The organism is Prevotella koreensis, assembly GCF_003977605.1.
GTDB lineage: Bacteria > Bacteroidota > Bacteroidia > Bacteroidales > Bacteroidaceae > Prevotella > Prevotella koreensis.
Genome location: NZ_RYYU01000001.1, coordinates 2234600 through 2349942, shown reverse-complemented (window position 1 = coordinate 2349942; position 115343 = coordinate 2234600). Strand labels below are relative to the sequence as shown.

The window sequence follows — 115343 nt, the reverse complement described above, 5'->3', positions numbered from 1 at the left end:
TTGGCCTTGCCCGAATAGGTATGGAACGAAGCGATGCGCCCCATGACCGTCAATGAGTCCTTGCGCGGACGGCGAGTCTGCATATACACCGTTGCACCGGAGGCATACTCGCTGGCCGACTGACAGTTATCTAATTTGTTGGCATTGTAGAGCGAGACCGACTCAAGTGTGGAAAGCGAGAATTTTCCCAAGTCAACAGTGCCGTTCTGGGCATTGGTGATGCGTATGCCGTCGATATAAACGCCAACGTGCTGGGCACCGAGCGAACGCACATTGATGGTCTTAAGTCCTCCCAATCCGCCATAATCCTTTATCTGAACACCTGCAAAGTATTTCAGAGCATCGGCAATGGAGGTTGTTGACAACGACTGCAGTTCGCCTCCCGACAGTTTCTGAACCGTGGCAAGCGGACGTTTGCCGAACACTTCAACCTCTCGGATGGTGTGAATGCTGTCTTCTAACGATTTTTTGCCCGACGATTGAGCGAACGAACAGATAGGGCTTGCAAGCAGAACAAGCAGCAGCACCTTACTGAATACTATATTTTTATGTTTCATAATCATATATATAAATGACGTGGGTGTTCTGTATCAGTTTCTGCATAAAAGCCACTTGACATGACACGGCATGCACTGCGACAACAGGCTTCTGCCAAAGCATAAAACAAGTTCCCCATAGTGTCTAACCCACGAGCACCACCTACGGATATAAAGTAATTGGCAGGTCTTCTGACTTGTTTCTCCTTGCATCTCCTTCCCGGTGTAATCACAAGACTACTCCAGTGGATTCATCGATGCCGGTGATAATGAAACTCACAGCAGCGGGACTGTTCAGGACTTTCACCTGATTCCCTTATAAGCCTTACAGCCACCCACTTAAAACAGAGTATGGCAAAAGGCACCAAAAACTTTCAGTTCATATCAATGCACCTCTTCCGGTCAAGGCGCAGGTCGAGCGAACTCATCCTTGCACCTATGGATTATCGGAAAGCACATTATTCGTATGCAAAGTTATTTTTTTTTCTTAAAACCAACAAGCTCAATCGTGAATTTAACACAAAAAATCGACCTTTGTATATACTCAAATCGATCGTAAGCACATCTGCCCGACAATCGAACAAAATCAGTCAATGGATTTAATGGCCGATTAGGGTTAAAACATACCGCATTGACAGAACTTGTTTTGCACCGGAAGGAATGGTTGTATTTTGGGAAGCGGCAGAATGATGAAGAAAACTTTTCTCTGCGTATTCTTTGGTGTTTCGCTTATTTTATGTATTTTTGCACACGACTTACAAAAGGTAAGTTAAGGGGTGTCCGCCGTGGGCGGGCTGAGATCAGACCCTCTGACCTGATACGGGTAATGCCGGCGTAGGGATCAATGAGCACACTGATTGAGAATTGCTTTTTGACAATTCAATATTGACAGGTGACATATCATGCAGGATTTTCCCCTTTGAACATTAAACATTCTTATACTTAAAAACAGAATGAAAAAAAGTATTATGACTGTTGTGGCAATGATAACCGCAACGGCAGGCACGCAGACAGTGCTGGCGCAGCAAAACAATACCGACTCGCTGCGCATGGAGAAACTACAGGAGGTGGTGGTGCATGGCGTAAAAGCGCAGAAAGGTGCACCGTTTGCAGTGGAGAACATCAAACGGAAAGAACTTTCAGATTTCTCGAAAACGGGAAAAGAACTGCCTTTCCTATTCTCGCAAACGCCGGGAGTGTTGTCGTGGAGTGAAAACGGACTGGGCACAGGAACGGCATATATGCGCATCAGAGGTGCAGGCGGTTCGCGCATCAACGTTACTCTGGACGGTGTGCCTCTCAACTCGCCCGAAGACCAATGCGTGTTCTGGGCTAACATGAACAGTTATGCCTCGTTGTTGGGCAATGTGCAGATACAGCGTGGAGTGGGAACATCGACCAATGGCGACGGTGCTTTCGGCGGTACAATTTCTATGTCGTCGAAGTCGCCATCTCACACACCGATGCTCGAACTCAACGGTTCGTATGGTTCGTACAACACGTTCAACGTGGGCACGTCGTTCTCGACCGGTCTGCTGTGGAATCACTTTATATTCGACGGTGCATATCATGAGACGAACACCGATGGTTTCATACACGGTACAGCAGGGCGTTCCGGCTCATACTATGGCGGACTGTCGTGGATTGGCAACAACTTCGTGATAAGATATAAGAACATAGGAAACTTCGAGAAAACAGGTCAGGCATGGAACGGAGTGACAGCAGGCGACAACGACCTCAGCCTCATGGACGGCACGTTCGGCGGCAAGTCGGGCATCATGACATACGAGGATATGTATAATGCAGGGCTCGGACGATATAATTCGCTATACGAACATCTGGTATATGGTGACGATGGAAAATTTGCGAAAGACGAAAACGGAAACTACATTACCGAACGCTACAAGATGAGAGACGGCTCGCTGTGGCGCAAAACCACAGACAATTTCTGGCAGAACCACAATATCCTGTCGGCTGCATGGGACATCAACGAGAACTGGAGCATGAGTGGTTCGCTGCACTATACACACGGTTATGGTTACTACAACGAGTTCAGATATAAGAACAAACTGAATAAGTTCGGACTGACGTTCACAAAGAGCGACGGCACGAAACTGAAAAAGACCGACTTCGTGCGCAGAAAGGGGCTCTCGCAAGATGCTTACGGAATGGTGTGGAACCTGAGTTTCAAGAACCGAGACTGGGACTTCGTAAGCGGACTGTCGCTTCAGCAGTTCTCCGGAAACCATTTCGGACACCTCACATACGTGGCTGACGAGGAACTGAGCGCGGCAATCATGAAAGACGGTAAATACAAGTACTATGATTCTGACGCAAAGAAGTTTGACGGTAACGTATTCGCCAAGGCGATTTACCACATCAACCCGATGTTCGATGTGTTTGCTGACATACAATATCGTCACGTGGGATATAAGACCGATGGTGTCAACGATAAGTTCTATAAGAAAGGAACAGAATACGCAAACCAAGTGCTTAACATTGACCAAAAGTATAATTTCGTAAATCCGAAAGCAGGTTTCAGTTTCCATGACAACTACCACAACGCATACGTTTCCGTGGCTTTGAGTCACCGCGAACCTGAACGTAACAACTTCACAGATAACGGTAGTTACCCGGCTCCTGTTGCAGAGTCGCTCACCGACTATGAACTGGGCTATTCATACATCGAGCCGGGAATGCACTTCGGACTGAACCTGTTCTACATGGGCTACAAGAACCAATTCGTACAGACCGGTGCAAAGAGTGACATCGGCGAACCATTGACCACGAATATCAAGGATTCTTACCGCATGGGAATGGAAATGACAATAGGATGCGACCTCACATCGTGGTTGTCTATCGAGGCAAACATGGCTATGAGCAGCAACAAGATAAAGGATTTCGATGAGGTTGTGGAAGACTGGGATAACGGAACACGCACCATACACTACGACAATTCCACACTCGCTTTCTCACCGTCGCTCATCTCAAATACCTTCATCAATTTCCATTGGAAGGGGCTGCAGGCCGTACTGCACTCACAGAACGTGAGCCGTCAGTATCTCGACAACAGCAAGAATGAGGCGCGTTCGCTGCCTGCCTACGAAGTGATGAATGCAAATGTCACATACACGCTGAACCTCGAAAAGAAGTTCCTCGGACTGAAAGAGGTGACTTTCGGTGCTCACTTTAACAACATAATGAACAAGCACTATGCACAGAGCGGTTGGGTTTACAGTGCCATAAGCGAGACGAACGGACATACAAATGATAACCGTTACTATCAAATCGGATTTGTTCCCGCTGCCGGATTCACCGCTATGGGCAGCGTTTCACTAAGGTTTTAGGTTGTTAAGTTGAGCGATGAGGGTTGAGGGTTGAGCGTTCTTTCTTCGCTCAACGCTCATCGCTCATCGCTCAACGTAAAACGCTACCCAATGTACGATTTCATCATAACCCACTGGCTCGACATCTTCACCACGATACTCGGACTGATATACATTTGGCTTGAGTATCGTGCACACATCGCATTGTGGGTAGTAAGCGTGATAATGCCGGCATGCGACATATATCTATATTGGTCGCACGGTCTTTATGGAGATGCCGGAATGGCCGCCTACTACACCCTTGCGTCAGTCTATGGTTTCGCCTTATGGCAGTATAAGCAACATCGTTCTCGCAGTTCATCGCACCACTCGGCTCAAACAGGAAACATTTGTGAAGAGAACCGAATAACGAACACTCAACGCTCCGCACGACTCAAACAAGAAACACTTTCGGAACAAAGCGAAGAAGGAACGCTCAACAATTACCCCATCACCCACTTCCGTCGCAAACATATCCTGCCATCGGTATGCTTCTTCTTTGTGGCATGGGTGGCAGTATATTGGCTTCTTGTGACTGTAATCAACCCAAGCGAGCAATATGTCAGCAGCCTATGGCCCATAGCCGATGCATTCACCAATGCCCTCAGTTTCGTAGCATTATGGGCTTTGGCACGGAAGTACGTGGAGCAATGGCTTATATGGATTGCAGTTGACATCGTTACGGCGGTGATGTACATCGGTAAAGACATCCCTTTCAAGGCCTCGTTATACGCTCTCTATGTCTTCATTGCCATACTCGGCTATCGGAAATGGAGGAAAATGATGGAAGAGGATAAGAAAAACAGCACCGCTTAGACATATTCTCTCTTTTGCGACACTTGGAAAAGCCAATAACGATTCTAATATTACAGCACCAGCAAAACACTGCATACTACACCGGAAGTGAACCAAAAAGGGAGAGTTGAAGTCTGTTTTTTACTTCCCCTCTCCCTTTTTGGTTCACTTCTTGTCTTACGACAACTTATACCTGTTTATTGTCTGACTCTATCTCATCAGCACCAATCCCTACGACACCACGCTTGACGTGCCCCTCATAAGTCACAAAATAAATGCCCTTACCCGGTGTCCACTCCATACAGAAAAGTTCTCCCGGACTGTTAAAGCCATTTTTCTTGATGACACGTAATGCCCATGCCTGAGAATGACCGCTCTGTGCAATACCACTCTCCACGAACTCACCATTGTTTACCAACAGGAAAGACTCTGATGTTTTGCCGGTTGGGAGGACTGTCACAGCACCATTTGTCTCGAACAGCACATCTTCAACATCGAACATAGAGAAGATTCCTTTCTGTCTTAAAAGCAAGCGGAACTGCTCCATCTCAAGGCTGTTGCGCTTGAAGTTTTTGAAATTTATGAAACCATTCTTAACAAGAAAAACACTCTCTCCCTTGATAATATGGCGCAGACGGGCAGAGCGCATGGCAAAACGAACAAGCATATTAAAAATTGTCCAAACTAACAACGCAAACAAAATATGCCACATAGACATATCAGGATTGTACAAAACGCCACCGACCAAGGCACCAATCACAAAGGCACTCACGGTGTCAAGTGGCGTAATTTGAGCCATCTGTCCTTTACCTGTGATACGCAGGAAGGCCAGAATACCTATCATACCCGTAATAAGTTTCAGAGCAATCGCAATGTAAGGCTGAATCATGTCCATAATCTTATTGTTGTTTTAAAAAAGAACTTATTCTAAATTTATATTCATTTTGATGTTGCAAAAATACATTTTTTCCACTATACCCGCAAGTAATAGACGTAAAAAACTATCAAACAGATGTTTTCTGTTCACAGAAATACAGAAAACAAGTTAATAATAGTAACTCCACAAGACATTGGAAGACAAGTCAAAGCCAGTCCATCAGTCACCTATTGAAAAGTTCTTGTTTATGAACAGGAACACAAAATAGGCGAAATTGGTCAGCAAAATCGCCGAATTTGCTCAGCAATTTGGGCGAAATTGGTCTATAAAAGGGCATAAAACATAACATGAAAAATGTCTTAATACTATTTTAAAAGGTAAAAATCATTCGTAACTGTTTGAGTTATAATGATTATTTTATAATTTTGGATAAAATCGCAAACCTTTTGTTTATAAAGACAGTTCCGAGGATTGAGAAAAATCCGGGTTACAAACCGGTAACGATTCTCATTTCCTCATTCTGCCGTGATTTGTTTGTCAATGAATTCCCGACTCAAAGACACCGGTTAATTTCAATGAATCCTTGTCGGAGTAAAGGTACATAGAGTATACGAGATTACATTATTTTTTAGGGATTTTCCGCCTTTTGTTCTTTTGTTTCGCGTTTTTGTGCGATATTTGCAAACATAATTTATAGTAACACTAACCTATGGCAAAGAAAAACTAAATCATCGTCAAAAATGTAGTCATAAAGACAATGACCAAGGACGGCATTGATTATATTTGTATCACGGACATTGCTCGACAGAAGAATGCTGCTGAACCTAAAGATGTTGTTAAGAACTGGATGCGCCAAAAGAATACATTGGAATATCTTGGACTATGGGAAAAGTTGAATAACCCAAGTTTTAAAGGGGTCGAATTCGACCCCCTTTTGGCCGAAGCCGGTAGCAATTCTTTCACAATGAGTCCTACCAGATGGGTTGAATTAACTGCTGCAATAGGCATCCTCACCAAGAATGGTGCTGGTGGCGGCACCTATGCTCAGCGCGACATTGCCTTTAAGTTTGCGAACTGGGTATCTGTATAGTTTGAACTTTATCTCGTCATGGAGTTCCAACGCCTAAAAGTCAAGGAACAGGAATTGATTGGTTGGACTGCAAAAAGAGAACTCTCTAAGATTAACTATCGTATTCACACTGATGCCATCAAGAGCCATCTGATACCTGAAAAAGTCACCACGGCACAGGTAGGTATCATCTATGCAGAAGAGTCCGATGTGCTAAATGTTGCCATGTTTGGTATGACCGCCAAACAATGGCGGGAAACTAATCCCGACTTGAAAGGCAATATCCGCGACTACGCAACCATCAATGAATTGATATGCCTATCTAACATGGAGAATATAAATGCGGTGCTTATCAATGATGGCATACCTCAAGGCGAAAGACTTGTGAAACTCAATCAGATAGCAATTCAGCAGATGCAGATTTTAGGAAGCAATGAAAAGAGAAACTTATTAAAGTAAAACTATGGAGATTGGCGATGTCGTAAATGGCTATAGGATTATAAGTCCTATTGGGCAAGGTAGGGCTGGAATTGTATATGACGTACAGAAAGGTTCTGCACATTATGCCCTTAAAGGATGTGTGGATTTAGACGAAGAATCATTGAAAAGATTTGCACATGAATAGTGTCCTAAATAATTTTTGTGAAAACGCATACAATGTTGCATCGAATCATTTGATTTGACGTGTTTTGTTCCAACGGTAAAACAGCACATACCCTCTTTATGTTTCAAATTCGTTCTCAGACAGTGGCGTGAACGGCTTGTTAATTCATTGATACAGGTCGATTTTCGTAAATGTGTTGAGCCTTAGCGAGGAAACAAGATTCGAAAAAAGTGCCATTTGTATGTTGCCTGTTGTTTGAGCACGGAACACCAAGATAAGACTTTTTGACTTAGTGAAAACTACTTCCTTCACTTTTTTGAAAATTATTTAGGACACTATTGGATTATTTTATAATTTTGCAGTATTAATCAAACATAAGTTTATATGATGAAAAAGATTTGTTTTTGCCTCATGTTGCTATGCACTTCTGCGATGACATGGGCACAGTCGCTCGATGGAACATGGACGGGCAAAATGAAAGTAGGACCGCAAACGTTAACAATGGTGCTCCACGTGGCAGGACAAACGTGCAAGATGGACGTGATAGAACAGGGAGGAAAGGGAATACCTGTAGAAGTAAAGGTTATCAGCAACGACTCAATAAGCATTGCCGTGCCTGCGATAATGATGACATACACGGCGAAACTGAAAGGGAATATGCTGCAAGGAACATTCAATCAGGCTACTTTCTCCACATCACTGAACCTTGAACGTGGCGAAGTGAAATTCAACAGACCTCAAGAACCGAAACAGCCATTGCCTTACACCACTAAAGATGTATCTTTCACAAACTCCTCGGCCAACGCCACTCTTGCCGGAACACTAACCTACCCAACAGGATGGAAAAAAGGAAAACGCGTGCCTGTGGTGCTGATGGTAACCGGTAGCGGACAGGAGAACCGTGATGAGGAGATTTTCGAGCACCGTCCGTTCCTCGTACTTGCCGACTATCTGGCACGCAACGGCATTGCTTCGCTGCGATATGACGACCGTGGCTTCGGCAAATCGACCGGTGATGCAACAAAGGCGACAAGCCGTGACTTTGCCGACGATGCCAAGGCGGGCATAGAATGGCTGCGACAGACGGGCGAATTCGGAAAAGTGGGCGTGCTCGGACATAGCGAGGGAGGAATGATAGCCTTTATGCTGGGACAGGAACAGGCCACCGATTTCATCGTCAGTTGGGCCGCTCCTACTGTACCTATCGACACTCTCATGCAGCAACAACTGTCATTGCTCTACCGTGCGAATGGTGCTCCCGATTCGATGTTGCCAAAAACGGCGGCAGAGGCAAAGCAGATTATGCTCGCAACGTCTAACACGGAATGGATGCGTTTCTTCATCAACTACGACCCTACGGATGCCATAAAGAGCACACGGTGTCCTGTTTTCGCACTGAACGGAGACAAAGACATGAACGTGCCGGCCGAACTTAACATCTCCGCACTGCGCACCCTGCTACCCGCCAACAAAAAGAATAAAATAAAAATATACCCCGGACTGAATCATATATTGCAGCACTGCACAACAGGGCTGCCAACAGAAATAAGTTCGATAGAGGAAACTATTTCGCCCGAAGCAATGAAAGACATATCCGAATGGATAAACAGTCTGTAATCGTATTTTCAAAACACTGCGTATCAGCGACAAGATAGTCCACCGAGTTGAAGGACAAAAAATGACAGGTATGGACGATATGCCATACCTGTCATTTTTTTAACTTGATTAATATAGACTACTCAGTAAATCCGGAATGGCGAATACCGGCAATCATGTATGTCCGGGCATCTGCATCGTCAGAGAACTTTGCCTTGAAAACAATGCTGTCTGCCGGCATCCCATGAAGGTTATGTCCTTGCTTCAAAAGCACCTTACCCTCACTTATTACAACATTACCTGCACCGGAATCTTCAGGAAAATAATTTGTCTCCTCACATGAGAATGTCTTTGCTCCATAATTGATAGGAATTATGAACTTCATGTTCCAAAAACTCTTTTTTCCATCCAAATTCATCCACATGGCATTGTCAACATTCTCTACTGTGTTGTAAGTCATGAGTCTAAATTCTCCCAAATCGAATGGGTCAACATCGATTGTGCCGTCATCATTTACTACATCAACCCTTACATCCCAGAAACCGGCCATGTCTTCGATCTTAGTTCCACCAGCCTCTTCATCAGTTTCCAAACTGCAAGAATTGAGTCCGAATACTGCCAGCATGGCGAATATAAACATTGAAATATATTTCTTCATAATCTATTATTTTTTATTTTTTTTCCAATACTACATCAAACTTCATTTCTGAGTAATCAGTTGTCCATTTCAAAGCACCGGTATCTTTGTCGAAAGAACCATTGACTGCATCGAAAGTGTCTTTAAATCCTTCATTATAACCGCTGAGACCGGTTATAGTCATGTCGCTATGCAACCATACATAACCTTTCAATGCCGTAAGGTCTCCATACTGAGGATAAACCTTCTGTGCATAATAGCCACCGAGCAAGTCATCAACATAGAATACACCCGGGGCAATCTTTGAAATCTTAACCTTGAATCCGGGATATTCGATCACTTTACCTTCACGCACTCTTTGCGTTCCGTCGATAGTTATATAATTACCGGAAATATCTTCAGACACATCAGGGTCGTAAACTATGACCACACGAGTTATGGAAGAGGAGAAGCCATCGGAACCTACACCGGAATAAGTAACATAATACATTCCCGGAGTATTTATGTCAACGTTTTCCAATCCTTTGATGATAATCTCTGAGGTGTAATCCTTTCCGCCCAATGTTGCATTGCATCCGGGATCGGTATAGGGTTGTCCCACAGGACTAAGAATCGTATCTTTTCCAAGCATTTCAAATCTCACGTAGTAAGTAAGACGCGAATCCGTTATCTCTTCGTCTCCGCTACATGCTACAAAACCTAACATCATGAAGCACAGAGTAAGACTGTATAAAAAATATTTCTTCATTGTCTTTTCGTTTAAGTTGTTAAACAATATTCTATTTACTTAACGTCCCAGAATACCGGAGCGTCCATCTTCTTCTCTGCCGGGGTATTCTTGTTAAGTCGACGTGCCTCTCCGGGGTATGGCAAACGCTTTGCCAGACCACCGTTCTGTATGTAGTTAACGGCCGGTTCGATCATCTCACCCGGATTGTATCCATCTTTCTTGTCAAAAATATCCTTTGCTGACAAGGTTGTAAGTTTCGGGACATCGGTGCGACGCACCTCTGACCATGCCTCCATGTGGTTTCTCATGAAGAACGAAACCCACTTTTGCATATAAATAAGGTTCAGTTTTTCCTCATTTGTACCGAGAGTGTTTATGTTTACCAAAGCACCTGTCAAGAAATCTCCAGCCTTATCTGCCATTCTGCGTGAGGCGAAATCAGCCTTTACGGCATTCTCGTAAGCAATGGCAGCAGCTCCGGCATTATTGTTGAAACGCAACTGTACTTCGGCAATCAAGAACTGCAATTCGCTCTGAGTCAGTATATAAATAGGCTCTGCTGTCATTACGGTATAATTGATTGCACTTACATCAGCGTTTTTCCATGCTTCACCCATCCATTCTTTCATACGAGTTTTTGCTCCAGGTATCTGTCCTACATAGGCATCCTTTTTCGTATTTGGCAAAATGCCATAAGCAATTCGCGGGTCGTTTGTCGACCTATAATAACTTACGATAGGATAAGCGGCAACATAGTTGAGGGCTTTAAGTCTGAAGATACTTCCGTACCAAGGATTATACTGCCCCTCCGCATCTGTAAACACGTCAAACTTAACATCTCCTTCAAAGAATTTGTTTTCTGCCACAAGAGCCTTAACCTTTTCGGTGTAAGAGTCCACATCAATACCAGCGTCTATCATACGGAGATAGATGCGCAAGCGCAATGCGTTGGCAAAACCTTTCCATTTAGCGATATTACCCCCGAACATAGGGTCTTTCATTGTGATTCTGCTGGTACCGATGTTTGCCTCGGCATCTTCCACTTCTTTCAGCACACCTTCGAATATAGTCTTGCCTTCATCCCATTTCGGTGTAGTGAGGTTGTTGCCTTTCAATGCTTCGGTATAAGGAGCATCGCTCATATTATCAACTAAGAGTTGGAATCCCCACATACGCAACACTTTACATGCGTATGTATCTGCACCGTTTACGTTCTTTGACAATATGTTATCGATGTCAGCGAACGCTCCCGCATATATATTGCGATAGCAACGATCGAAAGTATCGCTGCCTTCATCAAGATGCAGTTCTGCAAAGTTATTATACTGATTAGCCTCCGGACGTTGCTCGAAATACTGAGCAAAGAAACCCGCATACGTGAACATCTGGTCGCCAAGAGCATTGGCTATGTAGTTTTCTGCCGACGGCAGTACAAGATCCGGTGTCACGTCGCCAACATTAGCATGGTTGGGATCGTCATTAATATTTAAAGCGCAACTCGAAAACATCAGTAAACTCGCTGCCGAATATAATAATATCTTTTTCATATTGATACCTCCTGTTCTTTAGAATTTAACAGTTAAGTTGAAACCAAACTTACGTGAACTTGGATTAGCGGAATACTCTCCGAAGTTACCTTTCAAATCGTTACCGAATGAAGTCATTTCAGGATCGATGAACGTATTCTCCGAAGGAGTCCACAATAGCAGGTTGTTGCCGAATAACGACAATCTTACGCCTGTCAGGAATGTGTTTGCAAGCCACTTGCTTGGCAGGTCCCAACTGAGAACGACAGAACGAAGTTTCACATAAGACTTGTCAACAAGGAATGCTGCATCAAGTTGATCGCCACCATTGTTCCAATAATTGAAGATGTTTGTAGCATCAAGCGGTGTAGTGTTTGGAGTATAAATAGTGTTGCCACTAGCATCGGTTTCTGCAACTACAGAGTTAGGAATGATCCACGGATTACGATTGTTGTATGCAGTCTGGATAGCATTACCTACGAAATAGTTAATACTCTTAGTACGCGAGAACATAACACCACCCTTGCGAATATCAATATCAAACGCGAGCGAAACTCCTTTGTAACGGAACGTATTACTGAATCCCATCTGATACTTATAGTTCATACTGCCAACTACTTTTTGCTCGGCATCTTTAACAGGAAGACCATGGTTGTCAACAACTATGTTTCCTTTGTCGTCACGAACCGGAACGTATGCCTTGAAGAGTCCGAGTTCTTTACCAGTCTCTGCATAAAGACCGGTTCCACCGGTAAATGCCCAAATTGCAGTGCTTCCACCGAGAGACTCCGGAAGGCTTACAACCTTACTCCAGTTCTTGGTGAAGTTCCATATAATGTCCCAAGAGAAATCCTTTATCTTAACCGGAGTAGCGTTGAACATCAACTCGATACCTCTGTTACGTATCTTACCAAGATTCATGTTCTGCGCTCCGAAACCGGTTGAGGGATCCATATCGAGCGAGAAAATCTGCTTATCAGACTCCCTGTTATAGAATGCCACGTCGAATCCGATGCGGTTCTGAAGGAACATCATGTTAAGTCCGATTTCGATTTCGGTTGTCATCTCCGGACTAAGCGTCTTGCTTCCAAGAATATTGCCCAGTGTGTATGCGTTCCAGTTTCCGTTGCTGAATGGGAAACCACTACTTGCCCATCCACTTGAATTTGCAGAAGACTGTGCGAACACCACTCCTGTCATGTAAGGATTAGCATCGTTACCGGTCTTACCCCATGCGGCACGGAACTTACCATAGCTAATGATTTTCTTCATGTCATCATTGAACATCTCTGAGAATATCCAACTTCCGGTTAAACCGGGATAGAAGAACGAACGGTTACCCTTAGGCAGTGTTGATGACCAGTCATTACGTGCGGTGAGTGTGAGATAGAGCATATTCTTATAAGCAACTTCTGCCTGACCGAAAACACCCATGAGCCTACGCATCTGACTGTAACTATCGATAATAGGTTTTTCTGCCGAGTTGCCAAGGTTGAACCATGTAGGTATTGTAAGATTTGTCACTCCACCGTAAAGCCAAGAGTATGTGCGTTCATTTCCGTTGAAACCTACGAGTGCATTGAGATGCAGGTCATCCATCATATCCTTGTCGAATGTGAGCATCAAGTCTTGGTTGATTTCACGACGACGTGTCGTGTTCTGATTATAATATCCGGTAATACTCTTCAGAGCATCTGCCCAGTTAGGTGTTCCGGCATAGATAGCAGAAAGGTTCGGTGCACCTGTTTCCTGATGTCCGGTACTTGTATCAAGTCCGAAACGATATGTCAACTTGAAGTATTTCAAGAAGTCGTAATCAAGTTGGAGTTTGCCATAGAAACGTTCCGACTCATACTCATTCTTGAAGTTTTTCAGGATATAGTATGGATTGGTCACGCCATAAGGTGTGAAATAATATCCGGGAGTATTGAACGGGTCATCAAGATTCTTCAGTTCGACGATACTTATGTCACGCGGTGTCTGCATGATGTTATTATACATCGAACCTGCACCCTGACCGGTAGAAACGAAGTTGTTTCTTTGGTAAGCATAATTGAGCGATGTACTGAAAGTAAGGTTATTCACCTTGTGACTTCCTCTTCCGGAGAATGTGTATTTGTTGTATTTATCTGCATCTGTCGGAATGATACCGTCTTCATGTATCTGCGACAAACTAACGAAATACGTACTAACATCTGTAGCACCATTGAAAGAAATGCTGTTGTTGTAGCGGAAACCTACATCGAAGAAATCCCTGATATTGTTTTTCATCGGCAGGTATGACTTCATCTTCTGTGAAAAGTCATATACGTTTCCGTATCTAAGCATCGAACCGTCGAATGCCGGACCCCAAGAACCATTCTCGTTGTCGGTCTTCTCGCCATACCAACCCATACCGAATTGGTTTTGCATCTGCGGCAAACGTAACAGTGTTTCCCACTGCAAACCGCCGTTATACTCGATACCATATCCCTTCTTCTGTCTTGCACCGACCTTCGTGGTAATAAGAATGACACCATTTGCGGCACGGCTACCGTAAAGAGCGGTCGCTGCAGCACCTTTAAGAATTGTCATACTCTCCACGTCATCAGGATTGACCGCTCCTGCACCGTTACCAAAGTCGAAACCTTTGTTTAGACCGTCAGAACTGAATACAGCAGCATTTGTCAATGGAACACCATCGATAACATACAAGGGTTGGTTGGTTCCTCCTAACGAACTTACACCACGAACAATTACAGACTTCGATGAACCCGGATCCGAAGATGAGTTAGAAATCTGAAGACCGGCGACCTTACCCTGCAAACTTGACATAATGTCGTTTGTACGGGCAGCCGCAATGTCTTCTCCCTTAACAGCAGTAGCCGAGAATCCAAGCGCCTTTGCCGAACGCTTAATACCTAAGGCTGTTACCACAACCTCATCGAGCGCATTGTCCTCAGGAGTAAGGACAATCTTCATGTTTTGACTTGCCGTAACTTCTCGTGTCCGCATACCAACGGAAGAAATGCGAAGTTTTCCATTGGCGGGAACTGACAACGTGAATTTACCGTCATAATCGGTCATTGTGCCATTGTTTGAACCTACGAGCATTACAGTGGCCCCAATAACAGGCTGACCGTCTTCGGAACTGACAACAGTACCGGAGGCCTGAGTCTGCGCCATTGCCATTCCCAAACTTAGGAACAGACAGGCAAACATCATTGTTAGTTTTTTTACCATAAACAGTCTTGTCTTTAATTGGAATAATAATTTAGGTTACCTCTGCTAAGATACATAAAATATTATTTACTTCCAAATATTTAAGTAAAAAAGTTATGTTTTTAACTAAAAAAAGACCAAAATCAAGAAAATAGCAAGCAAAAAGTAGGAAAATTTAATTAAAATAGTAAAAGGCAAAAAGCATAAAAACAGTATTAATTACCAAAACATCCGGACATACACCAACAACACATGAAAAACAGCCCACACCTTATTATATATATAAAAGCAAGAACAAGAAACAACGCAGCCTTGTTTAATAAAATTAATTATTTTTCCCTTAACCGTTTTAATAACAACAAAAAAACGTGATTTATAGAACAAAGAAAAGGTAATTACAATATAAAAAAATCGGGAAGACAGCGTCAAACTGCTTCCCGAATTAATCTAAAGTAGCGAGAGTGGGTCACGATCCCACGACCTCCGGATTATGAATCCGACGCTCTAACCAGCTGAGCTATCTCGCCATCTTCCTATTTGCGGGTGCAAAGGTAATATAAAAAAAGGAATATGCAAAATAAATTCCTATTTTATTTTAGACAAAAAGAATTTTTTAGACAGAAAAACGGAAAGGTAGTGGGGACAGAAAGACATAAATGTTGGGGACAGAAAGACAAAAAGAGGTTTTGACTTAAAGACACAAAGGAGGGAGGAAAGAATGACATAAAAAGATTGAATGGGAACTGTATGATATTTGTGAGGAAAACAAAATGGGCGAAATTGCAGAGCAAAATGGGCGAGATTGCAGAGTAAATTCGGCGAAATTGGTTTGCAAATCGGGCGAAATTGCGTGAAGGGATGAACGGTAAGTGACGAGCAATGAGCGGTAAAGGATGAGAGATGAGCGGTAAATGGACACAGGAAAGAATCCGGAAGGATAATGTTTTTTAACTGAGAGGGATTGTGGTTTGAACGAATTGTGCACATTGGAATGGTAATTTTGCAAGCGGAAATTCACCGACAAGGAATGACGACTCTGTTTTCAGAAGGATAACGATTTGAAAAAAAGTTATTATGATTTTGACGATTGTGATTATAATGATTTGAAAAGTTAGTATTATGACAATTCAGATGGCTATTATTATGATAATTCAGGCACCTGTTATTATAATGACTTATTAAAAATTATCAAGAAAAAAGAAAGGAATATGTTTAACATTCTATTAAGGAACACAGCAAACAAAGACGTTGCATTGGCAGAAAGAAATGCGATGGAACGAAAAATGAGAATGCAGATTGCAAAAGACATGGCTTTCGTTCTTACATCTAACGATGGTAGAAGGATGAAATGGAACGCGTCGAAAACCGACCTCATGGAAGCACTACACTGGACTTTCATGAACGACACACTGGCAAACTATGATGGTTCGCCGTGCCGATTCTGCACATTAGTGGAACGTGCATGCACGGCTTTCGGAATAACCGTTCCCCGCAATCCGAGACGTACAGTGACAAGGGCATGCTCACGTATGGGTGTGCGCAACGCTACACTGTGCCGAAGATGCTGCATCATAGCACAGGCGGAGAAAACAGAACACCCGCTGTTGCGACTAATCACATTTTCATGAAACAATGCTTAATATCCCACAAAATGAATAAACACACAAAAGAAACAGAAACGACAATCGATATGGGAATATCGCTCAGCGAACATTTCACCCTAAAAGAAATGTGCCAAAGTGGTACGGCGATAAGGATGAACATCAAGAACATTCCCGACAAGAGAACCGTGGAAAGGCTGCAGGCTCTGTGTATTAATGTGCTTGAACCGATAAGGCGGCGATTCGGAGTGCTGAGGATTACGAGTGGTTATCGCTGCCAGGAACTCAACAAGGCCGTGGGCGGAGCGCAATACTCGCAGCATATACGTGGTGAGGCTGCCGACATTCACATCTCGTCCATGGAAGTGGGACGCAAGATGTATGACTTCATCAGAAAGAACACGCCCTTCGACCAACTTATTTTCGAGCACAGCAAAAGCACCGGAGCAACATGGATTCACGTAAGTTACAGCGAGGTGCTCATGCGAAAACACGCCATAGCCTATTATCAGGCGGCATGACAGAACCTCAAAAACAGAAAGAGGAGACCGGCTCGCTGCTGTCTCCTCTTTCTTATAAATGTGTATTCGATACCTGACGTATATATAAACATGAAATATCGAAATGTTACTTTTTCAGTTTGAAGTGCTTTTCTATCTCTGCCATTTCGTCGTTGAAACTGCTGTCGGCAGAAATTCGTTTCTCTATCTGCGAGCAACTGTGTATCACGGTGCTATGGTCGCGGCCGCCCACGAGTTGCCCGATGCGCGATGCCGGCATCTTGGTATGTTTCTGGGCGAGATACATTGCCACCTGTCGCGCCGTTACATGTTCGCGCTTACGACTGCGGCTACCCACGGCCGAAGTGCTCACCTTGAAATGTTCGCATACCGTTTCCACTATCTCATCCACCGTAAGCGGGCGGTCGTCAATCTTCACCGCACGCTTAATAACCCTCTCTGCGAGTGTCATGTCGATGTCGCGGTTATAGACAATGCTGTATGCCATGAGAGAGTTCACTACACCTTCGAGGTCACGCACGCTGCCGTTGGCCGTCTGTGCGATATATTTAACCACCTCCTCAGGAATATTCAGTCCGTCGTGTTTTATCTTACGGTTCAGGATATCCATGCACAGTTGTTCGTTAGGCTTCTCCAATTCTGCCGTCAGTCCGCACGCGAAGCGCGTCAGCAGACGTTCGTGCATACCCTTCAAGTCAACCGGAGGACGATCACAAGCAAGAATTATGCGCTTTCCGTTTCGGAACAAATGGTTGAAGATATGGAAGAACGTGTCTTGTGTCTTTGCCGCACTCATCCACTCCTGAATATCGTCAACGATAAGCATATCGATTGTCTGATAGAAACGTATGAAGTCGTTCAGGCTGTTCTTGAGCACCGCATTGGTGTACTGTACTTGGAAAAGGCGAGCCGAAACATACAGTATTCGCTTCTGCGGATACAACTCTTTCGCCCGCACACCTATGGCATTTATAAGGTGAGTCTTGCCACATCCGCTGGGACCGAAGATGAACATCGGGTTGAACGAAGTAGTAGTCGGATGTTCGGCAATGGAAAGTCCAACCGTTCGCGGCAACTTATTGCTCGCCCCTTCAACAAAATTAGAGAACGTAAAATGCGGATTCAGTTGCGAATCAATCTGTTGCGGCTTCGCGGCATCAAGCAATGTAGGCGACTGATTGACACCCGAACGCGGCCTCTGTCTGTCGATATTCGGCACCGGTTCCGACTCTATCACATTTGTCTTACCGTGCTCCATATCAGCAATTACTCGATAGTTGAGTTTGAAACCGGCACCGAAAGTCCGCGTGAGAACCTTGCGCAGCAAATCGGCATAATGCTCCTCCACATATTCATATACGAACATGCTTGGAATTTTCACCAATATCACTTTAGAATTCTCATCGTAACTCTCAAGCATCATCAGCTTGAAAAGCGTGTTGAATTGCTGTTCCGAGACATTCTCTTTTATCAAACGGAGAGTTTCGTCCCAGAGGTTTTGGTTTCTCTTTGCCATCAATCAATTACTAATTTTTGGGGTGTATGTTCCCAATAGTCAGCTTTATGTTTTTCCTTTCGTGAACTTTCAGAAAATTCTTCATTTCCACGAAAAGGTATTTCGACATTCACGAGTGCAAATTTCGGAAAAAAAAATGAAACTAACAAATATTCCTTTTTTTGAAAAAATATCCCGATTTGCTAAAGTCCTAAAATCATTGCACTTAAGAGAAGATGAAAAAACAATACAAAAAAGGGGCTTGCAAATATCGAAGTACCTGTATTATTGCGACTTACGACCTATTTCAAGAAAAGGCAAAAACATAAGATTAAAGTTCTAAAAAAAACGCTAAAACGGCTAATTACAAACACTTGGGTCATGAGACTTCAAGTTCGTAATCAGCCGTTTTGTTATTTAGACGCTTTTTAATTAACAAAGAATATTTTATACATATTTATACCAAACAAACAAGTCGGTATTTTATTTATTCTTACGTCCGAATAAAGAGAAATGCACATAACGTTTCGGGTTCTCGCGGAGGTTTATCAGCAGTGAGTCGGCCGACTGCATCGTGGAATTGAGATTATTGTAGAGCGACTGGTCGCGCATCAGCAATCCGAGCGAGCCATTGTTACTATTGAGTTGCTCGGTGAACTGCTGCACGTTGTCGAGCGTAGCATTCACCTTTCTAATTGTCTGCTCAACATCAACTTTTGTAAGGTTCTCTGTCACCATATTGGCGTTATCCATCAGTCTGCCCGCACGCTGTGTCATTGCCGGCACGTCACGATTGAGTTGTCCCATGAGCATGTTCAGTTGGCGTGTCGATGTGGTAAGATTTGCCGTTACGGTTTCCACGTTATGCAGCGATTGCGCGACTGCCGGGTCGGTGAGCAGCACATTAAGATTGGTCATTATAGAGTCGAGTTTCGGCAATATCTTCTCTATCGTCGGTATCATCTTCTTCACCTGTCCGAGTGCGCCTTCATTAATTTCTCCTTCTATTACCGCCCCCGGTTCGAGTTGGCGTCCCTTATTGTCACCGAAAAGCAAGTTCACCTGCACGTTGCCGAGCACATCGCTCACTATCTCTGCTGACGTACCTTCCGGCATGTTCAGTTGCTTGTCCACATTCACTGCCACCTTCACGCTCTCAGGATTTGAATAGTCGAATATCACCTCCTTAACCACCCCCACGCGGAATCCGTTGGCATAGATAGGACTCGACTGTGACAGTCCGCTTACATCCTTGAACTTTATATAATAGATTTTTTCTGATGAGAAAATGCTGAGACCTTTAAGGAAATTCAGCCCGTAGAAGAGCACCACAAGACCTACTATGGCAACGAGTGCAATCTTCACTTCTTTTGTAAAAAAATTCATAAATGCTATCTTTTATTATTTGTCTTGAACTCACGCACGGCCTGTCCCACGTCCATTTTCTCGCCATCCTTAAAGGCAATCACGAACGCCTGCGGAAATTTTTCGAGCAGATGTTGCCTAACGCGTAGTATTTTATTTAAATCGGTAGATGCTCCGTAAGTGTATTTGACATAGTTATCCTCCACGTAACTTTCAACACCGGTAATTCCTTTGAACAAGCTATTGTCGGCATTTAGTGGCTTTTTGCTTATCAGTATCTGCACTTTGAACACCGGCATTCCGGCAATATCTTCTTTGACAGGCATTTCCTCTGCAACCGGTACGTCATTATCGGCAGGCTTGGGTTCTACAGTCTGCTCCGCCATCATTTCCCTATCAGGCTCGGGCAGACTCTCTTCTTTCACATAAGGAACAACGCTTGACGTATAGTGCTTGTTCTTATATTTCGCAAAAGCGTTGTAGATGCCACGTGCAAGACGGCTAATGCCATCTTGGGAATTCAGGAAACGCTCCTCATCGGGCGTAGTAATGAAACCGAGTTCGATAAGACAACTCGGCATAGAGGTAGCCCGGAGCACAAGGAAGCCGGCCTGATGTACACCCTTATTGTTGCGACCGGCTGACAAGCAGGCCTCTTTCTGTATATACTTTGCCAGTTCCACGCTTTTCGACATGTTGCGATCCTGAATGAACTCGAACATGATATAACTCTCGCTACTGTTAGGATCGAAACCCTGATAACGTTGTCGATAGTCTTTTTCGAGGGATATTACCGAGTTCTCGCGCTTTGCAACGGCGAGGTTGTCGGCGGCACGGTGCATTCCGAGTGTGTAAACCTCGAAGCCCCTTGCCACTCTACCCTTAGGGAGAGCGTTAGTATGCACGGAGATGAACAGGTCGGCCTTGTTTCGGTTTGCGATATTGGCACGTTCGCCAAGAGGTATGAACACATCGGTCTTGCGAGTGTAAATGACATTAACATCGGGGCAATTCGCCTCTACAAGCCTACCGAAAGCCAATGCCACATTGAGGTTGATGTTTTTCTCTTTCGACATCGCTCCCACGGCACCGGAGTCGTGTCCACCATGTCCGGGATCGATAACGAGTGTAAAAGTCTTCTTTCCGGCACCGGTCGCAGCGATCAAAATACCGAATAAAAGCATCGTTACAAAAAACAACTTCTTGTGCATACCTTATATAATTAGGTGCAAAATTATTAATTATGGGCGAGAAAGCGAAATCTTTCAGGGCGTTTTATCATTTATTAAGTAAACTGAAACGGCGGCTCCGTCGCACTGTGCCCCCATCGGAGGATTTACTTTCGACACTTTTATCATCAGTTCGCTGACACCTTCTATCTCTCTGAAAATGCTCTCACCTATCCTACCTGCCAGATTCTCCAGCAGGTAAGACGGGTTCAGCATTTCTCTATTTACGATTTTGAATATTTCAGCATAACTTATGGTTTCTTCCACGTTGTCTGAAAGCATGGCGCGTGATATGTCGTATTTTGCTTTCAGCGACACCGTGAACTCACCACCGGTTAGTCTCTCCTGTGGCAACACACCATGACAGGCGTTGAAGCGCAGGTTGTCAAGTTCTATCCAACTCTCTTTCAACTGCATATCTCATGTTTTATCATCCGCAACGCGATGCACCGCAATTAGTGCAAATGAGGCATCCCTCCTGATAGACAAGGGTTTCTTGTCCGCAGTTGGGACAGGTCTGTCCGTTTGCCTGCGTACCGTCGGTGAGGTATTTCTTCAATGCACGTTCCACACCATTCTTCCATGTATTGATGCTCTCACTCTTCAGTTGCAGCGAACCAACAAGGCGTATCACATTATCTATCGGCATTCGGTAGCGCAGCACTCCGGAAATAAGTTTTGCATAATTCCAGTATTCAGGGTTGAATTTCTCAGACAGTCCCTCCACTGTTGTCTTATAGCCACGCTTGTTCTCGAACTGAAAATCGTAACGCTTCTTACCATCGGAACTTACCTGTTTGATTATCTTTCCTTTGGTAACAGACTTTGGCAGCATAATGCCTTCATCATCATCCTGCAAACCTGTGAATATCTCATACGGATAACCATCGAGCAGTCCCACGAAAGCGACCCACTTTTCTTTGTTGTTCTGAAATCTTACCACGTCACATTCGAGAACCTGCGGGCGCACTTCGGTAACCACGGGATGCTTGCATGGTATCTTCTCTTGTGGCACTTCTTCGGTTTTCTTCTTCTTTTCATTAACCTGAATCATAACCCCGGAGCGCGAACCGTCACGATAGATGGTGCACCCTTTGCAACCACTGCGCCACGCCTCGACATATAGACGGTTGACAAGAGCCTCGTCAACGTCGTTCGGAAGATTTACGGTAACGCTGATGGAATGGTCAACCCATTTCTGTATCTCGCCCTGCATGCGCACCTTCATGAGCCAATCGACATCGTTTGCCGTGGCTTTATAGTAGGGCGACTGCTCCACAAGTTTGTCTATTTCTTCCTGAGTGTAACGTTTCGTGGTATCTATTCCGTTTATCTTCATCCAGTTGAGGAACTTCTGATGATATACGATATACTCCTCGAACGAGTCGCCCACCTCGTCAACGAAATCTACATGGGCATTCTGGTCGTTGGGATTGACCTTGCGGCGACGCTTATACACAGGCATGAACACCGGTTCGATACCGCTTGTGGTCTGCGTCATCAGCGATGTGGTACCGGTTGGGGCGATTGTCAGACATGCAATATTACGCCTTCCGTATTTCTCCATTTCGGCATAAAGTTCCGGGTCGGCATCCTTTATTCGCATCACGAAAGGATTCTCGGCTTCGCGTTTCGGATCATAAATAGCGAATGAGCCACGTTCTTTTGCCATTCTAACAGACGAACCATAGGCCGCAAGTGCAAGCGTTTTGTGTACTTCCACAGAGAAATCGGTAGCCTCTTGAGTGCCGTAACGCAGTCCCATTGCTGCTATCATATCACCCTCGGCAGTAATACCCACACCGGTGCGGCGACCCATTGAACTCTTGTCCTTTATCTTTTCCCACAGATGATACTCCGCTCCCTTCACTTCATCGCTCTGAGGGTCAGACTTTATCTTATTCATTATAAGGTCAATCTTTTCCATCTCCAGATCGACGATGTCGTCCATAATGCGTTGGGCAAGAGCCACATGCTTGCGGAAGAGATCGAAGTCGAAATATGCTTTCTCAGTGAAAGGATTGACCACATAACTGAAAAGGTTTATCGAAAGCAGACGGCAAGAGTCGTAAGGACAGAGCGGAATCTCGCCACAGGGATTTGTAGAGACGGTGCGGAAACCAAGGTCGGCATAGCAGTCGGGGATGCTTTCGCGAATTATGGTGTCCCAGAAAAGAACTCCCGGTTCGGCACTTTTCCATGCGTTATGCACTATTTTATCCCATAGTTTCTTTGCACTGATTGGCTTTCTGACCATGGGATTGTCTGCATCTATCGGGAATTGCTGCACATACTCTTTATCTTCGGTGGCTGCCAGCATGAATTCGTCGTCTATTTTCACCGACACATTGGCACCGGTGACCTTTCCTTCGGTCATCTTGGCATCTATGAAAGCCTCGCTGTCAGGGTGCTTGATACTAACTGAAAGCATCAGCGCACCACGTCTTCCGTCCTGCGCCACCTCGCGTGTGGAATTGCTGTAACGTTCCATGAAAGGAACAAGACCGGTGGAAGTGAGAGCCGAGTTGTTTACCGGCGTACCCTTGGGGCGTATATTGCTGAGGTCGTGACCCACACCACCGCGACGCTTCATCAACTGCACCTGCTCCTCGTCTATGCGCAATACGGCACCATAAGAATCGGTATCGCCGTCAAGACCGACAACAAAACAGTTGCTGAGCGAGGCCACTTGGAAATTATTACCGATACCTGTCATCGGCGAACCGGCCGGAACGACATAGCGGAAATGGTCGAGCAAGGCGAAAATCTCTTCCGCAGAGAGCGGATTGGGGTATTTCTTTTCTATGCGAGCCACCTCCTTCGCAATCCTCCGGTGCATGTCTTCGGGACTTTGCTCATAAATATTTCCAAAACTGTCTTTCATCGCATATTTGTTCACCCATACGCGAGCAGCGAGTTCGTCACCACCAAAATAATTCAACGACTTGTCGAATGCCTCTTCTTGTGAGTATGTTTTAAGTTGTTTCATTTTCTTTTTATGATATTGACTGTCAGCAACCATGACATCAAGAGCCGACAATCTTTGTATTTAAGGATGGTGCAAAGATAATCTATTTTCACGAAACAAAAAAATACTTTATGTGTTATTTTTATTTATTCTTTAAAGGAATTGTTTTCCAAAATGGGAAACTTTTTTCTTTTCATGAACGAAAAAGTTTTCCGTTTCGCACTTTTTTATTCGTCATAAAAATAATACAACATTCCGATTTGCATAACAATCGAGGAATGAAAAACAAATTAAACAACGGGAAGGACATCGGTTTCTGTTTTTTTTCGTACTTTTGCAAATAATAACCCACACGTGGAACGATAGCGGGAAACGTGATTAAAAAACTCGGAATTATAATGGAATCAATTAACAGAAGAAGGAGTATAAGAAAATATTCAGACAAGGAAGTGAGCGGAGAGTTGCTCACACGACTGCTAAAGGAGGCGGAACGCACACAGACAATGGGTAATCTGCAACTTTACAGCGTAATTGTGACGCGCTCTGAAGAGAAAAAACGCCAACTGGCACCGGCACATTTCAATCAACCAATGGTGACAGGTGCGCCGGTGGTGCTGACATTCTGTGCCGACTTCCGACGCACAACACGGTGGGCAGAGGAACGGAAAGCAATGCCGGGGTATGATAATTTCATATCGTTCATTAATGCTGCGTCAGACACCTTGTTATATACTCAGACGTTCTGTAATCTCGCCGATGAGGAGGGATTGGGCTATTGCTACCTCGGAACAACGATTTATATGCCTCAACAGATAATCGAGGTGCTGCAGTTGCCACGTCTTGTGATGCCGGTTGCCACAATAACGCTTGGCTGGCCGGACGAAAATCCGCCACTGTCAGACCGTCTGCCAATAGAGGCAATAGTTCATGACGAGACTTATAACGACTATACCGCCGACCGCATCGACCGTTTCTACGCAGAGAAAGAGGCGTTGCCGGAAAATCAGGAGTTCGTCAGAATAAACAACAAGGAGACCCTCGCACAGGTATTCACCGACATACGATATACTAAAAAAGACAATGAGGCGATGTCGGCAACATTGATTGATGTGCTGAAGCGACAAGGGTTCATGTGGTAAATTTTACCCTCGAACAACCCATTGCGACAGAATTTCCTTTTATACCCTAAACTATCTTTTAGCATTATGGCTATGAAAGAGGCCAAGTAATCATACGAAGTCGGACAGACATGAATCTGCCCGACTTCGTTTTTTTATCCACAATCTGTCGTTAATAAGTCTGCACAAATTTTGTTTGATTGTTGAGCATATACGTGAGAAGGACAAAACACGAAACCACTATCCCATAAATACCACATCGTTAACATCTGTTTCTTTTCTATTCTTTTTTAGGCTTCTCACCAACATTTAGCCTAATAATATCATTCCAGCGTGTTGTAGGATTCGGACTCTTGAAATCGTGCTTAATGGCATTGGCAAAAACATCGGCCTTACCTTTGCCGTCTTTTTTAGTGTATTGCTGACTACCTATTACGACAGTTTCCGAACCGTTCATGCGGTTGATGCGGTCAACCACTTCATCAAGCCGTCGCATCTTCTGAATCTTTTCCACATTATAATCGAATAGGTCTTGTTGTATTGCCGAGTCAGGAGAAATACCCATAACTATCACACCTGCTTTTTTGTACTGAAAGCCTTGTATAAACATACGCCTAAGCACATCGTTAGCGGCCTGTACTATTTTTATTGTGCTGTTCGTTGGTGTGATGAGCCGTGTTTCTTGGAAGTTCCAGTATTGTGCAAGGTCTTCACGGAAGACATTCGTGTTGATAAATACCCCAACGATGCTTGCCACGGTTTTTTGAATCCTAAGTTTTTCGGCACAGCGACAGGCATAGTTGGCCACATGGCTACGCAACGTTTCATAATCGCTTACCATACCATTGAACGAGCGACTGGTGCATATTGACTTTTTCTTTGTCAGCACCTCGTTTGGCATAACATCCTCACCGTTTAACTCCTGCCATGTCCTTATAATATTTATATTATTAAATGTCTGTCGCACCCAATCCTTATGATGTCTGGCAAAATCTAATGCAGTCTTCATTCCGTATGACTGCAATTTGGCAGCATACCTTCTGCCAATCCCCCACACATCTTCTATACTGCACCATTCCAATGCCTTCTCGCGTTTGTAGTCATTGTCTATTATACAGCAATGTCTGTAAGCATCGTATTTCTTAGATAATCTGGAGGCTATCTTTGCCAAAGTCTTATTGGGTGCCATACCTATACTGACATAGATACCCACCTCCTGCCTTACCCTTTTGTGCAATGCCTCGCCCCATTTCTGCAATCTTTCCTCCCCTATTCCGTCAAGATACATAAAGCACTCATCTATTGAATAGCGGAAGTAGGCAGGTGTCTCTTGTCGGATTATGCTTATCGTGAATTTCAAGAGAAATGGCAACACAGATGAAGCCGTGTACTTTCTCAATTCTATAAAGAATCGAGATATTGTTTGGGTTTTATACGATGATATTTATGGAAAGCTTCTGTAAAATGGCTGAGATTGGCGTATCCGACTTTATAGCCCACTTCAGACACCGAGTAAAGACGGGTGGATAGCAGGCACTTTGCCCATTCCATCTTTTCGGATAGGGCATACTCGGCGATAGCTTTTCCGATAACCTGTTTGAAACACTTTTGTAATTTGGAGCTGCTCATATTGGCTTCACGTTCCAGTTCGGGAATGCTCGGTACATTGTTCAAACTTTGTAAAATCTGACGACGGCCCCGGAAGACAGCCTCCACATCGTTCAAATTCAAGTTGGAAAGAGATTTTACCTCCGAACGATTTTCGAGTTTTTCAAGGAATATCGTCAGCAATTCTATTGCCTTCCCGTGCAGATGGGGGGGGGAGAAAGGCGCATCGCTATTGGTTATCGCCTTGATACCGTCCAATACTTGTTGCATCGCATGTGTGATAGTCTCGAAGAGATAAAAAGACTTGTCCGACCAGAGCAACCAACCGATATAGGTTTCGTGAGCCATATCCATTTGCTCTATCCAGTCTTTGTTGAAGGTCAATGTGATGTTTTCATACTGTCGTTTGGGAGCGAAAGTCCATTCCGTAGGGATATTGCTTGAAGGCATAAAGATACCGTCGAGCGTGCCCCCCCCGACCGTTTTTGTGCTTGTGCCGATAATCTGCTCGTGTTTATGCTCGTTGCTGTAGAACGTCACGGGAATCCATTTTGAGTTTTCTACCGAGCGATGCACCATTGTCATCGGTTCGTACGACATGAAACTTATAAGGTCAATGTGAGCCATGACAACGGGTAGTATTGCTTGAAAAATCCGTTGCCGATTGAAGGCGGAACGGCAAAACCGTTATCCGTTACCGATGTGCCGAATTACTCAGCAACCATCTCCATCCAATCTTTTGGCTTATTGATTGCACAAAATTCTATGGTCATATGCGTTCTATTAATGCATTTTTTTATTGTATACCATTATTAGGTAGTGCTATTTATTATTAGTCCAACTCTGTCATTATCTATGTATAAATCGTGGTCTCGTTCTCCTCCCTCAAATGAAAAAGGTCTTGTTTCTCTTGGCAAACCAGCTTCTGCATATTCTCTGATTCTACCAGGCAATATTAATCTTGGGCAACGATAATAAACATCTCGACAAAAGTCTCTGTAATAACGAAAATGCATATTGTCTGATAGAATTTCTTCAAAAAAATGAGGAAACAATTCTACTTCATAAAAAGCTTCGTCTTGAATCTGGTGCTCTCTATGGGGAAAGATCAAGAACTCCGAAAGCCCTCTGTAATAATTTTTCGTTAGCTCTCTAAATAGCTCTTCATCAAATGGAATGTTGTCATTGAACGGATCATAATAGTTGCACTTAACCTTTTTGTAAAGATCATATGAGACACATGCAACCGAAAAATTAACAGGGATTTCACCTTGTTGGGATTGATCCTTATGTTTTTGCATATTTCTGCATCCGCCCGAATAGCCTTTAGCCTCAATAGCGAATATATTTTCATTGGATTTATAAGCAAGTAAATCCGGTCGACAACCCTTAATAGGTATATTCCTTAACCTCATTGCAGCTTCATAATTCACGGTGAAAATACTCTGATCTATTCGTTTTGAAAGAAAATCTGCAATGGCTTTCCCTGCAAGATTAGAAAAATGACTTTTTTCTGTAGGATCCGAGAGTTGAATTGGTGGCTCTGAAAAACGGTCTTCATTAAAAGCCCTTTTTTGTATATAATAGCTATAACTCCAATACATACCAACGAATCGAATAAATTTCTGTAGACAAGGAGCATAAGCTTGTCCGGCAATCGCTAAATGTTTAGCAAAAGCAAGTCGTGTCATTGGGAATGTCTTAGGGGTTAGTTCCCCAGTGTGATTTTTGTATTCAACTTCTATTCTCATTGCGTTTTTATATTAATTATTGATATAAGTGAAGCAACTGCCTTTGCCGCCAGTCGCTCCGCCACTTTAATGAAATTACGGATATTCCTCATTACCACTGTCGTTCGGCTTCTCACCTTTCTTGGGTTTGGCCGTCGTTTGCTCGTAGCTCACATCGGTAAGTGTAAAGTATTTCTTCGATGGGCTGAGACGTACAACCGGTTTCTCGATATGCTTCTGCACATTAAAAACCTCGCCTTTAGGGACGGATTTACTCTTGAATGAAGGTTTGAGCGTACCTAAATCACCAAATTCTACGATGTCGCCATTTGCCACGATGTCTCTGGCAATCTCGGTGGCGTAGTTCAATACGGCTTCCACTTCCTGACGGTTGAATGTAGTCGATTTCGCCACACGCTCACAGAAATTGCGGAAACTCACTCGATGTCTACCCGTTGGCTGGGCTATTTGCACGACTTTACCGGCATTTGCACCGATGTTCAATTTGCGTTCTACAAGAACGAACTGTGAAGGTTTGTTAGCCATAATTCAATAGTTTTTCCTCCTCTGCCGAAGTCGGAGGTATAGGCTTTCAGCAAAAGCTTTTTGTTAGATAACGCAAATGTACTTGATTTATTGCAAAAACCCAATAGTGTCCTAAATAATTTTTGTTAAAACACATACAAAGTTGCATCAAATCATATGATTTGACATATTTTGTTCCAACGTCAAACAGCACATACCCCCTATGTTTCAAATTCGTTCTCAGGCGGTGGTGTGAATGGCTTGTTAATCCATTTATACAGGTCGATTTTCGTAAATGTGTTGAGCCTTAGCGATGAAACAAGATTCGAAAAGTGCCATTTGTATGTTGCCTGCTGTTTGAGCACGGCAAAGAGCAATATTGTGATGAGTGCCGTCCATATCTGTATCTCTACGGCATTTGATGATGTTCCGACAAAACTCTTTATATGAAAGTTCTGCTTTAGGTTTCGGAAGAAGACCTCAATATCCCATCTTGCCTTGTACAACCCGGCAATTGTTCCTGCGGAAAGTTTCATGTTGTTGGTGAGTAGTTCTATTGTAAATCCGTGTTCTGCATTGTACACGGCAATTCTCCGTATGGGCTTGGGGTATTGTTCGGCTGTTTCGTTTCCTTTGAGTATCGCTATCTCATCAATGAGTATTTCCGGATAAGCGTTGTCAGGCAAGTCACGTTCTTCAATTCGCTTATAAACCGGGTTGTCCCTGACTCTGACTACAAAGAACACCTTTATGCTGTCCCAAATGTTCAGAAGACGCGTGTCAAAGTATCCTCTGTCGCTCACAACGATACTGCCGGGCTTTACCTCTACATGCCTTGCGGCCGTATTATCTGCCACCTTTCCATCCGTAATATGCACATATTCTGGAAGCAGCGTCATGAAATTCAGTAACGTGTGCAGTTTCACGGCTCCCTTTGAATGGGTGTAGTGCGCCCAATCGTACACCTCGGCACAAAGTGTGATAATTGTGGAATCAATGACATAGACGGCATTCTTGAAGCGGAACTTACGTCCCGAGAATCGAACCTGCTGTCCGAAATGATTCAGCAACTTGTAATAGCATTCGCGAAAGAATGCGCAGGAGCGTTTCTCATTCTGATAAGCGATGTTTGACTTCGAGGGAGAGCGGAGAATACCCAAATGATTCAGGTTGCCATTGGCGGAGTGCAGACCGTTACTTATTTCACACAAGGATACGCAGTCGGCGAACTGACAGAATATCATGCTCACGAGGTGACTCCATGTGTTAAAACCCTTGGAATATTTGTCCGTTCCATGCTTTTTAATCATAGATTTGATAAATCTTTAGGTATCTGTTGGATTATTTGAGCGAAAGTATTATCTTTGCCATGAAAGAAGTTTTGGTTTTTAACGAACACTATGATAATACTTTTTTGCTTTAGTGAAAACAACTTCCTTCATTTTTTTGAAAATTATTTAGGACACTATTGGTTTTGCAGAGGTCTTTTTAGACGAGTTCGGGACAAAAAGTCATCATAACAATTAGTTTACTATTAATGATAATATGTTTTATACAATATCATTAAGTTCTTTTCGCCAATCATTTTTATTATAAATGACTATGCAATGAAAATGTATCGATAAGCAAAATGGGCGAAATTGCAATGCAAAATGGGCGAAATTGAATTTCAATTTGGGCAAATTTGCAAGGTAATTTCGCCCAAATTGCTGTGACGTAGCATTTAAGTAGGCAGTTTGTAGTTGCGGATTGAGGGGTAACGTGTGTACCTTTGCAACAAAAAACAAGGCTTATATGACAAAAATGTGCTTAAAATCCTTGCAACTGTCTAATAATCATTATCTTTGTTCTATTTATATTTTTATGGCAAAAAATCTGCTTTTATTGTGGCTCAAAATCGACTATAAAACGTGGTCATCTTAATGGTTGTCAACGCTGGTATTGTAAGTGCTGTAAGAGGAGTTTTGTCGGACATAAGCGTCTTACAAATAGCATTGTTAACAATCGTTATTCCAAGGGTAATCTTACAATCAAAGATCTATCAGAGGAGTACGGAGTTTCAACCAGGACTATTTATAGGAAACTCACCAAATCTTATAAAGAAGAACTGCCCAACCTTCTTGTTCGTCCGGTAGTGGTTTTAATGGATGTCACCTATTGGGGACGTAATTTTGGTGTAGTTATTATGAAGGATTCATTGTCTGGTGATGTACTTTGGTTTAAGTTTATCAATAGGCATGAACGTCTTGAAGATTACAAAGAGGGCATAAACTACTTGGAATTGCTTGGATATACCATTCAAGGTCTTGTATGCGATGGTTTTAAGGGACTTAGACAAACTTTCCCCAATTATAAATTCCAATTATGCCAGTTCCATCAAGTAATGACTATAAAGACAAAACTAACCTCAAGACCCAAACTTGAGGCTTCTAAAGAACTGCTTGCAATATCCAAGATGTTATGTCATACGGACAAAGAGTCCTTTATTGGGGCTTTAGAAGAATGGTATACTAAATGGGAGGATTTTCTTAAGGAACGAACAACAACAGAAGATGGTAAATCACATTATACTCATAAAACTCTACGTAGTGCTTTTTTGAGCCTTAAAAGGAATATGTCGTGTTTGTGGACATACTATGATTACCCTGAGTTGGAGATACCAAATACCAACAATGCTATTGAATCACTTAATGCAGATTTAAAGACAAAATTGAACCTACACAAGGGAATCAGTACGGAAAGAAGAAAGATCTTCATTCAGGACTTTATAAAGTCCCATTCCCCTAAGAAATAAAAGGGGAATGGGAGTTTTTAAGCACATTTTTGTCATATAAGAGAGAACGACTCTAAAATAAGCACATTTTTGTCATATAAGCCAAAAACAATAATAACCTTTTTAAAGAATAAGAACTATGGCAATAAGATTCAGACTGATGCGTAACGGGATCAAGAGTGACAAAAACTACGGAAAATTCTTTGCTCACACAGTGAAAAACAGCGAAGTGACACTGGAGGAAATCGAACAGCAGATTCAAGAGAACTGCACGGCAAAAGCGTCGGACGTGAAACTGGTGATGAAGGAATTATTTGAGACAATAAAGCGGGCTATGCAGAACGGACATGTGGTGAACATGGGGGAGTTAGGGAAGATGTATATTGCCGTGAGAAGTGAGCCGGTAGAGTCGCCAAAGGATTTCCGAACAGATAAACATATCACCGGTTTTCGCTGTAAATATACGCCGTTCGGACGGAGATATGAGTGTGCCGAAGGGGAGAAAGCACGGAAAATACGGCGACTGATAACGGAAGGGTGTAAGGCAAAGAGAAGTTTTTAGAAAAGGAAAAACGATTTCTTAGACGGAAAGACAAAAAAGAGTTTTGACAGAAAGACAAAAATTACAAAAAGGCTTTGTGCTGAAAAGTTACCCCCCACCGTCTGATTAGACCGATTTGTCAGATTAGATCAATCAGACCGATTAGACTAATCTCGCTAATCACACAGAACAGACAAAGTCTTTCCCCACTTCCTCTATATACTCATACAGCCTCCTATAAAACCGATGTCGGGTCAGGGTGGCGACATCACCTATTATTATAAGTTTCATGCGGGCGCGTGTGATGGCGACATTCATGCGTCGCAAGTCATTGAGGAAACCTATCTGTCCTTGCTCATTGGAACGCACAAGGGATATTATTATTATGTCGCGCTCCTGTCCTTGGAAACCGTCAACGGTGTTCACGGTAATGAGCCTGCGGTATGGTTTGTAGAACTCGCGACGCTTAATTAGTTGTCGCAGATATTGCACCTGTGCCCTGTACGGTGAAATTATACCTACATCTATGTTTTCTTCGAGTATGCGTGCTCGCCCTATTTTCTCGAACAACTGTTGCAATGCACTCAATGTCAGTTCAGCCTCCGGTTTGTTTATTCTTCCGAACGACTCCCCAACAAATTCCTCATGATAAGGACGGCTTGACTTTTCATTATCAGATTGCTCTTCGTCGGAATCAGGCAGCGCGGTGGCAGAGTCTATCCAAACTATAGGGTTGTCATAATCGAGTATCCCACGGAATCGTACGGAGGGAGCACTCTCTATCTTACCACCATAGAACCACTCTGACGAGAAACGCATTATCTGCTCGTTCATTCTATACTGCACACGCAACAGGGTGACAGTCTCCGGGTGGTTTGCGGCAATTCGCTGCATCAATGTCTTATCGAGTCCACCATGCAGGGCAGCAAGACTCTTTATCGTAGGTGGCAACTGACAATGGTCGCCGGCAAGCACAACGCGCGAAACACGTCTTATCGGAATCCAACATGCAGCCTCGAGAGCCTGTGCCGCCTCGTCGATGAACAGGGTGGAGAAATGCATTCCGTGCAGAAGTCGATGACTGCTGCCCACCAATGTGGATGCTATTACGCGTGCCTCACCGAACAGTTCGGCATTGATACGTATCTCTATCTCGGCGGCTCGACTCTTCAGCCGTTCTATTTTCTGGTGAAAGCCATTGTCACCACGCTTACGATTATTACGCATTTCGCGTATTGTCTTACGCAGTTGCCACAGGTCAGGATATTCGGGGTGGGCTTCGAAGCGGCGTTCGTAAGTGAACGAGAGCATCTTATCATTAACTCTCGTGGGATTGCCGATACGCAACACATTGACACCACGGTCAATAAGTTTTTCACTAATCCAATCTACGGCCATATTACTCTGTGCACATACAAGTACCTGACTCTCACGCATCAGCGTTTCGTAGATTGCTTCGACAAGGGTGGTTGTCTTACCGGTACCCGGCGGACCATGTACTATATGCACATCCTTGGAACGCAACACTTCGTTTACGGCCATCTCTTGTGTGACATTGAGATATGAGAAACGCATTGGGGCGAACGAAAACTGCTCCGGTTTCATCTGTTGAGAATAGAAAAGGTCGCGCAGGTAGGACAGTCGATTATTCTTTGCTTTTATTACACGTTCGAGTGCAACAAACATCGCCCTGTAACTCGTCTCATCGAATGACAATTGTATTCCGACGTTAGCACTGCCTGTGATGTCGACAAGTTGTGCACTGTCGGGAACAGCAATTACCATTCGGTCACCATCAACATAACTCACCGTTCCCGTGAGATTGAAGAAACGGAGATGCTGTTGTGGTTTCTTCTCATCGCCAACGGTAATGGTAAAGAAAGCAACCGGACGACCGGGTTCGAAATTATGTTCGGTATCTTTTTCTGAGTTCCGATAGACCTCGATGCATCGCTGGTTCAGGCTATTATAGAAAGTTTTTCCGATACGCAACGGATACCATGCGTCACCACGCTTCATACGCCTCGCCAGTCCTTCTGCATCAGCCTGTTTACGGAATGCCTGCCGTTCCTCATCATATTCTATCTGTAACAGAAGATGTTGCTGTCTAAGACTATCTATCGGGCTTTCTCGGAACATATCGGATATGGAATAAAAAAAACATCACCTTCTCATTCGGGAAGATGATGTTTCACATGTATGGTAATAGATATTATTTATTCTTCTGTAGTTTCTCCCGCTTCAGCCTCTGCTTTCTTCTGGAACCAAGCCTTTGCGATGTTATCATCAGGAGTTACCTTGATGCACTTGTCAAAATAAGGGCCTGCTACTTCGAGGTCGTTCTTTGTCCAATAGTAATATCCCACTCGGCTGTATGAACTTCCGAGATAGTAGTTCTCGTTGTCGCTACGGTCGGCCTTATTCTCCAGAATGTTGATCACTTCAGTGAAATAAGGTATAGACTTATCGTCAAGTTCTGCGGAGAATGCAGCATTGGCTTTCTGGTATATAGACCAAACCTTTGCCTGCGGATACTTTGCTACCACTTGGTCGTAAACCGCTATAAGTTTGTTGAAGTTTGCATCAATATCGGAAGTGTTGTCAGCCTCCTTGGCTTTTTTGATTTTGTTGACATAGATGTCAGCGATGTCGCGATAGTCAGAGAGTTTGGCGTTAGGGTTCTTATCAAGATACATTGCACTGTACTCCAAAGCCTTGTCTTCCTGACCCATACCGTTGTAAGCATCTGCTATGTACTTGTATGGCATGATGTTAGAAGCATCAACGGAGAGTGCTTTCTCGTATTTTGCAATAGCATCTTCATAACGTTTGTTGCCGGCAAGAGCCAATCCATAGTAGCAAAGGTCGCCGGAGTTGCTGTTCTCACCTTCTGCTGCCATCAACTTCTCTCCATAAATCAGAGCCTCATCAAACTTCTCAAGTCCGATGGTGTTGATGAGTGCCAAACGAGTGAAAGAGATGTTGTTCGGATATTTGGACACACCTGCCTTTGCTACCTCAAGAGCCTTTTCACGTTTGCCCAATGAGGTTGCGGTAACGGAATATTCGGTAAGATGACTCTCCTCGAGTTTTGAAATGTCAGACTTAAGAAAGTATTCAAAAGCCTTTTCGTAGTTACCTGTGTTATAGAAAGAGTGTGCAGCCTCTGCTTCTATCGGGAAATCGGGCAAGTTCTTCTTCAATTCCATCAACATGCGCTCAGACTCTTCCGGATCGATTTTACGATATACGTTAGAGTAACTCATGTAAGCCTGCGGATTCTGCGGATCGAGTTCTATAGACTGACGGTACCACATTGCTGCGCCACCACCATCATCTTGCATAGCCTGAATATCACCTTTAAGTATATATGCGTTGCCATAGTTCTTGTTGCGTGATATTGCAAGGTCGGCATAATGGTTTGCCATTTCAAAGTTTTTCACTGTGAGGTAAGCATTACCGAGAGCAGTAAGAGCCTCAGGGTCTTTCTTGAAGGTCTTGTTGTAAACTTTTAGCAAATCCTTGGCAACGTTCTTGTCTGACGGGTTCGCCTTCAATTCTTTCATAATGGGCTCAAGCATGGTGTTGTAATCAACTTCCTGAGCATTTGCGGCAACCGACATGCTGAGCACGAGCGCACCGCTTACGAGATATTTCATTGCTTTCATATTCTAAAATTTAATAAGTACAACTTTGTGTAAACTCTCTCTGGTCTTACTTAATACAGTTATCTACATTTTCTTAATCCTGAAACTTATAGTGAGGAACAGGACTTATTAATTTCGCTTCACACTAACAGATTTTATCACAATATCGCCTCGGTATGGAAGCAGTCCCGATTTAAAGACAATGAGTTGTCCCTTCGGACTTGTGATATAGTTTGCAAAACTCCATGGGAGTGCCTTGCGTGGGTCAACCACGATGGCGTATATTGTTCTCACGAACGGATAGCGTCCGTCCAGCAAGTATGCCTGATATGGTTTCCAACTGTTCATTGGCGTTGCCTTTTCTTGCAACGATATAGACATTACATGAATATTCTTCTTGAATGTGGTGTTTGTGGAGTCGCGGCGGTCATTAAGCCAGTTAGACCCTATCACACCGATTGCATTTGGTGTCTTGTCAACATAATCCACAACATCTTTGCTGTTCTTTGCAGCATACATATACTCGCCTTCGATTGTCTTGCCTTCGAGCAGCGAATCTACGACGTATCTCACTGTAGCCGACTCTTTGTTGTCGAACACCAACTCTATCTTCCCGCGCTTGGAGCCTTCGTATATCTGACTCCAGTCGGTTACTTCTCCTCTTAGTATTCTCTTGATATCTTTCACCGTAATGCAGGTGTCATTATTCGTACGATTCACGATGAACGACAATCCATCATAACCTATCGGAAATACTTCGGGGATGCGGTTGTTCTTTCTTATATATGCAACCTCGTTTGGTTTCAGTGCGCGTGAGGTGAATAGCAGATTAGTCTTCATATCCGTTATCTGCTTCATGCCTTCAGTCTCATTGGTGTACTGCGCCTGAAGTTTGGCTTTGGGGAACTGGAACTCGAACTGTTCCCTAAGTTCTTCAATGATGGGACTAAAACTTTCATCGGCGACAAACTGAATTGTCCCCGATGAACGTGTGTCTGTTCTTCCGCTCTTGTCCTTCTTCCCGCTACACGAGAAGAAGAACAATGAGGGTAAGATCAATCCTACTATAATGTAGAATTTGGATTGTTTCATTTTCTGATTACTGAAGTTTGAATGTTACAGGCACAGTGTATTTAACATTAACTGCCTGACCGTTCTGTTTACCCGGAATCCATTTCGGCATGCTGCTTACCACGCGGGCAGCTTCTTTGTCGAGTGATTGGTCAACAGACTTCACTACTTTGACATTTGAAATTGAACCGTCCTTGCCGACAACGAACTGCACGATAACACGACCCTGCACACCATTTTCCTCGGCCAATACCGGATACTTGATGTTGCTTGCAAGGTATTGCATAAGTGCACCTTGTCCGCCGGGGAACGAAGGCATCTGCTCAACAACGTCGAACACCTTGGTTGCGACTTCTTGTTTCACTTCTTCCTTTGGTTCCGGATCAACCTTAATGTCATTACGGATTGCCTCCATAGTACGGTCTTTGGTACCTTCCTGATCAACGTTGCTGACAGCGACTTCCTTATCAAGGTCATCCATTGCCTTCACCTGATTTTCCTCTTTCACGAGGTCGTCTTTCTTGATGACAGGAGCAGTGAACTTCTGTGATTCGCGAACCTCAGGAATTTCTTTCTTCTGTTCAACCTTAGGCTGAACCTTGATTTCTTCCTTCTTCTCTTTCTTGGCTGCATCCTGCAATTTCTGCAGTTCAAGAGCCTCAAGATACGCTTGGTTCTCTGCCTCAACCTTGTTCTGGTGAACCTTGTAAGCGAGACCGCCACCAACTAATGCAGCAACGATAATCAGTATCAGAAGGGCTTTGATGTTACGGCCGGATGTCCCCTTACGCAGTACGTATGCTCCGTAGGATTTGTTCTTGTCGGCGAACACCATATCGACCCATTTCGGATCGTAAAGATCTATTTTTGCCATTTCTTTCTTGCTTTATTATGATTTATCGTTACAATTGAACATTCTTTTCTTTGAGTATCTTCAAGTCATTGTCATTGAGTTTATCTATGACGTATGTTCCGATACTAAGAATTTGCATTTCGTCAAGAGCGTCAATCATATTATTGAACGTAGAGTTGTCAGTAGGCTTGATAACGACAGTCAGTGTAGGGATTTTCTCTGTTCCGAGATCACCTCTCTTTAACTTCGCGAGTTCTTTCTGATATATGCTATCAGGCCACTGTTTCGGATTCTGGCTGCGTTTCTGCTTCAATTCCTCAACAGCAAGAATTATGCGGTTTGCCGGTTTTGTACCATCTCCGATAGCGTGGTAACGCAACACGTCACGAATACCCTTGTTGCTCCATGTGGTCTCTTGCAACTCTTTGGCATTGCCTTCATCGTCATACTCGACATAGTAAATCTTGTTGTTAGCAGCAAGATATATAGTCACAGTCTGAGATGCCTTGGCCTCGTTCTTCTGCTCTTCCTGAGTTGTATCATCGTTGCTTGGCATAGTGAGTTCCATAGTACTCGGTTTGCTAAGCGTTGTACAGAGCATGAAGAATGTGATGAGAAGCATAAGCATATCCACCATTGGAGTGAAGTCCACACGGACATTCATCTTCTTCTGTTTGCTTTCTTTTTTTTGTGCCATATTAGTTGCCTCCCCTTACATAAGTATTTGCCTCTACCGACTTGCCGGCATCGAGTTGAGAAATCATGAAGTAATGACTTTCGTCCATGTCCTGAAGTTCGTTCATCACCTTTCTAATAGTCTTATAAGGTGTCTTAGCGTCTGCCTTCAGAGCAATTTTGATTTTGTCATTCACAGTACGCGCAGCATCAACCCATTGCTGGAATTCGCTCATACCGCCTTGAATAGAATCGAGAGGAATACCCTCCGACACAATCATCTTGTTACGGTTTGCGCTTGGTTGCTGCAGATATGCACTAATTTTCGACATCGGAACTCCGAACATAGCCTCGGTTTTGAATGTCTCAATCTGCTTTGGAGTCAACGTTACGTTAAATCTTCCGGCCATATCTGACAAAGCATTACCGAGTTGGTCAGTGTTGTCGATGCTCATAAACACCTGGCCTTCGCCCGTAGGCTTGCCACTTGCGTCCTTTTCAGGACTTACCAATATTGTAAGGACTCCGTTTTCAGGCACCTTAATCTCCGATATAGAACCCGGGGTAATCACCTTCACCGGCTCGTTCTTTACGAACGTAGATGTCAGCATGAAGAAGGTGAGCAACAGGGTCATAACATCGGACATAGGCGTCATGTCTATCCAGATGTCACTTTTCTTAATTTTTACTTTACCCATAGCGATAAAATTTTAAAGGGTTAGCAAAAATTAAGCCTCTTCCGTATGGTTTGCTTCGTATGTCTGAGCGATAGAGTAACCAACCTCGTCGAGTGCAAATGTCAACTTGTCCACCTTGTTTGTGAAATAGTTGTAAGACACAACGGCGCACCATGAAGTACCGATACCGAATGCGGTGTTGATAAGAGCCTCAGAAATACCTTCTGAAAGAGCAGCAGAGTCAGCACCACCACCTGCAGACAGAGCAGAGAATGAGCGAATCATACCGATAACAGTACCGAGAAGTCCGGTAAGAGTACCGAGCGTAACGATAGTAGCGATAATCGGAAGGTTCATTGTCAGAGTAGGCATTTCAAGCTGAGTTGCTTCCTCGTGAGCCTGCTGAATCTTAGCAATCTTCTGTGACTTCTTCAAACCTGCGGTAGCCTCCATCTCCTTGTAAGCGCGGAGAGATGCCCCAACAACGTTTGCAACAGAACCCTTCTGTGCATCACAGAGTTGCTGTGCTTTTGCGAAGTCGTTTGCATTGAGAGCAGCCTTGATGTTAGCAACGAACTTAGGCAGTGCGCCCTTGCCGAATGCAGTCTTCAGAGCGAGCCAACGCTCGATTGACATGGCGATTACAGTGAGCAACAGTGAGTGGATAACAGGCACGATGATACCGCCCTTAAAGATTGTTCCCCAAACGTCAATCGGACTGTTTGCAGAGTCGCCATCCTGGAAGTGCATTCCATTTGCGAACCATGTGTAGAACAAAGAGAAAGCGATAATAGCGCAAACGATGATGATCCAGAATGCACCTCTTACTCCTGTGAAGCCCTGAGATTTCTTAGGGCTTGCGGTCTTTTGTGTACTTGCCATAATTTAAATGTTTAATTTTAGTTGTAAATAATTTAAGTTGTTAATAAATTCCTATTTAATCCAGAACATAGTCTGATTCTGCCAGTATGCTACAAATACTGTAAGAATAGTTGCGCAAAGATAATAAATAATGGAAAAATATCGCTGCATTTAATAAGTTTTAACAACAAATCAGTCTGCTTTTTTTGCAATACAGATGATTTTGCAACTCTTTTTCCGTTGTTTTATTGTCATTTCTATATTGTGAATGTTTCTTCTTATGTCTTTTTTCGCTTATATTTTGCCACATTGATTAATATGGCTTATTGACAAGACGAATTAGACAGATTGCAGCGATTCCGTAATATCATTATTCTGCTCTATCTGCTTGCAAAAGTAACACTTTTTATTCTTTAAAACGAAAGAATTGTTTTTTTATTTCACCTTTTCATTGAAAAAGCGAAAAAAACAGCCGCTTGGATTCCCAAGTTTTCATTATAGGTTTTCCAAGCGGCTATAGTTATGACTTAGGTTCACAGGTGCAGGTTGTGCCCCATACGGTTTTTCTTTGTACGAAGGTACTTTATGTTATATTTATTAGGTGTCATTTCTATTGACACATTCTCTATGATTTGCAGTCCGTATGCTTCCAACCCTACTCGTTTTACCGGGTTATTCGTCAGCAGTTTCATCTTCCGAACACCAAGTTTCATAAGTATCTGTGCACCGCAACCATAGTCACGCTCGTCCGGTTTGAATCCGAGATGCACGTTAGCCTCCACCGTGTCGAGTCCCTCTTCTTGCAGTTTGTAAGCGGCAATCTTGTTCATCAATCCGATACCTCGACCTTCTTGCTGCATATATACCACCACGCCTTTGCCTTCTTTATCTATCATCTGCATTGATTTGTGAAGTTGTTCACCACAGTCGCATCGCATGCTGCCGAGAATATCTCCTGTTGCACAAGAAGAGTGTACGCGCACCATTACCGGTTCTCCTTCGTTCCATTCGCCTTTTACAAGTGCGAAATGTTCTAACCCATTGCTTGTCTGTCTGAAAGGAATAAACTTAAAATGACCATATTGTGTCGGCATATCCACCGTTTCGCCCATCTCCACGAGCGAATCTTTCTTCAGACGGTAGGCAATCATATCTTTTATGGTGATTATTTTCAGTTGATGTTCTTTCGCGAACTCAATCAGTTGTGGCATACGTGCCATTGTTCCGTCATCGTTCATAATCTCCATCAACGCTCCGGCAGGGTACAGACCGGCCATTTTACACAGGTCTATCGCAGCCTCTGTGTGACCACTGCGCTTCAGCACTCCGTTCTCTTGTGCATATAGAGGGTTCACGTGTCCCGGTCGTCCGAACGTCTGAGGAGTGCTGTTCGGGTCGGCAAGTGCTCTTATTGTTGCACATCGATCGTGTATTGACACACCGGTGGTGCATCCGTCCAGTTTATCAACGGTAACTGTGAATGGCGTTCCGAGCATGGATGTATTGTCTGCGACCTGACGTGGCAGGTCGAGTTCCTCACATCTCGATATTGTTATCGGCACACAGAGCACTCCACGCGCTTCTTTCAACATGAAATTCACCATCTCCGGGGTTATCTTTTCTGCTGCACAGATGAGGTCACCCTCGTTTTCGCGATCTTCGTCATCCACTACGATGACAAATTTTCCCTCGCTAAAGTCTTTTACAGCGTCTTCTATGCTGTTAAGTTTAAAATCTTGCATATACATTATTATTATAATAAGGTAGGAATCATTTAATTTATATTATAGAATTTAGGACAATGTTATTTTGGCGACATATCCCCTATTCTTTTTATTATATTCTCGTTAGTGCGCTTTATTACGCGCAGGTCTCGGTATAAGCGGAAACGGAATTGACACATTCTGATGTATAGAATGATGCCCAATGGGAAGAATATGGCCGCAGATATATTGAGCCATTTCCGTTCGAACGGCCGCGTGTGGGCTGTCAGTGACATGATAGGATAGTTGTTCAATTCTGTCAATATCACCTTGTCGCGCGTGTTCGAGAGGTCTTCTATCACTTCGTCAAGGCGTTCACCGATATTCTTTATCGCATTATCAGGCTGATATTTGAAGAACACCTTTATCAGCCCCGGCAGCCTCATGAGATGATGTTCGTGGGCGTATGTTGTTATTTCCTCACTTATTGCTGCCAACGAATTGCTGTCATCGTGATAATTCGGGTCGTTTATTATCACCTCTTTTCTCACGATGTTACGCTTTATACGCATACCAAACAGACGCATGAAGAACTCGCGGTAAGCATCAATGTTGAACACCACCGAATCGTTATTCGCTTTGTAGGTGAAGAATATGGCGAGAGGTGTGAGCACGGCGGTGGCAATACCCTTGCCGAACCATACCGCCCACATACCGCCACGTGCCATTCGGTAGCCGGTGTTGTCGAAAATATAGTACACGATGAACACAATCACAGATATTATCACCGGAACACCAAGCCCACCCTTGCGGATAATGGCACCGAGAGGAGCACCGATAAAGAAGAATATCAGGCACGAAAGGGCTTGGGTGAATTTGTTTATGGCCTCAATCTGGTGTTGTCTTATCAAGCGGTCGCCATCAGATGTCACCATAGCACGGAAGTCCACTTCCGATATTTCTGTCTGCACCCTCATCATAGCATTGTTTACGGCACCAAGTTTTTCATCAGCAGTCATTTTCGAGAATACCGAGTCAATGTTGAACGATTTCGTTCCGGCCATATCTTCGGCTCTCTTTCTGTCAATTGTTTTTTCTTCAAAAGCATTCTCGGTGTTTCCAATTACCATCGCCAAGGTGTTGTAATATGCTCTTCCGATGCTGTCGTATGTCTGATTAAGCGAATCGAGGTCGCGCTTTATGCGGTTCAAACTCTTACCCCTTGCATTGTTAGACAGTGCACTGGCATCAGCAAGGTTGAAGTCAGAGTCGAAGTCAAATACTATTCTTTTCCTCGTGAAAGTCTCTCTACGATATGGTACCGAAGCGTTATCAGACAGTTCCGAGTTCCTCATGTTTTCAAACCACTCGCCGGTCCATAGGTTCAGCAACAGGTGTTTTTTATCTGCCGTTGCCTGCAACATCCCCGAGTCGGCGAGTATTATGGCTGCATCTTCGAAACTGTCGGTCATTCGATAGATCATTATCCCATACAGTTTTCCTGTCTCGGTATCTTTTTTCTGTACATAGAGATTGCTGCCCGGTATGCCATCATAGAACACTCCTTCGGGTATTTCCAATTCCGGACTCTTCTGTTTCATTGACAGCAGTAGTTGCGCGAATGACATATTGGCACTCGGTGCCACAACATTCTGAAAAAAGAATGAGAGCAGTGCGATAAGAGTAACGATTACCATGAGCGAGCGCATAGACTGCAACAGTGATATACCGGCTGCCTTTATCGCCGTTAGTTCAGAACTTTCTCCAAGGTTTCCGAAAGTGATAAGAGACGACAGGAGTATCGCCAACGGTAACGCCTGAGGCACAAGCATAATCCCCATATACCAAAAGAATTGCGCCAACACGTCTATCGTGAGCCCCTTACCAATCAACTTGTCTATATATTGCCATAGGAATTGCATCATAAGCACAAACTGACTTATGAAGAATGTACCGACAAAAAGCATAAGAAATTGCCGGATTATGAAAACATCAAGTTTCTTAATTCCTATCATTTTGCCTGCAAAGGTAGTGTAAAATGAGCGTAAGACAAAATTATTTCAGACAAAAAGACATATAGTATTTGACAGAAAGACTCATTATTAATAGAAAAAGAATCTGTCTTTATGTCTAAAAAAGCATGAAAAACTTGTTTCTTTGGATTTCGATTTGTATTTTTGCAGAAAATTAAATGACAACAAGCATGACAGATAACATAACCGGCGAATATCGTCGTCACGGCCGAATAGAAGTGGTGTGCGGCTCAATGTTCTCAGGAAAGACAGAAGAACTGATACGCAGGCTCAAGCGAGCGAAGTTTGCAAGACAACAAGTAGAGATTTTCAAGCCGGCAATCGACACGCGATATTCAGATGCCGATGTTGTCAGTCACGACCAGAACTCAATCCCGAGCACGCCCATCGACTCCTCTGCATCGATACTCCTGTTGGCAGGCGAGAACGAGGTGATAGGCATTGACGAGGCACAGTTTTTTGACGATGGTCTCATAGACGTTTGCAACGAACTTGCCAACCGCGGCATAAGAGTCATTGTGGCGGGTCTCGACATGGACTTCAAAGGTACCCCCTTCGGCCCGATTCCCGCATTGTGTTCCATTGCAGATGACGTGCAAAAGGTACATGCAATCTGCGTGAAGTGTGGTTCACAGGCTTACGTCAGTCACCGTCTCGTAGAAAGCGACAAGCGGGTGCTGCTCGGTGAGACACATGAATACGAACCACTGTGCAGAGAATGTTACAAGAATGTGTCGAAAGAAGAAAAGACACAAACCCGAAATACTTAAAAATAAGACAATAAAGTGTTAGAACAAAAGATTACATTCGACAAACTGGTACGATGGATCATAACGGCATCGATAATAATTGCCGTAATACTCACCATCAACTACCTCAGCAGCGTGTTGCTGCCTTTCTTCGTGGCATGGATGCTTGCATACCTGCTCTATCCCCTTGTGCATTTCACCCAATACAAACTCCATGTGCCTACGCGCCCACTAAGCATCGTGGTGACACTGATATTCGTCCTTGCTGTGCTGTTCGGGGTCTTCTATCTCATCTTCCCGCCGATGATGCATCAGTTTGAAAAACTGGGCACACTGATAACACAATACATACAGAACAACACCGAAGCCAACAACATCTCGCAGGCAATACAACATTGGGTGCGAGATAATTACAAACAGATAGAGGGCTTCCTGAGACAGAAAGATGTGACTGATGCCATAAAGGGCGTTATGCCAAAGGTTTTCAATATGCTCGGACAGACTGCCGACATCATTATCAGCATCGTAGCATCACTCATAACATTGTTGTATATGTTCTTTATCCTGCTTGATTACGAGTACTTAACACGCAACTGGATTCGTATTTTCCCAAAGAATAGCCGGCCTTTCTGGTCGGGATTGGCAAGCGATGTGAAACGAGAAATGAACAACTATATCCGCGGACAGGGACTCGTGGCACTTGTAATGGGCATATTGTTCTGTATCGGATTCACCATCATTGACTTTCCTATGGCGATAGGTCTCGGAATACTTATCGGAATAATGGACCTCGTGCCATATCTTCACACCTTCGCACTCATTCCCACAGTGTTCCTTGCTCTGCTGAAGGCAGTTGACACCGGACAAAATTTCTGGGTCATTCTTGCATCTGCCGTCGCAGTTTTTGCCATTGTGCAGATAATCATCGACCTCATCGTGACACCACGCATCATGGGAAAGGCAATGAAACTGAATCCCGCCATATTGCTCCTTTCACTGTCTATCTGGGGTGCATTGCTCGGATTTATTGGCCTTATCATTGCCTTGCCACTAACAACAATTATCATGGCATATTATAAACGTTATGTTACGAAAGACGAAGAAATAATAGAGGAAAAAGTCACCGAGAAAGCAATTGCAGACGAAAAAACGCAAAAAGATTCCAAATAATTTTGCTATTTTAAAAAAACAATGTACCTTTGCAACCGCTTTTCACAAGAATAGCATATATGGAGATCCGTTAGCTCAGTTGGTAGAGCACAACACTTTTAATGTTGGGGTCTTGGGTTCGAGCCCCAAACGGATCACAAAGAACGAGAGGAAACACCTCTCGTTTTTTGTTTTCACTAAGACTATGCTCCTCCGAAAATCATTGTACTTGTATATTCTAAACTTTCAATTCTATAACAACAATACACAAAAAGGAAGAAGTCAGACAACCGATTTACAGTTATCTGACTTCTTCTTTTGTCGGGATTACTGGACTCGAACCAGCGACCTCGCGCCCCCCAGACGTGTGCGCTACCAACTGCGCTAAATCCCGAACAGATATTGAACCGCCACGGAGGTGGCCTAATTCACGTGCAAAGGTATGGACTTTTGATGAGAAAAACAAATATTTGAAGATATTTTTGTTTTTCTGCATGCAAATTGGAAATAAATATTATCTTTGCGACACAGGGAAAGGAATATCAATATCTGTAACATAAACCACAATGAAGCATTTTATATCATTCGTAATAATACTATCGTCATGCTGCTGTCTCTCGTGTGCCAAAGGACAAGCCGGAGTAACGGAAAATGGGAATATCGCGAAAGAAGAAATAACGACAACCGCCGACTCTACGCCATACACCCGATTCGACGTTCCGAAAGGCTATAAACGCGTGGAGACAAATACCGGCAGTTTCGCCGAATATCTGCGAACAATGCCACTGAAACCACGCGGAACCGATCTGCGCTACTACAATGGCACAATAAAAAGCGAGCATTACGATGGTGGAGTGGCCGACCTCGATTTCGGTTATCAGAGCACAAACCAATGCGCTGATGCCGTAATATTCCTCCGTGCACTGTATCTTTGGCAACAGAAGCGTTACAACGAAATACACTTCAACTTCACTAACGGCTTCCGAGCCGACTATAGCAGATGGGCAAATGGCGACCGTATCGTGGTGAACACAAAGACATGGCACTGTTCATGGGCACACAAGAAAGGGAAAGACTACGGGTACCCAACATTCAGAAAGTACCTTGACATCGTCTTTAACTATGCAGGCACGCTGTCGTTGGAAAAAGAACTCACGCTCGTAACAGACAACAAGATAGAAATCGGCGATGTACTCATCAACGGCGGTTCGCCCGGCCATACCGTAATAGTAGTTGACAAGGCAGTAAGCACAACAGACCCGACCGATGCCGTATATCTCCTTGCACAGAGTTTCATGCCGGCTCAGGAAATAGAGATTTTCAACAAATGGTTCCATATCAATCCAAGCGAGAAATATTTCGAGTCACCCAGTTGGGTATTCAAGGGCAATTACCACAGACGTTTTGCCAACGAATAATCCCCGCAAGAACGCATTATAAAAAGCAATTTGGGCGAAATTGAAAAGTAATTTGGGCGAAATTGAAAAGCAAAATGGGCGAAATTGCTTTTCAATTTCGCCCATTTTGTAATGGTACATATAACGAAACGGAATCTGACAGACCGTAAACTGCTGCGCATAGTGTCGTCAGTCAAAGTCTGCCGACGGAAAATAACATCTATGCTGTGTGTTAATGAGTTCCACGAGAGGCTTCAGTCGCATATCCACTATCGGCATGTGGCAGTAAACAGCCTGCTGCGCATCATATTGTTTCCTGCTTCCTCGTTCTATAAGTTCCTTCACGTTGGGCGGCACAAGAAATGATGCACGTTCGCCGATACGAGAGAAAATGTCGTTCTGGAAATTATATATTGAAATCAGGTCGTAGTCGGCAAAATGTATATATTGATTGCCCAGCATTTTCAACCAACGCCCCAGTTCACTTCCTTGCGGATGTCTGTGTACAAACAGGATTTTCCTTTGTGGAAAGAGATTCTGGAAACGGCGTATGCGATGGAATGTCTCTGCACTCTCCACACCGACAATAAGAATGTCGCGTGGTACGCTGAATATCTTATACTCATATATATACATATATGTTCCGCGTGGAGGATTGATGAAAAAATGCACCCCGCCCACCTGAGCCTCAATCGGCTCTACGGAAGTAACATAAAATCCTTCCATAGGACTTGGCTTTGCATATCTCAACTCCTGCACCTGCTCTGCCACTTCTGTCTTCGGCATATCATCAACTTCTGCGAACCTGAAATCGTGAAAACTTTGCAAGTCTTGTATGCTGAGTTTCTCCGAAAGAAAATCTTTCAGCAGTTCCATGCTTGAAGCCTTGAATGTAGTTCGCGCACCATGTTGCGTTGCCGGTATCAACACTCCATCACGTTTCATCCTGTCAAACAATCGGGTCTGCGTCTCGCTTTGTGTCAACTCCTCTCCGTTATACAATGCGAGCAGACGTTTCAATGCGCCCATAGTCAGTTTTTGTCTTTTCATCACATATACCTATTAAGAAATAAACATCAGTCATCTAATTCATCGCAAATATATAAAAAAATATTTAAACAACATCTTTTTTTGTAACCAAATGTTATTTTACAACCAAAATTTAACATAAAAAACTATTTTTTAACACCGACATCTATCACAAGCAGAAGTTTACATAATATATTAATTTTTAGCATGTTATAATTCAAGTCATACTGGCAACAGATAAAACATCATGAAAAGTAATAAAAAATCATTACCTTTGATTATCAGAAAAGAACTTTTCAGGCCTGCTCTACAAAAAAAACGTTAAGTGTTATGATATTAAAAAAAATATTCGTATATTTGAAGCACGTAATTAAAAGCAATATCATTATGACCTACGAGGAAAGAGTTCCGCTTCTGCCACGTCTGTAAGTCATTAGTCCAATTAACAAAAAACCAATCGAACAAGTATGAAAAAGAAATTTAGATTATTCACAATGGCCGCCGTACTATTATCTGCATCGGCTGCCATCGCTGACGACAACTTGGTCGTTCAGTCGGCGGGCACTCATACGCCCTACCCCATTTCCAGCGTGAGAATCATCCGCTTCGGCGCAGATGGATTCTCAATCTGCCGGAATGGACAGGCAGATGTCAACTACAACTATGCTAATGTTGACAAAATCTATTTCACTCTATCAACAACCGGCTTTGAAAACATTATCGATGATGAAACTCGCATGGGCATCAGCATAGACCCTTCAGGCAGCATCATCACTGTCAATGGCATTTCAAGCGGCAATGTCAACATCTACAATTATTCCGGTATGCAAGTTAAAATTTTGCCCAACTGGCAAGGCGAACGCATCAACATTGCCGACCTGCCAAAAGGTGTGTATATCCTAAGAATCAATAACCAATCTACCAAATTCAACAAATAACCCAAAACTATGAGAAAATATATTATACTTTTAGTACTGACAGCAGTAGCATCATTTGGTTTCGCACAAGAAAGAAATGGAAACAGAATGATTGTTCACCAAAAGAGTGGAAAAAATGTAGTTTATGCAGTTGACGCAATTGACAGCATTAGTTTCAAACACGTTGAAAACTACAGTGTGCCTATGGAGGTAAAAGAAAAGTTCGCACAATCAGTTTCCATCAAGTTCAACAAGCCCGATGAGTGTCCCAAATTCTACGTTTATTACGGTAAGGCATCGGCCAACATCGGCGGTGAGAACCTGCGCGACAGCATCATTAAGAATCACCAACTTGAGCGTACAACGGAAGGCGTATTCACCATAACAGGACTGGTATATGGAACCGAGTATGATTTCTACACACTGGCCATCGACGAGTACGGCATTACATGCGGAATCGAGCACGCCAGCGCGACCACAGCGGCTTCTGCGGGTGACGACTTCGTTATCAGCATTACCGACATTACCGGCGATAACGCCAACATTTCCATCACACCGAAAGACCTTACCATGCCTTTCTATTATTGCGCAGTAACAGCAAGTGCATACGACAAAGGCATAGAGAACTACGGCAGTACGCCTGCAGCCGACCAAGCATGGTGGGCATGGATAGCCGGCATGTATGGCATGACATGGCAGGAAGTCATGAAAGGTCAGAGAAGAGACGGCGTTCAGCAATTCACACTCAAAGACGAAATCATGTCACCAATTTGGGATACCGAATATAAAGTTTATTGCTATGGCATCAACGATGACGGCGAACTGCTCACCGACTTATACCTCAAGGATTTCAGGACACCTGCTCCTGTTCCATCTGACAACCAGTTGACCATCAAGATAGAGAAAATCTATTCGGACGGTGCAGACGTAAAGATTACCACAACCAATAACGACCCATTCTTCATTGACGCGCAGCGCAAGAAGTATTTCGATGCTTATTATAATGGCGACGACGATGCTTTCATGCGCAAACTGATTAGTGATATGCAGGGTGTGAACGGACTGATATACAATGGTTCGCAGACTGTACGTGTCAATTGCCAGCAATCAGGCACAGAATATGTACTGCTTGTTTGCGGATATAATGGTGGTCCAACAACTCAACTTCACAAAATCAACTTCACCACTGAATAATCACAACCATCAAAATCTTTTCAATAGATTTTATACTTAATATCACACCGGCAGACTTGCACTATCAAGCCTGTCGGTGTTTTTTGTGGCTCGACGCTTTCCGAACGAGTAAGAAGATTATGCGAGTTGGTCAAAAAGCACAAATCCTTATTCCGAACTCACGTTAATAATAGTAAAAGATAAGTGCATTAAAAATAAATTTAGTATTTTTGCAAGACAAAAGTTATTGAGAAACAAACAAAGAAAAGCAACAGAAATGAGATACAGGATTACGGCTCCGAGCCGTATCGACACTACCATAAAACTGCCCGCAAGCAAGAGTATCAGCAACCGTGCCCTGATAATCAGTGCCCTCGCAGGCGTAAAGACAATGCCCCGAAACATCAGCAACTGCGACGATACAGAGGTGATTGTGAGAGCATTGCACGACAATCCATACGAGATAGACATCAAAGCGGCCGGAACGGCAATGCGGTTTATGACCGCTTATCTCGCCGTAACACCCGGAGAGCATGTAATAACCGGCACCGAACGGATGAAACATCGCCCGATAAAGGTGCTCGTGGACGCACTGAGATACCTCGGAGCCGACATAGAATATATCGGAGAAGAAGGATTTCCGCCGCTGAAGATACGTGGAAAGGCACTCGACGGAGGCAGTATAGAGATTCCGGGCGATGTCAGTTCGCAGTACGTATCGGCACTGCTGATGATTGCACCGATGCTGAACGGCGGTCTCGAACTGCATCTCACGGGCAACATAATATCGCGCCCCTACATCGACCTTACAATCCACACGATGCACGACTATGGCGCACGTGTGGAATGGACAGATGTTGACACTATCGTAACCGAACCGACAGGATACCGAGAGCGTGAGTTTATCATCGAGAACGATTGGAGCGGAGCGTCTTATTGGTACGAGACATTGGCACTCATGGGCGACCGCGAGAGCAGCATACGCTTACCCGGACTCATCGACTCGTCGCGACAGGGCGACTCCGGAGTGAGGTATCTTTTCTCGATGCTCGGCGTGAAGACATCGTTTGAGGATGGTATAAAGACCAAACCTACAACGGTAACACTGAAAGCCATGCGCTCCATGCTGCCGAAACTCGACTTCGATTTCTCCGGACAGCCCGACCTCACGCAGACACTCGTGGTTACATGTGCGGCAATGGACATTCCGTTCCACTTCACCGGACTGGCAACACTACGCATCAAGGAGAGTGATCGCATCGAAGTTCTGAAACGGGAGATGAGAAAATTGGGATTTGTAATAAGAGAGGAGAACAACTCCGAACTGCTTTGGGACGGCGAACAATGCGAAGCAACGATGGAACCAATCGACACATACGAAGACCATCGCATGGCAATGGCATTCGCTCCGGCTGCCGTGAAGTTTCCCGGACTGCGAATAAACAACCCGGAGGTGGTTACAAAGAGTTATCCCAACTTCTGGAAAGACCTGCAACAAGCCGGTTTTAAGATTGAAGAGGAAGAATAGAAAGCCCACTGCGGCTTTCCTACAACAAGGATTAAGAAGAACAAAATGCTATATCTCGCTATAGGAATTATCGCCTTGGGCGTATTCGCAGCAATTCTCGGACTGCTCTCACACAATAAAGACGGTGATTCCGACGTTATTAATAGTGGTTCGCCATCTTGCACCACGTGCAGCGGTGAAGACACCCGGTGCGAACAGGAGTGCATGATGGATGCTGCCACAAAACCTGTGGAATACTTCGATGATGAGGAACTCGACGCTTTTCAACGCCGACCGTCAGACCGTTACGAGGACGATGAGGCCGAGCAGTTCCGCGAAGTGCTCTACACGATGCGACCCTCGGAGGTGAAAGACTGGTGTCGGAGCCTCACGCTTCGCGACATAAGCCTGCCCGACCAAGTGAAAGACGAGGTACTGCTGATTGTCGGCGAGGGATAAAGAATAACTATTATGAAGTTCAAGGAGTCATACTTCGCCGTAGCCATCGTGGCAATATTGCTGCTCGCAGCCTGTTCAACGCAGAAGAACACGTCATCTAGCAGATGGTGGCACTCGTTCAATGCCCGCTATAATACTTATTATAACGGGTCTATGGCGTATATAGATGCTTCGCTGGAGAAGGAGAACGGCAACAAAGACAACTTCACCGAGCGTATTCCTTTATACACGGTAGGCAACAAAGCGAGTCGTGACTTGGGCAAAGGAAACTACGAACGTGCCATAGAAAAGGCACAGAAAGCAATAAAACAGCATAGCATAAAGCGCAGACCGGAGTGGAACAAAAAGCGCAAAAAAACCGAACGCGACAGAGAATGGCTGAGCCGACGCGAGTATAACCCATTCCTGTGGAAGGCGTGGATGCTGATGGGACGCTCGCAATTCTACAAAGGCGACTTCGACGAGGCTGCCTCAACATTCTCTTACATGAGTCGTCTGTATGCCACGCAGCCTGCCATTGCGGGCAAGGCACGTGCTTGGCTGGCAAAGTGTTACATAGAACAGAACTTCATGTATGATGCCGAGGACGTTATTGCAAAGATGCGACGCGACTCGATGGATTGGCGTGCGGTGAAGGAGTGGGACTACACCTTTGCCGACTATTACATTCACACCAATCGTATCGAGGAGGCTATACCATACCTGCGCAAGGTGATACGCCATGAGATGCGTCGCAAACAGAAAGCCAGAGAGTGGTATCTCATGGGACAGTTGCAGGCCGAACTCGGTCATAACGACCTCGCATACAATGCTTTCAAGCACGTAATAAAACTTAATCCGCCTTACGAACTTGAGTTCAACGCACGCATAGCGATGACGGAGGTGATGGCAGCCGGAAAATCAAAGCAGATGATAGGCCGACTGAAACGCATGGCCGCATCTGACAACAACAAAGAATATCTCGACCAAGTGTATTACGCAATGGGCAATATCTACCTGCACCAACGCGACACCACAAAGGCCATCGAGGCATACGAGCAGGGAAACAAGAAAACTACACGTGCCGGAGTTGAGAAAGGTGTGCTGCTGCTGAAACTCGGAGACCTATACTGGGCACGTGAGAAATTCAGTGACGCGAGACGCTGTTACGGCGAAGCGATAGGTCTGCTCGACAAAGACCGCAAGGACTATGAGGCTCTGTCATACCGCTCGAAGGTGCTCGACGAACTCGTTCCGTTCACCGATGCAGTGTATCTTCAAGACTCTTTGCAGGCATTGGCAAAGATGCCGGAGGCCGATCGCAATGCTGCAATCGACCGTGTGATAGACGCTTTGAAGAAGAAAGAGAAGGAAGAACGACTCGCACAGGCAGAACAGGAGGCGCAGCAACAGCAGGCCGAGAACCAAGGAAGCATGGGAGGCAACGACCTAAGAACGCAGACGCAACAGCAAACACAGAAAGGATTGTGGTATTTCTACAACCAAATGGCGGTGAATCAGGGTAAAGCGGCGTTCCAGAAAATATGGGGACGGCGTGAGAACGTTGACAACTGGCAACGCGTTAACCGCACCGTTGTGGCGCAACAAGACTATTCGCAGTTATCGGCCGAGCAACGCGATTCGATAATGGCTGCCGAAGCATTGCAAGACTCGATAGACAACAGATTGGACAGTGCACAGAACGACCCTCACAAACGTGAGTATTACCTCGCGCAGATACCGTTCACAGACGAGCAGATTCAGGCAAGCAACCTCATAATAGAGGACGGACTGTATCACGCCGGAGTGATTTTCAAGGACAAACTCGACTTCCTGAAACAGAGCGAGAAGCATCTCGTAAGACTCGAAAATCATTATCCTGAATACGAGCACATGGACGATGCTCTATATCATTTGTATCTGCTCTACCGGCGCATGGGCATGGACGGAGTGGCAGAGTCGTATCTCGACAAACTCAAGTCGAATCATCCCAAGAGCCAATGGACTGCCATTCTTTCCGACCCTCACTTCATTGAGAACGCTCGTTTCGGAACAATGATTGAAGACTCGCTATACGCTGCCACCTACGAAGCATTCAAAGCAAACCGCATCAGAGAAGTGAAAAATAACGCAGAGACTTCCAAGTCGCGCTTCCCGATGGGTGCTAATCGCGATAAGTTCGTCTTCATCAGCGGTCTGAGTAAACTCAACGACGGTGATGCCGATGGCTGTCTGGCCGACATGAATGATGTGGTGAAGAATTATCCGAGCAGCCGTATAAGCGAAATAGCAGGCATGATAATCAACGGAGTGAACGCCGGCAAGAAACTGCGTGGCGGAAAATTCGACATCGGAGACGTATGGGAACGCCGAAACATAGTGCTGAACGACAGCGACTCGATACAGGCACGCAAGTTCGTTGCCGACCGACTGTCACCACATATCTTCATGTTCGTATATCATCCGGATTCTGTCCAAGAGAACAAACTAATATTCGAAATGGCGCGTTACAACTTCACCAACTTCTTGGTGCGTAACTTCGACATCAACATAGACGACTTCGACGGTCTCCACCGTATGCAGATATCAGGTTTCCGCAATTACGACGAGGTGCTGCAATATGCCCGTATTCTCTACAAACAGGAACACATCATGAGACTGACGAAGAAAGCACGAGGCATAATAATCAGCGAAGCAAACCTGCCATTGCTCGGAACTCACTTCAGTCATAAGGACTACGACAATTTCTACGACAAGCATTTCGCACCGCTTAAACCTTCTACTCTGCAACTGCTTACCGAGCCTGCCGAGATAGAATATGAACAACCGGAAAAACAAAGCACACAGCCGGAAAACGATGATAACGTATATGGCAACACTGAAGACAACGGAGTGGTAATAGATGCCGCACCGGAGAACACCGTGGTTGTGCCGGAAGAAAAGACAACAATACCCGAAGAGCAGGAAACTCTGCCGGAAACAATCGTGCCTGCAGAACCGGAAAAGAATGTCGAAGAGCCGGAAAAGAATGTCGAAGAACCCGCAACTCCCACCGTTACGGAAACTGAAACGGTGAAAGAAGAACCTTCAGAACCTACCGTTACGGAAACGGAGGTGCTTGATGAAGAACCCGCAACACCGACCGTTACAGAATCGGAAGTGATTGTAGAGGAACCGAAGAAACCGACTCCCACAACAGTAACAAAACCGAATGAGCCGCAAAAGCCCGAACCCACAGAACCGGAACAACCCGAAACAGAGGATCCGGATGACGAGGGCATATACTTCTATGACGAAGAAGTGATTGAGAACAACAATCCAAAGAACAATAATAATAACAATAACAACAAAAAAGTTATCGACATTGAGGACGAATACTACGACCTCGATGGTTTCTAAACAACAGATATGAGTAACGGACTTCTGCTTTGGGTTGACGACGAGATGGAACTTCTCCGCGCCCATATAATATTCTTAGAAAAGAAAGGTTACGACGTGGTTACGGCCACAAACGGAACCGATGCAATAGAACAGTGCAGCCAGCGCACATTCGACCTCATCTTGCTCGACGAGATGATGCCGGGTCTTAGCGGACTTGAAACGCTTCAGAAACTGAAAGAGATACAGCCGGCAACACCTGTGGTGATGGTGACAAAGAGCGAAGAGGAGGACATTATGAACCAAGCCATAGGCTCCAAGATTGCCGACTATCTCATCAAACCGGTCAATCCGGTGCAGATATTGCTCACACTGAAGAAAAACATACACCGAAGGGAGATTGTGGCGGAGGTGACACAGAGCGGTTATCAGCAAGATTTTCAAGACATATCGATGCAGATTGCCGACTGTCGCACGGTCGAAGACTGGACAAATGTTTACAAGAGACTCGTTCACTGGGAACTGGAACTGACAGGAACAGATACCAACATGAACGGGATATTGCAGATGCAGAAAGAAGAAGCCAATAATGGTTTCGCCAAGTTCATAAAGAACAACTATCTCGCATGGGTTAATCCGAAGACCATGCAGACCGTAGAACGACCCACAATGAGTCCGGACATCTTCAGGAAAAAGATTTTCCCGTTGTTGTCAAAGGGTGAGAAGGTGTTTCTGATAGTGATTGACAACTTCCGTTACGACCAGTGGCGGGTGCTCGCTCAGGAAATAGGCGACATGTTCGACATCGAAGAAGACACCTATTTCAGCATTCTTCCCACTGTCACACAGTATGCCCGCAACTCCATTTTCAGCGGCTTGATGCCGACACAGATTGCCGAAATGTTCCCACATCTGTGGGTGGATGAAGACGAGGCAGAGGGCAAGAACCTCAACGAGGAACCTCTTGTAAGGACACAGATAGAACGATACCGCCGTCACGACACGTTCTCCTACCACAAGATAAACGACTCTTCGGCTGCCGAACGATTCCTCGGACAGTTCAATCAGATAAAACAGAACGACCTCAACATTGTGGTAATCAATTTCATCGACATGCTGAGCCACGCGCGTACGGAATCCAAGATGGTGCGCGAACTTGCCAATAACGAGTCGGCATATCGTTCGATAACGCTAAGTTGGTTCCGCCATTCGGTAATGTCAGAACTGCTGAAAGCACTCGCACAGTCTGACCACACTGTGCTGGTGACAACCGATCATGGCAGTATCAGGGTCAACCGACCGGTGAAAATAATAGGAGACCGCAACACGAACACCAATCTGCGGTATAAGTTAGGCAAGAATCTCGCCTACAATCCCAAGGAGGTGTTCACAATAAAGAACCCTCGTCAGGCACAACTTCCGACTCCCAACCTCAGCACCTCTTACGTGTTCGCCACCGGCAACTCGTTCCTCGCATATCCGAACAACTACAACTACTACGTATCCTACTACAAAGATACGTTCCAGCATGGCGGAATCTCTATGGAGGAGATGATTATACCGTTCGTCACACTGCGCGGAAGAAAGCGGAAACTATAATAATAAAAATCAAGGAATTTAAGGAATAATGGAAATAAGAATCAATAATATTGACGACATAGCGCGTGCGGCGCGCCGGTTCATCGACAATATGCCGCAGGGAAAGGTGTTCGCATTCTACGGAAAAATGGGTGCAGGAAAGACCACTTTCATAAAAGCGATATGTGAAGAACTTGGAGTGAAAGACGTTATAACATCTCCCACATTCGCCATTGTGAACGAATATGAAGGCGATGGGAACTCCACCATCTACCACTTCGACTTTTACCGCATAAAGAAACTTGACGAGGTTTATGACATGGGATATGAAGAATACTTCTTCAGTGGCAATCCGTGCTTCATAGAATGGCCGGAACTGATAGAAGACCTCCTGCCCGAAGATGTCACAAAGGTCACTATCGAAGAAGCGGAAGACGGCTCTCGACTTGTCACTTTCTGACACTTTGGACGATGAAAGTATTTTCAACGGTTATAGGAGACGGCTGCAGGGAATTCATGCCTGAGCCGGCCACAGATACAGTTCCGGTAATACTCTTTGAAATTACGATATGTCCCGAAATGATAGCATAACTCTCAGAAAGTCGTCCCTTACGATTTCCGCAACGTTTACCATTGCTATTATAGGAAGGTAAACATAGGTTTTTTACTCAGTTCAACATTCAAATTATTGTCAAACTCATCAATAATACGGAATTACGGACTTACTACATGCTACCATGTATTTGCGGATGCTTCACGGCAACAACAGAAAACAGCATCGGTATCTCGCCATTCTTTCCTGCGATTTTGAACGTTCCGTTCTTTTCAACTGTCATATTCCCAAATAGGTTGAAAGGCGAGTAATCATACTCTCCGAAAGACTTTATCTGCAAACCATTACAGAGCAAACCATTCAGCACTACAGCCAGCCCGTGATTCCACGTAACGGTCTTTTGCCGATTGTCATTTTCCGAATCTGTGTAGGTTGCTTCTTCCACAACGTAAGGTTCTTTGCGCGAATAAGCATATCGGACTTGAGAAAAATCTTCATTGAACATCCATAATACGGGGTGAAATTCCACTATAACGAACTTTCCGGCATCTTTCAGCATTTGTGAAATTACATGTCCCCATTGGGTTAAGTCGGGCAACCAATTAACAACACCGTAAGATGTATATACAATATCAAACTGTTGTCCTTGCAGCACGGCAGGTGCATCGTAGATGTTGCAGCAGCAGAATTGTGCATTCAGCTCCAATTCCTCGTTCAACGACCTCGCTGTTTTTATAGCTTCTTCTGAGAAATCTACCCCCACAACATTGGCTCCCATCTTTGATAAGGAAAGCGTATCCATACCGAAATGACATTGAAGATGGAGAATAGACTTTCCCCGAACGTCTCCCAGCAAAGACAAATCCAAGTCGGGAACAGACTTTACCTCTCTTTTGAACTTGTCCAAATCGTAAAATGAGGAATGCAGGTGTATCTTTGTTCTTGCATTCCACGCTTCCTTATTTATCTTATAATAATCTTCCATCGTTTGTTCATTGTTGATTTACTATTCATCTTTCCTTTTTGCCGTTACTTTCGCCACGGTTTGCCACTCGCCTTTTTCATTTATTCGTTCTTTTCTCCACAGAAAAGAGGAAGTAGTTATATTGGAGAATACATATCTCATCTTCTCTGTCGTGTTTTCGGTCAGGATGATATCTTCATCAACCTTACGAGCTGTCAATCGGATAGCCTCGCCCATACAACCGTAGAAAATATCCCATTCCATCGTTTTAGGGTTGTAAATGCGAAGTGTCGTTCCATATTCGGCATCAGGCTGTTTGTTTTGTAAACGCTCCACACGGGAGGGAACGATGAAAAGGTCTTGCACTGCCGTACCTTCCAAGACTCGAGAAAATATCCATTCGCCTTTCACCCGTCTTGGCTTGGCATCCTCTAAATGGTCGTTCCACACAATAACCCATTCTCCTATCAAACTACCAAAGAAATCGTATTCTTCGGGAATTCGTCCGCTTCTTGCATTGCTACACAATGCGGTTATAAATTCACTCATTACTTTTTATTCCTTATTTTTCGGTAGTTTTTGCGAAGTTTGCTCTATCTTTCTCTCGTCTCGCGTAACCTTGCGTTCCAGTTTCTTAATATCTTCTGCGGGTGGAAGTTCTTCAGGCTTTATACCACGCTGCCCCAACATATCGCGCACACTTTGGTTGTTCTGTATGTGTTCCTTAGTAATGGGCTGTTCTCCTTGCAGGTCTTTATTTTCTACGTTGTAATTGGTCATTTCCGTAGCAAGGTTCTTGGCGGCTACGGTAAGTGTGGGCAGAAAGTCTGCCAACGGCCTGTTGGATTTTACGCCCAGTCGGTTCTTCATATCTTCGGTGGTGTGTCCCCCGAAGAGAACTGTGTCGCCTTTGGAGCGTATGCGCCCGAAGCCTTTGTCGTCAACGCCTCGCTGGTATATGTTCTGTGACAATTGTTTTTCTGCCATTCTTAATTTATCGCGGGTTTCTAAGCGAGACAGCAGGTTTAGTCGTTCTTCTATTAATTCTGCTTTTCGTGTTTGTACGGCAAAGTAGCTTTGAGCGAAGGCAATTTCTTCTTTCTTTGGGTCGCCGTTTTGAGCGATGAGGTAGCAGGCATAGCGGGTAAGCATAAAGTCGGATACTTCTCGCTTGGCTCCACTACCTAATTCGACCATTTTCGTGACCTCACGAAAATGGTCATCAACGTTGATACCTTGCGCTTTACACGAATCTACTGCCCGTCGTATGGCAACGAGAAAGTTCTCCCAGCGCGCATAGCCCAATATCGTTTGCAGTTCGCGTGCAAACCACACTTCTACTTGTTCTTTTGCATCGTCGCTTTCAATATATCGAACGATGCTGTCGAACGATGATTTGTATTGTAATATGCTATTTTTGTCCATTGTCTTTTTTCTGCTTTATTTTCTGCTTGGACTATTTTATCAATCATTTCAATTTTAAAAGTATAGTTAAATCCATCTTGCTGTGCACCCTCTCGAAATTGTCTTATAGGACTTTTCAAAAAGTCTTATAAGACAATTTTAATTCTCTTATAAGACAATTTTGGCCTTTTGCTAAGTATTGATTATCAATGAGTTGTAAAACTGCATTTTTAAGCCTTGAAAACGGTGTTCCCGACACATGGAAAATATCCTTTTCGTATGCCGGAAACACGCTTTTCGTGGAGGCATTACGATGCTGCCGGCATGCTATTTTGCGTTTACAATATCTTCCTGCGGGCCGAAGTCGAGATTTCGGATATCGAAAGAATCACGCATGACCGTACTCTTGGTAAACTGCACGTTCACCTGCTTGATGAGTTTCGCTCCCATTCCCTTGGCTTCGTCCGCCGTTAGCGCGCCCTCCGCCTTGATGGTGAGACGGAACGAACCTATGTCGCCCAAACGCACGGTATTGCCGTTCTCCAAGGCCTCGATAACTTCGTACTGTAAGGCGTCCAACACAGCTTTCACGTCAGCACTCGACACGGTGGAGCGTTTCTCTATCCGCTTTATGATTTGTGCCAGCGTTACCGGTGTGGTCGGTGCCGCCTGTGGATAATACTTCACCGTCCTATTCAACGGATTTTTCTTTGCTTGAATTACGTACTTTATCATATCACTTAGAATTAAAGGGTTAGTAATGCTACAAAGGTACTAATTTTTACGATGAAGCCGGCATAATATCCGAACTTTCTGCTAAGAGAATTTGATTACTAAACGGTAATCTCTATCAAATTACCCTCAAAGCCCACAATACTGCTCTCGTAATAACCATCACCGGTAGTTCTTGGTCCATCGGCCACTTCAAAGCCATCTGTCTTTAATTGAGCCGTTAGCGTATCCACTTGTTCTTTACTTCCCACGCTGAAGGAAAGGTGAATAAAGCCCGTTCTGTCCCTCTCTTTCTCGCCGTCTGTCATTTGCGGTTTGGTCATCACCTCCAATCGTACATTGTCGTCGAAAGACAAGAAGAAAGAGCGGAAACCTGTATGTACATTATGGTAGCCGGCATTGGGCTTTGCCCCGAAATATCGCACGAAGAAATCCCTTGCACCTTCGAGGTCGCATACATACATTGCAATATGGTTTATTTTCATAAATTATGTGTTTTGAGAATGTTCCATCATTTTCTACTGTTACAATTGCAAAGATAAAATAAAAGGCAGAGTTCACAATATATAGTTTAAGAGTTTTTAATATCGAAATGAAAAATATCTACTTTTATTTTATCAAAAACAGCACTTGAAGCAGATGTATCTCTGCCCAAGTGCCGTTGTCCATTCAGTAATATGCGCTTATTGTCTTTATCCTGTTCTACTGCTCTTGTAATTCTCCTCCGGCATCTTCTCCAAGTCCGAAGCCTTGTAGAGTATTTTTCCTGCAAATTGCGTGTAGCGAATAATCTTCCTGTCTCGGTAGTCCTGCAAGGTACGAGGGCTGATATACAGCCGCTCGCACACATCCTTACCCGTGAGGAATACTTTTAATTTGGAAAAAATGCTTAAAGCAGAGCCTCGAACTTCTTTCTGAGAACATTGATTTGAGCAGAGCCAACATGGCGATCAACTTCCTTACCGTCCTTGAAGAACACTATTGTAGGGATGTTGCGGATGCCCAATTCGGCAGCCACTTCGTCGGCTTCTTCTACGTCGCACTTTGACACAACGATTTTTCCATCGAACTCTTCGGCGAGTTGTGATACCAGCGGAGCAATCATACGGCACGGTCCGCACCATGTTGCCCAAAAGTCAATTACCAATGGCAGCGAGCCATTCTTGTAACTCTCGAAATTCTCTTGTGTGATTTTAACTTCCATTTCTTTTTCCGTTAATTTGTTCAACAATAATTATTTTGATTAAAATTCATGCAAATATCGTGCCACTTATCACCGCATGCCTTGTGATTATATCCAGCGGTGCAGAATGAAGCGGCATGTTATGTTATTTTGTCGCTATGTCATACTCGAACAATTCGTTGCTGTCGAGATATGAAATAAAACCATGGTTCAGTTCCACGCGCTTCTTTCTTGAGCGCAATGTCATTGGAGCACCGGTGCCCGGAATGTGAATTTGCAGATACACATCAGTGTCTCCGGGGTATTCATCAATGACACTGCACAGTTCGTCCACGTTCTGCGTGTCTATTTCCGACTCTTTCATCGAGATTGTTATATGATCCACGCGCGTCTCCTTTACCGTGCTCATCAGTTGTATATTGCTGACATTGAAACTCACATAATTTGAATTCTGAAAAGGTCTTGAGCACTTCGCATTGACATAAACCGAACTCCCAACCTGCAACATACCGCTCCACTTGCCCCATTGCTCGCCGAAGAAAGGCATTTCGCCGGCTCCGTCATAATCCTCTATGGTGACAAATCCGCATGGATTGCCTTTCTTGTCGAAATGATTTCTGACGTTTGTCACGATACCACCGATTGTCAGTTCCTGCCTGTCTAACAACGACTCCTTGTTTTCAAGTTCCATGCATCGGGTGTTACAGAGTTTCTTCAGCACCATGGAATAGTCGTCGAGCGGGTGAGCCGAGAGATAGATTCCCACCAGTTCGCGCTCCTTGTTAAGCCGCTCTATGTTGCTCCACGACTCCGCTTGAGGTATTGCCGGCGTGGTAATCTCTACCTCGTCGAATCCGCCGAACAACGATTGCGCCATGTCACGCTTTGCATTCATATAGTTCTGGCCATAACGCACCAGCAGGTCTATGAACAATTCGCCCTTGCTTCCGGGTGCAAAAAACTGCTCGCGCTTTATTCCGAAACTGTCAAAACCTCCGCTGAGAGCCAGCACTTCGTAGGTCTTGCGGTTGACATTAGTGCCCAATCGCTCGGCAAAATCGAATATCGACTTGTACGCCCCATTCTGTTCGCGCTCCTCTATAATTGCTCGTGCCGCGGCCTCTCCCATGCCTTTCACGCCTCCCATGCCAAAACGTATCTCGCCTTTCTTATTGACACCGAACTTCTCATAACTCTCATTCACATCAGGTCCGAGTGTATGTATGCCCATAGCCTTGCACTCGTCCATCAGTTTTGTTATTTCCTTAATATCGTCCTTGCGCCGGCTCATGATGGCAGCCATGAACTCTGCGGGATAGTTTGCCTTGAGATATGCGGTTTGGAATGCCACCCACGAGTAGCAAGCAGCATGTGATTTATTGAACGCGTAGGAAGCGAATTTCTCCCAGTCGCCCCAGATTTTCTCCAGCACTTTCGGGTCATGACCGTTCTTCACGCCGCCTTCAATGAACTTAGGCTTCATCTCATCGACGATGTTTTTCTTCTTCTTTCCCATCGCTTTGCGCAGAGCATCGCTCTCACCGCGCGTGAAGTCGGCCAGTTGTCGGGATAGAAGCATCACCTGCTCCTGATAAACCGTGATGCCATAGGTATCTTTCAGATATTTCTCCATGCACGGAATGTCGTAAGTGATAGGCTCCGTACCGCTCTTACGGGCGATGAACGAAGGTATATAGTCCATTGGTCCCGGACGGTAGAGGGCGTTCATGGCAATGAGATCCTCAAATACCGTGGGCTTTAGTTGACGCAAATATTTCTGCATTCCGCTCGACTCGAACTGGAAAGTGCCTATCGTGCGCCCCTCCTGATATAACTTATATGTGGTGGGGTCGTCCATCGGTATGTTGTCGAGGTCGATGTCAATGCCTCTTGTCTGCTTGACATTAGCCACCGCCTCTTTCAACTCCGACAGAGTTTTCAGTCCGAGGAAGTCCATTTTTATAAGCCCTGTCGTTTCGATGACGTGTCCGTCATACTGCGTGCAGTTGGTCTTGCAGTCACGGAAGTCGGGATCGTCGGCCGTGGAAACAGGCACATGGTCGCTTATCGGGTCGCGACAAATTATTATTCCGCAGGCATGTATTCCGGTTCCGCGCACCGTTCCCTCCAGCATCTTGGCATATTTTATGGTGTCGCTGAGTTTCTTGTCTGTTGACACTTCTGCCTCTCGGAGTTCCGGTGTGCACTTAATGGCATTCGGCAAGTTCATCTTCATACCGTCGGGAAGTCGTTCCGGTATGGCCTTGCAAAGTGCATTCGATATGCTTAGCGGCACTTTCTCCACCCTCGCCACGTCCTTGATGGAGTTTTTTGTCGCCATGGAACTGTATGTAATAATGTGCGCACAGTTCTCGTGGCCGTACTTATCCATCACCCACTTCAGCACCCTTGCCCTGCCGTCATCATCGAAATCGGTATCAATATCGGGCAGCGAAATGCGGTCAGGATTCAGGAAACGCTCAAAAAGAAGGTCGTATTTCAGGGGGTCTATCTTCGTTATTCCGAGGCAATATGCCACCACGCTTCCTGCCGCAGAGCCACGTCCCGGCCCCACCATCACGTCGAGTTCGTTGCGTGCCGAGTTGATAAAGTCTTGCACTATGAGGAAGTATCCGGGGAAACCCATGGTCTTCATTATGTGCAATTCGAACTTAACTCGCTCTACAACGTCATCGGGTATCGGGTTGCCATAGCGTGTTTTTGCTCCCTCGTAGGCAAGTTTTGCCAGATAGTCTGCCTCAAACTTTATGCGGTATAGTTTGTCATACCCTCCGAGTTTCTCAATTTTTTTCTTGCCATCTTCAGGCGACAAAAGGTTCTCACCGTTCTCATCCGACGTAAATTCATCGTAGAGTTGTTGCTCGGTAAACTTCTCTCTCCACATCTCCTCCGTACCGAATGATTCGGGAATCGGGAAGAACGGCATTATAGGGTCATTGTCAAGGTTGTATATTTCCACCTTATCCAATATCTCTATGGTGTTCGCCATAGCCTCCGGAATGTCCGAGAAGACCTCTTCCATTTCTTCTCTCGTCTTGAACCATTCCTGTTTTGAGTAAAGCATTCGCGTGGGGTCGTCGATGTCTTTGCCTGTGGAGAGGCACAGAAGGTGGTCGTGTGCCTCGGCATTTTCCTTGTCAACGAAATGTGCATCGTTAGTGCAAACCACCTTGATGCCATACTCTTGTGCAAGTTCCATCAGCACTTTGTTCGCCTTTTGCTGTAGTGGGAACGTCTCGCGGTTAGCCCTTATCGATGGGTCTTTCACCTCATGACGCTGTAACTCCAGATAATAGTCGTCGCCGAATACCCGCTTGTGCCACTCTATCGCTTCGCGTGCTCCGGCTATATCATTGCGCAACACCTTTGCAGGCACTTCTCCCGCGATGCATGCCGAGCACACAATGAGGTCTTCATGATAGCGTTCGAGTTCGGCACGGTCGGTTCTCGGGCGATAGTAATAACCGTCTATCCACGCGTTGCTGACAAGTTTTATAAGGTTCTTGTATCCGTTCTCGTTCTTTGCGAGCACAATAAGGTGGTAGCCACCACGGTCAATATCGAGCGACTTGCTTTCCTTGTTTTCTCCTCTTGCCACATACATCTCGCAGCCGAAGATAGGCTTGAAAGGTTCAAGGCCTTCCTTCTTGCGTCCCTTGTTAATCCCATTCACGTAGTCGTGAAACTCTTTTATGCCGAACATATCGCCATGGTCGGTTATCGCCATGCCTCGCTGTCCGTCGGCTATGGCCTTGTCAACCAAGTCCTTAATCTTCGACTGTCCGTCAAGGATAGAGTAGTAAGTATGTACGTGCAGATGTATGAAGTCGCTCATGTAGTCTTGCCCCTTTAGTGTTTAGAGCGTCAAAGTTACGTCTTTTTATCCATTCTGCCAAACAAAAAACACTGAAATATTACTGCTTATCAATAATATTTAGTACCTTTGCACCCGCATTTATACGCATATATGCAATTATGGGAAAAAGAATAAGAAAAATCAAGAACGTCAGACTACACCGTGAAGGCACAGGCACATTGCTCTACGGAAGTTTTGTTATCATTGCCTTGGCCGTAATTTTATGGAGGTTGTTCGACAATAAGATACCATTTTGGGGTTTCACAGCCGTTGCAGGCGCATTATATCTCGTGGTTGTGAACTTCTATCGCTGTCCGAAGCGTTTCTTCGAAGAAGATACGGAAGGCATAGTTGTGGCTCCTGCCGATGGTAAAATTGTGGTTATAGAAGAGATTGAGGAAAATACATATTTCCACGAAAAGCGCATGATGATAAGTATCTTCATGAGTCCGCTCAACGTTCATGCCAACTGGTTTCCGGTTGATGGGCGGGTTAAGTTCGTGAAGCATTTCAGTGGCAATTTCCACAAGGCTTGGCTGCCTAAGGCAAGCGAAGAGAACGAGCACGCCGACACCATGATAGAAATGGAAGACGGTCGCGAAGTGCTGGTGAGACAGATTGCCGGTGCCATGGCACGACGTATCGTGACATACGCCAAAGAAGGTGAAGAATGTTACATCGACGAGCATCTGGGATTCATCAAACTCGGTTCGCGCGTTGATGTTTTCCTGCCGTCGGACTGCAAGGTCTGTGTAAAGATGAACCAAGCAACCACCGGCGACCAAACCGTAATTGCACGTCTCTAAGAATAATGGCAAACATCATAATTCGAAACATTCCCAATTCCATAACGTGCTGCAACCTCATCAGTGGTTGCATTGCCACGTTATATGCTTTCGGCGGAGACCATAAGATGGCTCTGCTGTTCATAATCATTGGCGCGGTGTTCGATTTCTTCGATGGTATGTCGGCACGTCTGCTTGGGGTGAGTTCGCCAATAGGCAAGGAACTCGACTCACTTGCCGACGACATTACTTTCGGAATGGCACCCGCAACAATGGTATTCACACTGCTCTCTAATCTTAACTACCCCACAATGCTTGAACCGCTACGCCCGATATTGCCATACACGGCATTTCTGATAGCGGCATTCTCGGCTCTCAGACTTGCCAAGTTCAATCTCGATGAGCGTCAGTCAATGGGGTTCATAGGCCTGCCGACACCGGCCAATGCCTTGTTCTGGGGTTCGCTGATTGTGGGAATGGGATCGATGCTCGAACGCAGTGACTGGGCGGTATCGGTAATCCTCCCCATGATATTGCTGTCATGCTGGTTGCTGATAGCCGAACTGCCGATGTTCGCTCTCAAGTTCAAGCAGATGGGTTGGCGCGGCAATGAGGTGAAATACATCTTCGTATTGACATGTATTCCATTGCTCGGCTTTCTCGGACTGTTCGGATTCTCTGTAATAATAGCATGGTATGTGGTGCTTTCATTCATTGTGTCGCTTCACAAAGATAAACAGGAAAGGAAGTAAAAAATAATGGCATCTTTTTTAAAACTCATATTTATAATAGGCTTGATAACCATTGTTACCATCGCGTTGGTATTCTTCTGGTTTTATAGAAGAATAAAGAATATTGCCAACATGTTCGGCAAAGCCCAAAACAAAGGGCATCAAGAAGAGCGAAGAAACAATCGCAACACCTACGGAAACCGCAATGGTGTGATTGACGCACGTACTCCCGAACAGGCAAACCGCAAGATATTCAAGCACGATGACGGAGAATATGTAGAATTCACCGAGGTTGACGAGAAAGAATAAAGGCGGTGTTTTATGGTAGTCTTGTCACAAAACACGTAAAAGACATACAATAATATCATGAAGAGAGAATACAAAATCTCTCCCTTCTTGCCATAATCTGACAAGGATTTTATGTCGTATCAATCTTGGAAATAAACACGCTTAACACGATTGCTTATGCCTGTGAGCACCTCGTATGGTATCGTGTCGAGTGCATCACTAAGCACTGTGACAGGCAGATTGTCGCCGAATATCTCCACGATGTCGCCTTCATGACAGTCAATATCCGTGACATCAATCATCGCAACATCCATACAGATGTTCCCTACATACGGCGCACGCTTTCCGTTCACCAAACAATAGCAACGCCCACGCCCCAAATGACGATTCAGTCCGTCGGCATATCCTATCGGAATGGCGGCGATTACACTGTCGCGAGAGAGCACCCCGCGTCGGCTATACCCAACGGTCTCGTCCTTAGGGACATGCCTCATCTGCAATATAGTGGTCTTCAGCGTACACACATTGTTAAGTATGCGATTGTCACGACTATCCACTCCATACAGTCCGAGTCCCAAACGACACATATCGAGTTGTCGTTCGGGGAAATGCTCAATGCCTGCCGAGTTGTCTATATGTCGCAATATCTTATGCGGGAAAGCCTCTTGCAACAGACGACTTGCCTCATCGAAAACTCTGAATTGCATGTCGGAGAAGCGGTCGAAATCGTCGCTGTCGGCTCCAACGAAATGACTGAACACCGAGCGTGGGGTCAATGCAACCTGATGTTTCAGGCGTTCGATAAGTCGCGGCATATCCTCATGCGGATTAAATCCGAGCCTATGCATACCGGTATCAAGTTTTATATGCACCGGATAGCCGGTGATTCCCTCTTTACGCGCAGCACTGATAAGTTCTTCGAGCAGTCTGAAGGAATAAACCTCCGGTTCCAATCCGTGGTCGAACATGGTCTTGAAAGCCGTTGTCTCAGGATTCATTATCATAATGTTGCCCGTTATTCCGGCCTTGCGTAGCGTCACTCCCTCGTCGGCAACGGCAACGGCAAGATAATCCACGTGATGGTCTTGCAGCGTCTTTGCCACCTCTACGGCACCGCTTCCGTATCCATCGGCCTTTATCATGCACGCTATTTTCGTTTCCGGTCGCAGGAAAGAGCGGAAATAATTCAGATTTTCCACAACGGCATTGAGATTCACTTCGAGAATCGTTTCATGCACTTTCTGCTCCAATCGTTCTGTGATATGGTCGAAAGAGAAACGCCTTGCTCCCTTGATGAGTATCATCTCGTCGTGCAAACCGTTTAATGTTTCTGAACCAAGAAACTCCTCCGTGGTATTGAAAAAATACTTTTCGTTGATGTCTATTACATCTTTCTGCGATGATATTTCCTCTCCTATACCTATAATCTTTTTCACTCCGCGCTCCTTTGCGAGATTGGAGACCTCACGATACAGCACTTCGGCCGACATTCCACTTTGATAAATATCGCTCAAAATCAGTGTATGCGGAAGTTTTGATGTGGCAGTAAGAGAATTGACAGAACTCGAAACGTCCTGTCGTCGCTGCATGAAATCGAGCGCAATATCAAGCGAATTGATGTCTGAGTTATACGAATCGTTTATAATAATACACCCATGCTGCCCTTGTTTCACTTCAAGACGCATTGCCACCGGTTCTATTCTTTTCATGCCTTCGGCTATCTGTTCGTCCGTCAGTCCTAAGTAAGCGGCAACCGCGGCACATGCTCCGGCGTTCTCTTTCGATGCACGGTCTATGAAAGGCATATCGCCTTGGTATGGTCTGAACGGCACGGTCTTGCAATTCAGCATACATATATTATTATGTATAGTCTCGTCTTCTGCATTATAGAACACCACCTCCGCATCACGGAATAGCGACAGTTTCTCACGGCATTTCTCGTCTTTCGTCGCAAAATTCTCTTGATGTGCCTGTCCGATATTTGTTATAACACCTATCGTTGGACGTATTATCTCACCGAGTGACGGCATCTCTCCCGGCATACTTATTCCTGCCTCAAAGACTCCTATCTCTGTTCTTTCATCGAGAAGCCACACTGACAGCGGCACGCCTATCTGCGAATTGTATGAGCGCGGACTGCGTGTCACCACCCGGGTCGGCATCAGCAATTGATATAGCCATTCCTTTACCACCGTTTTCCCATTGCTTCCCGTGATACCCACCACCGGAATGTTGAATTCGTCGCGATGTCGCTTGGCAAGACGTTGCAGTGCTTTCAGCGTTGAAGTGACGAGCAAGAAATTGGCTTCTGGATATTTTTCTACGTGACTATCAGGAAGTTTCTCTACCACGAAGTTGCGCACTCCGCTTCGGTAAAGATCCTCAATGTATTTCCTTCCGTCGTTCCTTTCCGTCTTTATAGCGAAAAACAAAGTTGCTTCAGGAAATCTCAGGCTACGGCTATCGGTGAGCAACCAACCTATGCTTGCATCCTTATTTCCGTATCGTTCGGCGCATATCAGTGTTGTGATTTTGTCTATCGAATACATATCCTCGTGGTGTTATGTTCGTCTAAAGAGGTTTATCGTCCTCTGTTACGAGTGCAAAATTAGGATATTTTTCTGAAAAGGCAGTGATTTTCTCCCTCGTTTTTTGCATGAACAGACGATATTCCTCACTCTCCGAATTGAACGGCCGATGCCCAATAGCCTCTTTCAACGGTCGCCATTCGTCAAGATAATGCTTCGTTTCCGGCGAGAAACAACTCTCCACAAGTCGTTCCCAGATGTATTCCACAGCCTGTCCGGAAGGGTGAATCATGTCTTGCTCGTAGAAACGATAATCCCTAAGTTCGTCATTCTGAATTTCGTATGCAGGGAAATAGAATAGTCGAGAATTGGCATTATCTATCACATCGCGTGTTGCAAGAAGCAATGTTGCCTTTGCCAATCGACTCTCATGGTAGCCGTATTTGCGGTATCTTATGGGACTTACGGTGAACACTATGTGTATGTCGGGGTTATTGCGGTGCAAAATTTCTACTGCTTTTTTCAAGTAGCATGCGCACTCATCCACCGTCAGTTCACGTTCTTCAAAAAGTTTTTGTGGACGTTTCCGGCAGTTATCCACGATTTCTCCCGTCTCTTTCAATATATATATACGGTTTGTCCCCAGCGTAATAAAACACGTGTCTATCCTTTCCTGTTTTCTATCGGCGGCTTCAGACAAATATCTCTCCACCGTATGCAACACGCTCGCGGGATTATACATCGTGCCGTAGGGATTCACCACCACAGGGAAACCCTCCTCCTTGAAACGCATGCCGATATTGTCGGCAAAGCAACTGCCAACAAAAAAAACGCTCTCACATGGTCCGATTTTCCATGTCGGACCATCAATTCTCACCTCTGTCCTAAATTCCATGCCACAAAATTAGTGCAAATCGAATACAATACAAAATAAATATCATTTATTTTTATTGTTGAGATGCAGCCTAATTTCACGGACGTAGGACGTAAAATCAGTGCCAATCGAGCGAATTACAAAAAGAAACCGATTTATTTTCACAATGATACAAGTCGTTTAATATAAAAGTATTACCTTTGCAAAGAAATAAGAACAGAAGTCATGTACACATATAAATATCCGCACCCTGCTGTCACAGCCGACTGCATAGTGTTCGCATGTCAGAACGAAAAGACACAAGTGCTTCTGATAAAGCGCGGAAGTGAGCCATGCAAAGACATGTGGGCACTGCCGGGGGGATTTATGAACATAGACGAAAGTGCAGAAGAAGCGGCTATCAGAGAACTGAAAGAGGAGACAGGAATAGACGTGAAAGAGGTCACGCAGGTAGGGGCTTACTCTAAAGTTGACCGCGACCCACGCGAGCGTGTCATAACAATAGCGTTCTATACCGTTATCGATAATCCTGTGAAAGCGGTAGGACAAGACGATGCCAAACAAGCCGAATGGTTCACACTCGACAACCTTCCCACGCTCGCTTTCGACCATTCCGAAATACTGTCAGCAGCAATCGGGATGTTGAACAAAAATAAATGATTTCATTTCGTTCAGTCTTCTGTTTGCACTAACTACACATACTTTACACATAAAGTTAGGCGGCATCTCAAAAATAAAAATAAATGGGATTTATTTTGTATTGTATTCGATTTGCACTAACTTTACATTTAACATCCGTGAAGTTAGGCGGCATCTCAACAATAAAAATAAATGGGATTTATTTTGTATTGTATTCGATTTGCACTAACTTTGCACCCTATTAAAAGAGAATTATAAGAATGCAGGACATTAGGAACATTGCGATTATCGCTCACGTTGACCACGGAAAGACAACACTCGTAGATAAAATGATGCTCGCAGGCCACCTGTTCCGTGAAGGACAGAACCTGAGCAACCAAGTACTTGACAGCAACGATCTTGAACGCGAAAGAGGGATAACAATTCTATCGAAAAACGTTTCGATAAACTATAAAGGAACAAAAATCAACATTATCGACACTCCGGGTCACTCTGACTTCGGAGGAGAGGTGGAACGCGTACTCAATATGGCAGACGGATGTATATTGCTCGTCGATGCCTTTGAAGGGCCGATGCCACAGACACGCTTCGTGCTGCAAAAAGCATTGGAAATAGGACTGAAACCAATTGTTGTTGTCAACAAGGTGGATAAACCTAACTGCCGCCCAGAAGAAGTATATGAAATGGTGTTCGACCTAATGTTCGCACTCAATGCCAACGAAGACCAACTCGATTTCCCCGTTGTTTATGGCTCGGCAAAGAACGGTTGGATGGGCGAAGATTACTCGCAACCCACCGATGACATAACATATCTGCTCGACAAGATTGTGGAGGTGATTCCCGCACCGCATCAACTCGAAGGCACTCCGCAGATGTTGATAACCAGCCTCGACTACTCTTCATACACCGGACGCATCGCAGTGGGACGCGTTCACCGCGGAACACTGACCGGCGGAATGAACATCACCATATCACATCGCGACGGAACATTGGAGAAAACACGAATAAAGGAACTGCACACATTCGAAGGAATGACACACGTAAAGACCGATTCCGTGGAATCGGGAGACATTTGCGCGGTGATAGGACTTGAGAATTTCGAGATTGGGGACACTATATGCGACTACGAAAGTCCGGAGGCTCTGCCAACAATCGCAATAGACGAACCAACCATGTCGATGCTGTTCACAATCAACGACTCGCCATTCTTCGGAAAAGAAGGTAAGTTCTGCACATCAAGACACGTCAACGACCGTCTGCAAAAGGAATTGGAGAAGAACCTCGCACTGCGAGTTGAACCTTACGAAGATTCCACAGACTCATGGATTGTCAGCGGACGCGGAGTGCTGCACCTGTCTGTTCTCATCGAAACAATGCGCCGCGAGGGCTACGAACTGGAAGTTGGTCAGCCGCAGGTAATATACAAGGAGATGATGAACGACGGCAAAAAGTGGATTGAAACGACAGATGCAAAGGCAACAACCACACGCTGCGAACCGATAGAAGAACTGACAATCAACGTGCCGGAAGAGTTCGCATCAAAGATGATAGACATGGTGACGAAGCGCAAAGGAGAAATGACATCGATGGAAAGTCAGGGCGAACGTGTGAACATCGAGTTCGACATACCATCAAGAGGTATCATCGGACTGCGCACCAACGTACTCACCGCAAGTCAGGGAGAGGCTATAATGGCACACAGATTTAAGGAATATCAACCGTTCAAGGGCGAGATAACGCGCCGCATCAATGGTTCGATGATAGCAATGGAGACAGGAACGGCAGTGGCTTACTCGATAGACAAACTGCAAGACCGCGGTAAGTTCTTCATCGATCCGGGCGAAGACGTGTATGCGGGACAGGTTGTTGGAGAGCATGTTCACGACAACGACCTCGTCATAAACGTTACAAAGACAAAGCAACTCACCAATGTGCGTGCATCAGGAAGCGACGAGAAGGCTCGCGTAATACCGAAGACGGTGATGAGTCTTGAGGAATGTCTCGAGTACATCAAGGGCGACGAGTATGTAGAAGTAACTCCGCAGTCGATACGTATGCGCAAAACCATACTCGACCATGACCAGAGAAAGAAAGCCATGAAAGAGACTTAACCAATATAAAAGGAAATCCCCAAGAGCGAGAAAGGCTCTCGGGGATTTATTCTTTCAGCATCTTCGCAACGCCGATTAGCATGAAAAAGACAGACAGACAAATTCTTGATATTGCCGTTCCAAGCATCATTAGCAACATCACTGTTCCGTTGTTAGGACTCGTAGATGTCGCCATAACGGGGCATCTTGGTGCCGCTTCCTACATCGGTGCAATAGCATTGGGCGGAATGTTATTCAACATCATCTACTGGATTTTTTCTTTTCTTAGGATGGGCACAAGCGGACTGACATCGCAATCGTTAGGGCGCAACGACACCGATAACATTATACGCATGCTTGTGCGCAGTCTTGCAATCGCCTTTTCTATTGCCGCGACATTGCTTTTGTTACAGATTCCGCTCCGCGAACTCGGCCTGCTGATAATGCAACCCGGCGATGAGGTGCGCCGTATGACCGTTACCTATTTTAATATATGTATCTGGGGAGCACCTGCCACACTCGGACTGTTTGCCTTGAACGGATGGCTCATCGGCATGCAGAACTCCCGAATACCAATGTCTATTGCCATAACGCAAAACATTGTCAATATTCTTGTGTCGCTCATACTGGTCTTTGGTATCGGAATGCGTATAGAAGGCGTTGCCACAGGCACGTTAATCGCGCAATGGTGTGGTTTCCTAATGGGAGTATTACTATGTCATCGCAAATATTTCCACAAAGAAAGGATTATCGAAAAATTGCTTCCCTTAAAACATTATTTATCCCCAACTCTCAACACCCAACCCTCCGCCCTACTCGGACAGGAAACGCTTTCAAAACGAAGCGTAGAAACAACGCTCAACGCTCCACGCTCCACAATAATAACCTACCGCCGCTTCTTCGTGCTCAATCGCGACATTTTCTTTCGCACTCTGTGCATAGTGAGCGTAATTACATTCTTCACGAGCGCAGGTTCTTGGCAGGGTGAGATAAAACTTGCCGTCAATACGCTACTCATGCAACTCTATCTTCTCGTGAGTTACGTAATGGACGGTTTTGCCAATGCCGGAGAAGCAATGAGCGGAAAGTTTCTTGGTGCAGGCGACAGCACTGCATTGCGCACCACCGTCCGTCGCACTTTCTTTTGGGGAACTATGACCGCAGCGATATTCACATTGGTATATATCGTTGGTGGAAAGCGTTTTCTTATGATTCTTACAGATGAGCCATCGGTTGTGGAGGCCTCAACGATATATATATGGTGGGCTTATCTCGTGCCCTTCTGTAGTGTTGCGGCATTCATCTGGGACGGAATATTCATCGGCCTCACCGCCGCCCGCCAGATGCTTCAGTCGATGTTTCTTGCCACGGTTGTCTTTTTCGCGGTCTATTTCATTTCCGTAAAAACGCTGGGCAACCACGGACTATGGCTCGCATTCCTGTGCTATCTCTTCGTTCGCGGAGTGATACAAACTGCACTATTCCCAAGAATAATACATCGCATTTTCCCTATTCGGGATAAGTAAGATTCTCATCTGTTGCCTTTTCCAATACTTCCTCAAGATATTTGCGTGCCTCGTAGCGTGCCATCGGCAAGTCCTGCATCAGCCAGTTGCCACAATCGCGTGGAGATGCACCCGGAATGTCGCCCTCATAGTCGGCTATGAATCGGAAAGTGCGGCGCATGAGGTCGAGAATATCACGCGAATCGAGGTCGCCTTTCATCAGTAAATAGTTGCCTGTGAGGCATCCCATAGGCCCCCAATACACAATTCGGTCTTTCCATTGTTCATCGTTGCGAAGAAAGGTTGCGGCAAGATGTTCGATAGTATGTATCGCACCATTGTGCAACACCGGTTCACGGTTGGGTTCTTTCATGCGTATATCAAACGTGGTGACGGTCTCTCCGCCTACATTATCTTTTCTGCTGACATATATTCCGCGCAGCAGACATTCATGATTTATGGTGAATGAAGGTATTTTTTCCATATTAAAATTTGTCAAACAATTTATATCATCAACCAAAATCGCCGAAATTGCATTTCAAATTGGGCGATTTTGCTTTTCAATTTCGCCCAATTTGGTTTGCAAAACAGGCGAATTTACACATTATACTATTTTTATCAGATGTGCTCAAGGAATGCTTTGGTCACTCCGAACGAGCCTTTTGCAAGACGTTCCCAGAAGTTGAAATACATCGCTGCATCCACATCTTTCAGCGGAATATCGCTGATAATACGGAAAGAGATGAACGGCACACCATATATATGGCATGTCTGCGCTATCGAACAACTCTCCATATCCACCGCCATTGCCTCCGGAAATCGGTCGAGAATACTGCTCATCTTCTCTTTCGAGTCAACAAACCAATCGCCACTGACAGTCAATCCTGCATGTATCTGCGGTAAACCTATCTTCAAATCGTTCAAAGACAGTGCCTTGTCTATCAATTCTGTCGGAGAGAGATATCTTTCGGGCATCCCCATCAACTGTCCGAACTCGCAGTCCTTACCGCAGTAAGCATCGTGATAGACACACTCACGAGCCACTACAACCTCTGTTATATTAAGGTCGGTCGATGCTCCACCGGCCACACCCGTAGAGACAACAAGTTCGGGAGCGAACTTATCAATCATTTCGGCAGCACCAACGGCAGAGTTCACCTTGCCTATTCCGCACTGTTCCATGATGATTTCGTTGCTGCCGATGGTGCCGAGGTAAAACTCCCGCTGACCTTTCTTTTCTACCCTTTCCCCTTCGAGAAGACCGCGCAACTGTCGCAATTCTTTCTCCATTGCCACGATAATACCTATTCTCATTATGCAAAAGTTTTCTGCAAAGTTACTTATTTTTTCGTCTATCAAGCCATTATCTCGGAAAAATTATTTAATTTTGCGGTCTGAAAAGACATACATCAATAGAACACAGTAATGAAAACCCTGAAAAAATACCTGCCCGACCTGATTGTCCTGGCACTGTTTTCGATTATCTCGTTTGCATATTTCTTCCCGGCAGACATTGAGGGAAGGATTCTCTACCGCCACGACTCGTCGGCCGGTAAGGGGCTCGGACACGAACTGACGGAGTATTACGAGCAGACCGGCGAACATTCGCGCTGGACAAACTCGGCTTTCGGTGGCATGCCAACCTATCAGATTGCACCATCGTACAGCAGTACCGACGGACTGAACCTTGCAATCAACACTTATCATCTTTGGCTGCCTGAAAACGTTTGGCTGATTTTCTCATACCTGTTAGGGTTCTATATTTTGCTGCGTGCTTTCGATTTTCGACAGTGGATGGCTGCGCTCGGTGCCGTGATATGGGCCTTCAGCAGTTATTTCCTTATAATAATCGCCGCCGGACACCTGTGGAAAGTCATGGCATTGGCCTACCTGCCTCCTATGATTGCCGGCGTGGTGCTTGCATATCGGGGGAAACTGCTATGGGGATTCATTCTGACCGCGATATTCACGGCTTTTGAGGTAAAAGCAAACCATGTGCAGATGACATATTATTATCTGTTCATAATAGCATTCCTCGTAATAGCATTCCTCGTGGAAGCCATACGGCAGAAGCAGCAAAAACGATTCTTGAAAGCCACGGCGGTGTGTCTTGCCGGTGCGGCAATAGGTGTCGCGATAAACCTATCGAACCTTTACCACACGTGGCAGTACCAAAAAGAATCGATGAGAGGAAAGACCGAACTAGCCAAGGGACAGTCTGCCGACCAGACCGACAGTGGTCTCGGACGCGAATATATCACGCAATGGAGTTACGGCATAGGCGAGACATGGACATTGCTCATACCCAACACCAAAGGCGGGGCAAGCATACCGATGTCGCAGAACGAAACGGTTATGGCGAAAGCAAATCCGGAATATGCCGAACTATACAATCAGATGGGACAATACTGGGGCGAGCAACCGGGCACGAGTGGCCCTGTTTATGTCGGTGCTTTCGTGCTGATGCTGTTCGTATTGGGACTTTTCATAGTGAAAGGACCTGTCAAATGGGCTCTCTTGGCGACCACGATTCTCTCGATATTACTGTCGTGGGGACATAATTTCATGCCGCTGACCAATTTCTTCATCGACTATTTCCCAATGTATTCCAAATTCCGAACGGTGGCCTCGATACTCGTAATAGCCGAGTTCACCATTCCGTTGCTGGCAATGTTGGCACTGAAGAAAGTCGTTGACGAACCGGAATTGTTGACAACAAAAATAAAGTTTGTGTATGCAAGTTTCGGTCTTACTGCCGGCGTGTGCATGCTTTTCGCCATTGCTCCGACGATGTTCTTCAGCGACTTCATATCATCTACGGAGATGAAGGCACTCGCACACTTCCCTTCCGAAGTGCTTAACTCGCTGCTTCCAAACATCAGAGAGATGAGGCAAGCCATGTTCACGGCCGACTGCTGGCGTTCGTTCTTCATCATTGTGGTAGGAACATTGCTGCTGTTGCTGTTCAAGGCTAAGAAACTTAATGCCACGGTAATGATTTTCTCGATGCTCGCACTCTGCCTTATCGACCTTTGGCAGATTGACAAACGTTACCTTAACGACGATATGTTCGTAAGTGCGGCAGAACGTGAGGCACCGATAGAAATGACACAGACCGACGAGCAGATACTCGGAGACAAAACATCAATGGGCAATTTCCGTGTTCTGAACTTTGCCACGAACACTTTCAACGAGAACAATACATCTTACTATCATAAGAGCATTGGTGGCTATCATCCCGCGAAACTGCGCCGCTATCAGGAACTTATAGAGAGTTACATCGCTCCTCAGATGACCGTTACAGCACCTGCCATTGCCGATGCAATGGGCGACATGACCAAACTGAACGGCGACAGTCTGTTCCCGGTACTCAACATGCTGAACACACGCTATTTCATACTGCCACTGCAAGGCGGACAGACCGCGCCAATCAAGAACCCATACGGATATGGCAACGGTTGGTTCGTGGACAAGGTAAAGTATGTTGATAATGCGAACAGCGAACTTGATGCCATAGGAAAGACGATGCTACGACATGAGGCTGTGGCCGACAAGAAATTCGAGCAAACGCTCGGACAGTCGAAACAACAGACCGGAGAGGCAACAGTGACACTGACATCATACAAACCGAACCATCTTACGTATGACGTAAAATCGTCAACAGGTGGCATCGTGGTATTCTCAGAAGTTTACTATCCGGGCTGGACGGCAACAATCGACGGCAATCCTGCCGAAGTGGGAAGAGTTGACTATGTGCTCAGAGGCATACAAATGCCGGCCGGAAGCCATAAGGTGGAGATGATGTTCTACCCGAAATCGGTCGATAATACCGAGACGGTGGCGTATATCGCATACCTACTGCTATTTGCTACAATCGCCGCCGGAGTATTCTTCGAATGGAAAAAACGCAGAGCAAAAGAAATAAAAGGCTGAAAAGTTTGGCGGTTCTGATAAAAAGCCGTACCTTTGCAGCCGATTTTAAAGTTACAATTAATTAATTCACATCAATTCGCTATGTATTTAGACAAAGCCAAAAAACAAGAGATCTTTGGACAATACGGAACGTCCAACACTGACACCGGTTCACCCGAGAGCCAGGTAGCACTGTTTTCATACCGTATTTCCCATCTGACGGAGCACTTGAAGAAAAACCGTAAAGATCATACTACCGAACGTTCACTCATGAAAATGGTAGGTAAGCGTCGTGCATTGCTTGATTATCTTAAAGATCGTGACATCGAGCGCTATCGCGCTATCGTAAAAAAACTTGGTCTGCGCCGATAATCACAAATGGCAATCACGCCAAAGGCTTCAAGAAAAAACCCGCTTTTCATTACGAAAAGCGGGAATTTTTTATTTCATGTTCACATATAACTCACGTTTCACTACCACACAATTCACGCCAATGTTTTTGAGTATTCTATAAAACGGCTTATATGACAAAAATGTGCTTATTTTAGAGTCGTTCTCTCTTATGTGACAAAAATGTGCTTAAAAACTCCCATTCCCCTTTTATTTTTTAGGGGAATGGGACTTTATAAAGTCCTGAATGAAGATCTTTCTTCTTTCCGTACTGATTCCCTTGTGTAGGTTCAATTTTGTCTTTAAATCTGCATTAAGTGATTCAATAGCATTGTTGGTATTTGGTATCTCCAACTCAGGGTAATCATAGTATGTCCACAAACACGACATATTCCTTTTAAGGCTCAAAAAAGCACTACGTAGAGTTTTATGAGTATAATGTGATTTACCATCTTCTGTTGTTGTTCGTTCCTTAAGAAAATCCTCCCATTTAGTATACCATTCTTATAAAGCCCCAATAAAGGACTCTTTGTCCGTATGACATAACATCTTGGATATTGCAAGCAGTTCTTTAGAAGCCTCAAGTTTGGGTCTTGAGGTTAGTTTTGTCTTTATAGTCATTACTTGATGGAACTGGCATAATTGGAATTTATAATTGGGGAAAGCTTGTCTAAGTCCCTTAAAACCATCGCATACAAGACCTTGAATGGTATATCCAAGTAATTCCAAGTAGTTTATGCCCTCTTTGTAATCTTCAAGACGTTCATGCCTATTGATAAACTTAAACCAAAGTACATCACCAGACAATGAATCCTTCATAATAACTACACCAAAATTACGTCCCCAATAGGTGACATCCATTAAAACCACTACCGGACGAACAAGAAGGTTGGGCAGGTCTTCTTTATAAGATTTGGTGAGCTTCCTATAAATAGTCCTGGTTGAAACTCCGTACTCCTCTGATAGATCTTTGATTGTAAGATTACCCTTGGAATAACGATTGTTAACAATGGTATTTGTAAGACGCTTATGTCCGACAAAGCTCCTCTTACAGCACTTACAATACCAGCGTTGACAACCATTAAGATGACCACGTTTTATAGTCGATTTTGAGCCACAATAAAAGCAGATTTTTTGCCATAAAAATATAAATAGAACAAAGATAATGATTATTAGACAGTTGCAAGGATTTTAAGCACATTTTTGTCATATAAGCCTATAAAACTATGAAAAACATCGCAGAGGTTTGTAATGTAGATAGAAATGTAAAGCCTCTAAAAAGTACATTCCGATTTTACGGCGAATAATCAGAAACAATACAAGAGAGAGTTTCTATTAATTTAATAGATTAAAATTTATTACTTGATTTATCTAATCCCATTCTTCGATAACCCTTAATTCTTACTACCAAACTCATCATCACTAATTTCTATAGGATTAATCTCACCTTTAGCACGTCTAATAGCTCTATCTATATATTTAACAAGTTTTCTTAACATATATGCATCAACACATTTCCTATTTGGCAACACTTTTTCCAATTTTATTTTGACATTTTCCAATGTATTAAGATCTTCAGCATAGCGCTTATCTCCCTTAACAAGAGCTTGACATAACATATAATGATGAGAGAAGAATTTGCACAATTCTTCTAAGCTCCTATTATTGAGATTTTGTATCTTGTAAGATAAAATGTCAGCATCAATATTTTTAAATACGGATGTCCAACGATATTCACAACGATTGTCTGGTGTAAATTCAGTACTCAATTCAATTAAACTTTCAATATTATCATTGTCAATATTTAAAAGCGCCTCTTCCATTTTATTTTTAAGCTCATTATTTCTTTGTTCAAATATCAATGTCGCATAATCTGTGATCTCTTTGCCGAATGGATTCTCGTAAAAATTACCGTAAGAGCTCGTACCTTGACAGAATAAAGTTTTTGCTTGATAGAGGTCGTTTTTATTATCTATAGATAAATAAATTTTTGCGATGTGCTGTTTTGCAAGAGATATAGTTTTTCTCGAAACAGGATGTATTTGTTTATAATCAAAGAATACAAGCAATGCAAGTGATCTTCCAATTAAAAACAGATTTGGTATGTTATTATTATTTACATCATTTTCTAATTTGATATATGCATCCTCAAACTCATTATTAGATAATTGAGAAAAATTTGCTAACTTATCCTGCAAACTTGATTTACCTTGTATTTGAATAAGTGTTTCTTCAACATAACTCTTCAAACTCTGACCAGTTTCTATCTCGTGAATTATTTGTTTGATGTGGGATGTATTAAGCACATTAATTTTATAGTTGTTAAATATGAATGAATATTTGTTTTGAAATTCACTTATTCTTTTTTTCTTCGTTTCATCACCAGAAATTCCATAAAAGTAACTCCTATCAAATTCTTTAAGTGTATCTCGATTCTCACCTCGATACTCGCAATAAACAACAACATACGATCCTAAAAGAGATGTCATAAAAGCCTCACCTTTTTCACGGAGTTTCTCATCAATCTCATTATAAAGAACATTAAAGTCATATAAGCATTGTCTGAGCAGGCGAAGATTATCACACTTTGTAGATCGAAAGCAATCAAGAATAAAAGCCTTCTTGCTTTTTAGCCATTCTGTGAGAGGGACATCATTATTTATGAAGTAATCAATAGCTGCGTTCATATCTGGCATGATCTCAAATTCTCGCCCGACGGTCTTTTCTTTAAACTCCAAAAGTTTGCCTTTTGTGTCATCCGTCGTATGCGTTTCGTCCCCAACAATGATAACATGACAAAATCCATGCTCAACAAAATTGTTGATATAACCGAGAAGAAGTTTCATGTCTACCAAGCAACGCTCTAAATCATCAAACACAATTAATTTTGGTCCAATAATAACTTCATTGTCATGAGATGTAAGTAATGATAAAGAATCGAGAGTTGCTTGCATTGACACATTACCTTGTTCGTCTTTGTTCGAGCCCAAGTCTACTTTAAATGCTATCTTTCCTAAAATTTTAATTATGTTTGTTGTTATTTTGACACTTTTGTTATACAGAAATGGATGAAGAACCCTATCTATAGCAGACGTAATCTGTGAAGTGCTTTGCAAACCATATAATGAAACATATATTGGTTTCAAAACGGCATCATTTTTGGCAACTTTTTTATTATACTGTTCTATCCAATTCTGGATGAAGAAAGATTTGCCACATCCCCATTTTCCTTTTAACATAACTGCATAACGAGGGTCAGGGTTATCCATATATGTAAATAAGTATTGCGAAATATAATCATTCATAGAAATATATTATTTGTATTTTATTTTAAATATGTATACCTTTCTTACATGAAAATACAGAGTTTTCTTCAATATCACGCAAGTTATGGGTAAAAACCCACCTTAAATTTGGTAATCTGCGAAAATCCCACCTCTTTATAGTTCAACTAATCAATAAAATACAAATAAGATCCGCTATGTTTGCCGAGGACATTTTTTCACTTCGTTCAAGGTAACTCTGGAATTATTCTGTATTATCAATTAATTTAATAACAACTTCAATGCCTAACTTGATAAAATAAATTGTTTCATAAATACTTTTCAAAATGGTGAAGGGAATTATTCCTATTATTGCCCAAAAAGAAAATCTGGACTCCAAGAAAAAACATGATTTATTTGCAATCCGATATAGATATGTCTCAGCAATCAGTTTGCTTTAGGAGACTCTATACAAGTCAGCGACATACAGTTGGCTTGCGTGGATAAGTGCCTTACTCATGTACCTGTCATCAATGATTTAACCGAAATCTTTCTTACGAAAATGTTTAGAAACTGAACTTGCGCCCGTTCCACTTCAGTTTCTTCTGCTTCTTCTTTCCGTTGTCATACCAATACGTGCAGATGATATCCTTGCCGTTACGCGGCAAATCATAGGAAACCGTAGCACCGTCGCTCGTGAAACACATCGATTTAAAGCCCGGAGCATCACATAAAGTCATCTTCTTCGTGGCATTATTGTAGCGGTAGAATTCGATACGGTCAAACTGACCGAGAGAACATTTGCCATCAGTGTAGGATTTCACATTATAGGCAAACAGTTTGTGTTTCTGATCCGCCTCATTCCAATAGCACATCTCTACCCGCAACAAATGGTTTTCATATCGGAAGTTATAGACCGCGTAGCCGTTTTTCTGATCAACGATGACCTCATCTCCCTCAGCCTGCGGAATGTTCTTGCGATATTTTATCCATGCTTGCTTGGCAGCATTAGTCGACTCATCGAGAACGTCATCTTCGTTCCAGTTATAATTGGAAAGGAAAGCCCATGCAAAGTCGCCGATAGATGGTTTTTCTCCTTGATAATTCACTCGGATAGTTTCCTGTGCTGTTATCTCCACGGTGGAGCACAGCAAGACAATAGCCAATAATAATTTTTTCATACTTGAATAGTTTTGTGATTTTTACAATGCAAATATACTCTTTTTTAAACAGACTCCTCCACTTTTAACTTTTTTTATTTGTGTCCGCTAAACATAAAAAAACAAGATCGGTTTCCTCTCTTGAATTCCGACCTTTTTGTTACCCTTGTTTTTGCAAGTAAACTTCAATAGCATCAACAAAGGCAATAGTGTCCTAAATAAAAAAGTGAAGGAAATTGTTTTCACTAAGGCGAAAAAGTATTATCTTGGTGTTCGCTCAAAACCAAACCTTCCTTCTTGGCAAAGACAACACCTTTCGCTAAAGTAATCCAACAATTACCGAAAATTATACGTGAATGGCACGCGAATTGGGGATGTGGAAAGCAATATCAATAAGAAGCGGAGCAGGGAATACCGGCAGAGATAACGCGGTCGCGTATTGCGTCAAGCACTTCGCGCGGTGCTTTAATCAATCCATGTTCCGGCGTTTCGCGGTCGATGGTATAAATCATAACGCTCTGCGGTACAATCTCTTTTACCCTTTCGAGCCACGGAGCGACAAACTCTTCACCAGTATTGTCCACGTTAACACCGCCACTCGTACCGCGGAGGAACATTGTCTGTATAATAGCATGACCTTTGAAACGCTTCATTCCCTCTATCACCTGCTCAACATCATACCATGTTCCGGTGGGTCGATCCACATTATTTATATAATCAGGATTTACGGTGTCAAGTTTCACGATATTGTTATCCACACGCATAAGCGCGTCATGCACTTTCTTCACATGCAAAAGGGTGGCATTGGTGAGCACGCTGACCTTCGCTTTCGGAAAATAATTATCGCGCAGTCGTAACGTATCATCTATGATTTCTGCAAAATGAGGATGGCACGTAGGTTCGCCATTGCCGGCAAATGTAAGCACATCGGGAGCAGGCCCGTTTTTCTGCATATCCTTAAGTCGTTCCTCGAGTGCGGCAGCCACATGCTCACGCGACGGATAATGGTGGCGCGGACGGTGGTCTTTGTTGAATCCACATTCACAGTAAATGCAGTCGAACGTACAAATCTTACCATCGTCGGGCAAAAGATTGATACCAAGACTCACTCCCAAGCGACGGCTATGTATAGGCCCGAATATGGGCGACGGATAAATTATTGTACTCATAGGGGCAAAGTTACGGAAATTAAACGAAATGCAACGAGGAAAGCATCGAAAAGAAGAATTATTGTGTTAAGAGTGGTTAATCATTTCGTCCGTCTCGTTTTTTTCCGTAATTTTGCAGCAAATTAGGTTTATTATAGCCAAAAATCAATGGGAAGGAAACGAAAGAACTCCAGCAGACGAAGTAGTCTGCAGGTGATAACCTTGTGCATAAGCACTGCCTTGGTGCTCGTATTAGTGGGTTTGGTGGTATTGTCGGTTCTCTCGGCTCGCAACCTCTCTCAACTGGTAAGAGAGAATCTTACTGTGACAATGGTGCTCGCAGAAGACATCACCGAGCCGGAAGTGGCACAACTGAGAAAAGGCATTGAGAAAGAAAGATATGTGCAACACGTGAATTACATCAGTAAGGAGCAGGTATTGAAAGAAGAAACCGAGGCTATGGGTGCCGACCCTACGGAGTTCATCGGGTATAATTTTTACACTGCATCGCTCGTGCTGAACCTCAAGGCCGACTATGCCAACCGTGACTCTATGGCATGGATTGCAACTGCTCTGAAAAAGCATCAGAAGGTGAAAGAGGTGGATTTTCAACAAGACTTGATGGATAAGGTGAACGATAACATCGGCAAGGTGAGTATCGTGCTCATTGTTTTGGCCATTCTCCTGTCTATTATCTCTTTCTCATTGATAAACAACCACGTGCGTCTAAGTGTCTATGCCAGTCGTTTCAACATACACACTATGAAATTGGTTGGTGCGTCATGGGGTTTCATACGCAGGCCGTTCATTTGGCGTGCCATTGCCATCGGTGTGGTAGCCGCCACTTTTGCCATTGGTGTCCTTGGCAGCGCGGTATATGCTTGGTACACACAGACACCGGGAATACTTAGCGTCATGACATGGGAAGTGCTCGCAATAACCGGAGGTACGGTGCTACTCTTCGGCATTATTATAACAACATTCTGCAGTTACATCTCGGTAAGCCGTTTCCTAAAAATGAAAGCGGGCGACCTTTATAAGGTTTAGTACACACGAGAGGAGTGAGGAATGCAGATAAAAGAGTGATATAACACAAATCAAAACAAACATAATCCAAAAGATTTATATGGATAAAAGAAATCTCGCCTTTGGCAAAATGAATTTCATTCTCCTTGCAGTCGGTGTGGCAGTAATCATTATAGGATTTCTGCTCATGAGTGGTTCAGGGAGTACAGAACAGGCATTCAATCCCGACATCTTCAGCGCAACGAGGATAAAGATTGCTCCGGTGGTTACTTTCATCGGATTTATCTCTATTATTGTTGCCATTATTTACAAACCAAAGGAAGAGAATAAGAAGGAAATCGGGGAATGACAGTATTAGAAACGATTATAATCGCGATAATAGAAGGACTGACCGAATTTCTCCCTGTGTCATCAACAGGGCACATGATTATAACACAGAACTTGCTGGGCGTTACCGAACGTATGCAGCAAGATGCGGAATTGGCTGCTTTCGTGCATGCCTTCACGTTCATAATCCAGTTTGGAGCAATACTTTCGGTGGTATATCTTTACAGAAAGAAGTTCTTCAACATAAACCGGTCGCCAATCTCTGAAAATGCAACAGCATGGCAGAAGTTGAAACATCGTTACAACTTCTATTGGCTGCTGATAGTGGGTGTGATGCCGGCAGTGGTAATAGGTCTGTTGGCAAAGAAATCGGGTGTGCTTGACTGGCTGCTCGACAGTGTTGCCGTAGTTGCCATAACATTGGTACTAGGTGGCATTTTCATGCTTTTCTGCGACCGCATCTTCAACAAAGGAAAAGAAGAGAACAATGTCAATGAAAGCAGCGCATTCAAAATTGGTCTGTTCCAATGCTTGTCGGTGATACCCGGTATGTCGCGTTCGATGGCTACGATAGTGGGCGGAATGACACAGGGACTTACACGCAAGAAGGCTGCCGAGTTCTCATTTTTCCTCGCCGTGCCGACAATGGCGGGAGCCACTTTGCTCGACCTGCTCGACCTACTGAAAGACGACACATCGTGGGCAACAAACCATAATATCATGATGCTTCTGTTAGGCAGTGCCGTGGCATTTATCGTGGCATTGCTGGCAATGAAATGGTTTGTCAGTTTCCTTTCCAAATATGGTTTCAAGATGTTCGGAATCTACCGTATCATAGTGGGCAGCATAATATTAATATTGCTCTTGACCGGGCACTCACTAACAATGGTGGAATGATGAACTTCAAGGAAGGAGAGATATTACATATCGACAAGCCATACCGTATGAGCAGTTTCGGGGCATTGGCTCACATACGCTATTTGCTGACAAAGAAGATGGGATATAAAGTGAAAGTGGGACATGCCGGAACGCTCGACCCACTTGCAACAGGTGTACTCATTCTCTGTACGGGTCGTGCCACGAAACGAATAGAAGAACTCCAAAAACATACAAAGGAGTATGTGGCAACACTACAGTTGGGAGCGACAACAGCAAGTTACGACATGGAACACCCTGTCGATGCTAATTATCCAACTGAACAAATAACTCGCGACCGCCTGGAAGATGTTTTGCGGAAATTCATCGGCGACATTGAACAAGTACCGCCGGCATATAGTGCTTGCAACGTGAATGGTAAACGTGCTTATACACTGATGCGCAAGGGGCACGAGGTGGAACTCAAAGCGAAGCCGGTTCGTATAGACGAGATTGAACTCATGGAGTTCGACAATGAAAAGATGCAAGCCACAATCCGAGTGGTATGTGGCAAAGGGACATATATCCGATCGCTCGCACGCGACATTGGGGAGGCTCTCGACAGTGGGGCATATCTCACATACCTACGCCGAACACGCGTAGGCGAGGCTACGATAGACAAATGCCTGACGTTCGACACGTTCAGTTCATGGCTTGAGAGGCAAGACATTGAAGGGTGAGCGATGAGGGTTGAGGGATGAGCGTTCTTTCTACGCTTTGCTTCGAAAGCGTCTCCTGACGGAGCCGAGCGGAGTGATGAGAGGTGAGCGATGAGCGAGCCGTGTTTTTGCTTCGCTACTCAAATGAGACAGTAGGTTTTCTTTATTTATGAGGAGAACGGGGAGTTAAGGACAAATTATTAGTGGGAGAGGAAATTTCACCTATTTATATTATAGTAAAAGAGAAATCAGAAGAATAAATATGAAACTATCGCAATTCAAATTCAAACTGCCGGAAGAGCAAATTGCACTGGATCCGTCGTATCATCGCGACGAATGCCGACTTATGATTCTGCATCGTAAGTCGAAGAAGATAGATATGTATAGGACTGACGAGAACGGTGAACCTTTGAAAGACAAAGATGGGAACCCTGTCTTTCTTGATTTCCGCAACGTGCTTGAGCACTTCGATGAAGGCGACACATTTATCTTCAATGACACGAAGGTGTTCCCTGCTCGCTTGTTCGGAACAAAGGAAAAAACAGATGCCAAGATTGAGGTGTTCTTGTTGCGCGAACTGAACGAGGAAATGCGCCTGTGGGACGTTCTCGTTGAACCGGCACGCAAAATAAGAATAGGCAATAAATTGTTCTTCGATGATTCCGGCACTATGGTTGCCGAGGTTATCGACAACACCACAAGTCGCGGTCGCACACTGCGATTCTTGTATGATTGTCCACACGATGAGTTCAAACGCGAATTGTTTACGCTCGGCGAAGCACCGCTACCACGATATATCGTGGACAAACGCCCTGCAACGACAGAGGACATTGACGAATTCCAATGTATCTTTGCTAAGAACGAAGGAGCCGTCACTGCACCAGCAACCGGTCTGCATTTCAGCCGTGAAATGATGAAACGCATGGAGATTATAGGCATCAACTTCGCATACATAACATTGCATTGCGGACTCGGAAACTTCCACGACATTGAGGTGGAGGATCTCACAAAGCATAAAATGGACTCGGAACAGATGTTCATTAATGCTGAAGCGTGCCATATGGTAAACGAGACGAAGACAGCCGGACGACATATCTGTGCCGTAGGAACAAGTGTACTGAAAGCGACAGAGACTGCAGTGGGTACAGATGGATTGCTGAAAGAATATGAAGGGTGGACAAATAAGTTCATATTCCCGCCGTACAACGTGGTACTCGCCGATTCCATGATAGCAAATTTCTATCATCCCTACTCCACCTTGTTGATGTCAACTGCGGCATTCGGTGGCTATGACCTCGTTATGGAGGCTTACGAAATGGCTGTAAACAACGGCTATCGCTTTGGATGTTACGGTGATGCAATGCTTATTTTGGACGATTGATGCATACCGTTTATCTTAGTCTTGGCAGTAATCTCGGCAACAGAGAAGAGAATTTGCGCAAGGCTATAGTAGAAATAGGAAAGTTGGTTGGTGAAGTTGTTCGCCAATCAACTTTTTATGTGACAGAGCCTTGGGGGTTTGAGTCGGAAAATCTCTTTGCAAATGCTGCAGTTTGTTGTATGACAGAGTATTCTCCAAGGGAAGTATTAATGCTGACACAGGGAATAGAACGCAAAATGGGTAGGAGCAAAAAATCTGTTGATGGGCATTACAGTGACCGTGTTATTGACATTGATATTCTGTACTATGATGACATAACAGTGAATGATGCCGACCTGAAAATTCCACATCCGCATATACATGAAAGAGAGTTCGTGATGAAGCCGCTAAAGGAAATATTCAAAGGAGAGGACAGAAAGACACAAAGGTTTTGACAGAAAGACAAAACTTGGGGGACAAAAAAGACATAATTTTTGAGGGACAGAAAGATATAATTACATTGGTATTTTCTAGTAAGTTCACGTATATAGGCGAATAATTGCCAGTTAAACTTGGCTCTGCTGTGCTATCTTTCATGAAAGCGATGCAAGAATTGAAAATAAAATAATCCATTTCTCACATATATTGTAACAAAGATATTAGTGTCCTATAAAAAAATATGTCTTTATATCATTAAACATTATGTCTTTATATCATTAAACATTATGTCTTTATATCATTAAACATTATGTCTTTATATCATTAAACATTATGTCTTTATGTCATTAAGTTTATGTCTTTATGTCATTAAACATTATGTCTTTATGTCAAAATAAGTTTTGTTTTTATGTCGAAAAAAGCCATGTCTTCGCGCCCTAAAGTCCAGTCCTCAATATCTTTTTAAGTTTTTTATCTCTATTATCTTGGAAAAAAATCATTTTTTTTGTACTTTTGCAAACTGATATTATAAATAACAAGAACAACGAATGGCTGGAACAAAACAGATTAAAACAGCATTGGTATCGGTTTTTCACAAGGACGGCCTTGACGAACTGCTTGCCAAGTTGAATGCAGAGGGAGTGAAATTTCTTTCTACCGGTGGCACACAAAAGTTCATCGAGTCGCTGGGCTATGACTGTCAGGCGGTTGAGAGCGTCACCTCTTATCCGTCGATTCTCGGTGGCAGAGTGAAGACACTACACCCAAAAATTTTCGGCGGAATATTGGCACGTCGTCAAAACGACAGTGACAAGAAGCAGATGGCAGAGTATGAGATTCCGGAAATAGACCTCGTAATCGTTGACCTCTATCCATTCGAACAGACAGTAAGTGATGCCTCAAGCAGCGAGCAAGACATAATTGAGAAAATCGACATCGGCGGAATATCGTTGATACGTGCTGCTGCCAAGAATTTTGATGATGTAGTAATAGTGCCGAGCAAGGCACAATATGACGAACTCCTCGATATTCTTAACAAGCAGGGAGCGGAGACCACACGTGAGCAACGACGCGGTTTTGCCTGCAAGGCATTCGGAGTAAGCAGTCATTACGACACCGCCATTAATGGTTGGTTCGCAAATAAATAGAAACAAATAATACAATATAAAGATGGGATTTTTTTCATTCATCCAAGAGATAGCAATGGACCTCGGTACGGCCAACACCATCATCATCAGTGATGACAAGATTGTTGTTGACGAACCGTCAGTGGTAGCGCTGGATCGCCGTACCGACAAGATGATTGCCGTGGGCGAAAGAGCAAAGTTGATGTACGAGAAGACACACGAGAACATCCGCACGATACGTCCTTTGCGCGATGGTGTGATAGCCGACTTCTCTGCCTGTGAGCAGATGATGCGCGGACTTATAAAGATGGTTCACTCAGGCCGCCGGCTCTTCGGCTCCCCTTCACTGCGCATGGTTATCGGTGTACCTTCAGGTTCCACCGAGGTCGAACTGCGTGCAGTGCGCGACTCTGCAGAGCATGCAGACGGTCGCGATGTTTACCTTATTTTCGAGCCGATGGCTGCGGCAATAGGTATAGGCATTGACGTGGAGGCTCCAGAGGGCAACATGATTGTTGACATTGGCGGTGGCAGCACCGAAATTGCAGTCATCTCCTTGGGTGGAATTGTCAGCAACAACTCTATCCGCGTGGCAGGAGACGAACTGACAAGCGACATTCAGGAATATATGAGTCGCCAGCATAACGTGAAAGTCAGCGAGCGCATGGCCGAGCGTATAAAAATAAATGTTGGCTCGGCACTCACCGACCTTGGCGATGAAGCCCCCGAAGACTATGTAGTTCATGGCCCGAACCGTATCACGGCACTTCCAATGGAGGTTCCGGTATGCTATCAGGAGATAGCCCACTGTATTGACAAGACTATCGCGAAGATAGAAAACGCCGTGCTTTCGGCACTCGAAGCAACACCACCGGAACTATATGCCGACATCGTACAGAACGGTATCTATCTCACAGGTGGCGGTGCATTGCTACGCGGTCTTGCCAAACGTCTGACAGACAAGATAAACATAAAGTTCCACGTAGCCGAAGACCCATTGCACAGTGTGGCTAATGGTGCCGGTATCGCATTGAAAAACGTTGACCGCTTCTCGTTCCTGATGAGATAAGAGAAGAGGTTTAATAGTGACAAATAATATAAATAGGAGTGAGGAGAAAGGATATTTCACCTCACTTACTCTTAAAACATAGCATGTCTTTCGGGCATAAAGGAATTTAAGAAATGAACAACCTGCTGGCATTTTTGGCAAAACATAACCATTGGTTGCTTTTCGTTGTGCTGGAAGTGATGAGTCTTGCGCTCCTCTTCCAGTTCAACAGTTATCAAGGTAGCGTGTGGTTCACCTCTGCCAATGTTGTAACTGGCAAGTTCTATGAGATAAATTCTTCGGTGGAGTCGTTCATAAGTATGGGCAAACTTAACGAACAACTCACCATGCGAAACGTATATTTAGAGCGGCAAGTAAAACATCTGTCAGAGATGTTGGAACGCGGAAAAAGCGACTCTACACTGCAGCTAAGCACACAGGTGCAACTGCTAAGCCAGTACAAGTTAATCCCCGCAAAGGTTGTGAGCAACTCTATTAACAAGCCAGACAACCTTATAACCATTGACAAAGGAAGCCTTGACGGCATACGTCCAGACATGGGCGTGGTAAGCGGCAATGGTATTGTGGGTGTTGTATATCTTGTTTCGCCGCATTACAGCATGATTATTCCGGTACTCAACAGCCACTCAAACATCAGTGTGATGATTGAAAATCGCGGATATTTCGGTGTGTTGCACTGGGAAGGCGGTGATAGCAAAATGGCATTCGTGGATGATATTCCACGCCATGCACGCTTCAACGGTGGCGACAATATCGTTACGAGCGGATATTCTGCGCTGTTTCCACCGGGTATTCTTGTAGGAAAAGTGCATCGCACGTATAATTCTCCCGACGGAATGTCATACCGTCTGCGCATCAATCTTGCAACCGATTTCAGCAACCTGCGCGATGTTTGTGTTATCAATGATGCGAACTTGCAGGAACGTATCAACCTGATGCGTTCTGCCAAAGACTCCATCATGCCCGCTAAGGAAAACTAACGATTGTCATGACAACGGATATTCTAAGACGAACGATACTCTTTATTGTACTGTGCCTTGTGCAAGGACTGGTGCTCAATCATATCAATCTCTTTGGTTGTGCCACACCTTTATTATATATATATATGGCACTTACGTTTCCGCGCAGTTATCCAAAATGGGCAATACTGTTGTGGTGTTTCATTCTCGGTATATGTATAGACACGTTCACCAATACCCCCGGTGTTGCTGCAGCGTCAATGACATTGGTCGGAGTGTTGCAACCGTACGTACTTGAAATGTTCATGCAGCGCGAAAACGAGAAGAACTTCAAGCCAACGTTGCGCAATCTGGGAAACAGTACATACATTTATTATATACTAATATTGGTTTCCATATTTTGCATTACATACTACTCACTCGAAATGTTCACATTCTTCAACTGGTTGCAGTGGCTGGAGTGTGTAGGAGGTAGTACGATTATAACCGCCGTTCTGGTGTATGTGATTGAGCATCTGAGACGTTAGCAAAGGCATAACAATGAAAGAATACGGACTGGAATACCGCAAATATGTAATCGGTGGAGTGGCAACGCTTATCGTTGTCATCTATATTATCCGTCTGTTCTCACTTCAGATAATGAGTGACGACTACAAGAAAAATGCTGACAGTAACGCATTTCTTAAGAAGATAGACTACCCGGCGCGTGGCAACATCACCGATCGCACAGGCAAGTTACTCGTCTTCAACCAACCGGCATACAACATAATGGTGGTGATGAACGAAGAAGCAGGCAAAATAGACACCACGGATTTCTGTTCGGCACTTGGCATAACGAAAGAATTTTATGTCAAAAGAATGGCAGAGATAAAGGACAGAAACAAGAATCCGGGGTACAGTAGATTCACCCAACAAATTTTTATGTCGCAACTCTCTGAAGAGGAATTCAGTCTGTTCCGGGAAAAACTATACCGTTTCCCGGGATTCTATATGCAGAAAAGAAGCATCAGACAATACCAATATCCATACGCAGCCCATGTTTTGGGAGATGTTGCAGAGGTATCGCCAAGTGATATTGAGGAAGATGACTACTATCAGAGTGGCGACTATATAGGTAAACTCGGCGTGGAGCGCTCATACGAGAAAGAATTGCGCGGACAGAAAGGAGTGCAAATCCTGCTGCGCGATGCTCACGGAAGAATAAAGGGGCGATACCAAGAAGGACGCTTCGACCAAAAGCCGGTAGCCGGAAAAGACCTCACACTGAGCATTGACCTCGAACTGCAAGCCCTCGGAGAACGTCTCATGGAGGGTAAGATTGGAAGTATCGTAGCAATAGAACCAAGCACCGGTGAAATCCTTTGCATGGTTTCTTCTCCCACATACGACCTGCGCATGATGTCGGGAAGACAACGCGGAAAGATGCACAGGGAACTGCAAATGAACTCATGGAAACCCTTGCTTAACCGTTCCATAATGGGACAATACCCTCCCGGGTCAACATTCAAGACATCTCAGGGACTGACATTCCTTTCAGAGGGTATAATTTCACCTAATACAATGTACTCCTGTCACCGTGGATTCCAATATAAAGGACTGCGCGTGGGATGTCACGGACACGGCTCACCACTGCCTTTGATTCCGGCAATCAGCACCTCGTGCAACGCATATTTCTGCTGGGGGCTTTATCACATGATTAACAATCGGAAGAAATATAAGACCGTCCAAGATGCCATGAACACATGGCGCGACTACATGGTGAGCATGGGATTCGGTTATAAACTCGGAATAGACTTGCCTGGCGAAAAGCGCGGACTGATACCAAATGCCGACTTCTATGACAATGCCTATAATAAGAGTTGGAACGGACTGACGATTATAAGTATATCGATAGGACAGGGAGAGGTAAACCTCACTCCGCTGCAAATTGCCAATTTGGGTGCAACGATAGCCAACAGAGGATATTTCATTACGCCTCATGTAGTAAAATCGGTTAAAGGACAGCCTCTTGATGAGAAATACAAAGAGAAGCACGTCACAAAGGCCACACGCGCATCATACGACTATATCGTGGCAGGAATGAGGAGTTCGGTTATGGGCGGAACATGTAAAGAGGCCAACAGAGCCGACTATGAGGTGTGCGGAAAAACCGGAACTGCACAGAACAGAGGACATGACCACTCGGTGTTCATGGGTTTTGCACCTATGAAGAATCCGAAGATTGCTGTCGCCGTTTATGTAGAAAACGGTGGGTTCGGTGCCACTTTCGGTGTTCCTATCGGTGCATTGATAATGGAAAAATATATTAATGGAAAACTCTCTGATGGTTCCGAGTCAAAAGCAAGAGCCATGCAGAGCAGACGTGTAGCGTATGGTTCAACGGACAGATAAGCAACCTGGCGTGCTTCGCTCTATTGACTGGATAACAATTATTATCTATCTGGCACTCCTTGTATTCGGATGGGTAAGTGTATGCGGTGCCAGTTACACCTACGGCGACACCGACATATTCAATCTCAGTTCGCGCTCAGGCATGCAGATAATATGGATTTGCACCTCGATATTCATCGGCTTGGTACTTCTTTTGCTTGACGACAGATTCTACGACACGTTCTCATACGTAATCTATGCGGCCTTGTTGTTGCTTCTTTTTGCAACAATCTTCAATCCGCACGAGATAAAAGGTTCACGATCATGGCTCGTATTGGGACCGCTACGACTGCAACCTGCCGAGTTTGCCAAGTTTGCCACTGCTCTGGCGGTGGCCAAACTGATGTCATCTTATGGTTATAACATACACAAATGGAAGGATTTCCTTAAGGCCTGTGCCATTGTTTTCACACCCATGTTGTTCATTGTAGCACAGAAAGAGACCGGTTCGGCACTCGTCTATCTGGCTTTCTTCTTGATGTTCTATCGAGAAGGAATGCCCGGAAGCATTCTCTTCACGGCCGTGGCAATGGTGTTTTATTTCGTTATCGGAATAAAATTTGAAGACATAACGTTATGGGACGGTCACACATCGGTGGGTAAATTCGTGGTATTATTGGGTGTCCATATTTTCACTTCGGTGATGATTTATGCCAATACCGGCAACCTACAGAAAATGAAAAAAGCCCTACTCTACTGCCTTGGCGGAACAATCTTAGCACTGCTTTTTTCCACTTTCGTCATTCCTTTCGATGTGGTATGGGTGCAACTGCTGTTATGTGGTTTTCTCATCGGGTATGTATTGTTTCTTTGGTTGAGCAGCAGAATAATTACTTACGGATATATCCTTGCATTCGCCATCGGTTCGATAGCATTCTTCTATTCTGCCGACTACGTTCTCGATAACGTTTTACAAGAACATCAACGCAAACGTATCGAAGTTCTGCTCGGCCTGAAAGAAGACCTTTCCGGCGCAGGATACAATGTTCATCAGAGTGAGATTGCCATAGGTTCTGGAGGTCTGCAAGGCAAAGGATTCCTCAATGGCACACAAACAAAACTGAAATATGTGCCCGAACAGGACACCGATTTCATTTTCTGTACCGTAGGAGAAGAAGAAGGATTCGTTGGTTCGGCAGCCGTCTTGCTACTGTTCCTCGCACTGATACTGAGGCTTATAAAACTTGCCGAGCGTCAACCATTCCGTTTCGGACGTGTCTATGGTTACTGTGTGCTGAGCGTTTTCCTTTTCCACGTATTCATAAACGTAGGAATGGTGTTAGGTCTGACACCTGTTATCGGCATCCCTCTGCCATTCTTCAGTTACGGAGGTTCATCACTTTGGGGCTTCACCTTCCTCCTTTTCATATTCTTGAGGATAGACGCAGGCAGAAATCTTATCAGAGAATAGTTGTTTTCGAGGCATGTGGAAAGACACTATTTCCTCTTTATTTCTATTCCGACATCGGCAATACCGGGTAATATCTCGCGCTTCATGTTGTGGCGTACACTGATTTGCAGTGAGTCGCCGGCATGGAGCGCGAGTTGCGTTAGCGAGTAATCATATTCATAAAAGCCAATCCCACGACCACGGATATTGCCCGACTTGTCAACAATACGACAGTTTAAAGTATCACTTAAATGGCGTTTCCCGGGAAAAACGGTCTGTTCTACAATCAATGTGAGACCCATGAACGGATAGTCATTGTTTACACGTAAGATTAACTTTTCCCGATAATCACCATCTACAGCCATTGTGGGCACAGAGAACTTCAATGTATCATTACGCTCCCATCCTGCTATCTGTGTAGGTTCAAAATGATGATACACCGTCTCTGTCTCGCACGCAATTAACAAGAGCGAATACAATACCAATAAAAAAGCGCAAATTTTAACCTTCATGCCATGAATGAAAGATATTATCTTGATTCCCCACCATTACGTTGCTCACCATTATTGCGTGGCTTACGCTGCTGTCCGTAACGGTGTTCGCGATTTCCGTTCTGTCGGCGATGCTGTTCTCCACCGCCCTCTATCATTTGCTGTGAACCGCGCGGTTCTTGCGATCTCGGTCCTTTATTCTTCTTCTTTTTGCGATTCTTGTCAAATCGCGTAACATCACCTTCGAACATATCAACAGGACTGTTGCTTTCCTGCTGCCCCCCGTTTTCAGATAGAGTGACAGGCTTCTCGCCCCTTCTGTTCATCTCTATTATCTGCATTGCACGCCTACCGGTAATTGTTTCAAGGTTTGCGGCAAGACGCTTGTCGGTGGAATAAGTTATCAATCCAGCAAGAATATCACTCTTGAAGAAATAGTAATCAGAGTCTTGCGTTTCCAGCACCACCTCACGACTTGGCAGTTTACGACTTGCCTCAATGTAGTTGTCAACCTCATAGTTCAGACAGCACTTCAGTTTTGCACACATTCCGGCAAGTTTCTGAGGGTTGAGGGAAATGTCTTGGAATCGTGCGGCGTTCGTGCTTACACTGATAAAGTTCTTCATCCATGTGGCACAGCACAATTCCCTGCCACAAGGGCCTGTTCCACCAATGCGCCCCGCCTCCTGTCTCGCACCTATCTGTTTCATCTCAATCCTTACATGGAACGTTGCAGCGAGGTCTTTTATCAACTGACGGAAGTCCACTCTTTCATCAGCGATATAAAAGAATATAGCCTTGTTGCCATCACCTTGATATTCTACGTCTCCTATTTTCATGTTCAGTCCGAGATTCTTTGCTATCTGCCGGCTCTCTATCATTGTGGCATGCTCACGGCTTTTTGCCTCAAGATATTTCTCAATATCCACCTGTTTTGCCAAGCGATATATGCGTTTTATGTCATCGGCAGATTTCAAGCAGGCCTTTTTCAATTGTAGTTTCACCAACCGTCCGGTCAGTGTCACCACACCTATGTCATGTCCGGGACTGGCTTCCACCGCAACCACATCACCTTTTTTCAAATCGAGGTTATAGATATTGTGATAATACCCTTTCCGTGTATTCTTGAACTGCACCTCCACGAGGTCGGTATCTTCGTTGATGCCGGGCACATCGGCAAGCCAGTCGTAAGTATTCAACTGGTGATCCTGCCGTCCACATCCCCTTCTACAGAGTCCGCGGTCAGTGTCCGTCGATATTTTGAATTGCATATTTTTGTAATCCATCCTTTTTTTCTTGTTTGTCAGGAGTGTCGGAGTAAAGTTGTCCTGCGGTTCAGCCTAAGCCATGACACATTCACTTACATTACCAATTCCTCCCTTATTTTTCCATAATACTATTTTCTCATTATCGCCACAATCATCCTCATCGCCACATCATAGAAAACCATCTTGGCATTTGTGTTCTGTCCGATGTCTCTGATTGCAGTGCCGAATATCTCGTCTATCTCAATCACGTTAGCCTCATTGATAAAGCGTGCGAACTTCGCGGCGAAATTCTCTTCTTCCATTGTCATATAAACGAGGTCGGGATTATGAAAGTTATACATGAAATTTTCACGCACGAGATGTCTGAAATAAACCAGCATGCGTTTCTGTCGCTCACGCCCCAATGCAGCAACCGTGTCGCTCCATGTTTTCAACTCCTTCACATCGCGAGCGTATGCCTTTCGCATTAGCAATTTAAAGAGGTCGAGAAACTGATTATTCTCATTCCCCGCATCAAGTTCCTCCAGTGCTTTCATCCAGTCCCCGTTAGCAACACGCGCAATCCTGTGCGCCATATCACCATCTATAGCCCGACGCTCCGTCAACGCTTTCTCAAGCGACGGAGTGTCGATTTTTTTTATATCAATGCGCTGCACACGGCTGCGTATTGTCTCCAACAGTCGCTCCGGCTCCTCACAAACCATAATAAACACGGTTTGTTGTGGAGGTTCCTCAATTATTTTCAGCATTTTGTTGGCACAGTCCTCACGCATTCGCTCAGGTAGCCAAATGATATTAACCTTGAAACCTCCCTGACTCGATTTCATTGATAGTTTCCTTATGAGCACCTCACTCTCGGCAACATATATCATAGCCTGCTGATTAGCGGCGTTCATCTTATCAAGCCAGCGATCCATTGTAAAATACGGCCCATCACTCAACATCTCACGCCATTCACGGGCAAAGTCATCACTCACCATTTTGTGGTCGGCACTTGTGCCTGTGGGCTTTATCACTGGATAAGTGAACAGCAAGTCAGGATGCGACCACGAACGAAGCATGGCACACTGACGGCACGTTCCGCACGAGTCGTCAGAACCTTCTTTATCACAACAAAGCAAATAGGAAGCAAAAGCGAGCGCAAGAGCCATCTTTCCACAACCCTTTGGTCCGCAGAACATCATGGCATGGGGCACACGCCCTTCAACCACCATCTGCGTGAGGCGTTTCTGCGTCTCTTCCTGTCCTATTACTTCACTGAATTTCATGCTACTCAAACGGCCATTTGGCTGCAAAATTACGAAAAAAACTCGCCATTACAAAGAAACACGCATCTTTTCTTTCTTTTTACTTTTCCATGACAGTAGGAAGTTCTTTTTTCAGAAAAAAAATTAATTTATTTGGTGGTTTGAATCGATTACGTTATCTTTGTCGGAACTTATGGGGATTTTATATGTTGTTCCCACCCCGGTGGGTAATATGGAAGACATGACTCTTCGCGCCATAAAGGTGCTGAAAGAAGCCGATTTCGTGCTTGCGGAAGACACACGCACGTCGGGTATCTTGATGAAGCATTTCGACATACGCAACAGATTGATGTCACACCATAAATTCAACGAACATGGCACAAGTGCCGGAATAGTGGAGCGACTACGCGCCGGAGCCACCGCAGCACTGATAAGTGATGCCGGAACACCGGGCATAAGCGACCCCGGCTTTCTCCTAATCCGCGAGGCCGTAAACGCAGGGATAGAGGTGCAGTGCCTACCCGGAGCCACGGCCATGATACCGGCATTGGTGTCGAGCGGACTACCTTGCGACCGCTTTTGCTTCGAGGGATTTCTCCCACAGAAGAAAGGACGCAAATCGCGCATCAAGGCACTTGCCGGCGAAGAGCGCACAATGGTGTTCTATGAATCGCCTTATCGACTGTTGAAACTTTTAGAACAATTAGCCGAAGAGTTCGGAAACGAGCGGCGAGTCTGCGTATGCAGGGAAATATCCAAGATTCATGAAGAAAGCGTGCGCGGAACAATTAGCGAAGTATCGGCTCATTTCAAGGAGCACGAACCACGCGGAGAGTTTGTCGTAGTAGTGGCCGGAAATAACAGAATATCAAGTGATTAATAATACACTAATAGTATTTAGAATTTTATTTTTTATACAGACATGAAGAAATTATTGTTTTTCGCAGCCTGCATGACAGCATTGGCAGCATGTACAGGCAACAAGGCTTCTGATGCACCGGGCGCAACAATGAGCGACTCGCTGCAAAGGATTGTAGAACAGAAAGAGAATGAAATCAATGATATCATGGGAACTCTCAATGATATCAATGACGGTTTACGTGAAATCAGTGAGGCCGAAGGGCGAGTTACGCTTGCCCGTTCAGGGGAGGGAGCAAACAACAGACAGAAACTGCGCGAGGATGTTAAGTTCATTCAGGAGCGCATGAACCAGAACCGCGAACTTCTCGACAAACTGCGTCAGCAACTGAGAGAGAGTTCTTTCAAGGGCGACCAACTGAAACGTACAGTGGAGAATCTTACGAAACAACTCGAACAGAAAAACATCGAACTGCAGAAAATGCGTGAAGAACTCGACAAGAAAGATATTCACATCAGCGAACTTGACGAGACCGTATCAAACTTGAACACCAATGTGGAAAACTTGAGAACCGAAAACGACCAGAAGAGTTCCACTATCAACAATCAAGACAGGCAACTGAACACCGCATGGTTCGTATTCGGAACGAAGAAAGAACTCAAGGAGCAGGGTATCATTGACGGCAGCCGAGTGCTGCGCGGAAACTTCAACAAGAGTTACTTCACCAAGATTGACATTCGCGTACAGAAAGAAATCAAACTCTACTCCAAGAAGGCAGAGATGAAAACATCTCACCCGTCAAGCAGTTATATGCTGGATAAGGATGCCAAGGGACAATTCATTCTCCGCATCACCGACCCACAGACATTCTGGAGCACAAGCAAATATCTTGTGATAGAAGTTAAATAAAACAATGAAGAGGAAGTTTTTCACCTCCTCTTCATTGCAAAGAAATCTACCATCAGTTGGCGGCATTCTTCTTCAAGGATGTCGCCAATTGCATTTGCACGGGGATGTAGTGCATTGGGGGCGTATCTGCGATAGCCACGCTTATCATCGGGCGCACCATAAACAACGCGCGGGATCTGTGCCCACCCTATCGCACCGGCACACATCGGACAAGGTTCCACCGTGACATACAGCGTGCAGTCTGTAAGATATTTTCCACCAAGAGCATTCTCTGCCGCCGTTATCGCGAGCATCTCGGCATGGGCGGTAACATCGTTCAGCATCTCCGTGCAGTTATGGGCGCGTGATATGATTCTGCCTTTGGCGACAACCACTGCACCGATAGGAATCTCTCCCTCTGCCAATGCTGCGCGCGCCTCATCTATAGCACGACGCATAAACTGCGTATCTCTCTGAATTTCTTCGTTTGTCATGCTGCAAAGATACTCATTTTTGTATATAATGACAGGCGTAGAGATATGGAAAATTACGTGACCGACAAAAAAACATGGTGCCGCAATGTCCTATTGTTCAAAATATTTTATAACTTTGCATGCAATAATGAATTGCAAGGTCATCTATAAAGAGGAAATCGACTCCACCAATAATTTCCTGCGCGAGTACGAAAATGGTAATGACATAACCGTCGTATGGACCGATTTTCAGACTGCCGGACGCGGTCAAGGCAGCAATCACTGGGAGAGTGAGCGCGGTAAGAACCTTATTTTCAGCATACTTATTCACCCTAAAAACGTGAATGCTGCCGAGCAGTACATAATCTCGATGATGACTGCCATAACGATAAGCGAATACCTTGCCAAGTCTCTGCATCGCGAGGTGCGGATAAAATGGCCGAACGATATCTACGTCGATGACATGAAAATTGCGGGTATATTGATAGAGAACTGTCTTTCGGGATGCCATATCAAGGACTGCATAATAGGAATAGGACTGAACGTCAATCAGCAGGTGTTCGAGAGTGATGCGCCAAATCCGGTTTCGATGTTTCTCATTGACGGTAAAGAGCGTAATCGTGAAGAGGTGTTACATTCGCTGCTGAATCTTTTCACAGAGAAAATGGAGGAGTTCGATGTCGGAGAAATACGCACTAAGTACCGCAACAGTCTGTATCGCCGTCACGGTTTCCACCAATACCTCGATGCCAACGGAACGTTCTGCGCAGAAATGGTGACCGTAGAAGATGATGGACACATCGTATTGCGCGACACCGAAAACCATGAACGTCGCTATGCTTTCAAGGAAGTGGCATTCGTGTTGGAAAAGAACGAGAAAATTGAGTAGCGGAACGCAAGTGCAATTATATACTTGAGTGACATAACGAAATATGACATGGAGGAATTCCTTCCAAACAAAGGTAACTACCGGCAACTGATAGTATATCAAGTTGCAGAAAGCATATACGACACCGCTTTCTACTTCGCCCATCACTATCTTGCAAGAGGCGACCGTACAATCGGCCAGATGATACAGGCCGCACGTTCGTGCAAGCAAAACATAGTGGAGGGTAGTGCCGCCTCAACAACTTCAAGTGAGACGGAACTAAAACTCATGAATGTGGCGAGGGCAAGTCTTCAAGAACTGTTACAAGACTACGAAGACTATCTCCGTGTGCATAACATGGAGAAGTGGCAATTTGACGACCCACGCTGTGTGCAGACACGTAAGGTGTTGCGTCAGCACAACGAGAGCAGTTTCTATCGCGAACACCTCCCACAGCGTTCCGCAGAAACGATTGCCAACATCGCCATAACGATGATACACCAAGAAGACGTGATGCTGCGCCGACTGATAGAAAGGCTCAAGCAAAACTTTCTTGTTAATGGTGGTATCAGGGAACAGATGAGTGCGGCGAGGAGAGATTATAGGAGAAAGAATGGGTCGTGGTGATTGGGCTGATCAAGGAAGTTGGTCGGACTGATTGTAGTAATCAGGCTAATCGGACAAATCGGTCTAATCAGACTAATCTGACTAATCTGACCAATCCTATTGATTATTACCTATTGACTCCGATTAGACCGATTAGTCTGATTAGACCGATTTTTCCGATTATCCTAATTACCTCAATTAAATCAATTTCAATTAAACAACAATATTATGTCAAGATTCAAACGTATTCTTTTAAAACTCTCAGGCGAAAGCCTCATGGGTAACCAACAGTATGGCATTGACCCGAAACGTCTGGGCGACTACGCCCGCCAAATAAAGGAAATCCACGAAATGGGTGTCCAGATAGGCATAGTGATAGGTGGTGGCAACATCTTCCGCGGCGTTAGCGGAGCACAAAAGGGCTTCGACCGTGTGAAAGGCGACCAAATGGGAATGCTCGCAACAGTAATCAACTCACTGGCACTCAGCAGTGCCCTCGCTGCCGAAGGTGTGAAAAACAAGGTACTCACAGCAATACGCATGGAACCAATAGGTGAGTTCTACACCAAATGGCACGCCATCGAAGCAATGGAACAGGGCAATGTCTGCATCTTCTCAGCAGGCACAGGCTCGCCTTATTTCACCACTGACACAGGTTCATCGCTGCGCGGACTGGAGATAGAAGCAGACGTAATGCTGAAAGGCACGCGCGTTGATGGCGTCTATACCGCCGATCCGGAAAAAGATCCCGAAGCGGTGAAGTTCACCGACATCACCTACGACGAGGTGCTCGCACGCGGTCTGAAAGTAATGGATCTTACCGCAATCTGCATGTGCAACGACAACAATCTCCCCATCTATGTCTTCAATATGGATGTGGTAGGAAATCTGAAAAAAGTCATCGAAGGCGAAGAAATAGGTACTTTGGTACACCATTAATGCCAAATCGACAAACGAAAGATAACTTAATACAAATCCTTTTGGGCGAAATTACCGTATAATTTCGCCCAAATGATTCTGAAAATCAGCAGAATAACGACAACACTACGCGATAGCCTACGCAAAAGTCTGTTTTCCCTACTACAGTTTAGGGTAATCCCGATGGCAGTTTCGTTTTTTATCATTACCTTTGCACCATAATAAAACAACAGTCAAAAGGAATTAAAAAATAAAGGAAACGACTATGAAACAGATTCATTTCAAAACCTTACGTTGCAGCGCACTCTTGCTTTTCGCTGCTTTCACACTCAGCATTAGCGCACAGACGCAACAACAAAAGATGAAGCCATATTCGCTCAACCGAAATAAAGTGTACTACCAAAAGCAACCCATTGTAGAGGCCGACTACCGTTCGTTCGTAGATTTGGGCTTCGGTTATGCCAAAGACCGATATAACGTGTACTACTTAGGACGCATTCTTCCGTATGTGGATCCACTGACTTTCAGTCTTCGCGTTGCGATACAACCCTACCCCGACGACTACTATCCGACGGACGATGACATGTACGACCGAGACGACTATTACGGCTACCGCATCACCTCGAACGCAGTTCTCTTCCGCGGAAAGAAGATTAGCGACTCGCCAAAAAGTTTCAGAGACCTTGGCTGGGGCTACGGCAAAGACAATTTCGACGTGTTCTATATGGGAGAAAAGATGGACGGAGTATTCTCAAGTTCCTTTAAAGTGCTCGAAGACGGCTATGCCGAAGACTCGTTCGACACATACTATAAAGGAAGAAAAGTGAAGTAAACACATTGCGAAAACAACAAAAGCCACGAGCGGAACCATTCTCTATAGGAGAACATCTGGTTTCGCTCGTGACTTTTAATAAATGAAAAAGGTGTCTGTTCAGCAGAACAGAACACCTCTTATCATGTCTAACAATTAATCTTGTTCCTAAGTGTAAAATTATTCTTAAGGAAGTGAGATTGCCTCAGATGGGCAAACACCTGCACAAGTACCACATTCTGTGCACTCGTCCGGGTTAATTGAGTAACGATCGCCTTCAGAAATTGCTCCTACCGGACATTCATCAATACATGTGCCGCATGCTATGCAGTCTTCGCTAATTACGTATGCCATAATGTTTTTTATTTAATTTGTTAATATTGTTATATACTTTTCACGCTGCAAAGATAATAAAATCCTCAAAACATACCTAATAATAGGTATGGTTTTTTATATAAATTAACCATTCTGTACTTTTTGATACCCATAAATGATGAAAAAGAACAGATATACATTATTATGATTAGACATATCGTCAGCCAACTACCGTTAAAAAAGACATGAAAAAACACAAAACTGTCAACAAAGCACGGATATGAATTTGTCTTGCTCACAACATACAATAATCGTTATGAAAAAGCGTTATATAAAGTATGAAAAGGATTATTGCATGCTCAATTATGGTGATTATGTGTGCCATGAATGTTGCCGCACAGGAACGTCACGTGGAAAATCGCCCTTATACCGACCTGCGGCCGTTTCATTTCGGGGTTCTCGTGGGAACTCACCTGCAAGATGTCGAACTTACGAACGTCGGTCCGCAGATGATAACAACGGAGGACGGAACGAAAGAAGCATTGGTCACATGCGATCAAGACCGCTGGGACGCAGGTTTTAACGTCGGCGTATTGGGTGAGTTCCGCCTTGACACTTATTTCGCCATGCGCGTTGCACCGGCGATGTATTTCGGCACCAAGCACTTCACTTTCCACAACCATAAGGAGAAATTAGAGAACGGCAAACCGATAGAACAGCGGCAGGAAATGAAAACGGCATACGTATCGTGCGCCCTTGACCTCATTTACAGCGCACAACGATTCAACAACCACCGCCCTTACATGATGCTGGGACTGAATCCGATGATAAACCTTTCAAACAAATCTGACGACTATCTGAAGATGAAACGATATGACCTTTACTTGGAAGCGGGCATCGGTTGCGACTTCTACCTGCCTTATTTCAAGTTGCGCCCCGAACTGAAGTTTGCCTACGGACTAATAAACAGCCTCGACACCGACCACGGCAATCATCTGAAAGACAAAAGCATGCTGCAATACACCAACTCAGTGAACAACGGACGCAGCAAAATGATTGTGCTAACGTTCTACTTTGAGTAACATTACAGGAAAGAGAAAAAGAAAGAACGACGAATAACAACCCAAAAGACGGGAAATCACTTGCGCGTGGTTTCCCGTCTTTTCTGTTATTATTTCTCTCGCTCCGTATTTATTTCTTGTCAAGGTTCAGTGTCAATTTACCCACATAAATGGCATGCTTCCCGTTCTGGTCTATAGGCACACTCTTGCCGTCAAGGTCGGTCACATACTCAAGTTTCTTAAAATAAGTGTGCGAGTGTCCGCCCAAAACGAGGTCAACGTTACGTGCATTGGAAAACACATGGTTGTCATCGTCTCCGCCTTTACTCCAACCCAAATGCGAAACACATATCACGATATCACATTTTTTCACATTCTTCAGATAGTCAGCCCACTTGTTAGCCTCCTTTGCCGGATCGAGATAGCGCACTCCTTCGCAGTTATGGTCGAAGACAAGACCTTTCAATGCCGGTGCAAGTCCGAAGATACCAATCTTCACTCCGTCGCGCTTTATTATTGTGTAAGGCTTCACCAAACCCTCAACCACCGTTCCGGTAAAATCGTAGTTGGCGCATACAATAGGAAATTTTGCCATCTTGAAGATACGCGCCATGTTCTCAAGACCGAAGTCGAACTCATGGTTACCTACCGTAGCAACGTCATACTTCATCATATTCATCAACGTCACTTCCACTTCACCCTTATATATATTATAATAAGGTGAACCCTGCGAGAAGTCGCCACTGTCTATGAGCAGCAGTTTCGGAGTCTTTTCCCGTTCCTCCTCAATCATCTTTATACGGCGCAAAAAGCCTCCGCGACCTGCCAAAAGAGTGTCGGCAAGTGTAGGATTCAAAGGATATATCGTACTATGGGTATCGTTTGTGTGCAACACCACAAGTTGTTTGTCCTGTGCCTTGGCTGCTGTCGCACATACTATGCACAGCAATGCGGCTATTATGGTTTTCTTCATCATAGCGTTTTTCATTTCTTAATGGTTATACGTCCTTCCAACTCACAGTCTATTTTCTTTCCCTGTGCAGTCATACTCTTCACATATCTCAGTATCACATTGCGCGAGTTCGCCTCATCTCCGCCCGGCAAATTGAGGTTTGTCCCGCTCTTGAATGCAGTGAGGTCGTCATTTCCCTGTTGCACATAATCTATCGTCGTGATACGATAGTCACGGTTAGGATCTACCGGCTCGCCTCCTACCGTTGCCGAAATCAGTTTATAGTTCTTGTCGGCCACTATGCGCACCTCATGGCTCACGCACTCTCCGCCTCTATCCAGCATCTGTTGGAACAGTTCGAGCACCTTGTCACCCTTCAGTGTGACGAAGACTATCTTGTTCTCGAACGGCGCAACATCGTTAATGTCCCCCTTTGTGACAGCACCTGCGGGCAGTGCTGCACGTATGCCGCCATAGTTATAAGCCGCAAAATCGGGTTTCTCACCATATTCCTTTGCCGAGGCCATGAATATATCCGGCAACAGATTGGAGAGCAGTCCTTCGGGTCTTCCACGCTCAAGATAGCGCGCGGTTGTCCCCACCACCGGACTCATTACCGAGTCCACCATTTTCTTGTAAGGCGTCATGAATGTCGCTGCCTGCGCATCAGGATTTGCGTCATAACGCTTGTCGATAAGCACACGTGTCCTTGATACGGAAATTAGTTTGTAATGAGTGCCACATGCAGACATAACAAACGCAGCGAAGAATACGAAAATCAAAGTCTTGTTTCTCATTTGCTATATATATTGGTTATAATATGCAAAGATAAACAAAATCCACGAATAAATGGTTTCATAAACAACAAAAAATGAGAAAAACAAAAAAAATGAGAAAAAGAATATCATAATTGTCTGTAATTCGGAAATTTATATTAACTTTGCAGCGCTTTTTCGACGTAACCTATGGCAGGAAGAAGAGTAGCCTCGCTATGTTGCGCGAAACTATAACAAATTATAATCATCTAAAATCAATGGATTTAATTAAAGTTGCTGAAGAAGCATTTGCAACTGGTAAGAAGTTTCCGGAGTTCAAAGCCGGAGACACTGTCACCGTTGCTTACAAAATTGTCGAGGGAACGAAAGAGCGTATCCAGCTCTATCGCGGTGTGGTAATCAAGATTTGCGGACACGGCGAGAAGAAGCGTTTCACCGTTCGCAAGATGTCCGGCACAACAGGTGTGGAGCGTATATTCCCCATCGAAAGCCCGAACATCGATAACATCGAGGTGAACAAGGTTGGTAAGGTGCGTCGCGCTAAACTGTACTACCTGCGCAAACTCACAGGTAAGAAAGCACGCATCGCCGAGAAGCGCACCATCAAAGCGGAGAAATAAAAACATCTCTCCACAACTCGGAAAAGAACAAAGAAGGCTTGTACCGCAATGGAACAAGCCTTCTTTATTTCTACTTCCACGAAAAAATCAAGACGGTATGAAACGAAAAAACGGTTCATACCGAAATGGCACGAACCGTTTTTATTTTTCTATTCTGTCTTTCTCCGGCAAAGAAAATGTCGGAAAAATTACATCACCCTGCGTCCAAAGAGATAACGAGAGGCATAATAACTCTCGCGAGAGTTGCTTACCTTAACACCTCGCAACGACGCATGGATAAAGTCGAAACTTCCTGTAGCCGGGTCCACATCAACAACGATGCCCACATGACCAACGTTACCGCCACTTCGCGGACTTGTGAAAAATACGAGGTCGCCACTCTGCAATTCGCTGTTATCTATGCGATAACCCTGTGTAGATTGCTGGCGCGATGAACGACTGAGCGAAATACCCATCTTGCCGAATACATAACTCGTAAAGCCGGAGCAGTCGAAAACATACGGACCGGCACTGCCGTGACTGTAACGTGCACCCATGTGGTTGAAAGCCTCATCAAGAACGTCACCCGCCATAGAGTAATCTTCGGAGTTATAGTTCACATTCTCGCCAACATATAGGAAGTCAAAGTTGTCTATCTCTTCAACACGCTGTTCCTGTCGTGGCTGTGCCTTTGCTCTTGCTCTGTGCTTCTTCTTTCCTGCAAACGAGGGAGTGAGCGACGAGAACAACAACATTACGACAGTAAGCGCTACAAATTTCTTCATTATAATATATAATTTAGGTTCAAAAAATGATTTCTCAAAAAATTACGAGTGCGAAATTACAAAAAAAAATACAGCCGTCAAAGGCAGTTTACATCTTTTTCGATATAGTCGAAAAGTCGGTTTTACTAACCGATTTTCCCCATTCCCCTCTATATTACAACGACTTATAAGACATCACTCGGAAAAAGATTTAAGGAAATCCGTTTACATATTTTAATAAACAAGCGGCGTTATATCAAAAATTATTTAGCATTCATGGAGCACTATCAATGCAGACAGCACCTTGTGTCACTCATTATTAATTATTAATTAGAGACACATCTCTTGCATAAAAATAACCAAAAGTAGGTATTGTGTGGATAAAAACGCATTAGTACTTTTGCACGATTATTTTTTTACCACATAATAAAATGAAGAAAATCTATTTGATGTTCCTCGGTTTATTGTTTGCAATAACCGTAATGGGACAAAACACAGACGCCATGCTTTTTGGCGGAGTGCAGGCTAAAGAAGGCGGTATGCATTTGGCATACGCAACAGTCAGCGTTAAAGGAACAACGCTTACAACAAAATGTGACGCTACAGGCCACTATAAATTGACCGACCTTCCGGTTGGAAAACAGACCATAGTGGCAAGACTCGATGGCTATCAGGATCAGGAAATCGAGGTGATAATGGAGGCAGGAAAGTCTTCTACCATTCATTTCGAACTCGAAAAAGACCCACTCGAACTGAGTCAGATAGTGATTACGGGCACCCGCACATCCCACTTTGTGAAAGACGTGCCTATCCGCACCGAAGTGCTGACATCGCAGGCCATCAAACGTAAGAATGCACAAAGCCTATACGAGGCTCTGGAAGGCGTGCCGGGAATACGCGTGGAACAGCAGTGCCAATTCTGTAACTTCTCGGAAGTGCGCATGCAGGGTCTCGGAGCAGAGCATACACAGGTGTTGATAGACGGCGAACCGGTCTATTCGGGACTGGCAGGAGTGTACGGACTGCAGCAAATGGGCACAAACGACATAGACCGTCTTGAGGTCGTTAAAGGTGCCGGCTCTGCTCTGTACGGCAGCAGTGCGGTGGCCGGAGCAATAAACATCATATCGAAAGAACCGTCTTTCGAACCCTCGGTTAACGGAGATCTACAGTTCGGAAACTGGGGTTATAAGAGTTATAAGGGTTCGGGCTCTATGCGTTTCCGCAACATCGGACTCATGGTTACGGCACAGCACACGGAAATGGATGCCGTGGACGAGACAAAAGACGGACTGACACGCACGGAAGTGAAAGAGAAGGACGGCGTATCCGACCGCGTGAACAGCAGAATGAACAACGTGGGAATGAGCGTGTATTTCTTCAATCCATTCGCCAAGAACGACAAACTCGTGATTCGCGCAAAGGCTATGGACGAACTGCGCTACGGCGGAACAATGACCAACGACCTCTATCTGAATCCTTACACTGAAGGAACAGAGAACATACAGACCAATCGTCTCTCGCTCGATATGGCATATACTCTGCCTATCGGGGCACACTCCGAACTGAATTTCTCTACCGCATACGTGCATCACAAGCGCAACGCAACGAACGACACCTTCCTCGGCAACTACAAGCAGTCGCACGGTGGCAACAGTCCCGACGTTGAGTTGATGCGCCCGTACATCGCCAAAGAGAACTCCCTCACACCGTCACTCACATTCACGAGCATGCTCGGCAACCACACTCTGCTGGCAGGCGTACAGGGATATTTCACCCGTTTGCGCGAAACCGGCCTTTATGTATTGTCGGAAGATGATTACAAGACCGACCCATTCTATGGCATTCCATACACATCTATAGGAAAGAAGCATGCAACGGAATTCGGTTTCTTCATTCAGGACGAATGGAACATCACTCCGAAACTCACCGTTGTTCCCGGATTGCGCCTCGACACGCACAACTCCGGCGAGGAATATGCTTCAAGCGAAAAGGTATTTGACGGCAATTTCCCGAAGACCGAGTTCAAGGAAACTTCTTTCAACCCACGCCTTGCAATCAAATATGAACTTAATCCGTCACTCATTCTGCGTGCGAACATCGGTACAGGCTTCCGTGCACCTTACGGATTCTCTGAAGACCTGCACCTATGCAGCGGTTCGCCACGCGTATGGAAATCGTCTAAACTGAAGGGCGAACATTCTATCAGTTATAACCTCTCGGCCGACTACTACGGCAGGGGCTACCAACTGAGCCTCAACATCTTCCGCACTGACCTGAAAGATAAGATACAGTTCTCGCCGGCATCTGACGAGGTGAAGAAACTCGGTTACACATACGAGTGGCAAAACATTGACGATGCATACGTTCAGGGTATCGAACTCGGAGCAAAGGCAACACTGTTCAGAAACTTCAATGCCGGTCTAAACTGGACTTTCAATCAAGGTAAGTTCAAGAACATACGCGAGGATTGGAAAGCGACTCCTTATGCCGAAGATAGTAAGAACATATCACGCTTCCCAGCCATGACGGGCGACCTCACACTCGAATATGCTCCCGGAACATGGAACTTCTCTGTGACAGGTTCTTTGCAAGGCAAGATGTACATTGACTACAACTCTGAAGAGAATGAAGCAAATTCGAAGATAAAGAAGACAGATACCTTCACACTGTGGAACTGTCGCGTGGCAAAACGTTTCGGTACGCTGAACATCTATGCCGGCGGTAAGAACATCTTCAGTTATATTCAGGACGAAAAGCACACCGACGATGCTGCCTTCATGTATGCTCCCGTATATGGTGCAACATGGTATGCCGGTGTAAGTATTACGCTGTAAACACCATTACTGACGATAAGAATAAACCACAATTATCGTTATAATACAATGGCACCGCCGTGTTGCACCCGCAGCACGGCGGTGTTTCATATCCACCAACATTCCGTTTCATGGCAAAACGGAAAGCAATTTGGGCAGAATTGGTAAGCAAATTGGGCGAAATTGCAATGCAAAACAGGCGAAATTGCTGTGCAGTAAAAAAAGAATCGGTTGCTATATCATCGCAACACACAGGATAAAACACAGTTTTAATTGTCTCAACCTTTCCACATGTACGGGAAATACCTGCGGTTTGTTGTCGAAGAAATAATATGCAGTAAATCCCATCAAACCATGACAAAAACAGTTCTTTATCATGTTTATTATCAAAATAATCGTTAAAATAGTTGACAGTACGAAAAAAAACATGTAATTTTGTCCCTGTAAATAATAACGGATTTTGTTCGAATTTTATTGTTTTAAACAGTATAAAGATACAACACTTTCCGCATAACAACAAAATCTAATGATGATTTCTTAGAAAACGAACTCGCATAAGTATGATAGAACATCTGATTAAAAAGCAAATAACTCGAGTAAGAAAAAACGAGATCAGAAAGTTTATTCCGTTGTACCCATGACGCAAGACAGAACGATAACCAAGCAAATGGAAACAATAAAGACATAGATTAACATTCAAAACAACCTAAACGCCCAAGCCCCCGACACGGCGTTCCCACATAAAGTATTTCGTGGGTTATAAGGAGGGCACAATCTCTAATGAAACTAAACAATTTATTTGCGAACACAGCAAACAAGGTTCTTGCCCTCGCAGCAGCAGTGGTGATGACGGGCATGACGTTTACCGCATGCTCGAGTGACAACGACGACACACCGAAGTTCACCAATACCGTGACTATCGACGGCGAGGTAATAAAAATTAAAAAGTCAGAGTTGAACAATATAAATAGTTATTATGTGTTAGGCATGATACTCGAAACCGGGGGAAAAGCCACTGATATATTAATCTTACTCAATAAATCGACTATCAGCAACAAACTAATCGACCTTACACATCAAACAGAATCATCAGCCAATAGTTGGTCAATATCGGCACAGAAAGACGCCAATAAGCTTTTCTGTGGCCAAGATGCGAAAAATGAAAAATTCAAATTCTCCGGCGGTGCGATGAAAATCGATGTCAATCCAACGACGAAAGAAGTGGAGGTGACGGTAACCGGTGGAAAGATAAATACACCGACTGATACTAACCAAGGTGACGGCCAAGACCACACCATCTCCATCAGTTATAAAGGGACGGCAAAGTAAAAGCAGGTATAAGCATTGACACCTGCGCCGCCATCCAAGTTAAACGACGTATGTCGTAACCCTGCGAAGCCGGATTGGATTAAACAAAATAAGTAATAATCATTGTGAGACCTTTGCAAAACTATTGAGTTAAAATCATTTGAGATAAGCAAACTTTTATCTCAATAGTCTTGCAGGGGACAACAAAGAAAATTTCGGAAATTTCCTTAATCGAAATAAAAAACAGAATGATACCAAGCAAATGGAAAGAACAAAGACATAGATTAACATTCAAAACACCATAAACGCCCAAGCCCCCGACACGGCGTTCCCAAATAAAGCATTTCGTGGGTCATAAGGAGGGCATAACCTATAATGAAACTAAACAATTTATTTGCGAACGCGGCAAGCAAGGCTCTTGCCCTCGCAGCAGCAGTGATGATGATGGGAATGACGTTCACCGCATGCTCGAGTGACAACGACGACACACCGAAGTTCACCAATACCGTGACTCTCGACGGCGAGGTTATAAAAATTGAAAAGTTAGAGATGAACAAAATTGGCGAGGTCTATTGGTTAAGCATAAAACTCGAAAAAGAGAAAAAAGCCACTGATATATTAATCGCACTCAATCATTCGACTCTCAACAACAAACTAATCGACCTTACACAGCAAACAGGATCAGCAGTCAGTACTTGGTCAATATCTGTACTTAAAGGCATCAACTGGCTTTTCTGTGGCTATGGGGTGAAACATGAAAAATTCAAATTCTCCGGCGGTACAATGAAAATCAACATCAATCCAACGACGAAAGAAGTGGAGGTGACGGTAACCGGTGGAAAGATAAATACACCGACTGATACTAACCAAGGCGACGGCCAAGACCACACCATCTCCATAAGTTATAAAGGGAAGGCAAAGTAAAAGCAGGTATAAACATAGACACCTGCGCCGCCATCCAAGTTAAACGACGTATGTCGTAACCCTGCGAAGCCGGATTGGATTAAACAAAATAAGTAATAATCATTGTGAGACCTTTGCAAAACTATTGAATTAAAATCATTTGAGATAAGCAAACTTTTATCTCAATAGTCTTGCAGGGGGACAACAAAGAAAATTTCGGAAGTTTCCTTAATCGAAATAAAAAACAGAATGATACCAAGCAAATGGAAAGAATAAAGACATAGATTAACATTCAAAACAACCTAAACGCCCAAGCCCCCGACACGGCGTTCCCACATAAAGTATTTCGTGGGTCATCAGGAGGGCATAACCTATATGAAACTAAACAATTTATTTGCGAACGCGGCAAGCAAGGCTCTTGCCCTCGCAGCAGCAGTGATGATGATGGG

Annotated in this window: 96 protein-coding genes, 3 tRNA genes, 5 pseudogenes and 2 riboswitches (1 of these 106 cut by a window edge); of the genes and pseudogenes, 51 read left to right on the top strand and 53 right to left on the bottom strand. The window is 44.4% G+C overall.

Annotated elements, in window-relative coordinates; all coding sequences use genetic code 11:
• Positions 1-557, bottom strand: partial view of a TonB-dependent receptor plug domain-containing protein gene (locus tag EHV08_RS10065; RefSeq protein WP_158676079.1) — the beginning only. 1402 nt of this gene lie to the left of the window's left edge; 557 of the gene's 1959 nt are visible here — the first part of the coding sequence; it begins with the start codon at positions 555-557; the stop codon falls past the left edge of the window.
• A gap of 144 nt (positions 558-701) precedes the next feature.
• Positions 702-920: riboswitch (cobalamin riboswitch) on the bottom strand.
• A 378-nt stretch (positions 921-1298) separates the two neighbouring features.
• Positions 1299-1394, top strand: a riboswitch (TPP riboswitch).
• A 95-nt stretch (positions 1395-1489) separates the two neighbouring features.
• Between EHV08_RS10065 and EHV08_RS10060 the strand changes: the two genes are divergently transcribed.
• Both EHV08_RS10060 and pnuC read left to right on the top strand, forming a co-directional pair.
• Positions 1490-3883, top strand: a complete 2394-nt coding sequence (locus tag EHV08_RS10060; RefSeq protein WP_126679147.1) for a TonB-dependent receptor — start codon at positions 1490-1492, stop codon at positions 3881-3883.
• Between the two features lie 90 nt (positions 3884-3973).
• The gene (pnuC, locus tag EHV08_RS10055; protein WP_126679481.1) at positions 3974-4717 is read left to right on the top strand and encodes a nicotinamide riboside transporter PnuC; all 744 of its coding nucleotides are present in this window, start codon (positions 3974-3976) and stop codon (positions 4715-4717) included.
• Positions 4718-4883: 166 nt separating this feature from the next.
• On the opposite strand, the gene EHV08_RS10050 is transcribed toward pnuC, so the two are convergent.
• Positions 4884-5591: a DUF421 domain-containing protein gene (locus EHV08_RS10050; protein ID WP_126679146.1), complete on the bottom strand. Its 708-nt coding sequence runs from the start codon at positions 5589-5591 to the stop codon at positions 4884-4886.
• Between the two features lie 739 nt (positions 5592-6330).
• Here EHV08_RS10050 and EHV08_RS10045 point away from each other — a divergent pair.
• Together EHV08_RS10045 and EHV08_RS10040 are read left to right on the top strand one after the other, a co-directional pair.
• Positions 6331-7101: pseudogene (locus EHV08_RS10045) on the top strand (KilA-N domain-containing protein).
• A gap of 529 nt (positions 7102-7630) precedes the next feature.
• Positions 7631-8863, top strand: coding sequence for an alpha/beta hydrolase family protein (locus EHV08_RS10040; protein WP_126679145.1), 1233 nt, complete (start codon positions 7631-7633; stop codon positions 8861-8863).
• Positions 8864-8981: 118 nt separating this feature from the next.
• Here EHV08_RS10040 and EHV08_RS10035 read toward each other — a convergent pair whose 3' ends face one another.
• The 5 genes from EHV08_RS10035 to EHV08_RS10015 form a co-directional block, all read right to left on the bottom strand.
• Positions 8982-9500: a lipid-binding protein gene (locus EHV08_RS10035; protein WP_126679144.1), complete on the bottom strand. Its 519-nt coding sequence runs from the start codon at positions 9498-9500 to the stop codon at positions 8982-8984.
• Between the two features lie 13 nt (positions 9501-9513).
• On the bottom strand, positions 9514-10227 hold the full coding sequence (locus EHV08_RS10030) for a BT_2262 family domain-containing protein (RefSeq protein ID WP_126679143.1): 714 nt from the start codon (positions 10225-10227) through the stop codon (positions 9514-9516).
• A gap of 35 nt (positions 10228-10262) precedes the next feature.
• Positions 10263-11756: a SusD/RagB family nutrient-binding outer membrane lipoprotein gene (locus EHV08_RS10025; protein WP_126679142.1), complete on the bottom strand. Its 1494-nt coding sequence runs from the start codon at positions 11754-11756 to the stop codon at positions 10263-10265.
• Positions 11757-11774: 18 nt separating this feature from the next.
• On the bottom strand, positions 11775-14957 hold the full coding sequence (locus tag EHV08_RS10020; protein ID WP_126679141.1) for a SusC/RagA family TonB-linked outer membrane protein: 3183 nt from the start codon (positions 14955-14957) through the stop codon (positions 11775-11777).
• A 432-nt stretch (positions 14958-15389) separates the two neighbouring features.
• Positions 15390-15463 (bottom strand) — tRNA-Met (locus tag EHV08_RS10015).
• 744 nt (positions 15464-16207) lie between these two features.
• Between EHV08_RS10015 and EHV08_RS10010 the strand changes: the two genes are divergently transcribed.
• Positions 16208-16564: a hypothetical protein gene (locus EHV08_RS10010; RefSeq protein ID WP_158676077.1), complete on the top strand. Its 357-nt coding sequence runs from the start codon at positions 16208-16210 to the stop codon at positions 16562-16564.
• A 23-nt stretch (positions 16565-16587) separates the two neighbouring features.
• Positions 16588-17058 (top strand): D-Ala-D-Ala carboxypeptidase family metallohydrolase, encoded by a 471-nt coding sequence (locus EHV08_RS10005; RefSeq protein WP_238988063.1) that lies wholly within the window; start codon positions 16588-16590, stop codon positions 17056-17058.
• Positions 17059-17164: 106 nt separating this feature from the next.
• Here the strand turns inward: EHV08_RS10005 and dnaA are convergent, their stop codons facing one another.
• The 5 genes from dnaA to EHV08_RS09980 all read right to left on the bottom strand — a co-directional run bounded on the left by dnaA (position 17165) and on the right by EHV08_RS09980 (position 24136).
• Positions 17165-18574, bottom strand: coding sequence for a chromosomal replication initiator protein DnaA (gene dnaA / locus EHV08_RS10000; protein WP_126679139.1), 1410 nt, complete (start codon positions 18572-18574; stop codon positions 17165-17167).
• A gap of 462 nt (positions 18575-19036) precedes the next feature.
• Positions 19037-19939: an MlaD family protein gene (locus EHV08_RS09995; protein ID WP_126679138.1), complete on the bottom strand. Its 903-nt coding sequence runs from the start codon at positions 19937-19939 to the stop codon at positions 19037-19039.
• 5 nt (positions 19940-19944) lie between these two features.
• On the bottom strand, positions 19945-21129 hold the full coding sequence (locus EHV08_RS09990) for an N-acetylmuramoyl-L-alanine amidase family protein (RefSeq protein ID WP_126679137.1): 1185 nt from the start codon (positions 21127-21129) through the stop codon (positions 19945-19947).
• Positions 21130-21183: 54 nt separating this feature from the next.
• The gene (gene folB, locus EHV08_RS09985) at positions 21184-21564 is read right to left on the bottom strand and encodes a dihydroneopterin aldolase (protein WP_126679136.1); all 381 of its coding nucleotides are present in this window, start codon (positions 21562-21564) and stop codon (positions 21184-21186) included.
• Positions 21565-21577: 13 nt separating this feature from the next.
• On the bottom strand, positions 21578-24136 hold the full coding sequence (locus EHV08_RS09980) for an adenosylcobalamin-dependent ribonucleoside-diphosphate reductase (protein WP_126679135.1): 2559 nt from the start codon (positions 24134-24136) through the stop codon (positions 21578-21580).
• Between the two features lie 377 nt (positions 24137-24513).
• On the opposite strand from EHV08_RS09980, the gene EHV08_RS09975 reads away from it, so the two are divergent.
• Positions 24514-25254 (top strand): nitroreductase family protein, encoded by a 741-nt coding sequence (locus tag EHV08_RS09975; protein WP_126679134.1) that lies wholly within the window; start codon positions 24514-24516, stop codon positions 25252-25254.
• A gap of 259 nt (positions 25255-25513) precedes the next feature.
• Here EHV08_RS09975 and EHV08_RS09970 read toward each other — a convergent pair whose 3' ends face one another.
• The 5 genes and pseudogenes from EHV08_RS09970 to EHV08_RS09945 form a co-directional block, all read right to left on the bottom strand.
• Entirely contained in the window at positions 25514-26632 is a 1119-nt protein-coding gene (locus EHV08_RS09970) for a DinB/UmuC family translesion DNA polymerase (protein ID WP_238988062.1), read from the bottom strand.
• A 2-nt stretch (positions 26633-26634) separates the two neighbouring features.
• Positions 26635-27614: pseudogene (locus tag EHV08_RS09960) on the bottom strand (helix-turn-helix domain-containing protein).
• A gap of 39 nt (positions 27615-27653) precedes the next feature.
• The gene (locus EHV08_RS09955; protein ID WP_088528990.1) at positions 27654-28592 is read right to left on the bottom strand and encodes a hypothetical protein; all 939 of its coding nucleotides are present in this window, start codon (positions 28590-28592) and stop codon (positions 27654-27656) included.
• 75 nt (positions 28593-28667) lie between these two features.
• Positions 28668-29117, bottom strand: coding sequence for an HU family DNA-binding protein (locus EHV08_RS09950; RefSeq protein ID WP_126679132.1), 450 nt, complete (start codon positions 29115-29117; stop codon positions 28668-28670).
• Positions 29118-29317: 200 nt separating this feature from the next.
• A pseudogene (locus EHV08_RS09945) lies at positions 29318-30495 on the bottom strand (IS4 family transposase).
• A gap of 432 nt (positions 30496-30927) precedes the next feature.
• On the opposite strand from EHV08_RS09945, the gene EHV08_RS09940 reads away from it, so the two are divergent.
• Both EHV08_RS09940 and EHV08_RS09935 read left to right on the top strand, forming a co-directional pair.
• The gene (locus EHV08_RS09940) at positions 30928-31890 is read left to right on the top strand and encodes an IS256 family transposase, variant Zn-binding type (RefSeq protein WP_455430458.1); all 963 of its coding nucleotides are present in this window, start codon (positions 30928-30930) and stop codon (positions 31888-31890) included.
• 118 nt (positions 31891-32008) lie between these two features.
• Positions 32009-32431: an HU family DNA-binding protein gene (locus tag EHV08_RS09935; protein ID WP_126679130.1), complete on the top strand. Its 423-nt coding sequence runs from the start codon at positions 32009-32011 to the stop codon at positions 32429-32431.
• Between the two features lie 159 nt (positions 32432-32590).
• On the opposite strand, the gene EHV08_RS09930 is transcribed toward EHV08_RS09935, so the two are convergent.
• From EHV08_RS09930 to EHV08_RS09890, 9 genes are all read right to left on the bottom strand, one after another.
• Positions 32591-34549: an AAA domain-containing protein gene (locus EHV08_RS09930; protein ID WP_126679129.1), complete on the bottom strand. Its 1959-nt coding sequence runs from the start codon at positions 34547-34549 to the stop codon at positions 32591-32593.
• A gap of 77 nt (positions 34550-34626) precedes the next feature.
• A complete protein-coding gene (locus EHV08_RS09925) occupies positions 34627-36078 on the bottom strand; it encodes a tetratricopeptide repeat protein (RefSeq protein ID WP_126679128.1) in 1452 nt (483 codons plus the stop codon).
• A gap of 108 nt (positions 36079-36186) precedes the next feature.
• A complete protein-coding gene (locus EHV08_RS09920) occupies positions 36187-37149 on the bottom strand; it encodes a PstS family phosphate ABC transporter substrate-binding protein (protein WP_126679127.1) in 963 nt (320 codons plus the stop codon).
• 7 nt (positions 37150-37156) lie between these two features.
• Complete coding sequence (locus tag EHV08_RS09915) at positions 37157-38002, bottom strand: energy transducer TonB (RefSeq protein ID WP_126679126.1); 846 nt, start codon at positions 38000-38002, stop codon at positions 37157-37159.
• A gap of 28 nt (positions 38003-38030) precedes the next feature.
• Positions 38031-38678, bottom strand: a complete 648-nt coding sequence (locus tag EHV08_RS09910; RefSeq protein ID WP_126679125.1) for an ExbD/TolR family protein — start codon at positions 38676-38678, stop codon at positions 38031-38033.
• Between the two features lies 1 nt (position 38679).
• Positions 38680-39354: an ExbD/TolR family protein gene (locus EHV08_RS09905; RefSeq protein ID WP_126679124.1), complete on the bottom strand. Its 675-nt coding sequence runs from the start codon at positions 39352-39354 to the stop codon at positions 38680-38682.
• Positions 39355-39384: 30 nt separating this feature from the next.
• Positions 39385-40215, bottom strand: a complete 831-nt coding sequence (locus EHV08_RS09900; protein WP_126679123.1) for a MotA/TolQ/ExbB proton channel family protein — start codon at positions 40213-40215, stop codon at positions 39385-39387.
• 512 nt (positions 40216-40727) lie between these two features.
• Complete coding sequence (locus EHV08_RS09895) at positions 40728-41936, bottom strand: bifunctional 3,4-dihydroxy-2-butanone-4-phosphate synthase/GTP cyclohydrolase II (protein ID WP_126679122.1); 1209 nt, start codon at positions 41934-41936, stop codon at positions 40728-40730.
• 62 nt (positions 41937-41998) lie between these two features.
• Entirely contained in the window at positions 41999-43912 is a 1914-nt protein-coding gene (locus EHV08_RS09890) for an LptF/LptG family permease (RefSeq protein ID WP_126679121.1), read from the bottom strand.
• A gap of 188 nt (positions 43913-44100) precedes the next feature.
• Here EHV08_RS09890 and EHV08_RS09885 point away from each other — a divergent pair, with 188 nt between their 5' ends.
• The 3 genes from EHV08_RS09885 to EHV08_RS09875 all read left to right on the top strand — a co-directional run bounded on the left by EHV08_RS09885 (position 44101) and on the right by EHV08_RS09875 (position 45986).
• Positions 44101-44700: a thymidine kinase gene (locus tag EHV08_RS09885; RefSeq protein WP_126679120.1), complete on the top strand. Its 600-nt coding sequence runs from the start codon at positions 44101-44103 to the stop codon at positions 44698-44700.
• 15 nt (positions 44701-44715) lie between these two features.
• Complete coding sequence (locus tag EHV08_RS09880) at positions 44716-45849, top strand: AI-2E family transporter (protein ID WP_126679119.1); 1134 nt, start codon at positions 44716-44718, stop codon at positions 45847-45849.
• A 64-nt stretch (positions 45850-45913) separates the two neighbouring features.
• Positions 45914-45986, top strand: a tRNA-Lys gene (locus tag EHV08_RS09875).
• Between the two features lie 163 nt (positions 45987-46149).
• Here the strand turns inward: EHV08_RS09875 and EHV08_RS09870 are convergent.
• Positions 46150-46222: transfer RNA gene (locus EHV08_RS09870), tRNA-Pro, on the bottom strand.
• Positions 46223-46394: 172 nt separating this feature from the next.
• Here EHV08_RS09870 and EHV08_RS09865 point away from each other — a divergent pair.
• Complete coding sequence (locus EHV08_RS09865; RefSeq protein WP_126679118.1) at positions 46395-47246, top strand: DUF4846 domain-containing protein; 852 nt, start codon at positions 46395-46397, stop codon at positions 47244-47246.
• A gap of 168 nt (positions 47247-47414) precedes the next feature.
• On the opposite strand, the gene EHV08_RS09860 is transcribed toward EHV08_RS09865, so the two are convergent.
• A complete protein-coding gene (locus tag EHV08_RS09860; RefSeq protein ID WP_126679117.1) occupies positions 47415-48275 on the bottom strand; it encodes a hypothetical protein in 861 nt (286 codons plus the stop codon).
• Positions 48276-48721: 446 nt separating this feature from the next.
• On the opposite strand from EHV08_RS09860, the gene EHV08_RS09855 reads away from it, so the two are divergent.
• The 7 genes from EHV08_RS09855 to tsaE all read left to right on the top strand — a co-directional run bounded on the left by EHV08_RS09855 (position 48722) and on the right by tsaE (position 57705).
• The gene (locus tag EHV08_RS09855) at positions 48722-49192 is read left to right on the top strand and encodes a T9SS type A sorting domain-containing protein (protein ID WP_126679116.1); all 471 of its coding nucleotides are present in this window, start codon (positions 48722-48724) and stop codon (positions 49190-49192) included.
• A 9-nt stretch (positions 49193-49201) separates the two neighbouring features.
• Positions 49202-50365, top strand: a complete 1164-nt coding sequence (locus tag EHV08_RS09850) for a hypothetical protein (protein ID WP_126679115.1) — start codon at positions 49202-49204, stop codon at positions 50363-50365.
• A gap of 256 nt (positions 50366-50621) precedes the next feature.
• A complete protein-coding gene (locus EHV08_RS09845) occupies positions 50622-51872 on the top strand; it encodes a 3-phosphoshikimate 1-carboxyvinyltransferase (protein WP_126679114.1) in 1251 nt (416 codons plus the stop codon).
• A 45-nt stretch (positions 51873-51917) separates the two neighbouring features.
• A complete protein-coding gene (locus EHV08_RS09840) occupies positions 51918-52310 on the top strand; it encodes a hypothetical protein (RefSeq protein ID WP_126679113.1) in 393 nt (130 codons plus the stop codon).
• 12 nt (positions 52311-52322) lie between these two features.
• Positions 52323-55688, top strand: coding sequence for a type IX secretion system periplasmic lipoprotein PorW/SprE (gene porW, locus EHV08_RS09835; protein WP_126679112.1), 3366 nt, complete (start codon positions 52323-52325; stop codon positions 55686-55688).
• Between the two features lie 9 nt (positions 55689-55697).
• Positions 55698-57266: a T9SS response regulator signal transducer PorX gene (gene porX, locus EHV08_RS09830; RefSeq protein ID WP_126679111.1), complete on the top strand. Its 1569-nt coding sequence runs from the start codon at positions 55698-55700 to the stop codon at positions 57264-57266.
• Positions 57267-57294: 28 nt separating this feature from the next.
• Positions 57295-57705 carry a tRNA (adenosine(37)-N6)-threonylcarbamoyltransferase complex ATPase subunit type 1 TsaE gene (tsaE, locus tag EHV08_RS09825; RefSeq protein ID WP_126679110.1) on the top strand — a complete coding sequence of 137 codons (411 nt, stop codon included), beginning with the start codon at positions 57295-57297 and terminating at the stop codon, positions 57703-57705.
• 26 nt (positions 57706-57731) lie between these two features.
• Here the strand turns inward: tsaE and EHV08_RS11740 are convergent.
• From EHV08_RS11740 to dnaE, 9 genes and pseudogenes are all read right to left on the bottom strand, one after another.
• Positions 57732-57953 (bottom strand): annotated as a pseudogene (locus EHV08_RS11740) (IS982 family transposase); the annotation flags it as partial.
• Between the two features lie 17 nt (positions 57954-57970).
• On the bottom strand, positions 57971-58783 hold the full coding sequence (locus EHV08_RS09815) for a class I SAM-dependent methyltransferase (protein WP_126679109.1): 813 nt from the start codon (positions 58781-58783) through the stop codon (positions 57971-57973).
• 21 nt (positions 58784-58804) lie between these two features.
• Positions 58805-59311, bottom strand: coding sequence for a hypothetical protein (locus EHV08_RS09810; protein WP_126679108.1), 507 nt, complete (start codon positions 59309-59311; stop codon positions 58805-58807).
• Between the two features lie 6 nt (positions 59312-59317).
• Positions 59318-60187, bottom strand: coding sequence for a DNA damage-inducible protein D (dinD, locus tag EHV08_RS09805; RefSeq protein WP_126679107.1), 870 nt, complete (start codon positions 60185-60187; stop codon positions 59318-59320).
• Between the two features lie 306 nt (positions 60188-60493).
• A complete protein-coding gene (locus EHV08_RS09800; protein ID WP_126679106.1) occupies positions 60494-60901 on the bottom strand; it encodes an HU family DNA-binding protein in 408 nt (135 codons plus the stop codon).
• A 98-nt stretch (positions 60902-60999) separates the two neighbouring features.
• A complete protein-coding gene (locus EHV08_RS09795) occupies positions 61000-61383 on the bottom strand; it encodes a VOC family protein (RefSeq protein ID WP_126679105.1) in 384 nt (127 codons plus the stop codon).
• A gap of 207 nt (positions 61384-61590) precedes the next feature.
• A pseudogene (locus EHV08_RS09790) lies at positions 61591-61770 on the bottom strand (helix-turn-helix domain-containing protein); the annotation flags it as partial.
• Positions 61771-61787: 17 nt separating this feature from the next.
• On the bottom strand, positions 61788-62102 hold the full coding sequence (trxA, locus tag EHV08_RS09785; RefSeq protein WP_126679104.1) for a thioredoxin: 315 nt from the start codon (positions 62100-62102) through the stop codon (positions 61788-61790).
• A gap of 124 nt (positions 62103-62226) precedes the next feature.
• Positions 62227-65937, bottom strand: a complete 3711-nt coding sequence (gene dnaE / locus EHV08_RS09780; RefSeq protein ID WP_126679103.1) for a DNA polymerase III subunit alpha — start codon at positions 65935-65937, stop codon at positions 62227-62229.
• A gap of 140 nt (positions 65938-66077) precedes the next feature.
• Between dnaE and EHV08_RS09775 the strand changes: the two genes are divergently transcribed.
• The 3 genes from EHV08_RS09775 to EHV08_RS09765 are packed head-to-tail and all read left to right on the top strand — an operon-like array spanning position 66078 to position 67783.
• Positions 66078-66764, top strand: coding sequence for a phosphatidylserine decarboxylase family protein (locus EHV08_RS09775; protein WP_126679102.1), 687 nt, complete (start codon positions 66078-66080; stop codon positions 66762-66764).
• A gap of 5 nt (positions 66765-66769) precedes the next feature.
• On the top strand, positions 66770-67495 hold the full coding sequence (locus tag EHV08_RS09770) for a CDP-alcohol phosphatidyltransferase family protein (RefSeq protein WP_126679101.1): 726 nt from the start codon (positions 66770-66772) through the stop codon (positions 67493-67495).
• Between the two features lie 6 nt (positions 67496-67501).
• The gene (locus EHV08_RS09765) at positions 67502-67783 is read left to right on the top strand and encodes a DUF4834 family protein (protein WP_126679100.1); all 282 of its coding nucleotides are present in this window, start codon (positions 67502-67504) and stop codon (positions 67781-67783) included.
• Between the two features lie 119 nt (positions 67784-67902).
• On the opposite strand, the gene EHV08_RS09760 is transcribed toward EHV08_RS09765, so the two are convergent.
• Positions 67903-70311 (bottom strand): bifunctional UDP-N-acetylmuramoyl-tripeptide:D-alanyl-D-alanine ligase/alanine racemase, encoded by a 2409-nt coding sequence (locus EHV08_RS09760; protein ID WP_126679099.1) that lies wholly within the window; start codon positions 70309-70311, stop codon positions 67903-67905.
• Between the two features lie 22 nt (positions 70312-70333).
• Positions 70334-71185, bottom strand: a complete 852-nt coding sequence (locus EHV08_RS09755) for a GSCFA domain-containing protein (protein WP_126679098.1) — start codon at positions 71183-71185, stop codon at positions 70334-70336.
• 204 nt (positions 71186-71389) lie between these two features.
• Here EHV08_RS09755 and EHV08_RS09750 point away from each other — a divergent pair, with 204 nt between their 5' ends.
• The 3 genes from EHV08_RS09750 (at position 71390) to EHV08_RS09740 (ending at position 75419) form a co-directional block, all read left to right on the top strand.
• Complete coding sequence (locus EHV08_RS09750) at positions 71390-71824, top strand: NUDIX domain-containing protein (protein WP_126679097.1); 435 nt, start codon at positions 71390-71392, stop codon at positions 71822-71824.
• Positions 71825-72063: 239 nt separating this feature from the next.
• Positions 72064-73914 (top strand): translational GTPase TypA, encoded by a 1851-nt coding sequence (typA, locus tag EHV08_RS09745; protein ID WP_126679096.1) that lies wholly within the window; start codon positions 72064-72066, stop codon positions 73912-73914.
• 80 nt (positions 73915-73994) lie between these two features.
• On the top strand, positions 73995-75419 hold the full coding sequence (locus tag EHV08_RS09740; protein WP_126679095.1) for an MATE family efflux transporter: 1425 nt from the start codon (positions 73995-73997) through the stop codon (positions 75417-75419).
• Here the strand turns inward: EHV08_RS09740 and EHV08_RS09735 are convergent.
• Both EHV08_RS09735 and EHV08_RS09730 read right to left on the bottom strand, forming a co-directional pair.
• Entirely contained in the window at positions 75403-75882 is a 480-nt protein-coding gene (locus EHV08_RS09735; RefSeq protein ID WP_126679094.1) for an S-ribosylhomocysteine lyase, read from the bottom strand. The two genes, EHV08_RS09740 and EHV08_RS09735, sit on opposite strands and share 17 nt — an antisense overlap.
• Positions 75883-76016: 134 nt before the next feature.
• Positions 76017-76712: a 5'-methylthioadenosine/adenosylhomocysteine nucleosidase gene (locus tag EHV08_RS09730; RefSeq protein ID WP_126679093.1), complete on the bottom strand. Its 696-nt coding sequence runs from the start codon at positions 76710-76712 to the stop codon at positions 76017-76019.
• A gap of 111 nt (positions 76713-76823) precedes the next feature.
• Here EHV08_RS09730 and EHV08_RS09725 point away from each other — a divergent pair, with 111 nt between their 5' ends.
• Both EHV08_RS09725 and rpsO read left to right on the top strand, forming a co-directional pair.
• Complete coding sequence (locus tag EHV08_RS09725; protein WP_126679092.1) at positions 76824-79331, top strand: YfhO family protein; 2508 nt, start codon at positions 76824-76826, stop codon at positions 79329-79331.
• A gap of 81 nt (positions 79332-79412) precedes the next feature.
• Entirely contained in the window at positions 79413-79682 is a 270-nt protein-coding gene (gene rpsO / locus EHV08_RS09720) for a 30S ribosomal protein S15 (protein WP_126679091.1), read from the top strand.
• A gap of 522 nt (positions 79683-80204) precedes the next feature.
• Here the strand turns inward: rpsO and EHV08_RS11950 are convergent.
• The 4 genes from EHV08_RS11950 to EHV08_RS09700 form a co-directional block, all read right to left on the bottom strand.
• A complete protein-coding gene (locus EHV08_RS11950; RefSeq protein WP_455430452.1) occupies positions 80205-80831 on the bottom strand; it encodes an IS256 family transposase, variant Zn-binding type in 627 nt (208 codons plus the stop codon).
• 263 nt (positions 80832-81094) lie between these two features.
• A complete protein-coding gene (locus EHV08_RS09710; protein WP_126679090.1) occupies positions 81095-83005 on the bottom strand; it encodes a P-loop NTPase fold protein in 1911 nt (636 codons plus the stop codon).
• A gap of 524 nt (positions 83006-83529) precedes the next feature.
• Complete coding sequence (locus EHV08_RS09705; RefSeq protein ID WP_126679089.1) at positions 83530-84144, bottom strand: hypothetical protein; 615 nt, start codon at positions 84142-84144, stop codon at positions 83530-83532.
• 368 nt (positions 84145-84512) lie between these two features.
• A complete protein-coding gene (locus EHV08_RS09700) occupies positions 84513-85292 on the bottom strand; it encodes a radical SAM protein (RefSeq protein WP_126679088.1) in 780 nt (259 codons plus the stop codon).
• Positions 85293-85439: 147 nt separating this feature from the next.
• On the opposite strand from EHV08_RS09700, the gene EHV08_RS09695 reads away from it, so the two are divergent.
• The 12 genes from EHV08_RS09695 (at position 85440) to rodA (ending at position 96992) form a co-directional block, all read left to right on the top strand.
• Positions 85440-86318 carry a cell division protein FtsX gene (locus EHV08_RS09695; RefSeq protein WP_126679087.1) on the top strand — a complete coding sequence of 293 codons (879 nt, stop codon included), beginning with the start codon at positions 85440-85442 and terminating at the stop codon, positions 86316-86318.
• A gap of 79 nt (positions 86319-86397) precedes the next feature.
• Positions 86398-86646, top strand: a complete 249-nt coding sequence (locus EHV08_RS09690; protein WP_126679086.1) for a DUF3098 domain-containing protein — start codon at positions 86398-86400, stop codon at positions 86644-86646.
• On the top strand, positions 86643-87521 hold the full coding sequence (locus EHV08_RS09685) for an undecaprenyl-diphosphate phosphatase (RefSeq protein WP_126679085.1): 879 nt from the start codon (positions 86643-86645) through the stop codon (positions 87519-87521). Before EHV08_RS09690 ends, EHV08_RS09685 begins: the two co-directional genes overlap by 4 nt.
• A complete protein-coding gene (gene truB, locus EHV08_RS09680; RefSeq protein WP_126679479.1) occupies positions 87521-88219 on the top strand; it encodes a tRNA pseudouridine(55) synthase TruB in 699 nt (232 codons plus the stop codon). Before EHV08_RS09685 ends, truB begins: the two co-directional genes overlap by 1 nt.
• A gap of 241 nt (positions 88220-88460) precedes the next feature.
• Positions 88461-89579 (top strand): tRNA preQ1(34) S-adenosylmethionine ribosyltransferase-isomerase QueA, encoded by a 1119-nt coding sequence (gene queA, locus EHV08_RS09675; protein ID WP_126679084.1) that lies wholly within the window; start codon positions 88461-88463, stop codon positions 89577-89579.
• On the top strand, positions 89579-90013 hold the full coding sequence (gene folK, locus EHV08_RS09670; RefSeq protein ID WP_126679083.1) for a 2-amino-4-hydroxy-6-hydroxymethyldihydropteridine diphosphokinase: 435 nt from the start codon (positions 89579-89581) through the stop codon (positions 90011-90013). Before queA ends, folK begins: the two co-directional genes overlap by 1 nt.
• A gap of 531 nt (positions 90014-90544) precedes the next feature.
• On the top strand, positions 90545-91144 hold the full coding sequence (locus tag EHV08_RS09665; protein WP_126679082.1) for an IMP cyclohydrolase: 600 nt from the start codon (positions 90545-90547) through the stop codon (positions 91142-91144).
• A 22-nt stretch (positions 91145-91166) separates the two neighbouring features.
• The gene (locus EHV08_RS09660) at positions 91167-92192 is read left to right on the top strand and encodes a rod shape-determining protein (RefSeq protein WP_126679081.1); all 1026 of its coding nucleotides are present in this window, start codon (positions 91167-91169) and stop codon (positions 92190-92192) included.
• Between the two features lie 113 nt (positions 92193-92305).
• Entirely contained in the window at positions 92306-93172 is an 867-nt protein-coding gene (gene mreC / locus EHV08_RS09655) for a rod shape-determining protein MreC (RefSeq protein WP_126679080.1), read from the top strand.
• A gap of 8 nt (positions 93173-93180) precedes the next feature.
• A complete protein-coding gene (gene mreD, locus EHV08_RS09650) occupies positions 93181-93678 on the top strand; it encodes a rod shape-determining protein MreD (protein WP_126679079.1) in 498 nt (165 codons plus the stop codon).
• A 13-nt stretch (positions 93679-93691) separates the two neighbouring features.
• Positions 93692-95542: a penicillin-binding protein 2 gene (gene mrdA / locus EHV08_RS09645; protein ID WP_126679078.1), complete on the top strand. Its 1851-nt coding sequence runs from the start codon at positions 93692-93694 to the stop codon at positions 95540-95542.
• Positions 95523-96992: a rod shape-determining protein RodA gene (gene rodA, locus EHV08_RS09640; protein WP_126679077.1), complete on the top strand. Its 1470-nt coding sequence runs from the start codon at positions 95523-95525 to the stop codon at positions 96990-96992. The genes mrdA and rodA overlap by 20 nt, the downstream gene beginning before the upstream one ends.
• A gap of 26 nt (positions 96993-97018) precedes the next feature.
• Here the strand turns inward: rodA and EHV08_RS09635 are convergent, their stop codons facing one another.
• The 3 genes from EHV08_RS09635 to EHV08_RS09625 all read right to left on the bottom strand — a co-directional run bounded on the left by EHV08_RS09635 (position 97019) and on the right by EHV08_RS09625 (position 99998).
• Entirely contained in the window at positions 97019-97483 is a 465-nt protein-coding gene (locus EHV08_RS09635; RefSeq protein ID WP_126679076.1) for a gliding motility lipoprotein GldH, read from the bottom strand.
• A gap of 17 nt (positions 97484-97500) precedes the next feature.
• Positions 97501-98748 carry a PSP1 domain-containing protein gene (locus tag EHV08_RS09630; RefSeq protein ID WP_126679075.1) on the bottom strand — a complete coding sequence of 416 codons (1248 nt, stop codon included), beginning with the start codon at positions 98746-98748 and terminating at the stop codon, positions 97501-97503.
• Between the two features lie 110 nt (positions 98749-98858).
• Entirely contained in the window at positions 98859-99998 is a 1140-nt protein-coding gene (locus EHV08_RS09625) for a DNA polymerase III subunit (protein ID WP_126679074.1), read from the bottom strand.
• Between the two features lie 172 nt (positions 99999-100170).
• On the opposite strand from EHV08_RS09625, the gene rsmI reads away from it, so the two are divergent.
• Positions 100171-100857 (top strand): 16S rRNA (cytidine(1402)-2'-O)-methyltransferase, encoded by a 687-nt coding sequence (gene rsmI / locus EHV08_RS09620; RefSeq protein ID WP_126679073.1) that lies wholly within the window; start codon positions 100171-100173, stop codon positions 100855-100857.
• Between the two features lie 42 nt (positions 100858-100899).
• Positions 100900-101745: a Cbp1 family collagen-binding glycoprotein adhesin gene (locus EHV08_RS09615; protein WP_126679072.1), complete on the top strand. Its 846-nt coding sequence runs from the start codon at positions 100900-100902 to the stop codon at positions 101743-101745.
• 20 nt (positions 101746-101765) lie between these two features.
• On the opposite strand, the gene EHV08_RS09610 is transcribed toward EHV08_RS09615, so the two are convergent.
• Positions 101766-102218 (bottom strand): nucleoside deaminase, encoded by a 453-nt coding sequence (locus EHV08_RS09610; protein ID WP_126679071.1) that lies wholly within the window; start codon positions 102216-102218, stop codon positions 101766-101768.
• Between the two features lie 127 nt (positions 102219-102345).
• Between EHV08_RS09610 and EHV08_RS09605 the strand changes: the two genes are divergently transcribed.
• The 4 genes from EHV08_RS09605 (at position 102346) to EHV08_RS09590 (ending at position 105421) form a co-directional block, all read left to right on the top strand.
• The gene (locus EHV08_RS09605) at positions 102346-103086 is read left to right on the top strand and encodes a biotin--[acetyl-CoA-carboxylase] ligase (protein WP_158676075.1); all 741 of its coding nucleotides are present in this window, start codon (positions 102346-102348) and stop codon (positions 103084-103086) included.
• A 48-nt stretch (positions 103087-103134) separates the two neighbouring features.
• Positions 103135-103692 (top strand): four helix bundle suffix domain-containing protein, encoded by a 558-nt coding sequence (locus tag EHV08_RS09600; RefSeq protein ID WP_126679069.1) that lies wholly within the window; start codon positions 103135-103137, stop codon positions 103690-103692.
• A gap of 207 nt (positions 103693-103899) precedes the next feature.
• A complete protein-coding gene (gene pyrH / locus EHV08_RS09595; protein WP_126679068.1) occupies positions 103900-104610 on the top strand; it encodes a UMP kinase in 711 nt (236 codons plus the stop codon).
• A 244-nt stretch (positions 104611-104854) separates the two neighbouring features.
• The gene (locus EHV08_RS09590) at positions 104855-105421 is read left to right on the top strand and encodes a DKNYY domain-containing protein (RefSeq protein WP_126679067.1); all 567 of its coding nucleotides are present in this window, start codon (positions 104855-104857) and stop codon (positions 105419-105421) included.
• A 165-nt stretch (positions 105422-105586) separates the two neighbouring features.
• On the opposite strand, the gene EHV08_RS09585 is transcribed toward EHV08_RS09590, so the two are convergent.
• Positions 105587-105754 (bottom strand): 4Fe-4S binding protein, encoded by a 168-nt coding sequence (locus EHV08_RS09585; RefSeq protein WP_126679066.1) that lies wholly within the window; start codon positions 105752-105754, stop codon positions 105587-105589.
• Positions 105755-106053: 299 nt separating this feature from the next.
• On the opposite strand from EHV08_RS09585, the gene porT reads away from it, so the two are divergent.
• On the top strand, positions 106054-106797 hold the full coding sequence (gene porT / locus EHV08_RS09580; RefSeq protein ID WP_126679065.1) for a type IX secretion/gliding motility protein PorT/SprT: 744 nt from the start codon (positions 106054-106056) through the stop codon (positions 106795-106797).
• A 109-nt stretch (positions 106798-106906) separates the two neighbouring features.
• On the opposite strand, the gene EHV08_RS09575 is transcribed toward porT, so the two are convergent.
• Both EHV08_RS09575 and EHV08_RS09570 read right to left on the bottom strand, forming a co-directional pair.
• On the bottom strand, positions 106907-107749 hold the full coding sequence (locus EHV08_RS09575; protein WP_126679478.1) for a bifunctional metallophosphatase/5'-nucleotidase: 843 nt from the start codon (positions 107747-107749) through the stop codon (positions 106907-106909).
• 11 nt (positions 107750-107760) lie between these two features.
• Positions 107761-108525, bottom strand: a complete 765-nt coding sequence (locus tag EHV08_RS09570; RefSeq protein ID WP_126679064.1) for a 5'-nucleotidase C-terminal domain-containing protein — start codon at positions 108523-108525, stop codon at positions 107761-107763.
• A gap of 236 nt (positions 108526-108761) precedes the next feature.
• On the opposite strand from EHV08_RS09570, the gene rplS reads away from it, so the two are divergent.
• Positions 108762-109124 carry a 50S ribosomal protein L19 gene (gene rplS / locus EHV08_RS09565; RefSeq protein ID WP_126679063.1) on the top strand — a complete coding sequence of 121 codons (363 nt, stop codon included), beginning with the start codon at positions 108762-108764 and terminating at the stop codon, positions 109122-109124.
• A 188-nt stretch (positions 109125-109312) separates the two neighbouring features.
• On the opposite strand, the gene EHV08_RS09560 is transcribed toward rplS, so the two are convergent.
• Positions 109313-109888, bottom strand: coding sequence for a C40 family peptidase (locus tag EHV08_RS09560; protein ID WP_126679062.1), 576 nt, complete (start codon positions 109886-109888; stop codon positions 109313-109315).
• A gap of 410 nt (positions 109889-110298) precedes the next feature.
• Here EHV08_RS09560 and EHV08_RS09555 point away from each other — a divergent pair, with 410 nt between their 5' ends.
• From EHV08_RS09555 to EHV08_RS09545, 3 genes are all read left to right on the top strand, one after another.
• A complete protein-coding gene (locus EHV08_RS09555; RefSeq protein ID WP_126679061.1) occupies positions 110299-112704 on the top strand; it encodes a TonB-dependent receptor in 2406 nt (801 codons plus the stop codon).
• Between the two features lie 759 nt (positions 112705-113463).
• Positions 113464-114012 (top strand): hypothetical protein, encoded by a 549-nt coding sequence (locus EHV08_RS09550; protein WP_126679060.1) that lies wholly within the window; start codon positions 113464-113466, stop codon positions 114010-114012.
• Between the two features lie 354 nt (positions 114013-114366).
• On the top strand, positions 114367-114915 hold the full coding sequence (locus tag EHV08_RS09545; protein ID WP_126679059.1) for a hypothetical protein: 549 nt from the start codon (positions 114367-114369) through the stop codon (positions 114913-114915).
• Positions 114916-115343: the final 428 nt, after the last annotated feature.

Excerpts from the sequence above, each read along its gene's own strand:
- EHV08_RS10060 (WP_126679147.1), top strand. The coding sequence starts at position 1,490 with ATGAAAAAAAGTATTATGACTGTTGTGGCAATGATAACCGCAACGGCA.
- pnuC (WP_126679481.1), top strand. The coding sequence starts at position 3,974 with ATGTACGATTTCATCATAACCCACTGGCTCGACATCTTCACCACGATA.
- EHV08_RS10050 (WP_126679146.1), bottom strand. The coding sequence starts at position 5,591 with ATGGACATGATTCAGCCTTACATTGCGATTGCTCTGAAACTTATTACG.
- EHV08_RS10040 (WP_126679145.1), top strand. The coding sequence starts at position 7,631 with ATGATGAAAAAGATTTGTTTTTGCCTCATGTTGCTATGCACTTCTGCG.
- EHV08_RS10035 (WP_126679144.1), bottom strand. The coding sequence starts at position 9,500 with ATGAAGAAATATATTTCAATGTTTATATTCGCCATGCTGGCAGTATTC.
- EHV08_RS10030 (WP_126679143.1), bottom strand. The coding sequence starts at position 10,227 with ATGAAGAAATATTTTTTATACAGTCTTACTCTGTGCTTCATGATGTTA.
- EHV08_RS10025 (WP_126679142.1), bottom strand. The coding sequence starts at position 11,756 with ATGAAAAAGATATTATTATATTCGGCAGCGAGTTTACTGATGTTTTCG.
- EHV08_RS10020 (WP_126679141.1), bottom strand. The coding sequence starts at position 14,957 with ATGGTAAAAAAACTAACAATGATGTTTGCCTGTCTGTTCCTAAGTTTG.
- EHV08_RS10010 (WP_158676077.1), top strand. The coding sequence starts at position 16,208 with ATGGAACGAAAAATGAGAATGCAGATTGCAAAAGACATGGCTTTCGTT.
- EHV08_RS10005 (WP_238988063.1), top strand. The coding sequence starts at position 16,588 with ATGAATAAACACACAAAAGAAACAGAAACGACAATCGATATGGGAATA.
- dnaA (WP_126679139.1), bottom strand. The coding sequence starts at position 18,574 with ATGGCAAAGAGAAACCAAAACCTCTGGGACGAAACTCTCCGTTTGATA.
- EHV08_RS09995 (WP_126679138.1), bottom strand. The coding sequence starts at position 19,939 with ATGAATTTTTTTACAAAAGAAGTGAAGATTGCACTCGTTGCCATAGTA.
- EHV08_RS09990 (WP_126679137.1), bottom strand. The coding sequence starts at position 21,129 with ATGCACAAGAAGTTGTTTTTTGTAACGATGCTTTTATTCGGTATTTTG.
- folB (WP_126679136.1), bottom strand. The coding sequence starts at position 21,564 with ATGCAGTTGAAAGAGAGTTGGATAGAACTTGACAACCTGCGCTTCAAC.
- EHV08_RS09980 (WP_126679135.1), bottom strand. The coding sequence starts at position 24,136 with ATGAAACAACTTAAAACATACTCACAAGAAGAGGCATTCGACAAGTCG.
- EHV08_RS09975 (WP_126679134.1), top strand. The coding sequence starts at position 24,514 with ATGGAATCAATTAACAGAAGAAGGAGTATAAGAAAATATTCAGACAAG.
- EHV08_RS09955 (WP_088528990.1), bottom strand. The coding sequence starts at position 28,592 with ATGAGAATAGAAGTTGAATACAAAAATCACACTGGGGAACTAACCCCT.
- EHV08_RS09950 (WP_126679132.1), bottom strand. The coding sequence starts at position 29,117 with ATGGCTAACAAACCTTCACAGTTCGTTCTTGTAGAACGCAAATTGAAC.
- EHV08_RS09935 (WP_126679130.1), top strand. The coding sequence starts at position 32,009 with ATGGCAATAAGATTCAGACTGATGCGTAACGGGATCAAGAGTGACAAA.
- EHV08_RS09930 (WP_126679129.1), bottom strand. The coding sequence starts at position 34,549 with ATGTTCCGAGAAAGCCCGATAGATAGTCTTAGACAGCAACATCTTCTG.
- EHV08_RS09925 (WP_126679128.1), bottom strand. The coding sequence starts at position 36,078 with ATGAAAGCAATGAAATATCTCGTAAGCGGTGCGCTCGTGCTCAGCATG.
- EHV08_RS09920 (WP_126679127.1), bottom strand. The coding sequence starts at position 37,149 with ATGAAACAATCCAAATTCTACATTATAGTAGGATTGATCTTACCCTCA.
- EHV08_RS09915 (WP_126679126.1), bottom strand. The coding sequence starts at position 38,002 with ATGGCAAAAATAGATCTTTACGATCCGAAATGGGTCGATATGGTGTTC.
- EHV08_RS09910 (WP_126679125.1), bottom strand. The coding sequence starts at position 38,678 with ATGGCACAAAAAAAAGAAAGCAAACAGAAGAAGATGAATGTCCGTGTG.
- EHV08_RS09905 (WP_126679124.1), bottom strand. The coding sequence starts at position 39,354 with ATGGGTAAAGTAAAAATTAAGAAAAGTGACATCTGGATAGACATGACG.
- EHV08_RS09900 (WP_126679123.1), bottom strand. The coding sequence starts at position 40,215 with ATGGCAAGTACACAAAAGACCGCAAGCCCTAAGAAATCTCAGGGCTTC.
- EHV08_RS09895 (WP_126679122.1), bottom strand. The coding sequence starts at position 41,936 with ATGCAAGATTTTAAACTTAACAGCATAGAAGACGCTGTAAAAGACTTT.
- EHV08_RS09890 (WP_126679121.1), bottom strand. The coding sequence starts at position 43,912 with ATGATAGGAATTAAGAAACTTGATGTTTTCATAATCCGGCAATTTCTT.
- EHV08_RS09885 (WP_126679120.1), top strand. The coding sequence starts at position 44,101 with ATGACAGATAACATAACCGGCGAATATCGTCGTCACGGCCGAATAGAA.
- EHV08_RS09865 (WP_126679118.1), top strand. The coding sequence starts at position 46,395 with ATGAAGCATTTTATATCATTCGTAATAATACTATCGTCATGCTGCTGT.
- EHV08_RS09860 (WP_126679117.1), bottom strand. The coding sequence starts at position 48,275 with ATGAAAAGACAAAAACTGACTATGGGCGCATTGAAACGTCTGCTCGCA.
- EHV08_RS09855 (WP_126679116.1), top strand. The coding sequence starts at position 48,722 with ATGAAAAAGAAATTTAGATTATTCACAATGGCCGCCGTACTATTATCT.
- EHV08_RS09850 (WP_126679115.1), top strand. The coding sequence starts at position 49,202 with ATGAGAAAATATATTATACTTTTAGTACTGACAGCAGTAGCATCATTT.
- EHV08_RS09845 (WP_126679114.1), top strand. The coding sequence starts at position 50,622 with ATGAGATACAGGATTACGGCTCCGAGCCGTATCGACACTACCATAAAA.
- EHV08_RS09840 (WP_126679113.1), top strand. The coding sequence starts at position 51,918 with ATGCTATATCTCGCTATAGGAATTATCGCCTTGGGCGTATTCGCAGCA.
- porW (WP_126679112.1), top strand. The coding sequence starts at position 52,323 with ATGAAGTTCAAGGAGTCATACTTCGCCGTAGCCATCGTGGCAATATTG.
- porX (WP_126679111.1), top strand. The coding sequence starts at position 55,698 with ATGAGTAACGGACTTCTGCTTTGGGTTGACGACGAGATGGAACTTCTC.
- tsaE (WP_126679110.1), top strand. The coding sequence starts at position 57,295 with ATGGAAATAAGAATCAATAATATTGACGACATAGCGCGTGCGGCGCGC.
- EHV08_RS09815 (WP_126679109.1), bottom strand. The coding sequence starts at position 58,783 with ATGGAAGATTATTATAAGATAAATAAGGAAGCGTGGAATGCAAGAACA.
- EHV08_RS09810 (WP_126679108.1), bottom strand. The coding sequence starts at position 59,311 with ATGAGTGAATTTATAACCGCATTGTGTAGCAATGCAAGAAGCGGACGA.
- dinD (WP_126679107.1), bottom strand. The coding sequence starts at position 60,187 with ATGGACAAAAATAGCATATTACAATACAAATCATCGTTCGACAGCATC.
- EHV08_RS09800 (WP_126679106.1), bottom strand. The coding sequence starts at position 60,901 with ATGATAAAGTACGTAATTCAAGCAAAGAAAAATCCGTTGAATAGGACG.
- EHV08_RS09795 (WP_126679105.1), bottom strand. The coding sequence starts at position 61,383 with ATGAAAATAAACCATATTGCAATGTATGTATGCGACCTCGAAGGTGCA.
- trxA (WP_126679104.1), bottom strand. The coding sequence starts at position 62,102 with ATGGAAGTTAAAATCACACAAGAGAATTTCGAGAGTTACAAGAATGGC.
- dnaE (WP_126679103.1), bottom strand. The coding sequence starts at position 65,937 with ATGAGCGACTTCATACATCTGCACGTACATACTTACTACTCTATCCTT.
- EHV08_RS09775 (WP_126679102.1), top strand. The coding sequence starts at position 66,078 with ATGGGAAAAAGAATAAGAAAAATCAAGAACGTCAGACTACACCGTGAA.
- EHV08_RS09770 (WP_126679101.1), top strand. The coding sequence starts at position 66,770 with ATGGCAAACATCATAATTCGAAACATTCCCAATTCCATAACGTGCTGC.
- EHV08_RS09765 (WP_126679100.1), top strand. The coding sequence starts at position 67,502 with ATGGCATCTTTTTTAAAACTCATATTTATAATAGGCTTGATAACCATT.
- EHV08_RS09760 (WP_126679099.1), bottom strand. The coding sequence starts at position 70,311 with ATGTATTCGATAGACAAAATCACAACACTGATATGCGCCGAACGATAC.
- EHV08_RS09755 (WP_126679098.1), bottom strand. The coding sequence starts at position 71,185 with ATGGAATTTAGGACAGAGGTGAGAATTGATGGTCCGACATGGAAAATC.
- EHV08_RS09750 (WP_126679097.1), top strand. The coding sequence starts at position 71,390 with ATGTACACATATAAATATCCGCACCCTGCTGTCACAGCCGACTGCATA.
- typA (WP_126679096.1), top strand. The coding sequence starts at position 72,064 with ATGCAGGACATTAGGAACATTGCGATTATCGCTCACGTTGACCACGGA.
- EHV08_RS09740 (WP_126679095.1), top strand. The coding sequence starts at position 73,995 with ATGAAAAAGACAGACAGACAAATTCTTGATATTGCCGTTCCAAGCATC.
- EHV08_RS09735 (WP_126679094.1), bottom strand. The coding sequence starts at position 75,882 with ATGGAAAAAATACCTTCATTCACCATAAATCATGAATGTCTGCTGCGC.
- EHV08_RS09730 (WP_126679093.1), bottom strand. The coding sequence starts at position 76,712 with ATGAGAATAGGTATTATCGTGGCAATGGAGAAAGAATTGCGACAGTTG.
- EHV08_RS09725 (WP_126679092.1), top strand. The coding sequence starts at position 76,824 with ATGAAAACCCTGAAAAAATACCTGCCCGACCTGATTGTCCTGGCACTG.
- rpsO (WP_126679091.1), top strand. The coding sequence starts at position 79,413 with ATGTATTTAGACAAAGCCAAAAAACAAGAGATCTTTGGACAATACGGA.
- EHV08_RS09710 (WP_126679090.1), bottom strand. The coding sequence starts at position 83,005 with ATGAATGATTATATTTCGCAATACTTATTTACATATATGGATAACCCT.
- EHV08_RS09705 (WP_126679089.1), bottom strand. The coding sequence starts at position 84,144 with ATGAAAAAATTATTATTGGCTATTGTCTTGCTGTGCTCCACCGTGGAG.
- EHV08_RS09700 (WP_126679088.1), bottom strand. The coding sequence starts at position 85,292 with ATGAGTACAATAATTTATCCGTCGCCCATATTCGGGCCTATACATAGC.
- EHV08_RS09695 (WP_126679087.1), top strand. The coding sequence starts at position 85,440 with ATGGGAAGGAAACGAAAGAACTCCAGCAGACGAAGTAGTCTGCAGGTG.
- EHV08_RS09690 (WP_126679086.1), top strand. The coding sequence starts at position 86,398 with ATGGATAAAAGAAATCTCGCCTTTGGCAAAATGAATTTCATTCTCCTT.
- EHV08_RS09685 (WP_126679085.1), top strand. The coding sequence starts at position 86,643 with ATGACAGTATTAGAAACGATTATAATCGCGATAATAGAAGGACTGACC.
- truB (WP_126679479.1), top strand. The coding sequence starts at position 87,521 with ATGAACTTCAAGGAAGGAGAGATATTACATATCGACAAGCCATACCGT.
- queA (WP_126679084.1), top strand. The coding sequence starts at position 88,461 with ATGAAACTATCGCAATTCAAATTCAAACTGCCGGAAGAGCAAATTGCA.
- folK (WP_126679083.1), top strand. The coding sequence starts at position 89,579 with ATGCATACCGTTTATCTTAGTCTTGGCAGTAATCTCGGCAACAGAGAA.
- EHV08_RS09665 (WP_126679082.1), top strand. The coding sequence starts at position 90,545 with ATGGCTGGAACAAAACAGATTAAAACAGCATTGGTATCGGTTTTTCAC.
- EHV08_RS09660 (WP_126679081.1), top strand. The coding sequence starts at position 91,167 with ATGGGATTTTTTTCATTCATCCAAGAGATAGCAATGGACCTCGGTACG.
- mreC (WP_126679080.1), top strand. The coding sequence starts at position 92,306 with ATGAACAACCTGCTGGCATTTTTGGCAAAACATAACCATTGGTTGCTT.
- mreD (WP_126679079.1), top strand. The coding sequence starts at position 93,181 with ATGACAACGGATATTCTAAGACGAACGATACTCTTTATTGTACTGTGC.
- mrdA (WP_126679078.1), top strand. The coding sequence starts at position 93,692 with ATGAAAGAATACGGACTGGAATACCGCAAATATGTAATCGGTGGAGTG.
- rodA (WP_126679077.1), top strand. The coding sequence starts at position 95,523 with ATGGTTCAACGGACAGATAAGCAACCTGGCGTGCTTCGCTCTATTGAC.
- EHV08_RS09635 (WP_126679076.1), bottom strand. The coding sequence starts at position 97,483 with ATGAAGGTTAAAATTTGCGCTTTTTTATTGGTATTGTATTCGCTCTTG.
- EHV08_RS09630 (WP_126679075.1), bottom strand. The coding sequence starts at position 98,748 with ATGGATTACAAAAATATGCAATTCAAAATATCGACGGACACTGACCGC.
- EHV08_RS09625 (WP_126679074.1), bottom strand. The coding sequence starts at position 99,998 with ATGAAATTCAGTGAAGTAATAGGACAGGAAGAGACGCAGAAACGCCTC.
- rsmI (WP_126679073.1), top strand. The coding sequence starts at position 100,171 with ATGGGGATTTTATATGTTGTTCCCACCCCGGTGGGTAATATGGAAGAC.
- EHV08_RS09615 (WP_126679072.1), top strand. The coding sequence starts at position 100,900 with ATGAAGAAATTATTGTTTTTCGCAGCCTGCATGACAGCATTGGCAGCA.
- EHV08_RS09610 (WP_126679071.1), bottom strand. The coding sequence starts at position 102,218 with ATGACAAACGAAGAAATTCAGAGAGATACGCAGTTTATGCGTCGTGCT.
- EHV08_RS09605 (WP_158676075.1), top strand. The coding sequence starts at position 102,346 with ATGAATTGCAAGGTCATCTATAAAGAGGAAATCGACTCCACCAATAAT.
- EHV08_RS09600 (WP_126679069.1), top strand. The coding sequence starts at position 103,135 with ATGGAGGAATTCCTTCCAAACAAAGGTAACTACCGGCAACTGATAGTA.
- pyrH (WP_126679068.1), top strand. The coding sequence starts at position 103,900 with ATGTCAAGATTCAAACGTATTCTTTTAAAACTCTCAGGCGAAAGCCTC.
- EHV08_RS09590 (WP_126679067.1), top strand. The coding sequence starts at position 104,855 with ATGAAACAGATTCATTTCAAAACCTTACGTTGCAGCGCACTCTTGCTT.
- EHV08_RS09585 (WP_126679066.1), bottom strand. The coding sequence starts at position 105,754 with ATGGCATACGTAATTAGCGAAGACTGCATAGCATGCGGCACATGTATT.
- porT (WP_126679065.1), top strand. The coding sequence starts at position 106,054 with ATGAAAAGGATTATTGCATGCTCAATTATGGTGATTATGTGTGCCATG.
- EHV08_RS09575 (WP_126679478.1), bottom strand. The coding sequence starts at position 107,749 with ATGAAGAAAACCATAATAGCCGCATTGCTGTGCATAGTATGTGCGACA.
- EHV08_RS09570 (WP_126679064.1), bottom strand. The coding sequence starts at position 108,525 with ATGAGAAACAAGACTTTGATTTTCGTATTCTTCGCTGCGTTTGTTATG.
- rplS (WP_126679063.1), top strand. The coding sequence starts at position 108,762 with ATGGATTTAATTAAAGTTGCTGAAGAAGCATTTGCAACTGGTAAGAAG.
- EHV08_RS09560 (WP_126679062.1), bottom strand. The coding sequence starts at position 109,888 with ATGAAGAAATTTGTAGCGCTTACTGTCGTAATGTTGTTGTTCTCGTCG.
- EHV08_RS09555 (WP_126679061.1), top strand. The coding sequence starts at position 110,299 with ATGAAGAAAATCTATTTGATGTTCCTCGGTTTATTGTTTGCAATAACC.
- EHV08_RS09550 (WP_126679060.1), top strand. The coding sequence starts at position 113,464 with ATGAAACTAAACAATTTATTTGCGAACACAGCAAACAAGGTTCTTGCC.
- EHV08_RS09545 (WP_126679059.1), top strand. The coding sequence starts at position 114,367 with ATGAAACTAAACAATTTATTTGCGAACGCGGCAAGCAAGGCTCTTGCC.